This window comes from Vreelandella zhaodongensis (assembly GCF_013415115.1).
Taxonomy (GTDB): domain Bacteria; phylum Pseudomonadota; class Gammaproteobacteria; order Pseudomonadales; family Halomonadaceae; genus Vreelandella; species Vreelandella zhaodongensis.
The window spans coordinates 1-115343 of record NZ_JACCDD010000002.1 but is presented as its reverse complement, the minus strand read 5'-3'; the positions used below and the strand labels follow the sequence as shown (position 1 = coordinate 115343).

The window sequence follows — 115343 nt, the reverse complement described above, 5'->3', positions numbered from 1 at the left end:
TCTTATTAAGTAAGATAACGCTTTTTGATGAGTCATTTTGCTAAAAATTGATATACATCAAAAAGAAGCCACGCCACTATTTCAAGAGTGCCTCCGAGGATCACGGTGGTGTGTTCGCCCTACGTTATTTTTACACTCTATCAGGTGTGCTGCGAAAAACTTGAATAAGGCCTACGTATAATGCTGCTACCTCGCAGTGATCGGGTATCTGAAAATGTGCTGGCAATGCCTGATTATCGTCGGCAGAAGCGTCGTGCTATTACGGTTTATATGTTATCGCTATGCCTGATGATAGTGGTGTTTGGCTGGTTGCTCAGGGGGCAATACAAACAGGAAGTCAACGCGGCTGAATCGCGGGCAATGGCGGGCGCCAGCGTGGTTTCTGAGTGGGTGAAAGGCGTATTTGAGCAAAGTGGCCAAGGTCTGTTTAGCCTCTCAGAATTGCTGAAAATACACCAAACGACCCATTTGGAGTCGAGTCAGCCGGACTCTGAGCGCACAAGTATCATTCAGCGAGTGGTAGAAAACCTTACTGAGTATGTCTCGCTAATCGACAAAGTGAGCATTCTGGATTCCCAGGGCCAAGTGTGGGTGAGTAGCGACGGTAATCACCATGTTGAGGTTAATCTCCGTGATACGGTTTTTTTCCGTACCCTTGAACAAGGTGAGCGGGCTGAGATGATGACGCCGCTTCTTGGGTCGGCAACTAGCGAGCGTTTCTATCTCTATCATGGTCAACGTTTAGAAAATGATAACGGCGATTTTATTGGCGTGGTGATGTCTCGCATCATGCCGCATGTCCTGGCCGAGGCGTTGCAGCAAATGCGGGGATACGAGGGCGAGAGCATTGCGCTGATAGATGAAAATTTAAAAGTGATTGCACGGCACTCAACGCCGTATCAGGAAATAACGATTGGTAGTCAAATTGATGCACCTGATACGCAGCAATGGTTAGACACTGGCAGCCTTTCTCGGACGTTAACCACGCTCTCGCCACTTGATGGGCGTAATCGCTTATTCCACATGCAACGGATTAACGAATATCCCGTATTTGTTGTAGTGGGTATTGACCTTCACACGCTGATGACGGGATGGCGTCAGCGCTTGCTGGTGTTGTTGTTGGTCGTTGGCTTGATTGCCTTATTAGGCGCTTGGGGTGTTCGCCACTACCTGAATCGTCTTGCATTGGCTTACCAATTACACGAGCGGATAAAAGAGCGCGAGCAAGCGCGTGCAGATGCCCAAGCGCGCGAGGCACGCATGGATGCGTTAGTGCACTCGATACAGGATTTGATTTTTGTATTTGATGTGGAGGGGCGCTTTAGCTATATCCATGCGATTGCTCCAGAACAATTACTAACGGATAGCCAGGATGTGTTGGGAAAGCACTATTCACAAGTCTTGCCTGCTCCCTTAGCCAACGCCTTTACCGCCGTGTTTGAGCGAGTACAGCAGTTTCATCAAGTAGTAAGGTTTGAGTATCCACTGACCCTTAACGCGCAGCTGCGCCACTTTCATGCCACTGTTAGCCCACTAATAAGTAGTGAGGGACAGTTTGAGGGGGTGTTATCGGTGAATCGTGATATTACCGAAGCGAAGCGCGCAGAAGTAGAACTGCAGATTGCCGCTGCCGCTTTTCAGGCGCATCTAGGTATCCTGGTGGCGGATGCGCGGGGAAATATATTAAAAGTTAACGATACGTTTAAGCGTATTACTGGCTACAGCGATGCTGAGGTGATCGGTAAAAACCCGCGGATGTTTAGCTCTGGTCATCACAATGCGGCGTTTTATCGCCGCTTGTGGAAGCGTGTCATGGCGACGGGAAGCTGGGAAGGAGAAATCTGGAACCAGCGCAAAAACGGCGAGCTATTTCCTGAGTGGTTGACGATCAGCGCCGTTTACGATGCAAGCGATGTGCTCACCCACTATGTGGCGACCATGAGTGATATCAGTGAGCGAAAAGCTGCTGAGCAGGAGATTCATCAGCTAGCGTTTTACGATCCTCTGACTGGCTTTGCAAATCGGCGCCTATTTATGGATCGCATGGAAGCGGCGTTAAAAGAGTTGAACCGCCATCAGCGCTGCGGTGCGCTGCTAGTGATTGATATTGATCGTTTCAACCATATTAACGATACACTGGGACATCTCGCTGGCGATCAGTTGCTGCAGGGAATCGCCCAGCGGTTTGGGAAAATGCTGCGGGATACCGATACCTTGGCACGATTGGGTAGCGATGAATTTGCCGTGTTGGTCGAGGGGATTGATGGGAGTCCTCGGCAGTCACGAAGCTTGGCAGAGAAAATTGCCCAGAAGCTTCTGACCGCGCTAGACAAACCAGTCAGTTGTGCTGATGAGCAGGTAATGGTCACGGCCAGTGTAGGCATTACCATAATGTCCGATGGCCTGCGTAGCGCTGAAGACTATCTTCAGCAGGTCGATATGGCTTTGCTACAAGCGAAAGCGGGGGGGCGTAGCACGATATGCTTCTTTGATCCTGCAATGCAGGCTGCGTTGCTTGTGCGGGTTAAGCTGGAAGCTGATTTGCGTCAGGCATTGGAAAATCATCAATGGCAACTCTATTACCAACCACAGGTTGATTGCGTTGGTCACTTTACTGGCGTTGAAGCGCTGCTGCGCTGGCAGCACCCAGAGCGTGGGATGGTCTCACCTGGGGAGTTTATTCCGTTACTAGAGAGTACTGGGCTGATTAATGAAGTGGGTGAGTGGGTGATAGACGCTGCTTGCCGCCAATTGGCTCTTTGGGCCACAAAGCCTCAACTGCGCGAGCTAACGATCTCTGTGAATATTAGTCCGTTGCAGTTCCGCGATAGTGATTTCCTGGGCCGACTGCAGCAGATCTTTGTGCGAACGAAAGCACCGCTTGAGCGCCTAAAGCTAGAAGTGACCGAGACGCTGTTTGTTGAAGCGCGCGATGCTGCGCGTGATAAAATTCTCAGCTTGAAAGCCCAAGGCGTGCGTTTTTCCCTGGATGACTTTGGAACCGGCTATTCATCGCTGGCGTACCTTGCCCAGCTGCCTCTGGATCAACTGAAAATCGACCAGTCGTTTGTTCAACAAGTATTAGACAGCAGTGCCAACGCCGCGATTGTGGAAAGTACCATCGCCCTGGCGAAAAGCTTACACCTAGATGTAATTGCGGAAGGGGTAGAGACGGAGAACCAGAAGGCGTGGCTTTTAGCGCATGGCTGCCACGCCTTCCAGGGGTATTTGTTTGGTCGTCCTATGCCGGTAGGGGAGATCGAAGCCGCTCTTTTGGCTCAGTGCTCATAGCAAAGCCCTGTCTGTCTATATGCCCTATCTACAAGCCCCACTTACCAAGCGCTAGTGACTCGTTAATGCACTTGGGGTGCGTAGTGCTGCCAGCAACTGAGTGTGGCTATCGGCATCATTCTCAGGGGTAATGACTTCAAGCCGCGAGTCTTGCCGCCAGGCGCTGCTCTCGACGCTAAGCGCGCCATTGGCGCGGTTGAGTCGTTTCCAGCCATGTGTGGTGTGAAAAATACCCTTGACTCGCGCAGTAGCAGGCAGCTTGGTCAAATATGCCGCTAAATGGTCAAGATCAAAACGTTCCGCTGGATGCCAGCGCAAGCCCGTGCTGGTGTATCCAAGGCTGCTGGCGGTTTTCTGCTGCGGTTGGTTGAGCTGGGGAGGCGCGTCAAAAAAGCTGCCTTCCAGGCTGGGAGCTATCGCTAAATGGCTGTGAGCATCCGGGATGGCTGTTTGGATGGATGCGTGGCTGGCGCTTGGCTGCCCGCTGTGCAGCAGTAGCGAGAGCGGCAGCGTGCTGTGCTCAGTGCGGTGAACCCATTTGCGTGGCGGCCAAAGCTCAGCGATGTACTGCTGTGCACGTTCATGTTGTTCGGCACTTGCCTGATCGCCCATGGTGATCGCAATGGCATCGGCCATAGCCAGTTGATCCTGAAAGGTGTCGTGTTGGCGTACCCGAGCCTCGTCCAGGCGGCGTGGGTCTAGCGTGGCAATAATATCCTGTACCGCGACAACGTCCTGGAAGGCCTCACCGCGTAACAGATCCAATAGGCCTGCGGGGTGCCCAAGCCCGGAAGGCTCAATAATGACGCGGTCTGGTTTGTTGCGGGCAAGTAAATTGACCAGCGCCGCCTGAAGCACAAAGGCCAATTGGCAACATAGACAGCCGCCGGGTAGGCCTTTTACAACGACATCGTCGTGCTGGTCGAACATCGCTTGGTCAATGCCTATCTGGCCAAACTCATTGACTAAAATGGCCCACTTTTCATCCACAGGCTTTTGCTCAACCAGGCTGTGGATAAGCGTGGTCTTGCCGCTGCCTAAAAAGCCAGTAACGATATGCACCGGCACGCGAGTGGCTGCTGCCAATGGTTAACCCCCTGTCATATTCATAAAGCGGACTACCTGGACATCGCCATCGGTGGTGAAGTGATGGCGTTCTGGTTTAAGTGGTAATGCATTAATAATGGCTGTTTTTAACGCCGTCATATCACCGGGATACCTGCGTAGCACCGCGCGCAAGTCTACTGAATGTTCATTGCCCAAGCAGAGTAGTAAACGGCCTTCTACGGTTACCCGAACACGGTTACAGCTATCGCAGAAATTGTGGCTATGGGGCGAAATAAATCCAACACGGCTGTTGCTATCTGCCATCTTGAAATAGCGCGAAGGCCCTGGTGTCGTTTCCGTGGTGGGCGTGAGAGGATAGCAGGTCTCGATTAATGCCTGAACGTCGTCACTGGAGTAAAACGTCTCGGCTCGCGAGTGATCGGACACATCGCCCAACGGCATTTCTTCGATAAAGCTAATATCCAGCCCTTCTTGCCGAGCGAACGTGACGAGGTCCAGCACTTCATCTTCATTGCGGCCTTTCATGATTACCGCGTTGAGTTTGATGCGTTTAAAACCAGCTTCCTGTGCGGCGTGAATACCGTCAATCACTTTGGCTAAATCACCGGTGCGGGTCAGCTGCTTAAAGCGGTCGGGATCAAGAGAGTCCAAGCTGATATTAAGTCTACGCAGGCCACCTTGATAGAGTCGTTTAGCGTGTTTGCGCAGGCTCGCACCGTTGGTGGTCATGGTGAAGTCGTCAAGTCCTGGCAGCCCGCCGATATCGTCTACCAATTGTTCAATGCCCCGGCGTACCAGGGGTTCGCCGCCGGTTAAACGGATTTTCTCAACGCCTAACTCAGTGAACGCTTGTGCCACCATCGCCAGCTCTTCCAGCGTGAGCACCTGGGCCCGCGGTAGGAAAGTCATCTCTTCGCTCATGCAGTAGACGCAGCGGAAGTCGCAGCGATCCGTCACGGAGATGCGGACATAGCGTACTCGACGGCCAAAGTCGTCGATCAGTTGTTTGGTATTAAGTTGCTCGACATTCAGCTGTTCGGTCATTGCCACCTCGTTAGCGGTTGAATGCAGACCGCCTCGCCTGGTTGTGCACCCGCTTGATCATCGCCTAGTTCAATCAAGCAGTTGGCTGCCACCATCGAGGTCAACATCCCCGAGCCTTGAGCACCGGTACTTCGTACGTGCAGGGCACCGTGGGCGTCGCTTGTATAAATACCGCGTATAAAATCAGTGCGATTCAAACGGCTTTTTAACGGCGTTTGGGCGATGGCTGTTAAACGCCTGGGTGGAGAGGGCGTTTGCCCTTGTAAACGTTGCAGTAATGGCACCACGAATTGGCTAAAGGTTACCATGACCGCCACGGGATTGCCGGGTAAGCCCACAAATGGGGTACGCGATTCGCCAAGCCAGCCACAGGCCATGGGGCGGCCAGGGCGCAGCGCCACGCGCCAAAAAGCCAGTTTTCCTAGCTGCTCCAATGCGTCTCGCGTGTAATCGGCGTGACCAACAGAAACGCCTCCGCTGGTGATGACTAGATCGCACTGCTTAGCGGCGTTAGCCAGGGCATTCTGGATGGCCGTGGGGTCATCAGGCAGAATGCCTAGATCAATAGCTTCCGCCCCTTGTTCGCTGAGCAAGCCGATTAACGTGAAGCGGTTAGTGTCGTAAATGCCTGCATGGGGCAGTGTTTTGCCAGGCGGCGTGACCTCATCTCCCGTGGAAAAAATAGCCACGTTGGGCCGCTTGAAAACGCTTACTTCCGCATAGCCCAGCGACGCGATAAGCCCTAGACCAGCAGCATCTAGCCGTGTGCCTGCTGCCAGTGCTACCTCACCGATTGCGATATCTTCCCCTGCCTGACGCACGTGCTGACCATGACTCACTCGGTCGGGTGTGTCGATAGTGACGCTGTCGGTGCATTCGACAAGCTGCTCACGCATGATGATCGTGTCAGTACCCTGGGGTAATGGGGCACCCGTGGTAATGCGCACGCAGTGGCCTGGAGGCACCAGACCTTCAAACGCTTGCCCTGCAAACGCGTCGCCTGCAATTGGCCACATGGTTTGAGTGGGCTGCGCGTACGGCCACGCCAGGGCCACACCATCCATGGCCGCATTGGTATTTTGTGGCACGTTGACTGGCGCGATGATGTCGGTGGCGAGTCGTCTGCCATAGGCTTGGCTAAGCGCTACATGCTCCACCGCAACAGGCTGTTTTGCTAGTGTCATCAGCGCATCCCGTGCGGCGTCCACGCTCAGCATCTGCTCACCCAGTTCAAAGCACGATAGGCTCATGGCGTTTCCTTCGAGGCAGCGCCCTGAGAGTGAGCAACCGTGCTTATCGCTAACTCCAAACGGGATTTTTCTTCCTCGGTATTTAGGTTGGCAAACGCTTCCGGGCAGTCCGACATATCCACCTTGCACCACGCGTGGCGGGCGTACCAGCGGTCAATTTTGCGCTCCCCCTCAGCCAGCGTGGTCGCTAGATCCTCGGCCAGCGAAGTGCGTAGCAGTGCGACGACGGGGTGCAAACGCTCGCCGTCAAATGCAACCGCGATATCGTGTTCACCGCTCCCCGCTTTGACCCCCGCTATCATACGAGCCACTAGGTCATTGGGTAGAGCCGGCGTATCGCAAGGGGTGACCAGCAGCCAGGGTGTGTTGGCCGCGCGTAGCCCACTGTAAATCCCCATCAGCGGCCCTTTAAAGCCGCCTTCGGTATCTTCAATCACGCGTGACGCAAACATTGCGTAGGCGTCTAGATTGCGATTGGCATTAATCAACAGCTCGGCCACTTGGCCATCAAAACGCTTAGCGACATGGGCAACCAGTGGCAGCCCTGCGAAAGGTTCAAGGCCTTTATCACGCCCGCCCATACGGCGCCCTTCACCGCCAGCGAGAATCATACCGGTGAGAGCTTGAGGTGTGATCATAAGCCTGCCTCCTTAGACGTACGCGCGCTAGGCGGTTTGGCTGGAATGGCATCTAGCGTTAAGCGATTAGCCGTATTAACGGCCTGGAAATGTTTGCCTTTCGCCCGAGCAATCAGCATGACGCCGAAGCGCTCAGCAAGTTCTACACCTTTTTGAGTAACGCCTGAACGAGAAACCAGCACACTGATGCCCATTTGCGCTACTTTCAACACCATCTCAGACGTTAAGCGGCCAGTGGTGTAAAAAATATCCGCATTGCTGCTCTCTGCCTGATTGAGCCATTGGCGGCCTGCTAACGTGTCCACCGCATTGTGTCGCCCAACGTCTTCTACAAAGTCGAGCACGCGGCTCTGATGGCACAACGCGCAGCCATGAACCGCACCCGCGCTACGGTAGGTGTCGTTATAGGTGCTCAAATTGGTTAGCAGCTCATAAAGCGTCGACTGGGCAAGCGGCGTTTCAGGCAACGCAGAGAGCGATGTTTGCTCTAGCAACTTGCCAAACACCGTCCCCTGACCACAGCCTGTGGTCACGGTGCGTGTACTCAGGCGATTTTCTAAATCGTCAGGTAAATGGCGGGTGACGATGACCGCGGCTTCAACATCCCAGTCTACCTGCACAGCCAGTAGATCTTCGGCGCAGCGCAACAGCCCTTGATTACGTAAATAGCCAACCACCAGGGCTTCGGGGTCGTCACCTAAGGTCATCAACGTGACGATCTCGCGCTTATTCAGATAAACCGTTAGCGCGCGCTCTGCAGCGACGGCCTGTTGACAGGTTTCGCCATAAGCATTCATCACGTCGATCGTGGTGGTGGCCGGTAAGCGGGCTTGGCTTAACTGAAGAGCAGGCATCCGCAATCCTCGTTGGCACCTAATAAAGAACCGTAAAATGAATAATAGTTGAGCGAAACACTCTGAGTTGACGATGATGGCGCTCAAAAGGCTTACTTGTCTACCCATTCAAGGTCTAAGGTGGTCTATCCGTATGAGTGATAATTTACGCTCGTTAAGCATTACCTTGGTGGCAGAGCCAAAGCAGGTGAAAGGCTTTACCTTAACGCAGTGGCGTATCGCTGAACTCGTTCCTGGCGAGCAGGGAGACAGCGTGCTTAACCTTCAGCTTTCCATGACTGAGCGCGCTGCCTATCGCTTCAACCTCTCATCAGCAACGCCTAGACTATTTGTGCGTGCCGGCTTTACCGGCCAAACACCCAAGCCTGACGCTATCACGGCAAGCCAGGATGTGGCGGCGGGCTGGATGGATGGCGAACAGCAGGTGTTAGAAGCGCCTATGCCCATGGCGATTTATATATGGCTAGAAAGTTACTTGGCGCGTCATGGTGAAGCGCCACCAGAAAAGCGTAAAAAGAAACACAAGGGAGTCGGTCGTGCCAAAGACACGCCGACCAAGGAGCAGCCACAGTGAGCCGATTCGAGCGCTGGTCGCTTAAAAAGCGTGGTATCGAAAGTGATGAGGCAGCAGTACCACCCGATAACGTTGCCGCCGAAAACGAAGAAATCGAAGCGCTGAATGCTGTTTCAGGCGGTGATGAATCATTGGGTAGCCAGGAGGCCACTGTCGAAGACACGCCGCCACCAGGCAGTTTAGATCACACGTTGCCCGACCCCGATGACTTACCTGCAGGCAGTGATTTTAGTGTGTTTATGGCCTCGGGTGTCAGCGCGGCACTTCGTCGGCGGGCTCTAAAACGACTGTGGGCAACCGGTAACTACAACGTTCGCGATGGCTTAGATGACTACGATGCTGACTACCGCCAGCAGCTTAAGCCCATGGCCAGTGAGCTGGCAGGTAAGCTCCGCCGCTGGGCAAATAAAGCGGAAGAGGCGCTAGAAAAGCCAGTCTCAGAGAATGAAGCGGACGCTACTGTGGAGAAGGTGCCTGCGTCAGATGAGCACGAAAATACCGCAAGTAGTGAGCGCAAGTCGCAGCTAGACGACCAGTCTGATTCGTTTTGTAGCGACGTAGACGAATGTACTAAAAGAAAATTAAGTTAGTGTAAACAATAGATTATCGTTTTTGGTGGTGGAGCGTTGAGATATTAGACCTCTTTGAAGTGGCAAAAATAGTGTGATCACCATACGCTCAAGGTAGAGAAAGCATTAAAACACACCGATAAGGTATGTCGGTGCGACGTTTAATTATAACAAAAACGACTTTCTGACCGTGAGAATGCATGAATCAACGAATCCAACTGGCATCGTTAGATGACCAGATCAATGCTACCGCTCGTGAAGCGGTGCGTCAGCGTATCTCGTGGCCGGTTAATTTAACGCCAGCTAACGTGACTTATCACAGTCGTGGCCACGTGCTGCTGATGGGTAGTGCACACGAGGTTAGCCAAGCTGCCCGAGCGTTACAGGGTCGTGGCTTGGCATCGTTGACGCTATTGACAACCGATACCTCACTCGATTTGCCAGCGGCCAGCGAGCCTCTCATCTGTCAAACGCTGGCGGATATCCAGCAATCTCAACTGCGCATCACGGGCTATCTAGGTGCCTTTCACGTTGAAGTAGCGCCCGAGGATGACGACGCGCTCAATCTAGCTCAAGCACTGATTGAGCGTGATGTGTTTGACGTTGTGCTCGACTTAACGGCAGCAGGCGCGCTAAACGATATTCAGTCATGGGAGATCCCTCCGCCAGGGTATGTACGCCTGAACGAATTGGCTGAGGAAGCACAGCGTAAAGACGCCTTGGACAGCGTTGTTGAACTCGTCGGTGAGTTCGATAAACCACGCTATTTTCAGGTTAATAGCGATATCTGTGCGCATTCCGCGAGTGGCAATGTTGGTTGTACGCGCTGTTTGGATGTTTGCCCCGCTGATGCTATTTCCAGCGTTCAGGGGCGCATTGAATCACGTATTGAGATTGATCCATTCCTTTGCCAAGGGGTGGGCAGTTGCACTAGCGCTTGCCCAACCGGCGCAATTGAATTTCGTTTGCCAGAAACCCGTCGTCAGCAAGACACCTTAGCAACATGGCTGGCCGCCTACCGTGAGGCGGGTGGCCAAGCGCCTGTGATGCGTTTTATCACCCATGATTCCCTTGATGCTGAGCGCAAATCAGGAGCTGTCACGCCAGGTCATCTGCTTGACGTTCCACTCGAAGAGTTAGGAGCAGCCGGCCACGACCAGTGGCTTACCGCATTAGCAAGCGGAGCTGCTGAAGTGCGTATTCAGTTGCATGATGATATGCCGCCCCGTTTAACCGCGTTCATCGCCCATCAAGCCGCCCAAGCCCACGGGATACTCGAAGCGCTGGGGCATGACGCCACACGAATTAAGCTACTGCAGCCGCACCAGACTGAAGCACGCGATGCACTTCCCAGCCTCACGCCGTTGACCGACGCAGCGCTGACCTTTGCCGAATCCGACAAACGTGCCCGCTTGAATCAAGTGTTAGCAGCGCTCACGACACTTGGTGAGCCTAGCAATCATCGCCATGCCATGCCCGAAGGAGCCGCTTATGGTGGTCTTCAGGTCGACAGCCAAGCCTGCACCCTGTGCTATGCCTGCGTTAGTAACTGCCCGACACCTGCGCTGAAAGCAGGGGGCGATACGCCAACGCTAAGTTTTTTGGAAGCTGACTGTGTGCAGTGCGGGTTATGTGAACAGGCGTGCCCAGAAAACGCGATTACGCTGTTGCCTGGTTTTTTGGCTGCGCCAGCTCGTGACACGCGGCATATCTGCCACGAAGAGGCGGCCTTTGAGTGCATTAGTTGTGGTAAGCCGTTTGCCACGGTCAGTACCGTGGCAGCGATCAAAAAGAAGCTTGCTGACCACCCCTATTTTGCGGGTGATGCGCTAGCGCGGCTGGAAATGTGCGAAGACTGTCGTGTCAAGGATGTGTGGAAAACCATGATTCGTGACCCTGATGCGCAACTGAAGGTGTAAAGCAATGAATGATGCAATGCCCACACTAAGCGATACCGACGCACTTCGAGCCGATATTTATCAGCTCTTAGCCAGTCTGCTGCGCCAAGCGCCGGACAGTGAGCTACTCACGTGGCTCGCCAATTTAGATAGTGAACAAGATGGTAGCCGACTGGCTGAGTGTTGGGCAGCACTCTCAAGCGCCGCTGGCCAAAGCAATTCAGAGAGCCTCCAGCGTGCGCATTTTCGCCTTCTTGTTGGTGTTATTCAGGGCGAGGTGGTGCCTTACGCGTCATGGTACCGCAACGGCGAGCTCATGGAAGCTGCCTTAGTGGCACTGCGCCAAGACCTGCGTGCACTGGGGTTTGAACGTAGCGAGCATACCCGCGAACCTGAAGACCATTTAGCCGCGGTATGTGAAGTGATGGCCATGCTGATTACGGCGCAAAGCAGTGAGCAGCACTACTTCTATCAACAGCATATTTCTCCCTGGGCGAAACGCTGTTTTGACGATCTCTCCAAGGTAAATACCGCTTTTTATACAGCGCTTGGCCGGTTGGGCAGCGCGTTTATGGAAAGCGAACAGGCAACGTTGAGTGAACGAGCGGCCTATCAACCGGTGCGTATGATGAGTGAGCGCGCGCAGCGGTAAGCGAATAACAGGGCTCGAAGGGCTCGGCATAAAAAAGCGCACGACAGAGGGAGGAGAACTCCATGCAAACGTCACACAACCCCGAGCGACGTCGGTTTATTAAAACCGTTGGTTTAGGTACCGCTGCTGCTGGTGCCGCGGCGGCGGTAGGCCACGTTACGTTGGCTCAGGCTGATAACAACACGTCGGTTGAATCAAAAAAGCCAACAACGAATTATCATGAAACCGACCATATTCGCGCTTACTATGCGTCGCTGCGTGACTGACGGCAAAGCGCCAGGAGAACTGCCATGCGTCTAACTCGCAAAACCCATACGCCCACAGCCCCTGGGCTTGGAATTTCTCGTCGTCAGTTTTTAAAACGTAGCGGTGTGGCTACCGGTGGTGTTGCAGCCGCAGGCTTTATGGGCGCGCCGATGATGCAGCGTGCTGAATCGGCGAATAAAACCCCCGTGTTGGACTCCCCTGTAGAGACCAAACGCACTATTTGTTCCCACTGCTCGGTGGGTTGTGGTGTGTATGCAGAAGTTCAGGAAGGCATTTGGACAAAACAAGAGCCCGCCTTTGATCACCCCATTAACCGCGGGGCGCACTGTGCGAAAGGAGCCTCACTTCGCCAGCACGGCCACTCTACCCGTCGTCTCAAATATCCGATGAAGTTGGTTGCTGGTGAGTGGCAACGGTTGAGCTGGGATGACGCCATTAATGAGATTGGCGATAAGCTACTTGAGCTCCGTGATGAGTACGGTCCAGACAGTGTTTACTGGCTGGGCTCGGCCAAGTTTAATAACGAGCAAGCGTACTTAATGCGCAAACTGGCCTCCATGTGGGGCACCAATAACACAGATCACCAGGCACGTATTTGCCACTCCACCACCGTCGCGGGTGTGGCGAATACCTGGGGCTATGGAGCGATGACCAACTCGCTCAATGATATGCATAACAGCAAGGCGATTCTGTTTATTGGCTCTAACCCGAGTGAAGCCCACCCAGTGGCGATGCAGCATATTCTGATTGCTAAAGAGCGCAATAACTGCGAGATCATTGTTGCGGATCCACGCTTTACCCGCACGGCGGCAAAATCCAATAAGTTCGTACGTATTCGTCCTGGCTCGGACGTTGCCTATATTTGGGGGCTGCTGTGGCACATCTTTGAAAATGGCTGGGAAGATAGCGAATACATTAGCCAGCGTGTTTACGGCATGGACGAGGTGCGAGCGGAAGTCGCCAAGTTCACGCCGCGAGTAGTGGAAGATATTACCGGAGTCGCAGAAGCAGATATGTTCGATGTGGCCAAGCGCCTTGCCGACAATCGCCCAGGCTGTGTGGTGTGGTGCATGGGAGGAACCCAGCACACCACGGGAAACAACAACACACGCGCCTACTGTATTTTGGAGTTGGCACTGGGCAATATCGGTAAAGCAGGTGGTGGTGCCAACATTCTGCGTGGCCACGATAACGTCCAGGGGGCAACTGACCTAGGGTTGGTTTCCGATTCGCTACCGGGTTACTACGGTGTTGCCGAAGGCGCGTGGCAGCATTGGTGCCAGGTGTGGGATGTTGACTACGAGTGGCTGAAAGGGCGCTTTGATGACACCGAGTACGCCGATGGTAAACCGATGTACTCCAGCGGTATTACGGTATCCCGCTGGGTAGACGGCGTGCTGGAAGAGGACGAAAACATTTCCCAGCGCACCGCGCTGAAAGCGATGTTCTATTGGGGGCACGCGGTCAATTCGCAAACCCGCGGTGTTGAAATGCAAAAGGCCATGCAGAAGCTGGAGATGATGGTCATTGTTGACCCGTACCCCACGGTCGCAGCGGTCATGCATGACCGTAGCGATGGTGTCTACCTGCTGCCAGCGGCCACTCAGTTCGAAACAACTGGCAGTGTGACTGCCACTAACCGCTCCCTGCAGTGGCGCGATAAGGTCATCGAGCCGCTGTTTGAGTCAAAGCCTGACCACGAAATCATGTACCTGTTTGCCGACAAGCTCGGTTTTGGTAACGAATTCGTCAAAAACTATGAGATGAACGGCAACGAGCCGCTGATCGAAGATATTCTGCGCGAAATCAACCGTGGTATGTGGACCGTTGGCTACACCGGCCAAAGCCCTGAACGGCTTAAAGAGCACCAGCAGAACTGGCATACCTTTAGCTTTGAGAACCTGCGTGCTCAAGGTGGCCCTGCCGACGGCGACTACTATGGTCTGCCATGGCCTTGCTGGGGCACGCCGGAGTTTAAGCACCCAGGCTCGCCCAATCTCTACGACACTAGCGTGCCGGTCAAGGAGGGTGGCATGGGCTTCCGTGCTCGTTTTGGTATTGAACGTGACGGTGTGAATTTGCTGGCGGAAGGCTCCGCGCCAGTGGATGGTGATCTCGACGACGGCTATCCTGAATTTACCGACCAGATGCTCAAAGACCTTGGCTGGTGGGACGATCTGACCGATGCGGAGAAGTTGGCTGCTGAGGGTAAAAACTGGAAAACCGACTTCTCCGGTGGGATTCAACGTGTGGCGATTGAGCATGGTTGTGCACCTTACGGCAACGCCAAAGCCCGCGCGGTGGTATGGACATTCCCTGACCAAGTGCCGAAACACCGCGAGCCGCTTTACACCACGCGCCGTGACTTGGTCGAACGTTTCCCCACCTGGGACGATTTTGACTCGATTATGCGCTTGCCCACGCTGTACAAGACCATCCAGGATCGTGATAACAGTGCGGACTACCCGATTATTCTTACCTCTGGTCGCTTGGTTGAGTACGAAGGGGGCGGTGAAGAGACGCGTTCCATGTCGTGGCTGGCTGAGCTGCAGCAAGAAATGTTTGTCGAGATAAACCCCGCCGATGCTAATGATATTGGCGTACGCGACGGTGACGACGTATGGGTAGAAGGTGCTGAAGGCGGTCGCGTAAAGGTGAAAGCGCTGGTCACACCTCGCGTAGATCGCAAGGTGGCCTTTATGCCATTCCACTTTGGCGGCATGTTCCAAGGCGAGAGTCTACGGGATCGTTACCCCGATGGAGCCGACCCGTATGTTATTGGCGAAGCGGCCAACACGGCAACCACTTACGGTTATGACCCGGTGACCTTGATGCAAGAAACCAAGTGCACCATCTGCCGCATTGAGCGTGCTTAAGACGCTAAACGTCTCGACCGACCTGACGAAGCCAGCGTGGGCAAATGTCTGCGCTGGTGAAAGGAGAACACCATGGCTCAAATGAAATTTATGTGTGATGCCGAGCGCTGCATCGAGTGCAACGGCTGCGTCACTGCCTGTAAAAATGCCAATGATGTCGAGTGGGGAATCCAGCGCCGTCGAGTGGTAACACTCAATGACGGCGAAGCGGATGAAATGTCGATCTCGGTTGCCTGTATGCATTGCGACGACGCGCCCTGTATGGCGGTTTGCCCAACGGACTGCTTTTACAAAACCGATGACGGTATTGTGCTGCACGATAAGGATCTCTGTATTGGTTGCGGCTACTGTCTCTACGCTTGCCCGTTTGGCGCACCTCAGTTCCCGAAACAGAATGCGTTTGGCGAGCGCGGAAAAATGGACAAGTGCACGTTCTGTGCGGGTGGGCCTGCAGAAAGCAAAGAAGAGGAGTATCAAAAGTACGGCTCTAATCGCATCGCGGAAGGCAAGCTGCCACTGTGTGCAGAAATGTGTTCCACCAAAGCGCTACTGGCTGGCGACGCGCAGGATGTCGCCGATATCTTCCGCCAGCGTGTCGTGCATCGCGGCCATAAAGATGGTGCTTGGTCGAATAATCCCCAGGCCAGTACTGACAACCTTGCCTACGATGCTGCCCGTAAAGGGTGAGGAGGCGCGTCATGACAACAATAACCATGACATCACAGAGGTCTGAACGGCCACCCTGGTTAAGGAACGTTTTCCAACGCGGTTGGCGTATGGGCATCTTGTTGCTACTGCTTGTCGCCAGCCTTGGCATGGCTCCGCTAGCCGATGCACAAGCAGACACTGACCGTGAAATGGCAACTGCGGCTCCTGGTATCAGTGCCGAGCAGTGGCGTCAGGTGCGTAGCGGAGAAACGGGGCCGAATTATCGAGATTCGCGCTTTGATAGTAACTACAACCTGATCAATGCGAGTGGTGAAACTTGGCGACAGATCCGTAACCGTTGGGTGTCGCCGTTTGGTTTGATTGCGATTGGTGGAATGATCGTGGTGATTGCGCTGTTCTACTTTATTGTTGGGCGCAAACATCTCGATGAGCCGCGCACGGGGCGTAAGCTTTTTCGCTGGTCGCTGCTAATGCGTTCGCTTCACTGGACGGTGGCATCGTTATTTATCGTGCTGGCGCTAACGGGGCTAAATCTGCTATTTGGTAAGTTTGTGTTCCGCACGCTGTTTGGCGACGCCGTCTGGGCGTGGATGATCTCGGCTTCCAAAGTGCTGCATAACTACCTAGGCCCGCTATTCGGTGTGCTGCTCGTTGTGTTGTTAATCAGTTTGCTGAAAGACAATATTCCTAAGAAGCATGACTGGGTGTGGTTTAAAAAGGCCGGAGGCCTAACGGGCAAGCATCATCCTGATGCAGGTTTTGCCAATGGTGGTGAGAAGGCTTGGTACTGGCTGTTGGCCACCGTCGGGCTGGTGGTAGTAGCAAGTGGCTTTGTGCTCGACTTTCCTAACTATGGCCAGAGCCGTGACACCATGCAGTGGGCGAATATTATCCATGCGGTAGGTGCGCTGGGGTTAACGGCAGTTGCGTTAGGCCATATCTATATTGGCACTATCGGTACGGAAGGCTCGTTGGAAGCTATGACCACCGGTTATGTGGATGAAACATGGGCCAAAGAGCACCACAATTTGTGGTACGAAGAAGTCAAAGATCAAGCCATGAGTGAAGAGGAAATCGCTGCGCTAAAAAGCAATAGCAGTGGTGATGCTTCCGCTAGCAAACCCAGCTAGCCGGTTTGCTTAAATGTCCCTCGACACCGCCTCCGGGCGGTGTCTTTTGTTATGCTGCGGCTACAAACACATTATGAAAGGAACGGACATGTCATCGTTTAATGAGTTAGACCCATCTACGCGAACAGAACTGGAAGCTGCCGCCTTTCGTCGCTTGTTGAAGCATTTGGACAATAACAAGGATGTGCAAAATATCGACCTGATGATCCTTGCCGATTTCTGTCGTAACTGCCTGTCTAAATGGCTCGTAACGGCGGCAGACGAACAGGGTGAAACGCTGGACTATGACGCTGCCCGGGAATATGTCTATGGAATGCCCTACAGCGAATGGAAAGCTCACTACCAGAGTGCCGCAACGCCCGAGCAGATGGCGGCACTAGATGCCCGCCAAGCTCAGAAAACAGCCAAGGAGTAAGCCCATGGACAGCATGGAATCCTTGAAAGTAGCGGTGTTGACCGTATCCGATACACGTACTGAGGAGACCGACCGCTCGGGCCAAACGCTAGTGCAGCGTCTAACCGAAGCAGGTCATACGCTGGCCGAAAAGCGCATTGTGGCTGATGACGTTTATCACATCCGCGCGGTCGTCGCCCAATGGATTGCTGACACCAACGTACAGGTGGTGATCACCACCGGTGGCACCGGCTTTACAGGGCGTGACTCGACGCCTGAGGCGGTATCGGTGCTGCTGGACAAACGCATCGAAGGGTTTGGCGAACGCTTTCGCCAACTGAGCGGCGATGAAATTGGTAGTTCGACCATCCAAAGCCGCGCGTTAGGCGGCCTTGCCAATGCCACGGTGGTGTTCTGTCTGCCAGGCTCAACCGGCGCTTGCCGCACCGGCTGGGATGGTATTCTGGCGGAGCAACTCGATAGCCGACACAAGCCCTGCAACTTTGCCAACCTCGTCATCCCAGGCCGGGGGCAGCATGGCTGAGCTGCAGCCAATACGTGTCGCGCTTGAAGCGCTGTTAACAGACGTCCATCATCTCGGCGCTGAGTGTGTTCCGCTTGATGCCGCTGCTGGCCGTGTGTTGGCCGACGCCATTACGGCGCAGGTGGACGTGCCGCCATTTGATAATAGTGCGATGGATGGCTATGCCCTACGTGCCAGTGATGCGGGCAAGTGGCTGCCCATTAGCCAGCGTATTGCTGCGGGTAGCCCTGCTGTGCCGCTGGTGGAAGGCAGCTGCGCGCGTATTTTTACCGGCGGTGAGATTCCTCCTGGCGCTGATTGCGTGGTGATGCAAGAGCGGGTAGAGAGCGACGGTAAACGTGCGCTGATCCCTGCGGACATTCCAGTGGGTGACAATGTGCGCCGCCAGGGTCGTGATGTCTGCCGTGGAGATTTACTGCTGAACATTGGTGATCGCCTGGAAGCCGCTGCGTTGGGGCATTTGGCTGGCCAAGGGGTTACCCAGGTTAGCGTGCGCTGTCGGCCGCGAGTCGCGCTACTGTCGACCGGCGACGAGATCATCGATCCAGGCACGCCGCTCAAGCCTGGCCAGCTCTATAACTCCAACCGGCCGATGCTCAAGCGGCTGCTGGAAAACTTTGGTGCTGAAGTGGTGCAGCTGGTCAGTGTACCTGACGATTATGCCCAAACCGTTGCGCTATTAACCCAAGCTGCGACAGCCGCTGACGTGGTTGTCAGCACCGGTGGAGTCAGCGTTGGCGAAGAGGATCACGTCAAGGCCGCGCTGGAGTCGCTGGGTCAATTGGATATGTGGAAGCTGGCCATTCGCCCAGGTAAGCCGTTAGCGCTGGGCCGTTTGCTGCGTGAAGACGGCAGTAACGCACGCTTTGTCGGGCTGCCAGGGAACCCAGTCTCCGGGTTTGTGGGCGCTTGGCTGTTTTTGCGGCCGTTGATGGGAGCGTTACTTGGTTGCCCGACGTTGAGCGCCTTGCCCGCCCTGACGGCCACGGCTAATTTCACCACAAGTACAGGGCCTCGCCAGCACTATATGCGTGTTGCGCTGCGCTTTAGTGAAGAAGGCATCATTGCCGATGCGTTTGAAGACCAAAACTCGGGTGTTCTGTCGTCGTGTATTAATGCGCATGCATTAGCAGTGATTGATCCGCACCAGCAGGTAGAAAAAGGCGTGGCAATACGCTGTCTTTGGTTACAGCATTAAGTGTGACGGTGATTAGGCGGTGGGCGGCAGTGTTTAGTTCTTTGGGCTGAGTGCTGCCCCGTCAAACAGCAAGCATAGGGTTTTGTCTCTTAGCGTCATGCCTCGCAGCGCCGGACTCGCATGCCGCGCGGCAATCAATGACGGTAAAGGAAACAGCTCCGAGATCGGTACGTGTGTTAATACGACCTCTCCGGTGACGCCTAATTGCCAAGGGCCTTGAGCGTCTTGAAGTGTAAGCCAGTTGCTAGGCAGCACGCTGATGTCTTGGGTGTTGAGCAAAAGGCATTCAGCATCAGTGAAGCGCTGCATGGTGGCACTGCTTGCCAGCCCAACTACGTGGTGTGCTTCAATAGCCGCCAGTGTTTGGCCAACTTTAAACAGCACTAACGCGATATAAGAAGTCGATTCAGACATGTGCTTATGTGCGTCATTCACCATGACTCATCCTAAGCCTTGCTGATACGCGTTAAATAAGGCCTCTGGGTTTAGTAGCACAGTCGCCGCCCTGTTGTGCGCAGAAGGCACTTCAGTATTGTCTCCAGTGGCGTCGCTTACCTCCTCATCAAACGTTGTTTCAGGCTGCCAGAGTGCGCTCACGTAAGGCTTGAGCTGGCTGGAAAGCGTGTCTGGCGCGGGTTTTAGTGCACTGACAGGCGTGTCGCAAACATCATCGAGATAATCGATGCGAATGGCGCTGCGGATGCCTGCGGCAGTCACTAATAGCAGCATGCCCGTTTGCTCTGTAGGGGGAAGATCCAGCAGCGCCTGTAGGGTAATAACGGACTCAATGTTGCCGCGTAGGTGAATCACCCCTTCGGTAGACGCTGGCAGCCCCGGCACAAAATAAACGGGTTGATCACCGCTCAAAATCTCATTCACGGCGCTACCAGGTAAGGCAAACCTTTGATTCGCTATACGAAATAGCACCAGCTGCTGGCAAGGCTCATCAACATCAATAATCGAGAGGTCGTCACTTTGGTGCGCTAACGCCTCATCTAGCGAAATGCGCTGAGTCTCACTGTTTTGCTGCGAGTAGTCTGTCATTGTTTATTCGCGCCATGCTTGTCTGCGTCTTGTCTTTCTAGATCATATTTTTCTGGAACACGCTTTTCAGGGACAGGTTGTTCCAAGCGGTAGTCTTGACTGATCACTACTTGATTACGGCCTTGATGTTTTGCGAGGTAGAGCGCTTTATCTGCGCTTAAACGCAGAGACTCGGTGGAAGGCTGGGTTGGAAAACTGCTGATCCCTGCACTAAACGTGCAGCGGAAGTGCCCGTCACCTGCGTGAAAGTCCACCTGTTCGAAGTCATGTCGTAACGCGTCGATAAGCTCAGCCGCCCGCTCATCGGTTGTTCCTTTAAGGAGTACGACGAACTCTTCACCGCCATACCGCCCAATAATGTCAGATATACGCAGACGGGTTTTTAGTAGCCGTGCCAGGGTGATGATGACTTGATCACCGGCAAGGTGTCCGTGGGTATCGTTGACCATTTTGAAATGGTCGATATCGAGCATGGCCATAGCGTGTTGGCTGCCGTCGCGGTGGGCCTGGGCAAGCGTTTTGCCGATCAAGTCAGTGGTAGTGCTATGGTTATAAAGCCCTGTCATGCTGTCTTGGGTCATGAGAGAGCGCAAAAGATGTAAGCGTTCGGCGCGAAGCCTTACCGCAGACACCAGCTCATGGGGGGTGACGGGCTTAGTGATAAAGGCTTCCACACCTGCGGTCATGGCAGAGAGCTGCTTCTGGCTGTCTGTTTCACTGGATAGATAAATGATGGGTAGACCGATGTGCGCAGTTTGCTGGCGAATAATCGTTGCCAGCTCCTCCCCTGAGCACACCGGCATGTACATATCGATGAGCAGTAGGTCGGGATTAAAGCGCTCTAAGGCATTTAGCGCTTCCTCAGGGTGGTTGACTTGGTGAACAGTCATCCCTGCCTCTTCCAGTATCAAGGCATGGTAAGCGGCGGCATCTGTATCGTCATCGATAACCAAAACACGCAGAGGTTCTTCATCCAGCGGGGTAGTTAGCTCATCGATGGCGAGCATCAAATCCAGCGGTTTAACCGGCTTGGTAAAGTACCCGCTGCAGCCAGCACGTACGGCACTTAAGCGGGAATAAAAATCGCCATGAGCGGATAGCACAATAGAAGGCAATCGCGCGCCGGTTAGCTTGTTCAGGCTCGCTAGCGTTTCGGTGCCTGCGGTGTTGCCCTGGGGGAATTGCACATCCATGATGATGGCATCGGGCCTGCGGGAGATCACCGCATTAAAAAACGACTCTGTGTTCTCAAAGTGCACCACTTCATGGCCAAAACAGCGTAGGTGATGCAGTAACTGGCTAACTTGATCGGGCTCGTCGTCGCATAAATAGATAAGCCGCTGTCGCTTACTGCGTGGCTGGGGAGTGTCTGCAAACTCGACGCAATTCTGCGATGACAACGCTTGTTGCTGGCCATGTTGGGATTGAAGACGCTGGATTTCCTCGCTGAGCTGCTGAAAAGTTTGCTGGATAAGACCTTCCAAGTGAGAAGGGGCGGATGGAGCGTTGAGGGCCTCTTCCCCTTGGTCTGCCAGCATGGCGATCCGCTCGAAGCCTAACGATCTTCCAGTCCCTTTTAGGCTATGAAAAAAGCGATGTAGCTCTGGTGCTAGGCGCGACTCTTCTGTCGCTGACAGACGGCTTTGCTGCCACTGTGCAGTAGCGTTCTGTAAGCGTGATGGTAGCTGCTCAATAAAACGTTGGCGCAGCTGGTTCAACTTTTCGTGCAGCGACGGGGCAGATGGTGACATCAGGCTACCTGTTCATGTGGGCGAACGATTGCATACGTTCATCCGTTGAGCGCTTGAGCCACGGCATTGCTTAGCGTGGACTCTAGCTCCGCATCCTTTTGTAGACAGGCGCTCAAGCCGAGGGTTTGAATAAGGGTTGTATCAGGGGAGTCGCCAGTAAGTAAAATAAACGGCAGTGTAACACCCTGTTCACGCAGCATTTCTAGCAACTCAATGCCGTTAATGAGCGGCATGTGCATGTCGCTGATAATAAGCGCGATATCATCCTCGCTATCCAGTTGCTGCGTTGCTTCCATGGCATCATTGGCCATGATCGTTGTATAGCCTTGAAACGCTAGCAGGGCAGCCGTCATTTCACAGGCTAAGGGGTCGTCGTCTACGACCAGTATTTTCATGATTAACCTCCGTGAATAGAGCGGGCTTACCCTAATAAGGCTTTCAGTGTGTCAACAAGGTTGTTCTGATCAAAGCTACCTTTGACAATATAAGCATCGGCACCTACCTCGATGCCACGTCGGCGATCAGCTTCTTTCTCCCGTGACGTAATAATGATAATTGGCTTATAACGGTACTGCTCATTTTCGCGCAGACTCGCGGTAAGCGCAAAGCCATCCATGACAGGCATTTCAACATCTGTCAGCACGGCATCAAACGAGTCGGTCAGGGCTTTATTGAGTCCATCACGGCCATTTTCTGCCAAGGTAACCTGATATCCCCAGGCTTCCAGCACATCTTTTTCAATTTCTCGAGTATTCAGCGAATCATCAACCACGAGTATGCGGTGCGCTCGGGGAGGCTGATCAGATGTATCCTGAACTCGCGGCGTATGGCGACGGGAGTGCTCAAGCAGCGTGGGCACATGTAATAGGCTGACCAGTGTATTGCGGCCCTGGGTCACCATTCCGCATACCATCGGCAAGTGGCGTAAATGGGTCGGCAGTGGCTTGATCACCATATCGCGCTCATCTACCAGCGCATCAATAATGAGTGCCAGCTTTTGATGTCGCTGATGTACGACAAGTAATAGTAAGTTGCCTTGGCTGACGTTTGAGGGGGGCAGCCCGACTAATTCCGCGAGTGATACAACCGGCACAAATTCGTTACGCAAGATCAGTGTTTGTTGTCCGGCTGCGTCAATAAAGCTCTCTGATGGGTGCTCGACAAGCTCAGATACATAGGGAGCAGTTACGCCCAATGTGACATTACCCACCTTAACCAACAAAACGCGCATCATGGCCAGCGATAAAGGTAGCCGTAAGGTAAAACTAGTGCCCTTGCCTAAATGGCTGGTTAAACGTAAGTCACCGTTTAACTCATCAATGACCGTACGTTTGACCACATCCATCCCCACACCTCGGCCCGAAAAGTCGGTAATCAGGGGCTTGGTTGAGAAACCGGGTAGGAAAATAAGCTCTAAGGTTTCCTGCTCGGTTAGGGTCAGTAGTTGCTCTTCGCTAAGTAGCTGCTTTGTGAGAGCCTTTTGTCGAACGGTTGCTAAGGAAATACCTGCGCCGTCATCGCGCATTTCAATCACTACCCAACTGCCGTCTTGCCATGCCTCTAGCGATAACTGTCCCCGTATAGGTTTGCCCGCTGCCTGACGTTCATCGGGTGTTTCCAGTCCGTGATCTAATGCGTTACGCAATAGATGAATTAATGGGTCGGACAGTCGATCTATCATCTGGCGGTCAAGCTCAATCTCACTGCCGTGAACGCGGCAGTGAACCTGCTTTCCCAGAGAGTTAGCTAAGTCTCTTGCCATTTGTGACAAGGGATCAAATACAACACTCAGTGGCAACATGCGCATCTGCAGCGCTCGGTCATGAAGGTCGCTCATTAATCCGTCTTGGGAGAGAACGCTGTCTTTCAGCTCGCGGCTAAAGGCGTTAAAAGGTGCCTGCCGGTCTGCGGGTAATGAAACGCCTAGCAACCGTGCCTGCTCTACCAGAGAGTGCAAATGGTGATGCCCTGATAACACTTCGCCCATCAGGCGAATAACGTCATCTAGGCGGTCGAGACGTACCCGTACGGTGTCGTTTAAACGCAACTCCTGGGGAGCAGGCTGCTGGGGTGTTGGCGGTGTGGCAGCGGTCTTTTCAATACCTGCGGAGTCATCAGCGACTGCTGAAGGCGGCTGAGCAGTGGGCAGTGGCTTTCCTGTGGCAGCATTTTCAAGCGCAAGGCAGAGTTGAGCGTCTGCATCGGGCAGTTCCGCTGAAGAGGCGCCTTGGGCAAGTCGGTTGACGAGATCCGACAGCGCATCTGTGGCCTGGTTAAGTAGGCCTGTGATATCCGGCGTGGCGGTTTGTGTGCCGTCGCGTAGTGCGCTCAATAGCTCCTCTGTACTGTGGGCAACGGCGGTAATCGGCGTAAGTTTTAACATACGCGAGGAGCCTTTCAGCGTATGGGCGGCACGAAACAGTTCGTTGACTCTTTCGGGGTGGGTGTCGCCTTGTTCCAAAGCTTCCACACCTTCGCGCAAGCGGGGTAGGTGGTCCGCGGCTTCCTCAATAAAGCGCTGAATAAAGCGTTGTATGTCCAGTGCCATTAGCCCACTCCCTGTGTGGCAGGCTGTGTATCGAGATAGCGGGTTGCCAGGAAGTAGGCATCGCCTGGAGGAATAGGCGATGTGATCACACTTAAACCGCCATCGGCCTGTTTTGATGCCTCCAATAGGCGGATGACCGCGGTGTAACCACGCTGTCGTTGTGCTGGAGCATCGGTCAGTTCGCCCAAACGAAAAATCTCTGCCTGAAAGAAGTGGGCAGGCCAGCACTCGGGGGCGACATAAATGGCTCGCTTAAAACAGTCATATGCCTCTTCAAACTTATGCTGCCAGCGAGCGACTACTCCTGCTAACAGCAGGGCGTCCACGCTCCAGGGCTGACGTGCTAAAAGGTCATCGAGTAACGCCGCCGCCTCTGAAAACGCGTTCTGGTTCAGGAGCTGATGAGCATAGAGCAGTGCGTCGTCAAACGAGGTTGCTTCGCTGCTGCTAGGACTGTCAGCGCTTTCAGCGTGTTCAGTTACAGGGATAACGACAGGCTGTTCCAGCAAGGGGCCTGGCAACTGATCGTGTTTTTCGTATCGCCCATCGTCGACGGGTAGCACGTGTGGTGATGCACTTTCACGGAAATAAAATACGCCTTGGGTTTGCTGCAGTTCCAAGATACCTAGGTCGTTGCCCAGCGTTTCGGTAACACCACACAGCAAAATACCACCTGGCGCTAGTAGCTGTTGCAGGTGTCGGTGAATGTCGCGGCGTGTGGCTTCGTCAAAATAGATCGATACGTTACGGAACAGGATTACGTCGAAGGACCCCAGAACGTCTGTTTCTGGCTGCAGTACGTTGAACGCGCGAAAGGTGACCCAGTGACGTAGCCCTTCATCTAACCTGAAGCGTCGGCCCTCGGGGTGAAAATATTGACGCTTGAGCGTGGGGGTTAGTGCTCGAAACGACATGCCGCTGTAAATGCCTTTTTGGGCTTTGCTAATTACTTGCAGGTCAACGTCGCCACCGGTGATTTGAAACAGCTGCTTGGCTCGCTCGCCGTAGCGTTCAAACAGTGCAATAGCAACGCTGTAAGGCTCTTCACCCGATGAACACCCGGCACTGAAAATAGCCAGTGGCGCCCCTTTTTCAGCTAGCCGTTGGGGTAGGTGAACATCGGCTAACCAATTGAGTGCTTCAGGCTCGCGGTAGAAGTAGGTTTCATTTACCGTTAACTGACTGATAAAGCGATCAAACATCGCTTCATTCTGCTCTAGCTGGGCAATAAGTGACGTCGTGTTGGTAACACGGGTGTCTGCCTGAAGCGTTTTCACTGCTTTCACAAGACGGTCTTCTGCGAGGCCTTCCAAGTGTAAGCCGCAACGCCTATGAACAAGTCGCTTAAACGGTTCTAACGGACTCATAACGGCGTTGGCCTAGCCGGTGAGGGGAGATCATTGGCTTTACAGATGAGCTTGCTGGGTAGTTTATCAAGCGAGCATATATGCTGAACCACACCTGCGTTGACGGCTTCTTGATTCATACCATAAATAACAGAGCTGGCTTCGTTTTGAGCTAAGGTGCAGCCCCCTGCCAAATGTATAGCACGCATGCCGGTAACGCCGTCACGGCCCATGCCCGTTAAAATAACGCCAATCGCATCCGCGCCATAAACGTCAGCAACGCTAGTCAGCAGCGCATCACAGCTGGGGTGGTAAAGCGCGTTCTCTGGACCTTGCTGCAGTTGAAGGCGGTGGGAGCAGGTGACATGCAGGTTGCTTTCCGATGGAGATAAATAAATACAGCCCGGCTTCAGGGGTTCGCCATGCTGTGCAACGCGAACCGGCAGCGAACAAAGAGATGCCAACCATGTTGCCATGCCTTCAATAAATCCATGGCTGATATGCTGGGCAATCACGACCGGTGCGGGAAAGTCGGCTGGGAGCTTGCTAAGCAGGTAAGCGAGCGCCTGTGGCCCACCGGTGGAGCACGCAATAGCAACAATACGCTGAAAAGCTCTGGGCGTATGACGGTGGTAAGCAGCGGGTGAGTTCACCGGTGCTGTTGGCATGGCTGAAGTGGTACGACGGCGCAGCCGAGTAATCACCGCCACCCCTGAAAGTAATCGAACACGCGCGAGCAGTCGTTCTGCGTCTTCGTCATCAAGTGTGGGTTTTTGCATGACCTCTAGAGCGCCCACATCGATAGCACGGTACGCGGTCTCGGCATCAGAGCGGTCGCTGACAACCAGAATCGGTATACCCTTCGTATGCATGATCTCTTCAATGGCGCTGAGACCGTCCATTATCGGCATATTCAGATCCATCGTGATCAACTGCGGCGATAAGCGGCGGGCAAGTTCCACCGCTTCGCGCCCGTTGCTGGCTTCACCCACAATCTCAATGTCGCCATCGCGGGTGAGGATGTTGCGCAGCACATCGCGTGCTAGTTGGCTGTCGTCCGCGATCACAATCCGAATGTCACTCATCGCGGCATCCTCACGAAGGGCGTTGGTGCTCAGCATCTTGCTGAGCCAGGGTAAACTCCTGCACCAGTGCATTGAGCTCTGCTGACATATTAATCATATCTTGGCTGATATCGGTAATGCTGCGCACTGACTGTGCATTACGCGAACTGGCTGTATCGATATCTCGTAGGGCAATCACTACCTGATTGCTAGCGGTTTTCTGTTGCTGAGTTGACAGTGATATCTGTTGTGCCGCGCTACTGGTTTGGCTGGCTGCTTTGAGAAGGGCATCTAGGTCCTGGGCGGTACTAACACTGACTTCGACGCCTTTCTCAATAGATGATGCGCCTTTTTCAGAGGCAACGACGAGGCGGTTAATCGCGTTTTGAATGTCTTCTGTGTGGCCTTCAATCTCTTGGGTTGAGTCAGTAACGCTGTCTGCCAAACGGCGTATTTCGTTAGCAACGACGGAGAAGCGGCGGCCAGATTCGCCGGCACTAGAGGCTTCTAGTGCCGCATTGAAAGCGATAAGTTTAGTTTGGGCAGCAAGCGTGTTAATCAGCTCCATGACTTTGCTGATCTGCTTAGATTTAGCACCTAGTGCCATGATCTCTGACAGGCTTTGCTCGCTGTCACTGCGGATATCTTGCATTTTAGACTGTAGCAGCTGCATCGCTGTGCTGCCTTTACGACTGCGCTCCAGCGTTTGATTCGCCACCTCTACGACAGACTGGGAGTGGTCAGCGATTTGTGTCGATGAGGTGGAAAGCTCTTCCATGGTCGAGGTAATCTCAGCCACGGACGACGCCATTTCTTCCACGGCGGCGGCCATGGTTTGGTTTGCCTCATGACTGATGTCGCCCCCTTGGATTCCCGATAAGCCCGCTGTTTGAGCTAAACGGTCAGCCACCTGGGTAAGTGCCAGAGCATTACTTGAAACAGCCATAATGGTTCGAGATAACCGTGCTAGCAGCTCATTAGTTTGATCGGCTAAGTCGCCAAGCTCAGCCTTGTCATCAGTTTCTACGCGGCGTGATAGATCAAGGCTGTGGGTGATCTCTTTTAGCTGACGCTGAAAGCGGGTTAAGGGGCGAATCAAACTGCCAGTGAGCGGATATAAAATAACCAGTCCAACGAAGAGAATCAGAAACCCGATGCCGGTAGACGTCAAGAAGCGCTGTCTGATTGAGGTTAAGTACTCCTCTTTAGAGACCTCAACCATGAGATAGCGCTGAATTTCGGGTAACCAGCGGGTGGTGATTAAAAACGACTGGTTATCACGCTGGATCTCACGCACGCGGAGTTCACTATCAGTTTGAAGTAGGTTGTCTGCCTCTTGGCTTTGAAGCGCCTCAAGGTTAGTTTCGTCGCTGCGAATGAGTAGCTCACCCTCCTCACTAAGTAGCGCTGCGCGCCCCGTATCTCCTAATCGAAAGTCTTCGATTAACTGAGCCAGTTGGGAAAGATCTAAACCGGCACCCGCCACTACCAGTGGGCGGCCGTTAAGCGCTTCTTCGCGGCTTCGAAAATTTAAGAAGACAAATGCTTCCTCCGGTGAAAAGGTGTCACTGTCTAAGTTTAAATTATAAGCAGCATTGCTATCGGTGAATTGATAGTACCAATCATCATCGCTGCCAGGTGCTTGCAGCATACGCTCTAAGAGCTCTTCGTTTCGGTACTGAAAGTAGTAGCCGCGACCTTGATATTGAGCCGCGATAAACAAAAGCTCAGTGTCGAGTTGCGCCATTAAACGAGACAAATAGCGCATGATGGCGGGCTGTTCAGCGTCAGGGAAGCCGTCGCGCACCCACTGCTCAATAAAGTAACTGTCGGCAAGGCTTTCCGATAGCGCCAACGCAGGGCTTAGCCTCAGGGTTAGGCGCGTTGCAAGGCTCTCTACTTGGGCTGGCAGCTCTTCGTTTAGCAAATTATCCAGACGCGCTTGGCTGTGGGAGCGCGCCTGCAAATAAAGTGCTAGCAACATAGCCAGTGCCAATACCGTACCGAACGAGATAAATAGTCGAAACCGTAATGGCAAGGATTTCCAACGCGCTGTCATTATCGCTTTTACTCCAAGTTAACCGTTGACGCCAGTGAGTAGGAGAAGTGCTTGCGCAGGTCACCTAGCATTAAAAAATGTTAATAGCCGTATTGTAGAACGATTTCAGCGGCTTTTATGAAGGCTGTCCAGTTTTCTAATTAACGCTCTACTACGTTACCGGCGAAGGATGGCGCGCCGGTGCTGCTCTTATTGTATGAATTCAGGTTTTAGGCTTTGTACGAAAACGTCATGCGCTCGCCGACTTTTCGTACAAAGCCTAAGAGCGGTCGCCAATGCAACGCCATTTTGGGATGGCCGTAGTGACCAACATCGCCAACGCCTTGTAAAAAGATTGCTCAAGTAGTAAAAAACCGTCTCTTTTGTTCTTTGTTGCTACTAAAGAATAATAGATGAATCGTTTCACCTGCTTAGAATCACGCCGATATTGGTAATTTTACCTAAATTCACCGCGTCGTCTGCTTCCTTGGCGACTACTCCTAAGGATCTTTCCATGCATGCCCTAACGCTGGCATCGTTTATCTTTTTTACGGGCCTGGTGGCCTTTGTGACGTGGCGTATTACGCGTCGAGATGATCACCGTAGTACCAGCGGCTACTTTTTGGCGGGCAGAACGCTAACCTTTCCACTCATTGCTGCTTCGATGTTGATGACAAATCTCTCTACCGAGCAGATGGTCGGGTTAAACGGTTCAGCGTTTACCGATGGCCTCAGTGTAATGGCGTGGGAGGTGGTGGCGGTTATTGCGCTGGTGGCACTGGCGCTGTTTTTCCTACCGCGCTTTCTTAAGAGTGGTATTGCCACGCTCCCACAACTGCTGGCAATACGTTTTGATAATGGCACACAGCTGATTGCCAACGTTATTTTCTTAATTGCTTATGCGGTGGTGCTGCTGCCAATTATTCTCTACTCAGGTGCCATTGGCTTGCAGGGCATGCTAGACCTTCAAGGCCTGACTGGCATTGAGTCGAGCACGGCGCTGCTTTGGGCTACTGTCTGGACGGTCGGCATCATTGGTGCGGTGTATGCGCTATTTGGCGGTCTACGTACGGTGGCGGTCTCGGATACGTTGAATGGTGTCGGTCTATTGATCGGTGGATTTGTCATCGTTTACTTCGGCCTGCAAGCGGTGAGCGGTGGTAGCGGCGTGATGGAAGGCTGGAGCATCCTAAAAGAGAGCGACCCGAGCAAGTTTAATTCAGTGGGTGGCCCTGATCAGCAGGTGCCATTCTCAACTATCTTCACCGGTGTTCTGTTGCTGCATCTATTTTACTGGACCACCAATCAGCAAATTATCCAGCGCACCTTTGCCGCTAAAAATCTCGCTGAAGGCCAAAAAGGCGTGTTGCTAACCGGCTTTTTTAAGCTGTTAGGCCCGCTCTATCTGGTGCTGCCGGGTATCATTGCTTACCACCTTTACGCTGACCAAGGCATTCGCGCGGACGAAGCGTACGGCCACTTGGTATTCAACGTGTTGCCGCCGTACCTAACAGGCTTTTTTGCTGCGGTGATGGTGGGAGCGATTCTCTCCTCGTTTAACTCGGCGCTAAACAGCACCACCACGATTTTTAGCTTGGGCATTTACAAAGGCGTGCTTAAAAAAGACGCCACTGAAGAAGAGGTCGTGAAATCCGGCAAGGTATTTGGCTGGATCATGGCCGTGAGCACCATGATTATTGCGCCGCTGTTGGCTGGTCAAGACAGTCTGTTCGGCTACTTGCAGAAGATGAACGCGATTTACTTTATCCCCATTTTAGCGGTTGTTCTGGTGGGGCTTCTGACTAAGCGCGTGCCTCCCATGGCAGCGAAAGTAGCGCTGGTGGGTGGCTGTTTGTTGATCGCCGCGGGTTATTTCGTTCCGCCGTTTAACAAGCTGCCGGTGGTGATGCATGAGTTCCACTTCGTTGCCGCCGTGTTCGTGCTGTTGGTTGCCGTGATGCTGATTATCGGTAAGCTACGCCCCCGCGCCACCGCCTGGGTACAAGAAGATTCGGGCGATGTTGACCTTACCCCTTGGAAAGGCGCCGTGCCGACCGGCATTGTGCTCGTGGTATTGGTGGTGATTATGTACGCCACGTTTGCAGGCGGTTAACGCTACCTCTCATTCTGGTGCAATACAGACGCCCCGCATAAGCGGGGCGTCTTTTTTTAGCATAAAAGAATGTATTTATTATTAATTATCAATGGAGTATGAATTGTTTCAAAAATGAAAGAATATTGCTTTTAACTAAGCGCTAGTGTGGCAAACTGTTTGAGCATGCAAGCGATAACCTTATTTCTTCATGGTTATGCAATAAAAAGAAAATCTCTCAAGCGGTAGAGGGGCAAGGGATGATTAACGATGCATTGCTTAAGGCCGTGGAGGAAGAGCTTGAAAAAAGACCTTGGCGATTGAAATTTTCTGAAGAGGTTGAGGCGCGATTTGAGGCCGATACTCAGCGTCAGCGCAGTCTCAATATGGTGGTGGCAGGGCTGATAGCCGCCTCTATTTATAGCTTGTTTCTCATCAACGATTACAGCTTTCGGCCTGATTCTTTTCTCACAGCGGTGCAGTTACGAATAGGCGTGATGTTGCCTATTGGCTTGACGATACTGTGGTTGGTTTATCGTGGCGTTGCTCCTGCCATACGTGAAACATTAATGGCGACGACAGTAGTGGTTGCCATGATGGTTTCTTGTTTGATTTTTGTAACGTCAACAGAGCCGTATTCTTATTTAGATGTTTTCTCTTTTGGTCTTATTTTGGTAGTGGGAAATATTATTTATCCGCTGCGTTTTAGCTATGCCTGTGCCTCATCCGGCATTGGCGTTTTGATAATGTTGGCGTTTATCGTGGCCTATGAGCCGATGCCAATAGAAGCAAAGCGATTGGCGATGTTTTCTATCGTTGCTAAAGCGTTATTTACACTGTTTGCTAATTACCGGCTTGAACGCAGCGAAAGGTCTGGGTATCTGCTTGTTTTGAAAGAAAAAATAAGATCTGGCTATTATCTAAAAGACAATCGGAAGCTGTCTCGGTTGTCGGTTACCGACCCATTAACCAATATCGCCAATCGGCGTCAGTTTGACACGATTTTTCCACTACGCTGGCAGGAAGCGATTGATAAGCATAATTTTTTGGGCCTTATGGTGATCGATATCGATTATTTTAAAGCCTACAACGATTATTATGGACATTTACAGGGTGACCAGTGCCTGCGCCAAGTGGCGGCCACCATACAAGCAAATAGCCGAGATACTGATCTAGTGGTGCGCTTTGGGGGCGAGGAATTTGTGGTGTTGATGCCTAACGCAACGTCACAAGCAGTAAGGCAAGCGGCGGAGCGCATCCGGTGCAGTATTGAGGCGTTATATATCCCTAATTATGGTTGCTCAGGGCAGCGTCTTGTTACTGTCAGTATCGGTGTGGCATTGCTATGCCCGACGAATCGCTTTACGCCAGATGAGTTTTTAGCCCATGCAGACACAGCGCTTTATAGAGCTAAAAGACAAGGCCGTAACTGCGTTTGTGTGGCCGATATTGAGTGACCAATAAGTAAGGAGGCGCTGCTAGTGAGGCTGCTATTTGACAACCCTGCTGGGGTATGACAAACAAGCATCATTTTTCGTGAGGGATAAAATGGTGGCACACGAGCAGCCTTATGAGGCATTGGATGTCGATACATTGGCACAGCGGCTTGGTGATGTAGAGGAAGTTGCAAGTCGAGTGGGCGGCAACCCTGGACAGTGGCAGATCCGTGAAGTAGGAGATGGCAACCTCAACCTGGTGTTCATTGTATCGGGGAGTGCGGGCAGCGTGGTGGTAAAACAAGCGCTACCCTATGTTCGTATGGTCGGTGAGAGCTGGCCACTGCCGCTTTACCGTGCCCACTTTGAATACTACGCCCTAGTGCGCCAAGCTCAGCGTGCGCCTGGCATCGCGCCAGAGGTGTTTTATTTCGACAAGCCCCAAGCGCTGATCGTTATGGAGTACCTCCACCCGCACACGATTTTGCGTCGCAAGCTGATGAACGGCGAGCAGGTTACCCAGCTTGGTGAAGCCATCGGTGAGTTTTGCGCGCGCATGGCGTTTCGTGGCTCGGAACTCTCCTTAAGCAGCCCTGAGAAAAAGGCTGACGTGGGACTGTTTTCAGGCAACGTTGCGATCCCTGCGATTACTGAATCTCTGGTATTTACCGACCCCTATTACGGCGCCGAAATGAACCACCATACGCCGGAGCTTTCGCCGGTCGTGGATGAATTGCGCCGGAATACGCGATTAAAAGCCAAGGTACAGCGGTTGTTGATGAAATTTACCGCGAATACCGAAACCATGCTGCACGGTGATTTGCACTCTGGATCGATTATGGCCACCGAGTCGGATGTGCGCGTGATTGATCCCGAGTTTTCTCAGTATGGGCCAATGGCTTTTGACTTAGGAATGGCCGTCGCTAACTTCTTGATGGCCTACTTCAGTCAGCCTGCCCATCGCCAAGCCGATGAGCTTGATACCTACCAAGCGTGGATTCTTGAGGTGATTGAGGCGTGCTTTACCCGCTTTGATGCTGAGTTCCGTCACCTGTGGCAAACCGAACGCACCGGTATTCTGTTTCCGAAAGCGCTGTTTGAAGCCCAGGGCAATAGTGCTGACGACGCCTGTGATGCGTTGCTCGAAGAGATCCGTCTGGATGCGCTGGCCTACTGCGGTATCGAAATGCACCGTCGCGTTTTATCGCTGGCCCACAACGCTGATTTTGAAGAGATTGAAGATACTGCCCTTCGCGCTAAGCTTGAAGCACGCAATGTGCTGATGGGCCAAGCATTAATTATGGAACCTGAAACCTACTGTGATCTTAGCGCGCTGGCGGATTTAGCCAGGGCGTATAACCAGCAAGAGGTGTTATAAGCGCTTCCTCGTAGCGCGGTGTAACGAATTTCGCGAGGGACGAGCGTATGAGGCACCCGCGACGGCGGCGATAGCCGCCTGGATAATGGCACTGTGACCGAGCAGGCCTCGGTGCCAACTTCGGCAACGCTGGCGCTGCTTCGCGGGTGCGCTGGCGCTAAAACTGCCTCCTACAATTAACAACTTACGATTCACCATTCACAGCTTACAACTGATCCAGACGATCAAACTTCCCGGCGATATCGCTCTCTGTCCAGTGAGGAACCCAGCCTTCAACGTTATCGAAGAAGCGCAGTGCAGTGAATTCTGGCGCTGGGCCCATATCGAACCAATGGGGTGTGTTCGCGGGTACGCTGATCAGGTCATTGCGGGTACACAGTACCTGATACACCTTGTCTTCAATATGCAGGCAGAAAAGCCCCTGCCCCTTAACGAAAAAGCGTACTTCGTCCTCGTGATGGCGGTGCTCGTTTAAGAACTTTTGGCGCATGGCGTTTTTGTCTGGGTGCGTGGGCACCATGTGCAGTACATCAACGGTTTGGTAGCCGCCCATGGATTTCACGCGGTCGATGTCTTCTTGGTAGAGCGCCAAAATGTCTTCCTGGGTGGCGTCGTCGGCGATCTCGCCCGGCGTTGCCCAGCGTTCAAACAGTACGCCTACACGCTTGAGCTCAGTCGTAATCTGCTCGCCGTCGGTGGTGTCCAGCAGGGCATCATTAGGATTTTGATCAGCAAATACTTTCAGTTGCGACATTCTATGCTCTCCTTAAAGGTGACAGCGGTAAGGGCTAAAGGGCTGTTTCAAGAACGATCTAAACGGCTATTTCATCAAAGCGGGTCACGCAAGCATGGGTGTTGCCCGCCTGAGTGCCTTCGCGGACCAGCTGCAGGGTTTGCATGCCCGCCTGCTTGGCGGCATCCAGCTCTTCTACCACATCAGATAAGAACAGCACTGCTGCTGGCGGCAGGTCAAGCGCTTCGATAATTCGCTGATAGGCAGTGGCTTCGCGTTTATGGCCAATATGGGTATCGAAGTAGCCGTTAAATAGGGGGGTTAAGTCGCCTTCATCGCTGTAGCCAAACAGCAGCTTCTGCGCCTGCACCGAGCCAGATGAATACACGTACAGCGCTTTGCCTGCCTGCTGCCACTGGCGCAGTGCTGGGGCGACGTCGCTATACAGGTGGCCTTTAAAATCGCCACGCTGATAACCATCTGCCCACACCATGCCTTGCAGTGCTTTCAGTGGGGTGACTTTTTGGTCGGTTTCAATCCAGTGCAACAACTGGGCAATGACAGCATCCAACGTGGCATCAGCATCACCCATTTCACGGCGTACCGCGTTAATCTGCTCGTCGACCTCCGGAGATTCAGCGTTTGCGCGTAAGAAGTCAGGCAGCTTTGCCTGGGCGTAGGGAAACAGCACCTTATGCACGAAGTTAATATCCGTGGTGGTGCCTTCGATATCGGTCACAACGGCACGTACGATTGGGTTACTCATTTAGACCACCGGCTCTCTTCAAGTACACAGGACAGTAAAAACTCAATGGCTTCTAAGTGCCGACGGCAACTAGCGATGCTATCGCCCACGGCATAAATACCGTGCCCCGCCACCAAAAAGCCCCAGGGCATCGGCCAGCCGAGGCGTACATGCCTGGCTAGCTCTTCCATATCCTGTTCATTCGGCACTACGGGTAGGCGAATAGTCGCATCATGGGTCACGTTGCCCTGCAGGGCTTTTTGCATCTCGAAGCCGCTTAGCTTAATGCCCTCTGGAAAGCGTCGTGATAAAACGGTGCTGGCTAACGTATGGGTATGCAGCACGCAGTTGATGGTCGGGTCTAGCCGATAAAGCGCAGCATGAAGATCACTTTCTGCACTTGGCTTACCGTCGCCGGATAGCACTCGGCCATCCAGGTCGCACAGCAGCAGGTCATCGGCTTGAATACGGGTTTTATCCCGGCCAGAAGCGGTGACCCAATACCCCGCCTCGGTACGGGCGGAAAAGTTACCGCCGGTGGCTGGCGTCCAGCCTTGCTGCGCCGCCCATGAAATGGCATCCAGCAATTCAGTTTGTAGCGTCATCATAGGGTCTGCATCGCCTCTTCTAGTGGCAGCCATTCTATATGATAAGCTTCGCGCCTGATAAGCCGCGCCGTTGTTCTGTGCGTCAAGTTCAAGTGCTCAAGGAGTTCATCAATGCCACACTTACAGTCACGCAGTTTACGGGTCTATGCCGACTACCTTGAGTATTTGGATCAAACCCAACTGCCCCAGGCGGAACAGTGGGTACGCTGTAACTCGCCAGAAGAGTGGCAGCATGCGGTAAAAAACCTGGCGATTCGTGGCGCGCCGCTGATTGGCTTGAGCGCTGCCTTTGTGCTGGCGCAGACTGCCGCGCGCCATCCAAACGGTGATTGGCAGTCCGTCAGTGATCGCTTACGTGCCACGCGTCCCACCGCAGTGAACCTGATGTACTGTCTGGATGCCATGGAAGCCTGCTTTGAACAAGGGGTAGCCGCCTTGGCTGAGCGTGCCGCTGAACTGTTTGCAGAAGACCGCGAGCTTTGCCAGCGCATGGCCGAGCGGGGAGCAGACCTTTTGCAATCAGGTGACCGCGTCCTGACCCACTGCAATACTGGGGCGCTTGCCACCGCCGGCGTTGGCACCGCCATTGGCGCGTTAGCAATCGCCAAGCAACGCGGTGTGGCGCTGCACGTGTATGTGGATGAAACTCGCCCACTGCTCCAGGGCGGCCGCTTAACCGCTTGGGAAATGGCTGACCTAGATATTCCCTACCAACTGATTGCTGACAGCATGGCTGCCAGCCTGATGGCCGCAGGGAAAGTCGATAAAGTCATGGTTGGTGCCGACAGAATTTGCGCCAACGGCGACTTCGCCAACAAAGTGGGCACCTACATGCTCGCCGTTGCCGCCCACTATCATAACGTGCCGTTTTACGTGGTCGCGCCTTACACCACGGTGGACCCTGCCTGTGCGTCTGGTAGTGATATTCCAATTGAGCAGCGCGATGCGGCAGAAATTCGCGGAGCGTCAGGCGCCTTTGGGGATGTTGTCTGGGCACCTGAGAATGCCCCCGTGTGGAACCCCGCCTTTGACGTGACCCCCGCCACGCTTGTCACCGCCTGGGTCCTGGACACCGGCGTCTTCGATGCCGCTGCGATCGCACGCGGTGAGCACTGCCAGGGGCGGGGAGGACGTTTTGCATCACGCCAAGTGTGAGTGGCTAACTTGCAATATACTAATTAGGAGTGTTGGCTAAACATAGCGTTATATCAGCTGTAAGCTATGGGTATTCGTGATAATGCAAGGTATTGCTGCTATAAGGTAAAGATATCTCTCTATTAACTACTACTCTTTGGGGGCACATTGACATCCTATACTGTTACCCCTCTATTGCGACGCTTTCAGCTACTTGCCCTACTACTGGCTGTTTCCATTATTGTCGCCATGGGGTGGCAGGGGGTGCGGGTTCAAGAAGAGTTACTGGCATCTAATGATGCTGTCCATCAGCATCTTGAAAGCATTACTTTAATTCAGTCATTTCAATCGACGTTGCTAGATTTAGAAACGGGGGAGCGTGGTTTTGTCATTACTGGTCAACCTGCCTATTTACTGCCTTATCAACACGCGCGAGCGAGACTAGAAGATAAGCGCGATCAGCTGATGCATATACCAGCATTTACGGCAAATAACGGGCGTTTTAATGAGAGGTTTGACACGTTGTTGGCTCGGCGAGTGGAGATTGCTGAGGCTAATATTGCTGTGCGTGAAAGTGATGGTATGGAGGCCGCAGCATTAAGGTTATTAGCAGCGGGTGGCAGGCAAACAATGGATCAGCTGCGTCGCTACCTGGGCGATATGGAGCTGCATGAGCGAGAGCTGCTAAACGAACATACTCAGCAGGCTACCCGAAAAGCACGCCAATCACGATGGATATGGGGAGCGGGCGCTGCCTTTGTTGCGCTGCTTTTAATGATTACTAGTATGTCGATAATCAGTCAGTGGCGTCATCGTCAGCAAATTCTGACGATGCAGAAAACATTTATTTCGACAGTGAGCCATGAGTTACGCACGCCGTTGACGGTGATTTTGGGGGCGTTAGATATATTGCATAGTGGTATCGGAGGTGCTCTAAACAGTGATACACAGCGTTTAGTGTCGGTAGCGAACAATAACGGCCAACGATTAAAACGTTTAATTGATGACATCTTAGATATTGAAAAACTTGAAAGTGGTCAGCTAACCTTTCAGTGGCAGCAAGTGCAACTGAAGTTGTTGTTAGAACAAGCGGTAACTGCTAACCAACCCTATGCAACTCATGTTGGTGTTTCCTTAGTTTATGACCCTCAGCGGTTAGATACGCCAGGTGTAAGTAACTCATCGGCGCCAATAGAAGATGGCGATCTCGTTGAAGTGGATCCCGAGCGTTTTGCCCAAGTAATGGCTAATCTGATTTCCAATGCGTGTAAGCATTCGCCCCAAGGTGGATGTGTGGAGGTGAGTGCAAGACGAGTGGATAGCCACTGGCTAGAAGTGAGTGTGAACGATCACGGCAGGGGGATTCCACACCAGTTTCAGCCTCGTGTATTTGATCGTTTTGCTCAAGCGGACGGATCAGACCAGCGCCGTACGGGAGGCACTGGATTAGGGCTGGCAATTACCAAAGCCCTTGTTGAGGAAATGCGGGGAACCATCGGCTTCCACTCCGAGCCTCCGAATGGTAGTTGTTTCTGGTTTCGGTTGCCCAGAATCACTCATACCTCGTTTACGCATCACTGATACAGTGCTGTTAACTAATGTAAGGGATGCCTATGCCATCAGCGACTGCCACCATCTTAATGGTTGAGGATGAAGAAGATATTGCCTTTCTTTTGCGCTTTATCCTGGAGCGCAGCGGTTATCGTGTCGAGCATGCTGAGGACGGCAAGCAAGCACTCGAGCGCATTGCGTTAGGGGCGAGTAGTAGCCAGGTTCCAGCGCTTGTTCTGCTGGATATTATGCTTCCCTACCATGATGGCTTAGAGGTTCTTGCTCGGCTGCGTGCGCAGCCTGTCTGGGAAGACGTGCCAGTATTGATGTTAACTGCCAAGGCGCGGGAGGCAGATATTGTTCGTGCGCTAGAGCTGGGGGCAGACGACTATGTCACCAAGCCGTTCCAGCCAGACGAATTATTGGCGCGTTTACGCCGCTTTTTGCGGAAACGCTAAGAGGAGCACTGATGACACACGCTTACTGTGCGATTGGCAAAGGCAGCAGAGCTTTGGGGTGGTTGCTAGGACTGTGTGTGCTGGCCTTGACAGCTGCTCCATTAGCAGCCGCCAGTGATGCCAGAACTGAAATGGAAGTCTCGCAACGCTACGAGCATCTAGACAGCGGATTCTCTTCCTGGCAAGCCCAGCGTCTTGATGCCCAGCATCGAACGGCTGCTGGATTAACATGGTATGGCGCTGCCCTACGGGAGCGCCGTTATGGTGAGTGGGATGAAGGTGTTGAAGCAGGGGCTGCGATACCACTAGGGCAATACTGGGTGATTCAGCCCGAAATGGGTAAAGCCTTTGACGCCGGTTTTCTGCCAAGCTGGTACGCAGACCTGCGTATACAGCGCTTATTGCCTGACGGCTGGTTGGGGCACGCTAGTCTACGCCGTACACAGTATGACGACTCTCAGGTTGATCGGCTCGCACTAGGAGGTGAGCGCTATTGGGGAAATTGGCGTGGCGCTTATACCCTGAATATCAGTGATGTTGAGGGCGCAGGCACGCCAGTAGGCCATGCCTTAGCACTAGATCACTATTACAATGACTTAAGCTTTGTCGGTATGCGTGCCAGTATTGGGCGCGAGGAAGAGGGGCTGCCGGATGGAAAAGTCTTTACCTCTTCGGTTTCCAGCTTTGGAGTACGTGGCCGCCACTGGCTAGATGCCCATTGGGCTGTTGCTTGGGATCTTGGTTGGCTAAGTCAGGGGGATATTTATAATCGCTACGGCATACAGTTAGGCATACGTCGTGCCTTCTGAGCTTTATACATTGGTTGAGTTGTTTCAAGCGGCTTTTCAGCAACTCACCGTTATGCCCTCAGATCCTGCCCTACGGCTTGCTATTTATAGTGCTCTGGCGCTCGCCGTGCTGACGCTGGCAGTGATGCTAAATGTGTTGGTGCTCGCTGATTTGGCCGCTAGGCGTGAACGGAGGCGAGCCGCCTTTGCTCAACGATGGCGCCCAGTCGTTACTGCTTGGAGTATGGGAGAGCGTGTCGAATTGCCGCTGTTAGCTCAGCAGCGCCAGGAAGAGCGCTTCTGGTTATTGCTGATATGGGTGAACTTTCAGCGCCAACTTCGCGGGAGTACCAAAGAGAGGCTCAATACATTTTTTAACCACCTGGCGATGGATAAGTATGTGGTGACGCTTCTCGATAGCAGAAAGGTGCATCGGCGGCTGTTGGCACTTACCTGTCTGCGCTACGTAGAGGACGAGCGGCATTGGGTGTCGGTCGCACCGCTGGTAACGTCATCCAACGCGATAGAGAGTCTTGCCGCCGCAGAGGTGTTGGTGGCAATGAACCCAGCCCGCGCTATGCGCTTTCTCGTCCCCTTTTATGTGCAGCGCCGAGACTGGGCGTACCTCCGTTTTAAGTCACTTTGTAAACAGGCTGGACGAGCGGCCACAGATCCACCGCTTATCGCGGCGCTACAGCAAGCATCATCTCCACGTATTGTGGCGCTCCTTGAGTGGGTTGTACCAGCCAACGCAGCAGGGTGGGCGAGACGTTGCCTAAGGCTTACACCGTTTTCTGCGCAGTTAAGCGATGAGCAGCGCGACGCCATGTGTGCATCGTTACGCTGTTTAGCAGAGTTACATGATCGACAAGATAGAGCCTTGATTATTAAGATGCTTGATCACCCACTACCGCAGGTGCGAGTGGCAGCGGTGAGGGCGCTTAAGCGTCAGGCAAAGATTGATGATGATGCACAATTTGCCCGTGTGCTCAGTGATTCTAACTGGTGGGTACGGCAGGCGGCGGCAGATGCGTTAGTGGCGTTACCGGGCATCGATATGCCCCATCTGAATGCTCTATACGAAGGACTACAGGATCGTTATGGCCGTGATGCGTTGCGCCGTGCAATAGTGGAGATGCGTTGATGGAAAGCTGGCAAGCTGCGCTGAGCATCGACTGGGTTTGGTGGGGGCAAGTAGGCTTTATTGGCTACTTTGTACTGCTTAATGGTGGTTATCTAACGCTCAATGTACTATCAATGATTAGCCTTCGCCGCTACATGCGACAACGTTCTGAATTAGGTGAAACGGTTCCTTATCTTGGTGTTGAACCAGCGGTGTCGGTGCTAGTGCCTGCCTTTAATGAAGAAGCGACGATACGCACCTCGCTCTTATCACTCATGCAGCTACAGTATCCCGAGATTGAAATAGTCGTGATAAATGACGGCTCTAAAGATAACACGCTGGCAGTGATGAAAGATGCCTTTGAATTAGAAGAGTACCCGGAGCCGTTGCGACGCAGCGTTCCTCATCAAGAGGTGTTAGGTGTTTATCGTTCGCGCCGTTATAGTCACCTAAAAGTTATTGATAAAGTAAATGGCGGAAAAGCGGATGCTTTGAATGCAGGGATTAATGCAGCTAGGCATGAACTTTTTTGCGCCGTAGATGCGGATTCTATTCTGCAGCGAGACAGCCTGTTAAGAGTTGTTCAACCCTTTTTAGAAGATGAGCGAACGATAGCTGCCGGTGGCACGGTGCGCATTGCCAATGGCTCCCAAGTGCAGGGCGGCTATTTACTTGAAGCAGGAATTCCTCGGAGTCTCTTGGCACGTTTTCAAATAGTAGAGTATTTGCGCGCGTTCTTATTTGGCCGTTTAGGCTGGTCGCCGATGAACGCGGTGTTAATAATTTCAGGTGCGTTTGGTTTATTTAATCGTGAACGTGTTATTGATGTGGGCGGTTACAGTACCACTACTGTAGGCGAGGATATGGAGCTAGTGGTTAGACTTCACCGTTATCATCGTGAAAAAAGCATTCCATATCGTATTCAGTATTTGCCAGATCCTATTTGCTGGACAGAAGCACCGGAAGACCTAACCACCTTGGGTAAACAGCGCAGCCGGTGGCAACGCGGTTTGGCAGAAAGCTTGTCGCGCCATACCAAGTTGGCAGTGAGTAAGCGAGGTGGTGCGCCGGGGTGGCTGGCATGGCCTTTTATGACATTGTTTGAATGGCTTGGGCCATTAATTGAGTTGGCGGGATACATCTTTATGATCGTAGGCTTTAGCCTAGGTGTTATATCGCCAGTCGCGTTAATTGTCTTCATGCTAGTTGCCATTGGTATGGGGATATTGTTGTCGGTTAATGGCCTCTTACTCGAAACGTTATCTTTTCGTGTATATGCAAAACGTAGAGATATGTGGCGGCTTTTCTTAGTCGCAGTACTAGAAAACTTTGGTTATCGACAATTAAATACCCTCTGGCGCTGCCGTGGTTTATGGCAATGGTTTTCCCGTCGTAAGCACCAGTGGGGCGCCATGAAGCGCAGCGGACAGTGGGGTAAGCACTAGGTAGCTGCGCTCGCAAGCAGGCGAGCGCAGCGCGGAGAGGCTGGAAACGACCACGACGCTGTCACGGTCGGTTGGTGTATACGTTGAACGGCACTCAGCTGTCTGTGCTCGACGTGTAATGGGTATTAGGGTGGATCAGCAGTGTTTCTCGTGCCATACGGGACATTGAATCATTCTCATAGTGTAGTTGCTACCTCTCGGTCGCCTCGATGAGTGGCGACGCGTGACCGATATAGCTGGCAGCAGTGAAGACGCTATCGGTCCACTCCTCGTGTAATGTTCACCATGCCCCCTAGGCGATAGCCGGTAAACAGCGTGTTTTCCACGGACATGCTATGGGGAGCAGGCCTGTGAACGCTTCAGGACTCGGTGCAATGCCAAGAAAGCCAAGCATATTGGCGTGGATGGCGATCTGAGGAGTAAAATTAACGATTAAAACAAGTGTATTATTCGGTTGTTTCAATAGAACAAAGGCGCTAACTGGAGACAATGCGACATTGGTGGCGTGACCCTGGCAGGGGGGCTCCTTGGTCCGACCGATCAGTGGGTTGGAGGGTATAGAATAATCACCATTTATGGCATCGATGTCGCGCTCATGTAGTGCTGCATTGAGTGTTGGTGGAGTTTGGTTTAAGAAATTTGTTGCTTTTGAACGATCGGTTTGTTTTTTTTGTTTTAATTATTTAAATAATTGATATTAATGCGAAATAGTTTGATTTTTGGTGGCGGTTAGAGCATTTAAAATAAGAAAGTTGGTATCGAATACTTGACATCTGCCCCTGGCCTGATGACAGACTAAGCATAAGCCTCCTCCTGATGATGTGGTGAGTTATATTCAACAATAATAATGCTAATGGCCATGGTGCCATGCTCTATTAGGAAGGTCTGTATGACCACCGACGTACCACTCTATAGCAGCCCCCGCTCCTACTATCGCGATAGTGTGGCAGTGGAACTCGCCCCTTGTTTTCCCCTGAATAGTGATACCCGTGCTGATGTTTGCGTGATCGGAGGTGGCATCACTGGCTGTTCAGCGGCCCTACACTTGGCTGAGCGCGGTCACTCGGTGGTACTGCTAGAGGCCAGCGAGATTGGTTATGGTGCTTCCGGACGCAGTGGTGGACAGATCCTGCCGGGGCTCGGCACCGATATCGCTACCGTGGAACATGCCCTAGGTAACACAGCCGCCCGAGAGATCTGGGAGATGAGCCGCGAAGCGGTGCGCTTAACCGCTGATCTAGTGGCGCGTCATGCCATCCCCTGTGACCTTAGCTGGGGCTATCTGCATGCTGCGGTAAAAGCTCGTCATATCAAGGAGCTATGCGATTTCCGCGATCGCTTGGCTAGGGACTATGACTATCAAGCTTTGAGTTGGCTGGAAGGTGATGCTCTGCGTGAGCATGTGGTCAGCAATGCTTACCCTGGTGCGCTCTATGAGAGTGAGGCAGGCCACTTGCATCCACTCAATTACACGTTGGGCCTGGCCCGAGCCGCCCAGCAGGCTGGGGTGCGCATTCATGAGCAGAGCGCTGTGCTTGATGTGGAAGAGGGCTCTCCTGCTCGGGTGCGCACCGCCCACGGTTGCGTCACCGCCGACTTTGTCGTGGTGGCCGGTAATGCCTATCTTGGTGGGCTAATTCCTTGGCTGGATGGCCGCATCATGCGTGCCGCTAACTATATGGTTGCCACCGCCCCTCTTGACGAGGCCCAGGTTGCCCAGGTGCTACCCCAGAACGACGCCTTGTCAGATGCCAATTTCGTCCTCGACTACTACCGGCTTAGCGGCGATCGGCGGCTGATCTATGGCGGCGAGGTCAGCTACGACGGTCGCGAACCCCGCAGCCTGCAGGCGCGCATGGACGCCAAAATAGCTCGACTTTTCCCTGTGTTGGCGGGGGTGCCCATCGACTACCGCTGGGGTGGCGATGTGGCCATCACTTTTAACCGAGCCCCAGACTTCGGGAGGCTGGGTACTAACCTCTACTATGCCCAGGGTTACTCTGGCCATGGCATGGCGCTTGCTGGGCTCGCTGGAAAATTGATGGCCGAGGCCATCGACGGCCAGAGTGCGCGCTTTGATACGTTTGCTGCCATGCCGCATCGTCGCTTCCCTGGCGGTGAGCGGTTGCGCACTCCGTTGTTGGTGTTGGCCACCGCCTTCTACAAGCTGCGCGACCGACTATAACGAAAACGTGGGCGGCGGAATCCACCGCTGTGCCAAGACACGAGGCTGTTATGAAAGATCTTGAGAGTTGGCTCAAGGAGCACCAGATTACTGAAGTTGAGTGTCTGGTTAGCGATATCACCGGCATCGCCCGGGGCAAAATCGCCCCATTCTCAAAGTTTGTTGCCGAGAAGGGCATGCGCCTGCCCGAGAGTGTGCTGCTGCAGACCGTTACCGGCGATTATGTAGAAGACGATATTTACTATTCGCTGCTCGATCCAGCGGATATCGACATGATCTGCAAGCCGGACCTCTCCGCCGCCTTCCCAGTGCCCTGGGCCTTGGAGCCTACCGCCCAGGTGATCCATGACTGCTACGATAAACAAGGTAATCCTATCGAGCTCTCCTGTCGTAACCAGCTCAAGAAGGTGCTGGCGCTCTATGAGGCTAAGGGCTGGAAACCGGTGGTGGCGCCGGAGATGGAGTTTTACCTAACCAAACGCTGCGAAGATCCTGACTTGCCGCTGCGGCCGCCCATTGGCCGTAGTGGGCGTCAGGAGACTGGCCGTCAGTCCTTCTCTATCGATGCTGCCAACGAGTTCGATCCGCTGTTCGAAGACATGTATGCCTGGTGCGAAGCCCAGGGGTTGGATATTGACACGCTTATCCATGAAGAGGGAACTGCCCAGATGGAGATCAATTTCCGTCATGGCGACCCATTGGTGCTGGCGGATCAAGTGTTCCTATTCAAACGCACTATGCGTGAGGCCGCTCTGAAACATGATGTGGCCGCCACCTTTATGGCTAAGCCGGTGACCAACGAGCCGGGCAGTGCCATGCATATTCATCAGAGTGTTCTGGATGCCGCCACAGGACGGAGTATCTTCTCCAACGACGACGGCACCATGAGCGAACTCTTATTGCACCATATTGGTGGCTTGCAGCGGTTTATCCCTGAGGCACTGCCGCTGATGGCGCCTAACGTTAACTCCTTCCGCCGCTTCCTGCCTGATACCTCGGCACCGGTCAATGTGGAGTGGGGCGAGGAGAATCGCACTTGTGGTTTGAGGGTGCCCGACTCCACGCCACACAACCGCCGAGTGGAGAATCGCCTGCCCGGTGCCGATGCCAATGCCTACTTGGCCATCGCGGCGAGCTTACTGTGTGGTTATATCGGTATGACCCGTGGCATCAGTCCCACAGCACCGGTCCAAGGGCGAGCCTTTGAACGGCGCAATATGCGGCTGCCTTTTACCCTGGAGCATGCGTTGGAGCGTATGGAGAATTGTGCCGAGCTGGAGGAGTACTTGGGAAGCAAATTCCTACGTGGCTATGTAGCGGTGAAGCGGGTGGAAAACGAGAACTTCAAGCGCGTAATCAGCTCCTGGGAGCGGGAGTTTTTGCTGCTTAGTGTATAAAACTCGGCTGTGCCGGAGGCCGGTTCGTTGAGACTTCTACGAAACGCATCGGCTAGACTGAAATATAGGTTCTTTTGATCCAACAAAAACAACATTGAGGTGCTGAGATGATCAAGCAACACAAGCTGTCTGTGGCGGTGGCGACCGTTTCCCTGACCTTGGCTGCTACAGCCGTTCAGGCCAATGAAGTTCGCGTCTATAACTGGTCAGACTATATTGCCGAGGACACCCTGGAGCGCTTTACCGCTGAGACCGGTATCCGTGTGACCTATGATGTCTATAACAGTAATGAGGTGTTGGAAGCCGCACTGTTGTCGGGGCGTTCCGGCTACGATGTGGTCGTACCCTCCAATCACTACCTGACCCGCCAGATCAGTGCTGGCGTTTATCTGGAGCTGGATCATGATCTGATCCCCAATATGGTCAATCTCAACCCGGACTTAATGGACGACCTGGAATATGTCGATCCAGGTAGCACATATTCGATCCCGTACATGTGGGGCACCAATGGCATCGGCTACAACGTTGAGCGGGTCCATGAGATCCTTGGCGACGATGCACCGGTGGACTCCTGGGCGCTGATTTTTGACCCCGAGATTTCTTCTGCGCTTAACCAGGGGGGGTGCGGTATCTCGGTGCTCGACTCCGGCGATGAGATGCTGTCCCCAGCGATGGCTTATCTTGGCCTATCGCCGCTCTCTGAAGAGAGAGAAGACCTCGAAGCTGCTGGTGAGTTGATCGCCGCGGTGCGCGACAATATTACCTATTTCCACTCGTCACGCTATATTTCGGATCTGGCCAACGGTGATATCTGTGTGGCCGCTGGTTACTCCGGCGATATCTTCCAGGCTGCCGACCGCGCCAAGGAAGCAGGGCGCGACTTCACCATTCAGTACACTATTCCTAAGGAGGGGGCGGCGCTGTGGTTTGACATGATGGCGATCCCCGCCGATGCGCCGAACCCAGAGAACGCGCATGCCTTTATTAACTTTATCCTCGAACCGGAGATCGCCGCCAGCATCACCGAGTATGTGGTCTATGCCAACCCCAACTTGGCGGCCAACGAGTTTTTAGATCCTGAGATTCTCAATGATCCGGCGGTCTACCCAGACCAGGAGGTGATGGATAATCTCTACGTCGCAGAAGAGAAGCCATTAGCGGTTCAGCGCATGCGTACGCGCATCTGGAACCGGGTGAAGTCCGGCAGCTGATCGTGTGCCGCCCCTTGGTTAGCAATGGGCGGCTCTTGCTCTTCTGGAGACTAGTGCTATGACTCAACCTATGACCCTGACTAATCCCTCGACCGACATCAGACACCAGCTGCCCGCTGAGCAAGAGATGTCGTCCACGACGGGCAAGAAGAGTTCGCGTGTCCAGAAGGAGACGCTGATGGAGATACGCCGCGTCAGCAAACGCTTCGATGAGGCGTTGGCGGTGGATGACGTCAGTCTGACCATTCGCCGTGGCGAGATTTTCGCGCTGCTGGGCGGCTCCGGTTCTGGTAAGTCGACACTGTTACGAATGCTGGCCGGTTTCGAGAAACCGTGTGAGGGGCAGATCCTGTTGGAGGGGAAGGACATCTCCCGCACTCCCCCTTATGAGCGGGCCATCAATATGATGTTTCAGTCTTATGCACTCTTTCCGCATATGACGGTGGCCGAGAATATTGCCTTTGGCCTTAAGCAGGACAAGTTGCCCAAGGCGGAGATTCGCGAACGGGTCGCCGAGATGCTCAAACTGGTGCATATGGAGGGCTTCGCCAAGCGTAAGCCACACCAGCTCTCTGGCGGTCAGCGTCAACGGGTTGCCCTGGCTCGCTCCTTGGCCAAGCGCCCCAGTCTGTTGTTGCTGGATGAGCCCATGGGGGCGTTAGATAAGAAGCTGCGCACCGAGATGCAACTGGAGGTGGTTGAAATCCTCGAACGGGTCGGGGTGACCTGCATCATGGTAACGCATGATCAGGAGGAGGCCATGACCATGGCCGACCGAGTAGCGATTATGTCTGATGGCTGGATTGTTCAAGTAGGATCTCCCGTTGATGTCTATGAGAGTCCGGCCAACCGCATGGTGGCGGAGTTTGTTGGCACCGTGAATCTGTTCGCTGGGGAGATCGTGATGGACGAGGCGGATTGCTGTGTTATCGACAGCCCCGAATTGGGGCGGCGTATCCGCATTGATCACGGCATTAGTACCCCTGCTGATGAGCGTGGTGTCTGGGTGGCGGTGCGCCCAGAGAAGACCCTGCTAAGCCTTGAGCAGCCAAAGGGTGATTTTAATTGGGCCGCGGGGACGGTGGAGGATATCGCCTACCTAGGGGGGCTCTCGGTCTACTACGTACGCACCGAGCAGGGGCATTTGGTGAAGGTTAGCCTAGCCAATACCACTCGGCGCAGTGAGCGCCCTGGCTGGGATGATGAGGTCTATATCCACTGGGATGAACGCAGCGCGGTCGTTCTACGCGACTAGCCTGTGTGATTAGCTCTGTGTGACTGGCTGAGGCGACTCGCTGAGCCTGGCTGCCCCGTTCTCGACAGGAGACCTGTTATGTCTGCCCCAATCTCGCAACGCCTGCAGCGGTGGTTCAGACCCCGCCGAGGCTGGGTCATCGCTGTACCCTTACTGTGGCTGACCCTGTTCTTTCTGTTGCCCTTTGGCATCGTGCTCAAGATTAGCTTGTCCGAAGCGGCTATCGCTATTCCGCCCTATAGTGCCATCGTGAATGTCGGCGCCGAGACGGTGAGTCTGGTGGTGTCCTTCAGCAACTACCTCTTCCTGATGTCCGATAGCCTCTATGTGGCGGCTTATTGGGGCTCGCTGAAGATAGCGTTTGTGGCGACTCTGGCCTGCCTGCTGATCGGATACCCCATGGCCTATGCGATGGCCCGAGCGCCTGCTCACTGGCAGTTGGTATTGCTGTTGTTGGTCATGCTGCCCTCCTGGACCTCTTTTTTGATCCGGGTTTATGCTTGGATGGGCATCCTAAGCAACAATGGGCTGATCAATAACACCCTGCTTTGGCTGGGGCTGATCGATTCGCCGATTCGCATGATGAACACCAACTTTGCGGTAATCCTCGGCATTGTCTATGCCTACCTGCCCTTTATGATATTGCCGCTCTACGCCAACCTGACTCGGCTGGATGGCTCATTGCTTGAAGCGGCCTCAGACCTGGGCTCGCGCAGCTTTAATACGTTCCTCAAAGTGACCTTGCCGCTCTCCAAAGGTGGGATTATCGCTGGCTCCATGCTGGTGTTTATTCCGGCGGTGGGGGAGTACGTGATTCCTGAACTGCTAGGTGGCCCCAATACAGTGATGATTGGCAAGGTGCTGTGGGAGGAGTTCTTCAATAACCGCGATTGGCCGGTGGCGTCAGCGTTGGCGATGGTGATGTTGGCTTTGTTGTTGATTCCCATCGCGCTCTTTCATCGTTACCAGTCCCGTGAGCTTAAGGAGTGACCATGAGAAAGCCATCCTTTACGACGGTAATGCTGATCCTGGGGCTGTTATTCCTCTACCTGCCGATGCTGGTACTGGTGTTCTACTCCTTTAACTCCTCACGGTTGGTGACGGTGTGGGCGGGCTTCTCCGGACGCTGGTATATCGAGCTGTTCCGCGATCAGCAGATCCTCAATGCTGTCTGGACCAGTCTGCGAATCGCCTTCTTCTCGGCTAGTATGGCGGTCTGCCTGGGGACACTCGCCGCTTTCGTAATGGTTCGTTTCGGCCGCTTTCGTGGCAAAACGGCACTCTCCAGCATGGTCACCGCCCCCTTGGTGATGCCGGAGGTGATCACCGGCCTGTCGTTGCTGTTACTCTTTGTGCATATGGCTCAGCTGATTGGCTGGCCCGCGGATCGCGGGATGGCGACCATCTGGATCGCCCATACCACTTTCTGCAGTGCCTATGTGGCGGTGGTGGTCTCCTCACGGCTGCGTGAGGTGGATCTCTCACTGGAGGAGGCGGCGATGGATTTGGGGGCGCCGCCAGTGAAGACCTTCTTCCAGATCACCCTGCCGGTGATTGCCCCAGCATTGGCTGCTGGCTGGTTGCTGGCCTTTACCCTTTCCCTGGATGATCTGGTCATCGCCAGCTTCGTTTCCGGGCCTGGGGCTACAACGCTGCCCATGGTGGTCTTCTCCTCGGTACGCCTAGGGGTCTCGCCGAAGATCAATGCTCTCGCTACCCTGATCATCCTAACGGTGTCGCTGGCCACCTTCCTGGCCTGGTATTTCATGCGCCGTAGTGAGGCTAAGCGTCGCATAGCGATGCGGATGCAGCAGGAGGGGTGAGCAGCGTCATCACGTGAGAAAGATGTATCAGCCTAAGCACTAGGTAGTGATTTTAATGCCATAGCGCTGCAGCCTGCGCACCACGCTGGATTGGCTGATACCTAGCCGTTCAGCGATGGCATACGTGCTGGGGAGTGTTTTGCTCAACGCTTCCAGTGTGTCGCGTTCCAGCCTGGCGAGGTACTGTTTTAGGGTTTCATTCGGCGCTAAGGGGGCTGCCGAAGATGAGGGGGCGATATTCGGCAGATTAGCAGGAGGCTGATCCGTATAGGGATGGGGGTTCGGTGCTTCAATTTGGTCGGTTGGGCTGGATAGCCAAGCTCTTTCTAGCCAGTTTTCAAGCTCGCGAACGTTGCCTGGCCAGTCACTTCCCATCAACGTTGACCACACTTGATTACCCAGAATTTTTTGCCGCCCGTAGCGTTGGTTAAGGCGTTCCAAACAGGCTTCCACGAGATCAGGAATGTCTTCTCGGCGGTCACGTAAAGGAGGAAGCGTGACAGGTATAACGTTGAGACGGTAGTAAAGATCCAGACGGAATAGGCCTGCTTCTACTTGTTTCGCTAAATTCTGGTTCGTGGCGACGACTAAGCGAAAGTCTACTTTGCGTGGCCGCGTATCACCTAGTCGGGTAAGGCTTCCGTCCTGGATGACTTTTAGCAGCTTGGTTTGCATTAATAGCGGAAGCTCACCGATTTCATCGAGAAACAGTGTGCCGCCTTCCGCCTGCTCTAGTAAACCTGCTTTTCCTTGGCGAGCCGCGCCGCTGAACGCGCCTGGCTGATAGCCAAACATCTCAGACTCAAATAAATTTTCGGGAATGGCTGCACAGTTAACCTCAATAAAGGGGCCATTGTTGCGTTGACTCCAACGATGAAGCTGCTTGGCAAACGCGGTTTTACCCACGCCCGACTCTCCTTGCATCAGTACATTGGCGTCTGAGGGGGCGACTCGTTTGAGAAGCAAGGCGACTTCACGCATAACGTGGCTTCTCGCCTGCAGGTTATCCAGCGCATCGTCCAGCGCTTGTTCCTCGGCATCGGGAGCTGCTTGGCTGCGCTTTAAGTGTTCACTAAAGCGCTTCTGGAGTAGTGCATATTCGTCTTGTAGAAGCTGTAAATCGGTTAAGTCTCTGGAACGGCTGATAACACGCTCCAATTTTCCATTTACAAAGACAGGGTAGGCTTCAGCAATCACGCGGCGTCCGGTGCCCGTTACCTGCATAAGTTGTGCTGGCTGGTGGGTGCGCATCACTTCTAAGGTGATGGATGGCTTCAATATGCCTGTTTGCTGAAGTTGGTAAACGCTACTGCCTAGCAGCTCTTCCCGTGGCGCGCCATAAACGGCTTCAGCGCCGGGGCTGATATCAAGCACTTGACCCTCTCCGCTGACAATAAAGAAGTGATCGTTAGCGGTTTCCACAATGGTTTTCAGCACGCACTTATCGATTTCACTCACGGTTATCATCTCTTGATTCATTTTTGCATTAATGATTCATAATTGACTTAAGTGTACGTTGTTTTGATTCATTATTGCATCAGTGATGGCTAAAAGCCCTATTATCAGGGCATTCAGAGACTTGGCATGGTCTGTGCAATGTAGTCGCTATCAGTACGCAATACAGCGCTACAACATAAACAACGCCAGGGAGATCTGTATGTCTGACTTTAACCAGCCACTCGGGGGCAATAGCATGCCGCGCTTTGGTGGACCTGCCACTATGATGCGTTTACCCGCCCAGGAAAGTGCTGCTGGCTTAGATGCTGCTTTTATCGGTATTCCCATGGATATTGGTACGTCTAACCGTCCAGGGACTCGCCTTGGCCCACGTCAGATTCGTGATGAATCTCGCATGCTTCGACCCTATAACATGGCGACCCGTGCTGCACCGTTTGAAAGTTTACAAGTGGCTGATATAGGCGACGTGCCCATCAACACGTTTCATCTGCCCAAAAGCGTCGACATCATCACGGCCTTTTATGATGAGGTGCTTAAACACAACTGCATTCCGCTAACGCTGGGTGGCGAACACACCCTGACACTGCCAATTCTACGTGCCATGGCTAAAAAGCATGGGCCGGTGGGGCTAATTCATATCGATGCCCACGCCGATGTGAATGAGCACATGTTCGGTGAACCAATCGCCCATGGCACGCCGTTTCGTCGCGCCCAGGAAGAGGGCCTGTTAGCCCACGGCAAGGTAGTACAAATCGGCCTTCGTGGTACCGGTTACGCCGCCGAAGATTTTGATTGGTGCCGAAGCCAGGGCTTCCGCGTCGTGCCTGCTGAAGAGTGCTGGTATCGCTCGCTGGCTCCCTTGATGGAAGAAGTGCGCGAGCAGATGGGCGATGTGCCTGTTTATATCAGCTTCGATATCGATGGTTTGGATCCTTCCGTTGCTCCAGGGACGGGAACGGTCGAGATGGGCGGACTGACCTCAGCCCAAGGGCTGGAAATTGTTCGCGGTGCGGCAGGGCTGAACATTGTCGGCTGTGATCTGGTAGAAGTGTCGCCTCCTTATGACCTCAGCGGTAACACGGCATTAATGGGAGCCACACTATTGTACGAAATGCTCTGCGTGCTGCCGGGCGTGAAGCACAGTGATTAACCTGCCCTGAGATAGCTAACACATAAAAAGCGCTTACCTGACAAGGCGCTAATGATCAAAGAAATGGCAGGCTGCTTATTGCCTGCCAGGATGCCGCCAACCCACCTCTAATAATCACTTCCAATAGGTGAAATGTATGTCTTACTCTCAAGTAAAGTCGGAAGAACCGACGTCTCCGGCGGAGATCCCCCGCGCGCATTTATTGAAGTTTCTTATTCCATCGTTGATCGGGGTACTGCTGTTTCTAGTGCCTTTTCAAGTGGGCGACTCCATTAACATTGGCATGGGCCTGATGGCGGATGGCTTGCAAACGCTATTGGGGGCAGCACTACCCGCCCTTGCGGTAATCATTCTCTGTCTCTCGGTGGTGGTAACGCTATACGCCAAGCTCGCCAAACCTGCTTGGGCAAAAAGTGGCCCCTTTCACGATATGTTTGATGTAAGCGCTATTTGGGTCGTCATGCGCATATTAGGCGCGATTTTTGTCCTCATGACCTTTTTTCAGTTCGGCCCTGAGTTCGTCACCGCCTCGTTTACCGGTGGCGTCATGCTGAATGATTTGGCCCCGGTGCTGCTAACGTTCTTCTTTTTTGCTGCGGTGCTGCTACCGTTTCTGGTTGAGTTCGGCTTTATGGAGTTCATCGGTACGATGGTGCGTAAACCGTTTCGGGTGATTTTTAACCTGCCAGGACGCAGTGCTATCGATGCCACCGCTTCGTGGATGGGGTCGGGCACTGTGGGGGTTCTGATCACCGCTCAGCAGTACGAACAGGGTTACTACAACGGCCGCGAAGCGTCCGTGATTGCGACCAACTTCTCTGTTGCCTCCATCGCCTTCAGCCTATTAGTGATTAATTTCGTCGATATTAACCACCTTTTCGTGCAGTTCTACTTCACGGTGGTAGTGTCAGGCTTGATCGCCGCAATCATCGTGTCGCGGATTCCGCCACTTTCGCGTAAATCTGATGACTACTATGAGCCGGTCGGCTGTCAGCTAAGTGAAGAGCGTAACGAAAAAGTGGGCCTGTTTCGCTACAGCCTTTTGCAAGCCACCCGCCGAGCAGGCAGTGCGCCGGGGCCGCGCGAATTAGGACGCATAGCGCTACTCAATGTGATTGATATCTTCCTGACACTGTTACCGCTGGTGTTTGCGATCGGCACTGTCGCGCTGATCTTAGCCGAGTTTACTCCGCTGTTTACCTGGCTCTCTTACCCCATGGTGCCGGTGCTTGAGTTGCTGCGTATCCCTGAAGCACAAGCAGCGGCTCCTGCTACGCTGGTAGGGTTTGCCGACATGTTCTTACCGGCGGTGCTGGCGACGAACATTGAAAGTGAGCTGACCCGCTTTGTCATCGCCTGTCTCTCCATGACGCAGCTGGTGTACATGTCTGAAATCGGTGCGCTGCTACTCAAATCGAAAATTCCCATCAAGTTCTGGGAACTGGCAGTGGTTTTCTTGCTGCGTACCGCGATTACACTGCCGATTATTGCCTTTATGGCCCACACATTTTTCTTCTGAGAGGGCCTGTTATGAACGCTGACGCAATCCGCAATCCATCAACGATGACCTGTGCCGAGCTGTTGATCCGCCTGCTGCGCGAAACCTATGGGGTTCGAACTCTGTTTGGTATCCCAGGCGTGCATACGGTAGAGCTATATCGTGGGCTGGAAGGCAGCGACGTGCAGCATATAACCCCGCGCCATGAGCAGGGCGCAGGGTTTATGGCCGACGGCTATGCCCGTGCCAGCGGTCAGCCTGGGGTATGCCTGATTATCACTGGCCCAGGGATGACCAATATTGCCACTGCCATGGGCCAAGCATTAGCAGACTCTGTCCCCATGCTGGTGATCTCCAGCGTGAGTCGTCGGGATACGCTGGGGCTAGGCCAAGGTCGGCTGCATGAGCTTCCCAGCCAGCAGCAGATGATCAGTGGCGTGGCGCGGTTTAGCCACACGCTATTAGATGCCAGTACGCTACCTGACGTGCTGGCACGCGCCTTTGCGATCTTCAATGGTGCGCGCCCAGGCCCAGTGCATCTTGAAATTCCGATTGATCTGTTCAATGCGCCAGTGAAGGCTCCGGCCAGTTGGCAAGCGCCAACGCTTTACCGAGCAGCGCCTGACCCAGAAGGGCTTGCCGAAGCCGCCCGCTTGTTACAGGCAGCGAAACAACCCTTGGTGCTGTTAGGTGGTGGCTGCGTGGCAGCGCCAGATGCTGCGCGGTCATTGGTGGGGAAGCTAGATGCCCCCACGGTGACGACTATCAACGCCAAAGGGCTACTAGGCCGCGACCACCCGCTGGATTTGGGCGCGAATGCCGCGCTGCCAGCGGTGCGCGAACTGGCGGCCAATGCCGATGTGATTTTGGCGGTGGGTACCGAACTCGGCGAGACCGACTACGACGTCGTATTTGACGGTGGCTTTCACCTCAACGGCAAGCTGATTCGTATTGATATCGACCCCGAACAATTGGTACGCAATCAGCGTGTAACGCTAGGGCTAGTTGGCGACGCTGGGCGTAGCTTAGAGCTGCTACTCGCTCACTTTCCCGACCCATTGAAGCGCAGCGGTATTGAGCGAACGTCGGCGGCTTTGGGTGCGCTGAATCTGGTTAACGATCCGGCTTTTAGCGACTTCGTACCGCTTTATAAAACCCTAGCAGACTACTTGCCCGAGGCGATTTTAGTAGGCGACTCCACCGCGCCGGTGTATGCAGGCAACCACCTAGTCAGCCAGCCAGCGCCAAGGCGCTACTTCAATGCCTCTACCGGCTACGGCACCTTGGGCTATGGGCTACCAGCGGCGTTAGGTGCGCAGTTAGCTCGCGCTGACCTACCCGTGGTGGCGCTTGTCGGTGATGGTGGGGTGATGTTCACTCTGTCTGAGCTTGCTACCGCGGTGGAGGAGCGCCTGCCGGTGGTGATTGTGCTGTGGCACAACGCAGGCTATGAGGAAATTCGCCGCTATATGGATGCCAATGGTGTGGCTCGTTTGGGCGTGGACATTCAAGCCCCCAACTTTCTCACCTTAGCCGAAGGGTTTGGTTGCCCAAGCGTGCGGGTTGAAGGCCCTGAGGAGCTTGCAAACTCACTCGCTAAGCGCGTTTCAAATGGCCCGTTACTGATTGAAATAGACGCGGCTGCTTGGCAGCGTGCGTGCAGAATTTCCGACCAGGATAAGTAGATGCCGTTACTCAACCAGAAGTTTATCAATCAGCAGTTCATCAACAACCAATGGGTTGCCTCAGCTGGCACGCGCCTGCTCGATGTGATGAACCCTTATCGCGAAGAACGTATTGCTCAGGTCACAGCGGGGGACGCAGCAGATGTTAACGCTGCCGTTCAAGCCGCTCAGCAAGCGCTACCTGCTTGGCAAACGCTGGGTGGAACTGCGCGTGCAAAGTACCTAGATAGCTTTGCCGATGCGTTGGAGACCCGCCGAGAAGCGCTTATCACTCTGTCAGCCACTAATAACGGCAAACCGCTAGCTGAAGCAGGCATTGACCTGGACGACGCGATTGCCTGTTATCGCTATTACGCTAAGCAGGCCAAAGCACTGGATGCCCGCCAAGGCGAGTTGGTTAGTGTGGAAATGGAGGGCGTTGAGGCACGTACGTATCATGACCCGGTGGGTGTCGTTGGGCTGATTGCGCCCTGGAACTTCCCGCTGGTGACAAGCGCCTGGAAACTGGCGCCCGCGTTGGCGGCAGGCTGTACCGCAGTGCTCAAGCCGTCAGAGGTAACGCCGCTCCCCGAGTTGGCGCTGGCAGAAATTGCCCTGGAAATTGGCCTGCCTGCGGGTGTGTTGAACCTGCTTAATGGTGACGGCGAGGGTATTGGCGCACCGCTAACCAATCACCCAGGTGTTGATAAAATCTCTTTTACCGGCAGTAATCGAGTCGGCGAAGCCGTTATGCACGCTGCTGCCGTTCGCACTGCTAGTGTCTCCCTAGAGCTAGGTGGAAAATCGCCGATTCTGGTAATGGAAGACGCCGACCCATCTCAAGCCGCCGACTGGGTAATGGCGGGTATCTACTTTAATGCTGGGCAAATCTGTTCAGCGACTTCGCGCTTACTGGTACATGAAAGCGTGGCAGAAGCTCTCTATACCGCCCTGGCGGAGCGGATGGATGCGCTAACCCTGGGCGACCCACTTGCTGAAGGCACTGACTTAGGGCCAATGACCAGCGCTAAGCAGCGCGATGCGGTACAGCGTTATTTAGACTTGGCTGAACAAGAAGGCCTGACGGCCGTGCGCGATGTTACCCATCGCACGTTACCCACGCAGGGCTACTTTTTAGCGCCGACGCTTTACCGTGATGTGCCGCTGGAAAGCCGCTTGTGGCAAGAAGAAATTTTCGGCCCAGTGCTCTGCGCGCGCAGCGTTACCAGCGAAGAAGAGGCGATTAAACTCGCCAACGATAACGCTTATGGTCTTGCAGCGACGGTGATTAGCGGCGACCCCGCGCGGGCAAAGCGCATTGGCCGTCAGCTAAAAGCCGGTAGCATTTGGTACAATAGCGAGCAGCTGGTGCTGCCTGAAACCGCCTGGGGTGGCTTCAAGCGCAGCGGCATTGGTCGTGAACTTGGCCCCTGGGGCTTAAGCGCTTACCTCGAAGTGAAACATGTGATTGGGCCGAGATGCCCCTAAATAATGCCCGCTTGACGCAGCTTGGCACGGGTTTCCTGGTCAATGCCTAGCTCATCCAGCACATCGTCGGTATGTTGGCCGAGCGTTGGGCCGCCATCGCCGAGTCGCCCTGGGGTAGCGCTAAGTTTGGGCAGTATGCCTGGCACTTTTAATGGTTTGCCGTTGGGGCGAGTGAAGGTCTGAATCATCTCACGCGCCAAGTAGTGAGGATCAAAGGCGATATCTTCAGCGGTATATGGGTAGCCTGCGGGTACACGAGCGTCATCCAGGGCCTGCAAAATAGCCTCCCGTGGGCGCTCTCCGCTCCAGGCTTGAATTGCCGCATCAATCACCTCGGCTTGCTGGCTGCGGCCATCGTTGTGGGCCAGCGCTGGGTCGTTGGCCAAATCGTCACGGCCAATCACGCCCATCAAGCGTTTAAAGATGCTGTCGCCGTTACCAGCAATGAGCACGTAATCGCCGCCCTGGCAGCGGTAAGCGTTAGACGGCGTGATGCCGGGCAGGGCGCTGCCGCTGGGTTCGCGCACGTGGCCGCTGGCATCGAATTCCGGCAGCAAGCTCTCCATCATGGCAAATACCGACTCATACAGCGCCACGTCAATCTCTTGCCCCAGACCGCTGCGGTTGCGCTCTTGCAGTGCCATTAAGGTGCCAATAACAGCGTAAAGCGCGGAGAGAGAGTCACCAATGCTCACCCCCACCCTTACGGAAGGCTCCCCCGGCTGGCCGGTGAGGTAACGTAGGCCGCCCATGGCTTCGCCCACCACACCAAAGCCGGGCTTGTCACGGTAAGGCCCCGTTTGTCCGTAGCCGGAAATATGCACCATGATTAGCCTTGGGTTGCGCTTAGAGAGTGCTTCCCAGCCTAGCCCCCAGTTGTCTAACGTGCCGGGGCGGAAGTTTTCCACCACCACATCGGCTTCGGTGGCGAGTTCGCGTACCAGGCCTTGACCCTCTTCACTGCGCAAGTCCAGCGCCACCGAGCGCTTGTTACGGCTCTGTACGTGCCACCAAAGGGAAGTGCCTTCCTCAATCATTCGCCATTTGCGCAGTGGATCACCGGTGCCGGGTGGCTCGATTTTAATGACATCAGCACCAAATTCACCCAATAGCTTGGTCGCAAATGGGCCTGCAATGAGCTGACCAAGCTCAATGACTTTCAGGCCTTCTAAAGGAAGCTGGCGTGCTTCAGTAGCATTCATTAAGGCTTTCCTCATCGTCTCTTTATCATTATTCATTACGTTTAAGGCGAGTGAATGGTGTTGTCTAGTCGCTGAGAGTAAGTTTATTGCCCCACTGGCATGATGCAACGGGGCTCATGTGTCAGTTATAAACAATTAAATGCTAATTAAACATGGCTTAAAGGCAGTGTTGGCATGAAAAGCTTTTATTTAAGGTTTTGTATTTTTTGGATTTTTATTTTTTCTGGCATGGTTTGGTATGGTGTCTGCAATAGTTTTGGCAAGAACGAAATGTTAGGAATGCATGACGTTCTTGCCACTAACCAATGTTTTCAAAATGATCGAATTTTTGATTACCGAAAACTGAAGTGAAAGTGAAGCTATATCAGGAGGCATGACTATGAAAAAGGACGCTCTTAAGAAACTTGGCATTTTAGGCGTATCGTTCGGTTTAATCGCCAGCCCGCTAGCGTTTGCCGGCATGGAAGGCAACGATGAATACGAGCCCGCTCCGCAAGAAGAGACTATGCAGGACGATCAGGGCAGCTTTAACTCTTTCGATACTGAGCAAGAGCATGGTACAACCCATGACGGTGTAACCACTGAGTACGAAGAGGAAGAGCAAGAATTTACATATGAAGAAGAGCAGGAAGAGCAGGATCCTTGGGAAACCGATGAGGAAGATGACGCTGGGTGGTAAGTCAAGCCTGCTAAAGGATTAACTGCTATTCTGGTTCAAGGATGAGCCAAAAAAATGCCCCGCTAACGGCGGGGCATTTTTGCGTTAAAAGGTGTTAAGTAGGGAGCGGGGAGGGAATAGACTATGGTTAAAGCCCGACTACTGACATCAACCACAAGGATGTTGCCGACGTGTTGAACTGGAAGGAGGTGCCGCAGCTTCCTAAGGCGCAAGGTCGCATCGAAGCCATTGACCTTGCCCGTGGTATTGCCATTGGCCTGATGATTATCAGCCATGCAGTCAGTGGTTTGGTAGGCATGCGCAACGTGCCTGATTGGGGCATGGTGCCCATTCATTTTTTAACCAAGTTCTCGTCTTCGCTATTTATCCTGGTGTTTGGCATCGCGCTGGCGGTGGCTTTTCTTTCCCACACGCAAAGTGACGATTGGCCTAAACGGCGGTTAAAGCTGTGGGTGCGGGCGATCGAGGTCTGGTTTTGGTACAAAGTGCTGACGATTGTCGAAATGCTGCCCTTCAGCTCGCCCAGCGATATTGTTGATACGTTGCTCTATGGGCGCTTTGCTATCTGGGTAGAGATTCTAGGTTTCTATGCCATTGCCTTGCTATGGGTGCCATTAATATTGCCGCTGTGGGCGCGAACGCCACTGCGGGGGCGTTTGGCGACCATCGCAGGGTTAACGCTGCTTTCCGCGTGGCTGCAAGGGTTTTCCTTTGGGGGCTATGACCTCTTAAAAGCGTTTCTGGTTGACCACAAGGAGCACTATGCCTGGGGGCAGATCAGCCGCGCCCCGTTAATTTTGTTTGGCTTATTGATTGGCGAAGCGCTACTGCGCTGTTATTTCGACTCCGCCTTACGCCGCCGCTTAATTTTTTGGCTGGTAGGGGCGGGGGCGCTGATGATGGTGGCCTTTTATGGTTTGGCAATCGTCGGGGGCGATGTTTATGGTGCGATGATGGCGGTGGCTCGTAATGTGGGAAAACACCCGCCAGGGATAAGTTTTATGCTGTTTAGTGTCGGCGGCGCGTTGGTACTATTGGGGCTTGCTTTGGCAGGTGGGGCGGCGGCGGCAAAAACGCTGTTGCCGCTCACTCTGATCGGCAGTGATGCGCTGAAAGCGTTTATTTTCCATATAGTGATGATTTTTCTGGTGCTGCGTTTTCTATTGGAAGGACAGGGAGCCTACAGCTATCCACAAGCACTAGGTGTTGGCGGTTTGTTAATTCTTGGTGCTGCGCTGTGGATTTGGCTGACTCGCTGGGTGGCGGTTCACCGTTAAATACGATCAAACTGTCGGGAGCTTAGATTTGCGACACTGGATACGACACAGCTTAGTTGCTATAGCGCTCCTAACGGCGTTTTCTGTTCATGCCGATTGGTACTATGAAGTCGATAAAAAAAGCCGCTGGCAGGGTGGCTTAGATGCCCGCATGGCCGCCATTGAAGAGGAGTTTGATGGACAGCTGGGTGTGTATGTGCAGAATTTGGCTAGTGGTGAAGCCTATTCCTGGCAAGCTGATGAACCGTGGTATTTGGCATCGCTGGTAAAAGTGCCGGTGGCTGCCCAGATATTGGCCGAGCATCAAGCCGGCAGGCTATCCCTTGATGAGCGGATTACCCTGGCTCGCAGCGACTATGTTGACGGAGCAGGTCCAGTTAACTGGTATGAGCCAGGCACGCCTATTTCCATCCGTTATTTGCTGGAACAGATGATTACCGTTAGTGATAACACGGCTTCGGATATGCTGATTGACCGTGTGGGGCTTGATGCAGTGAATGCACGGGCAAGGACCATGGTGGCTGCTAGCGGTGGAAGGCCGGATGATCTAGGGCCGATTAGCAAGCTCATTGGGGTACGCCAAGGAGTATATGGTCAGCTTCATCCCGATGCCCAAGGCTTGGGAGGTGTGGATTTCATGGCGCTGCGCGAACACGATGTTGACCAACGCTCGGCAGCGCTCGCCCGTGTGCTTAGCGTGCGTCAAGATGCCTTCGAGCAACCTGACTACGACCGCGCCTTTGACGCCTACGAAGCCACGGGCGAGAACGTAGGCACCCTGCGCGCCTTCGGGGATGTGCTGGCGTCGCTTCACCGCGGCGGCATGACGGATCTGAATGCTGAGCAGCGCCAAACACTGCTGGCGGTTATGGGCCGCACTTCTTCTGGTGAACAGCGCTTGAAGCAAGGGTTGGGCAGTGATCTTCACTTTGCCCATAAAACCGGCACTCAGCACCGCCGTAGCTGCGATGCCGGTGTTGCTTTGCCTAGTGTCTCTACAGCGCAGGTGCCGTGGGTAATCGTAGCCTGCAGCAAAGGCCCGCTTCCGGTAAGCGCCCATGAACGTGCCTTGGAAAGTGTTGGTGAAGCACTGCGTGTCAGCGGTGCGCTAGCTGGCCCTTAATCAAGCTAACGCTAACGCCTACAACCCCGTGCCAGCATGATAAACTGATACGCCGATTTGGGGCTTTTTAATAAGGAGTTTGTTATGGCACGTGCCAGCGCCCGTCATATTTTGGTAAGCAGTGAAGAGCAGTGCAACGCACTGAAACAAGAGATCGAAAACGGTCGTGATTTTGCAGAAGTGGCCAAGCAGCACTCTAGCTGCCCTTCTGGTCGTCAAGGCGGCGACTTGGGTAGCTTTGGCCCCGGCCAAATGGTAGCGGAATTCGACAAGGTCGTTTTCAGCGGTGACCTGAACAAGGTACACGGCCCAGTTAAAACCCAGTTTGGTTACCACCTGCTGGAAATCACCAGCCGTAGTTAATGGCGCCGAACATCCGTCAAGCACCGCGGCAATGTTGCCGCGGTGTGAGGAGCACGCCTTGAACGATCCCATCATTACTATTGAAGGCTTGAACAAAACCTACGAAGGTGGCTTTCAGGCCCTTAGCCGTGTGGATTTAACGATTCAGCGCGGCGAAATTTTTGCCCTGCTTGGCCCCAACGGGGCGGGCAAAACCACGTTAATTAGCGTGGTCTGCGGGCTGGTGAACCCAACCCTAGGCCACGTGGTAGTCGATGGCTACGATAGCGTTAGTCACTATCGTCAGGCCCGTGAACGTATTGGTCTTGTGCCGCAAGAGCTCACCAACGAAGCCTTTGAAACGGTATGGAACACGGTTAGTTTTAGCCGTGGCTTGTTTGGCAAGTCGCCGAACCCTGCCCATATCGAAAAAGTGCTCAAGTCGCTGGCTCTGTGGGACAAACGCAACAATCGCCTGATGACGCTTTCAGGCGGTATGAAGCGCCGCGTCTTGATTGCCAAAGCTCTCTCTCATGAGCCGCGCATTCTATTTTTGGATGAGCCAACTGCTGGGGTAGACGTTGAGCTACGTCGGGATATGTGGAACGTGGTACGCGGGCTGCGGGATAACGGTGTCACGATTATTCTCACCACTCATTACATTGAAGAAGCCGAAGAGATGGCTGATCGCATTGGCGTCATCAATCGCGGTGAGATCGTTTTAGTGGAAGAGAAAGCAGCGCTGATGAACAAGCTCGGCAGCAAGCAGCTGACGCTACAGCTGCACACGCCGCTCACTGTACTTCCCGCAGCGCTTGAACAAGACGAGCTGAGTCTAGCCGCTGACGGCTATGAGCTGGTGTACACCTACGATGGCCGCCAGGAAGAGGAGGGACGCGGTATTTCTGCCTTGCTTACACAGTTGGAAAAGGCAGGCATTGGCTTTAAAGACCTGCATACACGGCAAAGCTCGTTGGAAGATATCTTCGTCGACTTGGTAAAGGAGCGCCCATGAATCTCTACCCCGTTCGTGCCATTTATATGGCAGAAATGGCGCGCACCCGCCGAACCTTGCTGCAAAGCATTGTATCGCCGGTGATTTCTACCTCGCTATACTTTGTGGTGTTTGGCGCAGCGATTGGCTCGCGCATCAGCGAGATCGATGGAGTCAGCTACGGTGCTTTTATTGTGCCGGGGCTGATTATGCTGATGCTGCTCACCCAGAGCGTGTCTAACGCTTCTTTCGGGATTTTCTTTCCTAAGTTTTCCGGCAGTATTTACGAAATTTTATCGGCCCCCATCTCCTATCTAGAAATTGTCGTGGGCTATGTGGGTGCCGCTGCCTCGAAATCGATCCTGCTTGGGCTGATTATCCTACTGACCTCTAACTTTTTTGTACCATTAGAGATTGCCCATCCGATTTGGATGCTGACCTTCCTGGTGCTGACGGCTGTCACCTTCAGCCTATTGGGCTTTATTATCGGCATCTGGGCGGATGGTTTCGATAAGCTGCAGCTGGTGCCTCTGCTAGTGATCACTCCGCTGACGTTTTTGGGGGGCAGCTTTTACTCCATCGATATGCTGCCGCCGTTTTGGCAAACCGTTACCCTGGCTAACCCTGTGGTCTATTTGGTCAGTGGGTTCCGTTGGAGCTTCTACGGCATTAGCGATGTCAGCTTAGCGGCTAGCGTGGCGATGATCCTGCTCTTTCTGACGGCCAGCCTTGCGACTATTGCCTGGATCTTCCGCACCGGTTATCGCTTAAAGCCTTGAATTTTCTGATTGCCTGTTGAGCGGTTCTTTGGCAACACCGCTCTCATGATGAGTTGTTTTTAATCAACCGTTCTTGGCTAAACCGTGCTCTTGGTTTACTTGTTCTTAGATACATCGTTCTTAGATAAATCGTTCTTAGACAAAAAGGTAACTCCCGCTTATGCCGCTACTGCAAAGTATTGTGCACCGCCTTGATCCATCGCTAGATGGCGAGCATTTAACCGTCACGGCGGCACCGGCTTCAACGCCAGAGAGCAACGACGACCCTGCAATGACAAGCTTGGTGAATTCGTTAAACGACACCTATAACACCAAAGCCAAAGGGTGGGGGCGTTTTGCTGCACAAGGAGAGCAGGCTGGGCCGCTGGTAGCCTGGCTGCGGGCGTACATGGCAGAAGAGCAAGATTTCACACAGCTTTCCATTGCGATTGCCGAACGCCTGGCGCAAACGCTTCAGGAACAGCTCTCCGTTAGCGGCTATTTGGTGTTCGCGCACCTACGCCAAGGCGATACCGAAACCCTGTTTTTAGGCTTAGTTCATCAGCGGGAAGGCATTGGCATTAACGCAGAGCACCAGGCAGTGCCCGCTGCGCAGCTTAATACTAGCCAGCTTACCTTGGCGGCACGGGTAAACCTTACCCAGTGGCAGAGCGATTCTGAAAGCGCGCAGTATGTATCGTTTTTGAAAGACCGCGGCGGCAAAAAGCTAGCCGACGGCTTGATAGCGCTATTGGGAATGGAAGAGGGCATTGATGCCCCCGCTGAAACCCGTACGCTGCTGAAAGCCTTCAGTGATTACGTCGAAAAAGAGGACTATGACGACGAAGCCAGCCGAGAAAAAACCGACACCTTGGTTGATTACGCCAACGAGCAGTTGCGTCGTGGCGAGCCAATGACGTTGGAAGAACTATCGGGGCTGGTAGACGAAAAGCAGCCCAAAGCGTTTTACGACCATATTCGTAATGCTGACTATGGTCTGTCACCGGAAATCCCGCCGGATAAGCGCACCATCAGCCAGTTTCGACGCTTTACCGGACGTGCAGGGGGCGTCTCGATCAGTTTTGATTCCCACCTGTTGGGCTCTAGCATTGAGTACGATGAAGGCCAGGATCGCCTGATTATTAAGCAAGTGCCCAAGCAGCTAAAAGAGCAGTTAGCGAAGCGTAAGGAGTAAGGGGGAATAGGGAATAGGGAATAGGGGAAAGGTTGCGAGCTGTCGGCTTACTGGGCACTAAGTGCCATATCACTAGTCGAAATGACAGGTTTGTTAACAGGAGAGACGCTGTGTTGGAGACTATTAGTAACTTTTTCCAACGTGCGCTGGCGGAGCCCGAACAGCGCGATAACCAAACCCTAACGCTAGAGCTCGCAACCGCAGCGCTGCTTTGTGAAGTCATGCGCGCCGACTACGATCAAAGCGCTGCGGAACGCGATGCACTGAAGCAGATGTTAATCAATCGCTACCACTTAAGTGAAAGCGATGTTAACGAGCTAATGGCGTTAGCGGAAGCTGAAGTGGATGACGCCGTCGACCATTACCAGTTTGTCAGTCTGATCAAAGCGCACTACGGTTATGAACAGCGCTGTGAGTTGGTGGCGTTAATGTGGCAGCTTGCCTGGGCAGACGGCAGCATCGACCCGCTCGAAGAGCACCGTATCAGGCGGTTGGCTGATTTGTTGCACGTTAGCCATAGTGATTTTATTCGCAGTAAATTGCAGGCTGAGGCGTCTCACCAGAAGTATTAGGCTTGCTACTCCTGCGCTTCCAGCAAGCCCACAACTAGCTGGTGGAGCTGCCGCTGAAACTGCCCTCCAGGCGAAGGTGGTGTCGGGTCGGAGGTGATCACAATGGTCATTTCCCGCTCAGGGATCACGTACAGCGCCTGCCCTCCGTAACCTCGGCCATAGACAACTGGCACTTCCGCAAGGGTTGTTATAAACCAGCCGTAGCCGTAACCATCGCCTGTCCAGGGGGAGTAGCCCCTGGGTGTCCACGACGCCTCTACCCAGTCTTCAGGCAATATTCGCCTACCATTGGCGATGCCATCATTACGATAAAGCTCGCCCACGGCCACTAGTGCCCTGGGAGAAAGCAGCATGTCGTTGCCGCCAAAGTAAATACCTTGCGGGTCTTTTGGCCAGGCAGGAATCGCAATATCCAGTGGCCCGCCCAGCAGGCGCTGCGCAAGGGCATGGGTACTTTCACCGCTGGCCTGGGTAAGCGCCGCAGAAAGTAAGTGGCTAGTGCCAGTGGAATAGAGCATGCGCCCACCAGGCTCATCCACAAATGGGCGCGTTAACGCATCATTTACCCAGTTCCTGCTGGCTACCCAGGCGCCGTAGTGATTGCCCGACGTTCGCTCCAAACCCGCTTGTAAGGCAAGCAAATGAGCCACGGTAATATCGTTGACCCGTGGGTCTATCCCACCAGGTAGCTCGCCTAACAGGTCTGCTAAAGGTTGCTCGGTAGAATCAATAATGCCGTCTTCAATTGCTGCGCCAGTAATGGCGGCCAGTACCGTTTTAGAAAGGGACTTGATGTTAGTTGGTGTCGCGAGCCCCGGGCCGCCTTGGTGACGTTCGTGAACAATACCACCATCATGGGCGATGATGATCGCATGAACACGATTAAGCTCGCCTGCTTGCTGGTCGAGCGCTTGCAGCGCACTGGCTGAAGGCTCTCTCGCCGATGCCCAAGAAGGCATCAATGAAGTGATGACGGTACAAGCAAGTACGAGAGCGAAAGCAGACGCGCGCATTTTAAGCCCTTTGGCAAAGGTGATGGGTGTGGCTGGGTGACAAGGACACACCCACTGTTCGAGGTGGTAAGTCATAGGAGGTTCAATAAACGGCGTGGCGGCTGAAAGGATTGGTGGGTAAATGACGCAAAACTAACAAATCACTGCTAGGCTTGGGATAGCCTTTCAAAGGTTGAGCATCCTGTTGCCCTCTTTGAAACGAAAAGCTGGAAGAGTCAAAGCCTAAAACGCAAAAGCAAGGAGCGCCCCTATGCGTAACATTATCTACATTATTGGTCTTATCGTTGTTGTGCTGTTTATTCTTTCGTTGCTCGGACTGCGCTAAGTTCAACACGCCAATAGAAAAAAAACGCCCCCACAACCTTAGGTTGTGGGGGCGTTTTGGTTTCCAGGGCGAGGCCAACGCGTTTACGCGCAGTCAGCGGCGCCTTGGCCAAACATATCAAACATCAGCTCCCGCCCCATGGCCGTCAGTACAAAGCGGCCATAGTCGTTAAATTCAGCGGCGCCGCTCTCTTCAAGCACCTGCTGGCAAGTTTTCCAACTGGAACAGTGGCTATTCAAATGAGCCAACTCGCGCTGGGCAAGGCCGCGCTGAGGCAGAGTAATGGTTTCGAGCACATGGCCATTATCGTAAAGCAGCTCGGCAACGGTAGAGAGGCAGTGGCGTAGGCTGCGCTGCACATGGTAGGCGGCAGACGCTACGTTGGATGCGGGGTGTGACACCTCGGAAGGCATAAGTCGTTCTCCTGCAAACAGTGCCAGAATCGGCTTGTTGCAGTGCATTATAAAGCAATAGCCCTGTTAGACCAAGGTCTATGTTTTGGCGCGGCAGCGTCTCAGCCTAATTGAGTCGCTATACCGTAAATAGTGGTACGTCTCGTTGGGTAGTCGATATAACCCAAGCCCGCCAAGCAGAAAAGGCGGAATCGATTCGCTAGCAAAATTTGCTGGATGAATATTCTGGCACTGTCAATTGTTACTTACCGTTACGTCAATGATGGAGAAAGAGTGTTATGTTCAAGTTAAAGCTTACCTGGCCGACACCTAAAGGTGAGGACATCAGAAAACTCGTGTTGCGCACCGATTCATATGTGACCGGTAATGTGAAGTAGGGACAAGCGTGGCAGCATATATTTAGAAAAGGCATGTGTTTTATGGCTTCTATTACATCACTTGGCGTTGGCTCTGGCTTGGATCTCACAGGCTTACTAGATCAACTTCGTGAAGCAGAGCAGCAAAAGCTGGTGCCGATTCAGCAACAGGTTGAATCTGAGCAAGCAAAAATATCCGCATATGGGCAGTTGAAAGGTGGTCTATCACAGCTGCAAACGGCGGCGTCTGCTCTTAATAACGCTGAGCTTTATGAAAGCTTAACCACCTCTGTTGATGGCGACGGTGTTCGTGCGGTCACTAGTAACGATGCACAACCTGGCCAATATGACGTCGCTGTAGAGCGACTAGCAACAGCAGGTAGCCTTGCAACTGAACGTGTGGCAGCACCAGATGAAGCGATTATTGACGGTGACACTGAACTGGTATTTGCATTTTCAGATGGCGAAATGGATTCCATCGCTATTGCAGAGGGGAGTTCACTCGAAAATATTCGTGATGCGATTAACGCCGAAAGTGATGGCCGCTTGAATGCCTCTATTATCAACGATGGCGAAGGGTATCGGTTGTCTGTTAACGCAACGGAAACAGGGGCAGATGCCAGTATTCAAAGCACGAATTTTAGCGATATTTTAGCCGATGGCGTCGTCACCAGTGATACTCAGGTGGTGCAAGCAGGCCAAGATGCGCTCGTCAACGTGAATGGTATCGATATTGTCAGCTCATCGAACCAGATAGAAGGAGCCATTCAGGGCGTAACATTAGATCTAAACGAAGCGAATACATCCAATACCATTACCGTCGCCCAGGACAGTCAGGCCATCAGTGAAGGAGTGAAGGCGTTTGTTGAGGCATTTAATACGCTGAAAGGGACCATTGGTGATTTGACAGCCTTTGATGCTGCAAGTGGCCAAGCGGGGCAACTTAATGGCGACAGTGCTACTCGTGCTGTTGAATCTTCGCTGCGTGGTGTACTTAGCGGCATGGTGGATGGGGGAGACTTACAAGTCCTTTCAGATGTGGGCATTTCGCTACAAGTAGACGGGACATTGTCGCTTGACGAAAGCGTGTTAGACAGCGCAATTGCCAACCAGCCTGATGATTTAGCGAATTTCTTTGCAGGGTCTGATAGCAAAAGTGGTATGGCGGGGCAGGTTAATGAGGCTATTGGACAGATGCTGAATGATTCTGGAGCCGTGCAAAATGCTATCAGTGGGTCAGAGCGTCGAGTAGAGTCTTTTGGTGATCGGCTCTCTCGCACCGAGGTTCGTATTGAGGAGACGGTGGAGCGGTATCGTACTCAGTTCGCTCAATTGGACACATTGATGTCCCAAATGAACTCTACCAGTAATTATTTGACACAGCAGCTGGCAGGCCTGAATCAGCAACAAACACAAAGCTAATAAAAACAAAATCATACAGTTGGCTTGGTGTTTAAAAGAGGCCAAGTTTCACTAACGTGGTGTTTTTTTATGTCTGATCGGGAGAATAAGCGCTAAAGTTGCCCCCTTTTTAGCCGATATGCTCAATACAAGCATCATCAACTAAATATACAAGGAACTGAGCCAATGGCTACGATCACCTCTCTTGGCGTTGGATCAGGGCTGGATCTTACTGGCCTGTTGGAGCAGCTACGCGGCGCAGAGCGCCAAAAGCTAGTGCCTATCACTCAGCAAAAAACACAGCAAGAAGCAAAAATTTCTGGGTACGGCCAGCTGAAAAGTGCGATGTCTCAGTTTCAGACCTCGGTTAACAAGCTGAACGATCCCAAGCTTTATCAGAGTTTGTCTACTGAAATACGCGGTGGCAATGCTATAAAGGCGACAGCCAGCAGCGAAGCAACGGCAGGGCGTTATGATGTTGAGGTAACACAACTTGCCCGCGCAGGAAGCTTAGCCACTAATAGCATCCAAGGGGATAATGCGCTTACCCAAGGGCTAACAGAAGCCGGTGCAAGCCTGACATTAACCTTTGGAAAAGATGCTGATAATAATGACATTACGCGAACTATCGCGCTGACAGAAGGCAGCTCTCTCGAAGATATCCGCGACCAGATTAACGACTTTGACTTTGAAGATGGTCCAAAAGTTAATGCTTCTATCGTTAACGATGGCAGCGGGTATCGATTGGCGCTTAACTCCGCGACGACCGGAGAAGAAGGGTCGATCAATGGCATGGACTTCACGGGGCTTGCGGGGGGAGTTGCACTTGCCTCTGATCCAGACACCGCTTATGAAGGTCGCAATGCCAAGTTAAAAGTCAATGGGATTGCCATCACCAGTGAAACTAATAGCGTCCAAGGTGCCATCGCTGGCGTGACACTAAATTTAGAAAAGGTGACCGAAGCGGATAGCCCGAATACCGTAGTTGTCGCTCGAAATACGTTGGCCGTGCGTGAAGCCGTTGAAGGCTTTGTAAAAGGCTACAATGATCTGAAAGCTAAAATCGGTGAGCTAACGGCTTTCAATGGTGGTGGCGATGCAGCAGGTGGTTTGATTGGTGATCGTGCAGTGCGTTCTATTGAATCCCAGTTGCGCTCGGCATTAGTAGGTAATGTACCCGGCGGTGATATCTCTCGCCTATCCGACATCGGTATTGAGCTTAAAAAAGATGGCACCCTTGAGCTTGATTCAACCAAAATGAGTGATGCTGTGGCGAACAATCAAGATGCCGTGGCCGCCTTTTTTGCGGGTGATAGTGACAAAGCAGGTATGGGCGGGCAGGTAAGCGAAGTGCTGGATAGGGTGTTAAGCGAAAACGGCGCCTTGGGTAGTGCCAAACGAAGTGCTGAAGGGCGTGTAGAGTCATTAGATAGCCGCTTTGAGCGAATGGAAACCTCCATTGAGCGTACGGTTGAGCGCTATCGTAAGCAGTTCACGCAGCTGGATATGATGATGTCGCAAATGAACTCCACCAGCGGCTATTTGTTCCAGCAGCTGGATATGATGAATTCCCAGATGGCAAATCGTAAATAACCCATTTTTTAGCTTGGCCTTCTGGTTAGCCCCTACCTGTGCAGGTTAGGGGCTTTTTAATGGGGCTTATGAAGTGAGCACCAGCCTATGGCGAGTAAAAAGAGCGATCAGTAACAGATATGAGGGTTGATACATTTAGTTACAAAAGCGAGAGTGAAAAAATTTAAGTATTTCCCCTACCTGCCGTTAATTAATAACAACGGCAGCATGCCGTCAGGCAGGCCGACTAGGCCAGTAACTATATGTAGGAGATTCACATGTCTGTTATCAATACCAACATCACAGCGTTGATTGGCCAGAACAACCTGAAAGGCGCGCAAAGTTCTTTACAGCAAGCACAAGAGCGTCTTTCTTCCGGCCTGCGTATTAACAGTGCCGCTGACGATGCTGCTGGTCAAGCAATCGCTAACCGCATGACCAGCACCGTAACGGGCCTGAACCAGGCATCACGAAACGCTAACGACGGTATTTCTTTGGCGCAAACCGCTGAAGGCTCACTGGACCAAATCAACGACAACTTACAGCGTATCCGTGAGCTGACGGTTCAAGCACAAAACGATACCAACACCGCACAGGATATCGACTCCATCCAGGAAGAAGTCAACGAGCGTTTGGCTGAAATTGACCGAGTAACTGAACAGACTCAGTTCAACGGACGAGACTTGTTCGCGGCCGGTACCGACACTTCTTTCAGTATCCAGGTGGGTGCTAAAGATGGCGAAACTATTTCAATTAGCATTGGCGGAGCGAGTGGTTCAGGCAACTCTACTGCTGCTGGCGGCTGGAATATGCTCACTGACTTGGCCGCTGGTACGCAGGGTAATCTTGCCGCTGGCGATACCCGTGGTGTTAGCTCTGCAGGTTTTGATGTTCTTCAAGAGGACGCATTGGCGATTCTGGATGAGCGTTTATCAACGGTTGATAAAGAGCGCAGCAACCTGGGTGCCATGCAGAACCGCTTTGAAACTGCACTAGACAACATTCAAACGACTTCTACGAACTTACAGGCAGCTCGTTCACGTATTGAAGACGCTGACTATGCCGTTGAGGTTTCCAACCTGACTCGCGCCCAGATCCTTGAGCAGGCGGGTACCTCTATTCTGGCCCAGGCTAACCAGAGCCCGCAAAGCGTGCTTTCCCTGCTCCAGTAAGCCAAATCTAGGTCAAGCCAGATAGGTAAGGTTTTTATCCATTATCTGGTGGTTCAATGTTCCGGTATCAGTACCCACTGATACCGGAATTTTTTTATGGTAATCAGATCGTTGAGACTGGTGCGGTATAATCAACAGTGCCGTAATTGTGCTATGAACTTAGGCATTCAAATAGCTGGGGCATCTGTCGAGCGCTGGTTTACACGTGAATACGTATCATTCTTAGAAGGGAAGTGGCGGTTAGCCTATGTTCGGCCTGCCACATAAGGAATGAAACCTTGGTGGAAAGTGATAACTGATACATTTTACTACAAATAAAGAGCGTAAAAATTTAAGTATCTCCTCAAATTGCCGTTAATAAATACAACGGCAGCAAGCCGTAAGGCAGGCCGATCAGGCCAGTAACCATATGTAGGAGATTCACATGTCTGTTATCAATACCAACATCACAGCGTTGATTGGCCAAAACAACCTGAAAGGCGCACAAAGCTCGCTACAGCAAGCACAAGAGCGCCTTTCTTCCGGTCTACGTATCAACAACGCTGCCGACGATGCTGCTGGCCAAGCCATTGCTAACCGTATGACCAGCACCGTGACGGGCCTGAACCAAGCGTCGCGCAATGCTAACGACGGTATTTCTTTGGCGCAAACCGCTGAAGGCTCACTGGACCAAATCAACGACAACTTACAGCGTATCCGTGAGCTGACGGTTCAAGCACAAAACGATACCAACACCGCGCAGGACATCGACTCCATCCAGGAAGAAGTCAACGAGCGTTTGGCTGAAATTGACCGAGTAACTGAACAGACTCAGTTCAACGGACGAGACTTGTTCGCGGCCGGTACCGACACTTCTTTCAGTATCCAGGTGGGTGCTAAAGATGGCGAAACTATTTCCATTACAATCGGTAGCGCTCAAGCAGATGGTAGTACTGCAACGGGTGGTGGCTGGAATATGCAAGCAACTACTGGCGGTGGCTTTGTTGCGGCAGGAGATCTCGCAAGCGTTGGCGGCGTAGCTCGCTCGGTTGCTGCGAATGGTTTCGACGTGCTGTCTGCTGACGGCGGCGATAGTGACGCACTTGCAATTCTTGATGCACGTTTGTCAGAAGTCGATAAGCAGCGCAGTAACTTAGGTGCGATGCAGAACCGTTTTGAAACCGCCCTTGATAATATCCAGACAACCTCCACGAATTTGCAAGCAGCCCGTTCGCGGATTGAAGATGCAGACTACGCGGTAGAGGTTTCTAACCTGACTCGCGCGCAGATCCTTGAGCAGGCGGGTACCTCTATCCTGGCTCAGGCGAACCAGAGCCCACAGAGCGTTCTTTCTCTGCTTCAGTAAGTTAGTTTTAAACCTAAAGAACCCGGGCTTAGGCTCGGGTTTTTATCGTTTGTAGAAAGCACGAAGTAAGTATAGTGGTCAGAAACTATTCATAGATTCGTTCGGGCAAAGAGCACCATGGCTAAGAAAAAAGCACGTCAGAAAACAAATATGTCTTCCCAGTCAAGAAAAAGCCATGGCCTTGCCTTAGGAGTGCCTAGAAAAGAGGTAGATGCTTTTATGGCACTCTATAACACTAGGCAACTGCCACAAGCTCAGCAGGCGGCCCAGCAAATGACAGAGCGCCATCCTGAAAGTGCATTTGCCTGGAAAGCGCTTGGTACGGCGTTGCTGGAAGCTGGTGATGTTTCTGCTGCATTAGACCCACTCTTGAGATCCTACGAGTTTAACGCTGAGGATGCATTAACGCTCACTAGCCTTGCGGCTGTCTATTACCGGCAAGGAGAAGAGCAGCAAGCCATCAAGTATCAACTGGAAGCCGTTGCCATTCAGCCTGAGTATGGCCCAGCGCTGTATCGTTTGGCAGAAATGCTACAGGGCGCTGGGCAGCACTCTAAAGCGCTTGAATATGCCCAAAAATCGCTGAAGTTTGGTTATGATGAGTTAAGGGCACGTTTGCTAATCGGGGCTTTGCAATACCAGACAAAGTACTTCAGTAAGGCGCTTGATAACTATTTGTTGTTAGATAAAAAGTTTCCAAGAAATCCTTCTGTATATAATAATCTGGGTAATTTATATAAAGACCTAGGCGAGTACGACAAAGCAGCAAGGTACTACCAAAAAGCCTTAAGCGAGAAGCCAGACTTTGTAATGGCCTACTCTAATATTTTCTTTGCTAAGCATTACGACCCGTCTGTTACACAAAAAGAAATAATTGATTTCGCGAAAGGTTGGGATGATCAGTTTGCTTTGCTTCCACTGGGAGCATCAAAAGTTGAGAAGAGAGCAGATAAATTTCTTAGGGTCGGATTAATATCTTCTGGGTTTAGAACGCACCCCGTTGGCCAGATGATTGCTTCCGCTTTAGAGTGTAGCCGGTCTGATATTCACTTCTATGCATACTCAACCAATGACGTTAACGATCAAATTACAAAAAAAATTCGCAATGCTTGCAAGCAATGGAAACAAGTTCGTCACTTAAGTCAAGAAGCGATAGCGGAACAGATTCGAAATGATGACATAGATATTCTTATTGACCTCTCCGGCCATGGTGATGGTAGCTGCTTGCAAGCTATTTCCATGCGACCAGCACCTCTATGTATTAAATGGGTTGGGGGGCTTGTAAATACCATGGGGCTTGAGTCTATTGACTATCTATTGTCGGATAGTATCGAAACCCCGGAAGGAGTAGATGACCAGTATACTGAGAAGTTAATCCGTTTGCCGGATGATTATATTTGTTATACACCCTGCGCTTATGCACCGAACATAACCTCTCTTCCTGCACTTAAGAATCGCTATATTACTCTGGGCTGTTTAAATAACGCTGCCAAAATTAGTGCGCAACTTCTCGGTGAGTGGGCCGCCTTAATGCACCAGTTACCGCAAAGCCGATTGCTTTTGCGGGGTGCTCAGTATGAAAGCGCTGATTTCTGTCAACGTATTTGGGATGAAATGGCCCAGCATGGCATAGAGCAAGAGCGCATTATGCTGGAAGGGCCTATCAATCATAAGGACTTTATTGGTACATACCAGCGAATAGATATCGCTTTAGATACGTGGCCCTACTCGGGTGGCCTAACCACTTGTGAGGCTATGCTAATGGGGGTGCCAGTAGTAACGCTGCCTGGGCCCACCTTTGCGGGCCGCCACAGTGCCACTCACTTAATCAATGCTGGTTTACAGGAGTTAGTCACCAGTAGCTGGGATGAGTACCGCCAGCGTGTGATTGAACTCGCCAATGATCTACCCAACCTAGCCGTTATTCGTGCAGGTTTGCGGACTATTTTGCACTACTCCCCAGTTTGCGATGCACCAAGATTTGCTAGCCATTTCAATAATGCCCTCCGTGCCATTTGGGTTCGCCATTGCGAAGATAAAGCACCAGAGGCTCTTACCTTCAATAAAGAGGGCGAGATGTGGTTTGCTGATGAAGATGAATTATTCGAGTTACCTGAAGTAAGCAGTGAGCAGCCTGAGGATAAAGGAGCATTCGAATGGCGTTTTGATGAGCCAATTACCATACTTGATAACGCTGCTGTGTTACCACGCCACTCGGATTACCCCAAATGGATGGCGAGCGGCAAACTAGCCGTTATCAGCTTCGACCCGGCCTGCCTACTCAATAAAAAAGTGGAAGCACTTAAAGAGTACGGAGAGCTGCATCACTATCCCCATGCTCTACTAGGTGACGGCCAGCCTGCCACGCTTTATGCCACATTAGATGCGGAAAAAGGCAGTACGCTAAAACGACTGCCAGAGACTCAACAGCCAGAGCAGCAGCGTGAAAAGTGCAAAGTGCTAGCTGAGCTGCCAATTAATACCGTAGCGCTGGATAGTATCGAAGGCCTGTCCAACGTAGATATGCTGGTGTTAGATGACCTGCATGACGCTATGAAAATTCTTGAAGGTGGTGAGTGCTCCCTTAAAGATACGCTATTGATACAGGTGAAGGTTGCCTTCCAACCAACCCATGAGCGCCAGCCAAACCTGGCTGAGCTTCAGCATTGGATGGCTCGCCACGGCTTTCGCTTCTACTGTTTCAATAATGAGCAACATCAATGCCACTTCTCAGAGAGTGTGCCTGAGGAACTGCGCCAAGCCACAGAGCTAGTCAGTGCTGACGCAATTTTTCTACCTAGCTATAAGCGGATGGTTGAGTTAAGCGAAGATCAGCGAGTTAAACTAGCTTTTCTATTGCACACGGTGCATAGCATCAAGGATATGGCGTATGGCTTGTTGGCACTAATTGATAAGACGAAAGCAGATAAATATTTACTTGAAGACGGGGTGGTGAAAGAAAAAGCATATATAAAAACAGGAGTCCCTGCGGCTGAAAAGATAGAGGGTTCCACTGAAGAGAGCCCACAAGAGCTTCCACTGCCTGATGCGCCTTTTATGTCGGCTAATGAGCGAAGTTTGTTTAAGAAAAGCTTGAAAAAAGCAAAGTGCTACTTTGAGTTTGGGGCGGGCGGCTCCACTGTGTGGGCAGTTAAAGAAGGTCTGACAGTGAAAGGTGTTGAAAGCGATGCCAAGTGGGTAAACGCGTTGAAAAATAAACTAGGAGAGAAATGTCAGGTCGAAGCTGTCGATATTGGCCTAACCAAGGAGTGGGGGTTCCCAGTGTCGATGCAAGCGTCTGATAAGTTTCCAGCATACAGTAACGCGATACACCATCATAAAAATGAATTTGACCTCATCTTAGTGGATGGTCGTTTTCGGGTTGCTTGTACCATGTCAGCTATCCAGCATATTTTGACGTACTCAGATAACCCCTCAGAATCTCGTATATTCATTCACGATTTCTGGAATCGGCCTCATTATCATGTTGTATTGCAGTTTTTGGAGTCAGTTGAGAAGGTGGAAACAGCAGGGCTTTTCAAACTCTCTGAAAATATTAGTGAAGAGCAGCTTACTTCTACATGGCAGGAGTATTTCAAGCAGCCACAATAATCACTGAACCTCACCATTTTGCTCATTTAGTAGTCGCCAGAAACCATTTCGGAGATGTGGCTTCTGGCCAAGACAAGCGTGTTGCGGGTGAATCGTTAAACGACCACTGCTTAATGACGATACCTAAGTCATGCTGAGCATATTGCAATCTTGGCTGGGTAGCTTGAGCGATCGCGATAGCCAAGGATGGCTTGTGATTTTGTCATCGCCACATAGCACCGCTGGTTGATTTTAAATTCCAAAAAACACTAATAAATCTGTTTATTATTTCTTTTTTGCTGGTATCTTGACGCCATTGTACTGGTGGGTGTTCGACGAACGTCGTAACCAGTGTCCGTGCTTAACGCAGGGGGGCTTAGGTACCCCAAAGAGGAAAATGAATATGGCGAATGTAAGCCGTTGGAAAAAAGCTTTTGCTGTTCTTTCGCTTAGCGTTGTGGGCGGTGTGATGTCTGCCACTGCCCAGGCTGATACGCTGCGCGTTGGCATGTCCGGTGGTTATTTCCCCTTCACGTATGTTGAGCGTAACGAGCTGAAAGGCTTTGAAGTCGATGTGATGAACGCCGTTGGGGAAGTGACTGGTGATGAGATTGAGTTCGTGACAGCAAGCTTCTCTGGCTTGGCGGGCATGTTGGAGTCGGGTCGTATTGATACCATTGCCAACCAGATTACGATTACCGATGAGCGCAAAGCGAAGTACGCCTTCACCGAGCCGTATGTTTACGATGGTGCCCAGGTTGTTGTGCGGGCAGGTAATGACACCATTCTCGGTGTTGAAGATTTATCTGGCAAAAGCGTTGCGGTGAACCTGGGCTCTAACTACGAGCAGCTGCTGCGTGAGCAGCCTAATGCCGATGAGATCGATATTCGTACCTACGAATCCAACGTCGAGCAGGATGTGGCGCTTGGCCGTATCGATGCATTTGTGATGGACCGGGTTAGCGCAAGCCAGGTGATCAGCGAGCGCGGTTTGCCCCTTTCATTGGCGGGTCAGCCGTTCACAACCATCGAAAACGCGCTGCCGTTCCGTGATGATGAAGTAGGCCGTGCCCAGCGCGACCGTGTAGGTGCCGCCCTGGAAACGCTGCGTGAAAACGGCACGTTAGGTGAAATATCGCAAAAATGGTTTGATACTGATATCACCCAGCCATAATTGCGGCGCTTCCCCCTAATTAACGGCTAACTGTTGACTACGGTCGTGGCAATGCCTCGGCCGTTTTACTTATCGAGACTAGGCTAGCGTTGGAATAACAGCTGAATTTGGAATAACCATGCTAAATGTGGAGTATATGTGGGACCTGTTGCCGGTCCTGCTGAGCTATTTGCCGTTAACGCTGCAGATGGCGAGTATCGCCATGGTGTTTGCGCTGATCATTGCCTGTCTGTTGGCAGTCGTTCGGGTTTCAAAGGTGCCGGTACTAAATGGTGCGGCGCTGCTGTTTATCTCGTTTTTTCGCGGAACGCCGCTGCTGGTGCAGCTATTCCTGTTCTATTACGGCTTGCCTCAACTGATTAACGCACTCATTTCCATCAACGGGGTGACCGCCGCGGTGCTTGGTTTGACGCTACACTTTTCGGCGTACATGGCGGAATCCATTCGCGCAGCGATTGTGGGGATTGACCGCAGCCAGACCGAAGCGGCGCTGTCGATCGGTATGACCCAGTCTCAACTGATGCAGCGGATAATTCTGCCCCAGGCGACCCGTGTGGCCACGCCGACGCTGATGAACTACTACATCGATATGATTAAGGCGACCTCGCTGGCGTTTACCCTTGGCGTGACCGAAATGATGGGCGCTACCCAGAAAGAGGCCTCGGGAAGCTTTCTCTATCTGGAGGCGTTTTTGATGGTCGCGTTGATTTACTGGGTGGTCGTGGAGGTGCTCTCTTGGGGGCAGCGCCGTCTGGAAACGCATTTAAATAAGGCGTACCAGCGATGATCACTCTTGAGTCTGTTAGCAAGCGTTTTGGCCAGCAGCCGGTATTTACGGACGTTGATTTGCACCTGGAGCAGGGTGAGATCATTGTCATCATTGGTCCTTCAGGTACCGGTAAATCAACCCTGTTGCGTTGTATTAATTTTTTGGAGCGCCCAGAGGCGGGGCACATCACAGTAGGCGATTTACGGGTAGATGCGCGACGTGCCAGTCGCGCCGATATTCTGGCGCTGCGCCGACGAACCGCCTTTGTGTTTCAGAACTACGGGCTGTTTGCCAACAAAACGGCGTTGGAAAATATCAGCGAAGGCATGATTGTCGTGGATAAATTGCCCAAAGCTCAGGCATACGCTCGGGCAAGGGAGATTCTAGAGCGCATTGGCTTGGCCGATAAGGCAGATGCTTATCCGGCATCGCTTTCTGGTGGTCAACAGCAGCGAGTAGGCATTGGGCGTGCGATGGCCGCGAATGCCGATGTGATTCTGTTTGACGAGCCGACCTCATCGCTGGACCCGCAATGGGTGGAAGAGGTGCTGGGCTTAATGAAGCAGCTCGCCGCCGAGCAGCAAACCATGATTGTGGTGACCCACGAAATGCAGTTTGCCAGAGACGTCGCCGACCGTGTGGTGTTTATGGATGAGGGGCAAATTGTCGAGCAAGGGCCGCCCGAAGCGCTGTTCACCAACCCTCAAGATGAGCGTACGCGACGTTTTCTGCGCAAAATTCTGGCACCAACGGGACAGGCACTGCCTTAATGGGTAAGTGGTGATGCGCGCGGGAAAAGCATTGACAAGCGCTAGTAAGCCCGCTTAACGCGTGATAGACTACGCCATCCTCTCAGACAAGACCCGTGAGCGGGCAGATTTTGAACTGCTCGCTACACCATTTGGCAGCGTTTTAATCGCTTCCAAATCAATCGGTTGTTGTAGAAAGATATGACGGAAATGTCGTGATTTGGCAAATGCCAGCCGACAAACACATAGTAAATTCGTTGCCGTTTATAGGCAGCCCTTATTCTCCAAGGAGATACCTGTGGCGAACAGCAAGCAAGCACGCAAGCGCGCCCGCCAGGCCGAGACTCGTCGCGTCCTGAAAGCCAGCCAGCGCAGCATGGTCCGCACCTACATCAAGCGTGTGATCAAAGCGATCAACACCGGCGACCATGGCAAGGCAATGGAAGAGTTCAAAGTTATGCAGCCGGTTGTTGACCGTATTGCTGACAAAGACGTTCTTTCCAAGAAGAAAGCTGCACGTCTGAAAAGTCGCTTGAACAAGCGCATTAAGGCTCTGGCGGCGTAAGTCGGCAGGCGCCATAAAAAAAACCGGCTGCGGCCGGTTTTTTTGTGTCTACACATCGCCTGTGGCGATGCACTGTGAGCTTATGGATTGAGTCATGACCACGAATACGCCGCCGCAAGCCAATATGTCCCCCCCGCGTCGTGGCCTGATGCGCTCTGGGTTAGTGGTCAGCGCCATGACCATGCTGTCGCGGGTGATGGGGTTGGTGCGCGATGTAGTGGTAGCCACCTTTTTGGGGGCAGGCAATGGCGCTGATGCATTTTTCGTCGCGTTTAAAATCCCCAACTTCTTACGCCGCTTGTTTGCCGAAGGAGCCTTTAACCAGGCTTTTGTGCCGGTGCTTTCCGAATACTCAACCCAGCGCAGTAAGCAGGAAATTCGCGAGCTGCTGAATGCGGTGGCGGGGAGTTTAACGGCCATATTAGCGCTAATCACTGCGTTTGCCATGCTGGGAGCCCCTTGGTTGGTGTGGGTGTTTGCCCCTGGTTTTGGGCGCGATCCCGAAAAGCTGGCTATGACCGCCGACATGCTACGCCTGACATTTCCCTATTTGCTGCTGATTTCATTAACGGCATTTGCAGGCAGCGTGTTGAATACCTGGAATCGTTTCGCGGTGCCAGCTTTTACACCAGTGTTGTTGAACCTTTCGCTGATTGGTGCGGCGTTGCTGCTGATGCCATTGATGGAAGAGCCCGCCATGGCGTTGGCCTGGGGGGTGTTGATTGCAGGCGCGGCTCAGCTGGTCTTCCAGGTGCCGTTTTTGCTACGCCTGGGTTTGCTGCCGACTCCGTGGCCTAACTTTGCCCACGAAGGGGTGAAGCGCATTTTGAAATTGATGGCTCCGGCGCTATTTGGAGTGTCGGTGTCGCAAATCAATCTGCTGTTAGATACGGTGTTGGCCTCTTTGTTGGTGGCGGGCAGTGTATCGTGGCTTTACTACTCCGATAGGCTGGTTGAACTACCCCTGGGAGTGTTTGGTGTGGCGATTGGTACGATTATTTTGCCTGCGCTCTCTAAGCGGCATGCGGAACAATCAAACGAACATTTTGCGGCAATGCTGGATTGGGCGGTTCGCGTGGTGCTGTTGTTAGGCGTGCCCGCCGCGCTGGCACTGGCGGTGCTAGCCGAGCCATTTTTGATTACCCTGTTTCATTACGGGGCGATGACCGATCATGATATTCAGATGGCTGCCATGAGTTTGCGGGCGTACGCCTTTGGGCTGGTAGCTTTTATGTTGATCAAGGTGTTAGCGCCGGGCTTCTTTGCTCGTCAGGACACTAAAACGCCGGTGAAAGTAGGCATTATCGCCATGGTGGCTAACATGGTGTTCAACCTGCTGTTAGTTTGGCCGTTGGCCCATGCAGGCTTGGCACTGGCGACCGCGCTGTCGGCATTTTTAAATGCAGGGCTGTTGGGTTACTTGCTTTACCGTCAGAAGGTCCTGGTTTTTCAGCCAGGGTGGGGGCGCTACGCAGTGCAGCTAGTAGGCGGTAGCGCGTTGATGAGCGTTGCGCTTTATATTGCTTCTCCTGAATGGCACGCATGGCTTGAGTTTGAGCTATGGCAGCGTATTCGCTGGGTGGCAGGGCTAGTAGTGCTGGGGGGCGGGCTTTACTTTATCTGGCTAACAGCGCTTGGCCTACGGTTGCGCCACTTTAAGATGAATAGCTAATGCGGAACAATGCATCGTTAGGTGAAAGGGAAGGTAACGCCAGGGCGAAGGTAATCTTCACCTGCACCTGAACAGCGCGTTCGTTATAATCAAACGCTTTTAAACGGCAAACGCTTTTAAAAAAGGCTTTTAAAAAAAGAGGTGCCATGCACGTCATACGAGGTCTGCACAATCTGACAGCGGCTCATCGTGGCTGCGTTGCTACTATCGGTAATTTCGATGGGGTGCATCGCGGCCATCAGGCGATTCTGGAGCAATGCCGTGAGCATTCGGCGCGCCTGAACGCCCCGCTGACCGTGGTGGTGTTTGAACCTCAGCCCCGGGAGTTCTTCGCCGGTGACCAAGCACCGCCGCGGCTTACTCGCCTGCGCGAGAAAGTGCGTCTGTTGCGTGATCATGGTGCTGAACAGGTGCTGTGCCTGCCGTTCAACGATACCTTGCGCAGCCTGACCGGCCGCGAGTTTATTGATCAGGTGTTGATTGAGGGCTTGGGCGTGAAGCATCTGGTAGTCGGGGATGACTTCCGCTTTGGCTGCGACCGCCTTGGCGACTTCAACCTGCTGGAAGCCGTTGGGCGCGACCACCACTTTGGCGTTGAGCATACGCGCACCTTCAAGTTGGATGACGAGCGGGTATCGAGCACGCGGGTACGTACCTTGCTGGCAAGCGGCAACTTTGATGCCGTCGCGCGCTTGCTTGGCAGGCCTTATTCGTTGCATGGCCGCGTGGTACGTGACCAGCAGCTAGGGCGCACGATAGGTGTGCCCACCGCTAACCTTCCACTATTGCCTCAGCCACTAACGCTACGTGGTGTGTTTGCCGTCGTCGCCGAACTAGCTAGCGGGCAGCGTTACCCCGCTGTCGCGAATGTCGGCTTTCGGCCCACCGTGGGGGCTGAGCGGCCCACGCTGGAAGTTCATCTATTAGAATTTTCAGGCGACCTTTATGGTCAGCGACTGACGGTGTACCCCTGTGCACGGCTGCGGGGGGAAGTGAAGTTTGACGATCTTGAAGCGTTAAAAACGCAAATTGAACACGACCAGGCCAGGGCGCGACGTTATTTCGCGGCCGCGGATGCTGGTTGCATGAATTCTCTTCCGCTGGCCTCGGCCCCGCTTGGGCGTGAGACCGCTTCTTCTGATTTCTCTTCGGCGGATGACGCCGCCGATGCTAACGACGGCTGACCGGACTATGGATTATAAGCACACGCTAAACTTGCCAGAAACCGACTTTCCCATGCGCGGCATGCTGCCGAAGCAGGAGCCAGGGCGCGTTTCAAAGTGGCAGGATATGAACCTGTATCAGCGCCTGCGCGACACTCGCGCGGGCGCTCCGCTGTTTGTTCTGCATGATGGCCCTCCCTATGCCAACGGCAGCATCCATATCGGTCACGCCCTCAATAAAATCCTTAAAGACATTATTGTTAAGTCAAAGAATCTGGCGGGGTTTGATGCCCCTTACGTGCCAGGCTGGGATTGCCATGGTCTGCCGATTGAACACAAGGTAGAAACCACCCACGGTAAACACTTGGCTGCGGATAAAGCCCGCGAGCTTTGCCGTGACTATGCCGGTGCTCAGATTGAAACCCAGCTAGCGGACTTTGTGCGCCTGGGTATCATCGGTGACTGGGATCATCCGTACCGCACGATGGATTACGCCAATGAAGCGGGCGAAATCCGTGCGCTGGCAGAAATGGTTGCTGCGGGCTATGTGTTCAAAGGTTTAAAGCCGGTTAACTGGTGCTTTGATTGTGGCTCGGCCCTGGCAGAGGCGGAAGTCGAATACGCCGATAAAAAATCCGACGCCATCGACGTGGCTTTCCCAGTAGAAGATGCCGACAAGCTAGCAGCGGCCTTTGGCCTAGGCGAATTGCCCAAGCCGGCGGCCGTCGTTATCTGGACCACCACGCCCTGGACGATTCCCGCCAACCAGGCGCTGAACGTTCACCCTGAGTTTACCTACGCGCTGGTGGATACCGGAGAACGCCTGCTACTGCTCGCAGAAGAGTTGGTGGAGAGCTGTCTAGAGCGGTTTGGACTGACGGGCAGTGTCATCGCCACCACCCAAGGTACGTCGCTGGATCTAATCAATTTCCGTCATCCGTTCTATGACCGTCTCTCGCCGGTGTATCTGGCGGACTACGTTGAGTCTGAAGTAGGTAGCACCGGCATTGTTCACTCCGCGCCTTCCTATGGGGTGGACGACTTTAATACCTGCCGTGCTTACGGGATGAGCTTTGATGACATGCTTAACCCCGTGCAAGGTAACGGTGTTTATATTGATGACTTGCCATTCTTCGGCGGTCAGATGATCTGGAAAGCCAACCCGCATATCGTCGAGAAGCTGCGTGAGGTCAATGCGCTGATGGCGCACACGCCCATCACGCACAGCTATATGCACTGCTGGCGTCATAAAACGCCAGTCATTTACCGTGCCACTGCCCAATGGTTTGTGGGTATGGATATTAAGGGTAAGGAAGGCAAAACTCTGCGCGAGCGGGCCTTGGAAGGCATCGAGGCCACCGAATTCACGCCTGCCTGGGGAAAGGCGCGTTTGCATAGTATGATCGCCAATCGTCCGGATTGGTGTATCTCTCGCCAGCGTAACTGGGGCGTGCCGATTCCGTTCTTCCTACATAAGCAAACCGGTGAGTTGCACCCCAATACGGTTGAGCTGATGGAAGAGGCGGCTAAGCGTGTTGAGCAAGACGGCATTGAAGCATGGTTTAAACTCGACCCTGCTGAGCTGTTGGGGGAGGAAGCCGCTGAGTACGACAAAGTCACCGATACATTGGATGTCTGGTTTGACTCAGGTACCACGCACCGCCACGTGCTGCGTGGTTCACATCCCTATGGTCATGAAAGTGGCCCGCGTGCTGACTTGTACCTGGAAGGCTCAGATCAACACCGTGGCTGGTTCCACTCATCGCTGTTAACCGGTTCAGCGATTGACGGACATGCACCATATCGTCAGCTGCTGACCCATGGCTTTACTGTGGACTCACAGGGGCGCAAGCAGTCCAAGTCGCTGGGTAACGTGGTCGCGCCGCAAAGCGTAATGGATAAACTGGGTGCTGATATTCTACGCCTGTGGGTCGCGTCTACCGACTACTCCGGTGAAATGGCGGTTTCTGATGAAATCTTGAAGCGTACCGCCGATGTGTATCGTCGTATCCGTAACACCGCACGCTTTTTGCTTTCCAACTTGAATGGCTTTGATCCGGCGAAAGATCAGGTAGCCTTTGGTGATATGCTGGCGCTAGATCAGTGGGTGGTTGACCGTGCGGCACAGCTTCAAGGGCGTATCGAAAAAGCTTATGAAGAGTACCGTTTCCTGGATGTTTACCAGCAGGTTCATGGTTTCTGCGCACGGGAATTAGGTGGCTTCTACCTGGATGTCATCAAAGACCGCCAGTACACCACTCAAACAGACTCTCTGGCTCGTCGCAGCGCGCAAACCGCGCTTTACCATGTGGTCGAAGCGCTGAGCCGTTGGGTTGCACCGATTCTGTCGTTTACCGCCGAAGAGATTTACGATCACATTCCTGGCGAGCGTGGCGACAGCGTACTGTTGGAAACTTACTACACTGGGCTTGGAACCTTAGATGATGATGCTGAATTAGGCCGCGCCTTCTGGGAACAAGTGCTGGAAGTGAAACACTCGGTGAATAAGTGCCTGGAAGATGCCCGTAATGCCAAAGTCATCAAAGGTAGCCTGGCAGCCGAGGTCACGCTTTACGTCAGCGATGAGCTGAACGCCACGCTTTCCAAGTTAGGCGACGAGCTGCGCTTCGTCATGCTCACCAGTGAAGTGCATTTAGCACCGCTTGCTGATGGCGCTAACGCGGAAAGCACCGAGCTTGATGGCCTGAAAGTGGCGGTTAGCGGAAGCGAACACCAGAAGTGCGAGCGCTGTTGGCACCACCGTGCTGATGTAGGCACCCATGCTGAGCACCCAGATCTATGTGGTCGCTGTATCAGTAACCTGCCTAAAGGCAGCGGTGAGATTCGCTACTATGCCTAGTACTGTGTCAACCACCAACGATCCAAACCAGCGGCCGCCCATGCGGCGGCCGCTGCGCTGGCTGTGGCTGGCGGTGGCGGTCATCGTGTTGGATTTGCTGACTAAGTACATGGCCAGCCATTTTTTGAATTATGCTCAGCCCGTGGAAGTGCTGCCGTTTTTCAACCTGACGCTGCTGCATAACCCTGGTGCTGCGTTTAGCTTTTTAGCCAGTCATCCCGGCTGGCAACGCTGGTTTTTTGCCACTGTTGCCGTGGGGGCCAGCATTGGTTTGACCATCTGGCTTTCCCGCTTGAAGGCTGATGAAAAACTACTGGCCGTTGCGCTGCCGCTGATTATTGGCGGTGCCCTGGGCAATCTCTATGACCGCTTGGTACATGGCTACGTGGTGGACTTTTTATCGTTCCACGCCGCTGGCTGGTATTACCCTGCCTTTAATGTAGCGGATATCGGTATTACGCTGGGGGCAGTAGGCTTGATTTGGGAGTCGATAGTAGGTGATCGGCGCCGCAAGAAAGCCGCGCTACAGCAGCGTGATTGAATTAGCCATCGTTTGAACGGGCCATCGTTTGAACCAGCGATAGTTTGAACGAGCCATAGAGTGACGAGTGAGGAACCATGGATTACCTAATTGATGATGGTATGGAAATTACCCTGCACTTCACGCTGAAGCTGGAAGACGGCACGGTAGTAGACTCCACCAAAGAGAAAGCCCCTGCCACGTTCCAGTATGGCGATGGCAACTTGCCTCCTGGCTTTGAACACCCGATTAAAGGCATGGCATCTGGTCAGAGTGGATCGTTTCAGATTACCCCTGAGCACTCGTTTGGTCAGCACAATCCGCAAAACATCCAAACCCTCAAGCGCACCGATTTTGGTGACGAGGAGCCAGAGATTGGCATGGTGATGTCATTTGCCGATAAAGCGGGAACGGAATTGCCTGGCGTGGTCAAAACCATTGACGGAGACCGTGTGGAAGTTGATTTTAATCATCCACTGGCGGGTCGTACGCTAACGTTTGAAGTCGATGTGTTGAACGTGACACCAATCACCAAGCACTAACGTCAGACTTTCAAAATCTAGCTTTCATTTATTGAGCGATGCTGTCGCATCAAGGCGCTTTTATGCAGTCATCAGAGTCATCTCAGCCAACCCAACCCGTACAGATCAAGCTGGCGAACCCGCGTGGTTTTTGTGCTGGCGTGGATCGCGCGATCGATATTGTTAACCGCGCGCTGGATGTCTTCGGCCCGCCGATCTACGTGCGTCACGAGGTGGTTCACAACCGCTTTGTGGTAGAAACCCTGCGTGAGCGGGGCGCGGTGTTCGTTGAAGAGCTCCATGAAGTGCCGGATGATGTGATCGTGATTTTCTCGGCTCACGGCGTTTCCCGCGCGGTGCAATTAGATGCAGAGCAGCGTGGCCTCAAAGTGTTTGATGCTACCTGCCCGCTGGTGACCAAAGTGCATATGGAAGTGCTGCGCTACGCCAAGCGTGGTCAAGAGTGCATTCTGATTGGTCATGAAGGTCACCCAGAAGTAGAGGGCACCATGGGGCGTTACGATACCTCCCATGGTGGCCAGATCTATTTGGTCGAGGATGAGCAGGATGTCGCCAAGCTGGTCGTCAATGACCCATCAACGCTGGCGTTTGTGACCCAAACCACGCTCTCGATGGATGACACCGCCAAGGTGATCGACGCACTGCGGGAAAAATTTCCGGAGATCCAGGGGCCGCGTAAAGACGATATTTGCTATGCCACTCAAAACCGTCAGGATGCGGTTCGAGAGCTGGCGGCAGACAGCGGCTTGGTGCTGGTTGTGGGCAGTCCTAATAGTTCCAACTCCAACCGTCTGCGCGAGCTTTCCGAACGAATGGGCACGCCCGCCTATTTAATCGATAATGCCGATCAAATCAAGCCAGCATGGCTTGAGGGCGTTAGCCGTATTGGCGTAACGGCGGGAGCCAGTGCACCGGAAGTGTTGGTGAAAGGTGTTATCGAAAAACTGCAGGCGCTAGGGGCAGAAGCACCCGTTGAGCTGCAGGGGCGTGAGGAAAACATCACCTTTTCTATGCCGAAAGAACTGCGTGAACAGGTGATCGTCAGCGGCTGATGCAATGCGTATGAGTTTGCGACATACTGAAGGTATGGGCTGACTGATACAGGAGTGCGCTCAGTGCCTTCACCTGTTACTTATCGTGCTGGTCGCCAGGAGGCTCGCCAGCACGGTTTTACGCTGATCGAAATGCTGGTGACGGTTGCAATTATCGGTGTCATTGCAGCAGTTGCCTACCCCAGCTACACCCGCCACGTCGAACGTTCTCTACGCACTGATGCTCATGCTGGCCTTCTGCAGGCAGCTACCGAGCTTGAACGCTGTTACTCGCGGCACTTCGCCTATACGAATTGCTCTATCACTGCGACTTCCCCTGAAGGCCACTATACGATTACTGTCGCTGATGGTAGCGATGGCGATGGCGGTTTTCTACTGACCGCTGCAACGACACAAACGGATGGCTGTACCAGTGATCTTCACGTTACTGCACGGGGAGAGCGTCTGCCCGAGGCGTGCTGGTAAATGCGCAGGCAGCGCGGTTTTACATTAATTGAGGCGCTGGTTGCGCTAGTGATTTTAGCGTTTGGGTTGCTGGGCGTGGCGGCCATACAGGTAAAAGCACTGCAAAGCGCCAGCGCTGGCTATACACAGTCGCTGGCGAACGTCGCGGCGGTAGATGCCCAAGAGCGACTATGGGCAGCGCTATCTCTACCGTATGGCTGCGAAAGCATCCCGTTAGCCACGATTGAATCCGCATGGTATAGCCACTGGTTTGAGGGCCAGTCGGCAGCGCTTGGCTATGCCCAGGGGCAAGGGAGCCATATCGATCGTCAAGGCTGCCGGTTTGAGATTGTTGTGCAGCTGAGTGCCGAGCCTAATCAACCTCATGACACCTTTCATTACGTGTTCCAACTTCCCAGCCAACCGTAACGGTAAATGCCATGGACGTGCAGCGCGGATTTACGCTAACAGAGTTATTAGTCGCCCTTGTCGTTGGCATGGTGGTTATTTTGGGTGCTGGGCAGCTGTTCTTGAGCACGTTTCATACCTTTCAGCAGGTGGATACATTGGGTCGTCACCAGGAGACGCTTCTTTATGCCACCACCACGGTCACTGACACTATTCGCAAGCAGGGCGCTACTGACTCCAGCGGAGCGCCTTTGTTTAGGCTTCAGTGCGTGGTGATTGACTCAGGCTGCCGCTGCACGGTTCAAGATATGCAGGCTGCACAGCCTCTAGCCACCTTTGACTATTCAGCAGGCGCTGGCTGCGAGCGAGACGAGCCGCTTGGTGTGCCCGCCGCCGAGGGGGTTAGCGTGGTGTCGCTTCCCTTAGGTCGACAAGGAGGAAATGTCGATTTTCATGTTACCCATCGAGCAGCTGTTCTACAGGCTGGAGGTTAAGCAAGCTGTAATAAATGCTTGGTCTGCGGTGAGCAAGGAGGCGGTATGCAGCCTATAAAGAGGCCCCAAGAGCAAGGCGCTGCGTTAGTGATTGTGATGGTGCTGTTGGCGAGTTCGTTGATGATCGGCGTTATCGGTGTGCAGTCCGCGCTTGTAGAGGAACGTTTAGCAAGCAATTACCGCGCTGCGACGCTAGCGCAAATGCGCGCTGAAATAGCGGCGTCACAGGCAGTGGCGTCGTTCAGTGGGCTGGCGTGGGGAAGCAGCAGTCACTCCATCAATAATGACCAAACTCTCCGCTGGGAGGATATTGTGAAACACCCGTTAACCACGGTGCTGGGCAGTGACTGCCCGAAGAATAGCTGCCTGTATATCCCCGTTAAACGAGACGGGCAGGCCTGGGTGATGGCGCTCGGCGTGGTTATTGCTGCTGACAACACGGACGGCGAAACGCTACTGGCGCAGAGCTTGCCGATTTTTGTTCGGGTAAAAGGGGAAGAGGAAAGCGACGAGACAAAGGCGGCGGTGGTTTGGCATTGAGTGTACAATGACTTACCTTTTTTGACCTTTATCCAGCTGGATCCACACTATGAGTCAGACAGCCAAAACCCGCGTGCTGACCGGGATTACCACGACCGGAACGCCACATCTTGGTAACTATGTGGGTGCTATTAAGCCTGCCATTGCGGCAAGCCAAGACCCCAACGTACAGTCGTTCTACTTTCTTGCTGACTACCACGCGCTTATCAAGTGCCAAGACCCGAAACGTGTACAAGAGTCGCGCTTGGAAATTGCCGCCACATGGCTTGCGCTAGGGCTAGATACCGATAACGCCATTTTTTATCGTCAGTCGGATATTGCTGAAATTCCCGAATTAATGTGGATGCTGTCTTGCGTGTGCGCTAAAGGTTTGATGAACCGCGCCCATGCTTACAAAGCAGCGGTCGCTGAAAATGAAGAGGCGGGTGACCAGGACCCCGATAAAGGCGTCACCATGGGGTTGTTCGGTTACCCCGTGTTAATGGCCGCCGACATCTTAATGTTTAACGCCAATAAAGTGCCGGTAGGGCGCGACCAGATTCAGCACATTGAAATGGCTCGTGATATCGCTGGGCGTTTCAACCACCTGTTTAAAGGCCAGTACTTTGCTCAGCCCGAAGCCGTTGTGGATGAAAAAGGGGAAGTGCTGAAGGGACTGGACGGTCGCAAAATGTCCAAAAGCTACAACAATACAATCCCGCTTTTCTCTAGCGAGAAAAAGCTGCAGAAGCTGGTGCGTAAAATCAAAACCAACTCACTGGAACCCGGTGAGCCTAAAGATCCAGACACCTGCACGCTGTTCCAGATATTCTCAGCGTTTGCCAGCAATGAGGAGGCCGCTGCACTACGCGAGCAGTACGTGGCAGGCATCGGCTGGGGCGACGCTAAGAACCACGTGTTTGATTACTTGAATACGCACTTAAGCGCACCCCGCGAGCGTTATATCGCGCTCATGGAAGACCCGGCGCATATTGAAGCAGTGCTTCAGAAAGGTGCCGAACGCGCAAGGGAAGAGGCCGCCATTACCATGGATCGGCTACGTTCCGCGGTAGGCTTGGGGCGCTTTGTTTAATATCTCTTAAAGATATAAATACTGCTAAATAAAGAATTTCCAGCGTTCTGCAGCCAGCGTTAGGCTTAACATTATCGTCCAACTCAGCCAAGCGCCTGTTTCTAACAGGCGCTTTTGGCGTTGCTAAAAGGTGAACTATGGCGACTTCCTCTACGGCAGCACCGTTAAACTATCGAGTACCGGTTCTGGCTACTGCAGCCATTGTGCTGGGGGCGCTTGTGATTGGCGTGGTGTTTGGTGCCAATATTGGTCTGCTGATGATTGTTGGGGGCTTGCTGGGGATGGTGCTCTACCATGCGGCGTTTGGTTTTACCGCTGCGTGGCGGGTATTTATTACTGAGCGTCGCGGTCGTGGTTTGCGCGCCCAAATGGTGATGTTAGCTATCGCTGTTGTACTGTTTTTCCCTGCGTTAGGGGCGGGCACGCTGTTTGGTACAGATGTGCATGGCTTTGTCTCTCCGATTGGTATCTCGGTACTCGTTGGGGCATTTATGTTCGGTATTGGGATGCAACTGGGTGGCGGCTGTGCATCGGGCACGCTATTTACAGCGGGGGGCGGTAATGCACGGATGTTGATTACGCTGCTGTTCTTTATTATCGGTTCGTTGATTGGCTCTGCGCATTTTGCCTGGTGGCAGAATTTACCCGCTTTCCAGCCTGTTTCATTGGTGAACGTGGCGGGGGTTGGCGGTGGCATTGGAATCAGTCTGGTGCTCTTTGCAGCGATTGCAGTGTTTACGGTGATTATGGAGAAGCGCCGCCATGGTCATTTGGAGCAGTCGCCGATGATTGATAAACCGGGTGCAGAGCGTTGGTTGACAGGGCCATGGCCGTTAATTGCTGGTGCTGTGGCGCTAGCGCTACTGAATTTTGCTACGTTAGCGCTGGCTGGCCGCCCTTGGGGAATTACCGCAGCGTTTGCGCTATGGGGGGCGAAAGGGTTTGAGCTAGTAGGTGGTGACGTTAGCCAGTGGGGATATTGGCAAGCGCCAGGCAATGCAGCCGCGTTAGAAGCCAGTGTATGGAGTGATATCACCACGGTGATGAATGTTGGCATTATGCTGGGTGCGCTTGCTGCAGCAAGTGTGGCGGGGCGTTTTGCACCTAATTTCCGTATCCCGCTTAAATCTGTACTGGCGGCAGTGATTGGCGGTCTTATGCTTGGCTATGGCGCGCGTTTGGCGTTTGGCTGCAACATTGGGGCCTACTTCGGTGGTATTGCTTCGGGCAGCCTGCATGGCTGGGTATGGTTGGTGGCAGCCTTCGCCGGCAATATGCTGGGGGTCAAGCTTCGTCCATTCTTTTTTGCTGGTGTTGAAGGTCGCAAGCCAGTGGCAAAAACCTGTTAAGAGTCGCCCACGTTATCTGTGAATTTAGGCTAGCGTATCTTTTTCAGCGCCTTGGTATTTGCCAAGGTGCTTTTTTGTCCATTATGTATGTCTCTCCCACCTTTTCGTGCTGCATGTTACATTACCGATAAACACCGCCAATGCCCATCGTTGCTGCATTGCAGCAGTAACAGAGAGAAAAAGAGAGTGCCTATGTCCACAACCAGTAAACGCCCCTTATATATTCCATATTCAGGTCCTTCTCTGCTTGAAATGCCGCTATTGAACAAAGGCAGTGCGTTTACTTTAGAGGAGCGGCTGGCTTTTAATCTGATGGGGTTGCTACCGCAAAACGTTGAGACCATTGATGACCAGCTAGCGCGAGCATATCGCCAGTATCAGCAGTGCCATAATGACTTGGAGCGCCACATTCACCTGCGCGCTATCCAGGACGATAATGAAACGCTCTATTTTCGTTTGGTCTCCCAGCATCTTGAAGAGATGCTGCCAATTATTTATACCCCTACGGTCGGGCAGGCATGCCAGGAGTTTTCCAATATTTACCGCAATCACCGAGGGCTGTTTATCAGCTATCCGGATCGTGAGCATATGGAAGATATTCTGCGTAGCGCTACCAAAGACAACGTTAAGGTGATTGTTGTCACCGATGGTGAGCGTATTCTGGGGTTGGGTGACCAGGGTATCGGTGGTATGGGGATCCCTATTGGTAAATTGGCGCTGTACACCGCTTGCGGTGGCATTAGCCCAGCGCATACGTTGCCGATTATGATTGACGTTGGTACTAATAATCAGGCGTTGCTGGATGATCCGATGTATATGGGTTGGCGTCATGAACGGGTCAGCCAGGAAGAGTACGATGCGTTTATGGCGGAGTTTATTACCGCAGTAAAACGCCGTTGGCCGAATGTTCTGCTCCAGTTTGAAGATTTTGCCCAAGCCAATGCGGTGCCGCTGTTAGAGCGTTACCGTAATGATTTGTGCTGCTTTAACGATGATGTCCAAGGAACCGCATCGGTTGTGGTGGGTACTTTGATGGCGGCGTGCCAGGCGCGTCAGGAAAGTATTAACCAGCAGCGGGTGGTGTTTGTCGGTGGCGGTTCGGCAGGGTGTGGTATTGCGGAACAGGTGGTGGTGGCCATGCAGGCAGAGGGGCTTACCGAAAGCGAAGCTCGGGCGCGGATATTCATCGTTGACCGAGATGGTTTGATGACCACTGATCAGTCTTGGCAACGGGATTTCCAGCGGCGCTTGGCTCACGATCCTGAGCTGGTCGCTAACTGGAATGGCCAAGGGCTTGAAGAGACCATTGCCCAGATGAAGCCAACGATACTGATTGGCGTGTGCGGTAAGCGGGGGATTTTCACCGAACAAGTGGTGCGCACGATGCATGCAGGCTGCGAGTACCCGGTGATTATGCCGCTCTCCAATCCGACCTCTCAGGCGGAAGCCGTTCCTGAAGATGTAATCCGCTGGACAGATGGCCAAGCTCTGGTGGCGACCGGCAGCCCCTTTGCTCCGGTGGTGCATAACGGCCGAACCTATCCGATTGCCCAATGCAATAACGCCTATATTTTCCCTGGCATTGGCCTGGGGGTGATTGCGGCTAATGCCAGTCGTGTCACCGATGAAATGCTCATGAGTGCCTCTCGGGCACTGGCACGTGAAGCGCCACTGGTAAAAGAAGGCAAGGGGGCACTGTTGCCGCCGTTGTCACGGATTCGTGACATTAGTAAGTCGATTGCGTTTGAGGTGGCTGCCCAGGCTCAGCACAATGGGGTGGCGCTGAAAACCAGTGGTACGGAACTACGTGAACGAATTGAGAAGGCGTGCTGGTCGCCGGAGTATCGTACCTACCGTCGCAGGGCTTTCTAATTTAATAGTTGCTAAGTTTAAGCGCAAAAAAAAGCCCCCACCGAGGTGGGGGCGATGCAAGCATTGGTAGGTTTTACCTTTAAGCTGCGCCGATCATTTTGCGCAGCACGTAGTGAAGGATACCACCGTGGCGGTAGTAAGCCAGCTCATTGACGGTATCAATTCTGCACTTGGCCTCAACGGTACGCTCGCCATCATTGTTTTTAATGACAATTTGTACGGTGCCGCCTGGACTCAAGTCGCTTAAACCAGCGATCGATACTTCTTCGTCACCTGTCAGACCAAGGGTTTCACGGCTTTCACCTTCGGGGAACTGCAGCGGCACCACGCCCATCCCAATCAGGTTAGAGCGGTGGATACGTTCGTATGACTCGGCAATAACCGCGCGCACGCCCAGTAAACGGGTGCCTTTGGCTGCCCAATCCCGTGAAGAGCCGGTGCCATACTCTTTACCGGCAATCACCACCAAGGGGGTGCCTTCCTCTTTATATTTCATGGCGGCATCGTAAATCGCCATCTGCTCGCCGCTGGGAACGTGGCGGGTTTCGCCACCCACGACACCGTCGAGCATTTCGTTTTTAATGCGCACGTTAGCGAAGGTACCGCGCATCATCACTTCGTGGTTGCCTCGGCGTGAGCCGTAGGAGTTGAAGTCGACGGGTTTCACGCCGTGCTCCTGCAGATAGCGACCAGCAGGGCTGTCAGGCTTGATAGAGCCAGCAGGAGAAATATGGTCGGTAGTCACCGAGTCGCCCAGCATGGCTAACACGCGAGCATTTTTAACATCTTCGATGGCGTCCGGCTCACGCTCCATGCCTTCGAAAAACGGCGGGTGCTGAATGTAGGTAGATTCAGGCCACTGATAAACCTTACTTTCAGGGACGTTGATTGCTTTCCAGGTCTCGTCACCTTCAAACACCGCGCCATACTCTTTGCGGAACATCTCGGTGTTGACCTGTTCGACCGCACTGGCGATGTCTGCCTGAGAAGGCCAAATATCTTTGAGATAAACAGGGTTGCCGTCGCTGTCCTGGCCGAGTGGGTCGGACGTTAAGTTGCACTGAACGTTACCGGCTAGCGCATAGGCCACCACCAAGGGCGGTGAGGCGAGCCAGTTTGTTTTTACCAGCGGGTGCACGCGGCCTTCAAAGTTACGGTTGCCTGAAAGCACTGAAGCGACGGCTAGGTCGCCCTCATTGACGGCTTTTTCAATCTCATCAGGAAGCGGCCCGGAGTTGCCGATACACGTCGTGCAGCCATAGCCCACTAGATTAAAGCCCAGCGCATTCAAGTCATCGCTTAGGTTGGCGGCTGCCAAGTAGTCGGTTACCACCTTTGAGCCTGGGGCAAGCGAGGTCTTCACCCAAGGCTTGGTGGTGAGTCCTTTTTGGCGAGCATTACGGGCCAGCAGGCCGGCTGCCATCATGACGCTGGGGTTGGACGTGTTGGTACACGAGGTAATAGCCGCGATGACCACCGCGCCTGGGTCGAGGCTGAAGTCCTTATCGTTCAACTTAACGGCTTGGCTGGTGTCATGCTTAAAGCTACGCTCAACCCCCACCGCGGTTTGGCCGCCTTCCGAAGAGAGCTGACCCTTTGCGGTTGAGTCTGCGCTGGTGTCCTCTTGCATGAACTTATTAAAGGCGGCTGCCATATCCTTCAGCGCCACACGGTCTTGGGGGCGTTTAGGGCCTGCAAGGCTAGCTTCTACCTCATTCATATCGAGGCTGAGGGAGTCTGTAAAAATTGGCTCGTCGCCAGGCTCTCGCCACAATCCCTGCGCTTTGCTGTACGCCTCTACCAAGGCAATTTGTTCATCTTCACGACCGGTCAGGCGTAGGTAGTTAAGCGTTTCATCGTCTACCGGGAAAAAGCCGCAGGTAGCGCCATATTCCGGTGCCATATTGGCAATAGTGGCACGGTCGGCCAATGGCAAATCTTTTAGACCATCCCCATAGAACTCGACAAACTTACCCACCACGCCTTTTTTACGCAGCATTTCAGTGACGGTGAGCACGAGATCAGTGGCGGTAATACCCTCACGCAGCTTGCCATTAAGCTTGAAGCCTACGACTTCCGGAATCAGCATCGAGACCGGCTGGCCAAGCATGGCGGCTTCCGCTTCGATACCGCCGACGCCCCAGCCAAGTACACCCAGGCCGTTGATCATGGTGGTATGGGAGTCGGTGCCGACCAAGGTGTCTGGGTAGGCAAAGGTCTGCCCATCCTGCTCTTTCGTCCACACGGTGCGCCCTAGGTACTCTAGGTTGACCTGGTGGCAAATGCCGGTGCCAGGCGGCACAACGCTAAAGTTGTCGAACGCTTGCTGGCCCCAGCGTAGAAATTCGTAGCGCTCACCATTGCGCTGCATTTCGATATCGACGTTCTCTTGAAACGCGGCGGCGTTGCCGAATTTGTCGACCATCACCGAGTGGTCGATAACGAGATCAACGGGGGACAGCGGGTTAATACGTGCGGGATCTTCGCCTAGCTTTTCAACGGCGGCGCGCATAGAGGCAAGGTCGACAACGCCCGGGACGCCAGTGAAGTCTTGCATGAGGACGCGGGCAGGGCGATAGCCGATCTCACGGCTCGATTTGCCCTCTTTTTGCCAGTCAACGAGCGCTTGTATGTCCGCTTGCTCGACACTTTCGTCATCACCAAAGCGCAGTTGGTTTTCGAGTAGAATTTTGAGCGTCTTGGGTAGCCGGTCAATGTTACCGAGCGCATCGGCGGCTTTTGGCAGGCTGTAGTAATGATACGTCTGGTTGCCCACTTCTAGGGTAGTGAGCGTATCGGGTATCTTGCCCATTGTTTTCTCCTCTGATTGCTTGGCCTTGAGCGAATCGCTAGTCGCAGCTCGCTAATTGCAATTCACTAGGCGCGACGGTCACTGCTTTTCTTAAATGTGGCTTATCCCCAGTATGGCTTATCTTGTTAATAGCACATGGGTGTTTCTCCCCCGGCTTTCAAGGCGTCTTCGCCTAATAGCGAAGGCGAACCCTTGTAATTGCTTGTACTTGACGCCATTTCAGGCAGACTCTCTTGCAACGATATCTGCTCAATTGTGACAAAGGTGGTGTCATGGAAACGCGTCATGAACGTTTGATTATTCTTGGTTCCGGCCCTGCGGGGTATACGGCAGCAGTGTATGCAGCACGTGCTAATTTAAAGCCGCTGCTGATTACTGGGTTGCAGGCAGGTGGCCAATTGACCACTACAACGGATGTTGATAACTGGCCCGGTGATGCCGAGGGTGTGCAGGGGCCGGAGCTGATGGAGCGTATGAAGCAGCATGCTGAGCGCTTTAATACCGAAGTGCTGTTTGACCATATCCATGAGGTCAGCTTAGGTGAAAAGCCGTACACCTTAAAAGGGGATAGCGGAATTTACACCTGTGATGCGCTGATTATTGCCACTGGTGCCAGCGCACGTTACCTAGGCCTGCCGACCGAGCAGCAGTTTATGGGCCAAGGGGTGTCTGCTTGCGCGACCTGCGATGGCTTTTTCTATCGCAACCAGGAAGTGATTGTGGTGGGGGGCGGTAATACTGCTGTTGAGGAAGCGTTGTATCTCTCAAATATCGCTTCTAAGGTCACCCTGGTACACCGTCGCGATACGTTACGTGCCGAAAAAATCCTGCAGGACAAGCTGTTCGAAAAAGTCGACGCTGGCAAAATTGCTCTTGAATGGTTCTATGAAGTGGACGAGGTGCTGGGCGATAACACTGGTGTCACTGGTGTGCGCGTTAAATCCACTAAAGATGGTTCCACCAAAGAGATTCATGCGCCTGGGTTGTTCATCGCGATCGGTCATAGCCCTAACACGGGGATTTTTGAAGGTCAGTTGGACATGAACGGCGGTTATATCAAGGTGAAATCAGGCCTGGAAGGCAATGCAACCGCCACCAGCGTGCCAGGGGTCTTCGCCTGTGGCGATGTGATGGATCATATTTATCGCCAAGCGATTACTTCTGCCGGCAGTGGCTGCATGGCAGCGCTAGATGCTGAGCGCTACCTGGATGGCATTGCTTGAGTTAGTAACGGTTAACAACGCCTGTCGAGTTCAACAACCGGCGGGCGTTTCATCAATACGCAGACGCCCTAGTCGGCTGAGCACGAGCGTTCTGCCTCGGATGCTCTCTGCACATATATCAAAACGGCCATTGAACCCGCTGGTGTGTCCAAGAGTGCTATAGCTTACGCGCTGCATACCGCGACTATAGGTTACTGTTGTTGCTGCGATGGCGGGAAAGAGTCGCACAATATCTTCTTCACCTATTTGGCTTGTTGAGTCGCCCTTAAACACTACCAGGGTGTTGCTCCAGTCATCGGTGCAGGCGCTTCTCGCCGTGTTTGTCGGACACACCGTAGCCGTCATCCGCTGTGTAATAGCGGTATTGCGGGCAAGAGAAAAGGCTGTCTGTAATCTGTTAATATCAGCTGTCACCGCCGTGTTTTGGCCAAGTACTTGAAAGTTAGAAATTCCCCAAGCGGCTAATGCTGATATAAGTAGCAGTGCAATCACCAGTTCGAGCAGAGTGAAGCCTTGGATACGCGTGTGGGGGATGCCGTTATCGGTAGGTGACATGGTGCCTCCAGGCTGTGTTTTCTTTACAGCCTACCTCGCGTGGATCGTTTTTTATGTAAGCCAAAGCGGACAAACGTTGTGAGCAATTTCTTAATTATTGGCGGTGGCGTGATCGGTATGATGACGGCGCTGCAGCTGGCGGATGCTGGTCAGCAGGTCACGATAGTCGAGCGCGGTATTTGCGGGCAGGAGTCTTCCTGGGCGGGTGGGGGGATTGTCTCGCCACTTTATCCATGGCGCTATGCACCGCCGATATCGCAACTTTCACGCTGGTCAGAGGGTGTGTATCCCACGCTGTCGCTACGCCTACTGGAAGAAACCGGCATTGATCCTGAATATCGTCAAAAAGGGCTGCTTTATCTCAACGTTGATGATGCGCAAGCAGCGCTTGGCTGGGCGAGAAATTTAGGCAAACCGTTGGAGCGTGTTGGCGCTGAGTTTGTTAGAAAAAAAGAGCCTCACGTGGCTGCAGCGCAGGAAAGTGCGTTGTGGATGCCAACATTAGGCAGTGTGCGCAATCCGCGCTTGGGCCAGGCGTTGCGCGCACGGTTGCAGGCGATGCCCAACGTTGTCGTCAACGAAGGTTTCGTAGTGAACGGCTTCATCCAGCGTGATCGGCAGGTGCTGGGCGTTACGACCACGCAAGGGGAGCTACGCGCTGAAAAAGTGATTGTGTGTGGCGGAGCCTGGACAGCTACGTTGTTAGATAGCCTGAATATTCGCTTGCCGGTACGCCCTGTGAAAGGCCAAATGATCGCTTATCAAGCGCCGCCAGGGTTAGTGCAGCGTGTGGTGTTGAAAGATGGCCGGTACATAATCCCACGCAGCGATGGCTTACTGCTAATAGGCTCCACCTTAGAAGAGGCGGGCTTTGATAAAACGACCGATAGTGAAGCGCTGGCGTCGCTAAAACAGACGGCGGAAAGCATTGTGCCAGCGTTGTCTAAGCATTCGGTCGCTTATCACTGGGCAGGTCTACGGCCTGGTTCACCCGACGGCATACCGTTTATTGGTGCGCTGCCAGAATGGTCAGGTGTGTACGTCAATGCGGGCCACTACCGCAATGGGTTGGTGCTGGCTCCAGCGTCTACCCATGTATTGGTTGACCAGCTATTAGGGCGTGAGACACTTATCGACCCAACACCCTTCCAGCCTACGGCAGATCGGTTAATGACTGACCTGGCATCGTTATGACGGATATCGACGATGGGGAGCGGCACTAACCGCGGTTTTGCTTATCCTGTTGCTCTTGTAAATAGCGGTCTCGATGAGCGCTTGAGCAAAACCACTGTTCGCTATCGCGCAGGGCTTCCTCTTCAGGTACGTGGACGTCACACCAGCGGCAGCGCACCATTTGTCCGCCTTCATGGCGTGCTGGTTCGCTCTGTTGATGGGTAAGCCTGCGCTCTCGGTACAGGCCATAAAGCTTCAGGCCCACATAAAACAGCACGGCAAAAATAATCAACCGAATGATCAAAAGGTTCATCCTCTATGACTCCCATGGTGGGATGTAATAATGGCTAGAGTAACATGAGTGCCGGCTAACCTTTGCCTGTTGGCAGCCCTTGCGGGACAATGGACTTAAGTAAGCGGCAACGTGTTCTAAAGATTCTCAAGAGATTTTAACGCCCATGCAAGACTTAACGCTGGTAATGGCCCAACTCGACCCTTTAGTGGGAGATATTCCCGGCAATGCTGCACGCGCCATTGAAGCGGTGCGCGAAGCGAGGATCGAGCATGGGGCGGATATTGTTGTCTTCCCAGAGCTTTTCTTATCCGGTTACCCGCCGGAGGATTTGCTACTTCGCCCATCGATGGAAGCTCGCTTACGTGAAGCGCGGGCGAAGATGGCGGAAAAAGTAGCACGGGATGTGCTGGTGATTATTGGCTATCCAGGCGTACGCGAAGGGAAACGCTATAACCTGGCAGGTGTGCTGTACAACGGTCAGTGGGAAGCAGAATACGCTAAGCAGGCACTGCCGAACTATCAGGTATTTGATGAGCAACGCTACTTTACGCCTGGCACCGAGCCGCTGGTTTATGAGCATAAAGGCGCCAAGCTGGGTCTGCTGATTTGCGAGGATCTCTGGGAAGGCACGCCGGTTAATGCTGCCCGTGAAGCGGGCGCAGAAGTTCTGATCAGCTTAAACGCATCGCCCTATCATCAGGATAAACCCAGCGAGCGACTGCGCCTGTTAGCGCTGCGTGCCCAAGATGTAAACCGCCCGATTGTATATGTGAACACTATCGGTGGTCAGGATGAGCTGGTGTTCGATGGTGGCTCTAGTTGTGTGGATGCCCAGGGCGAGCTCAAAGTGCGCGCGCCTTCTTGGCAGGCAGGCTTAATGCCTATTCAACTGCTGCAAACGAGCGCTGATACGTGGGAACCCCAAGCGGGGGAAGTTGAGCCAGAGGTTGAGCCTGAAGAGAGCCTGTACTGCGCGCTGGTGACAGGGCTACGGGATTACGTCAATAAAAGCGGTTTCCAAGGCGTGGTGCTGGGACTTTCCGGAGGTATTGATTCCGCGCTTTCTCTAGCGATTGCCGTCGATGCGTTGGGCCCTCAGCGGGTGCAAGCAGTGATGATGCCCTATCACTATACGGCGGATATCTCGAAACAAGACGCCGCTGAACAAGCTGACATGCTTGGTGTGCATTATGACGTGATGCCCATTGAGCCGATGGTCGAAGCGTTTATGGGTACCCTGGCGGAAAGCTTCGCTGGCACCGAGCGGGACACCACCGAAGAGAACTTACAGTCGCGTTGCCGCGGCGTTCTGTTGATGGCGATTTCCAACAAGAAAGGCCTGATGGTGCTTACCACCGGTAATAAAAGCGAAATGGCAGTGGGTTACGCCACGCTTTATGGCGACATGGTGGGCGGCTATAACGCCATTAAAGATGTCTATAAAACCTGGGTGTATCGCTTAGCCCGCTGGCGCAATACTGAGTCTCCAGCTATTCCAGAGCGAGTGATTGAGCGTCCGCCCAGTGCGGAACTGGCACCTGATCAGCAGGACAGTGACTCACTGCCTGATTACGATGTACTAGATGCCATTCTGGTGAGCTATATCGAAGGCGATATGAGCGCTGAGGCGATTATCGCCGCTGGGTTTGATGAGGAAGATGTCTACAAAGTGGTGAAGCTTGTCGACCGCTGTGAATATAAGCGGCGCCAAGCCCCGGTTGGGGTAAGGGTCACGCCTCGAGGGTTTGGACGTGACCGACGTTACCCGATTGTTAATGGTTGGCAGCCTGGCGACTAAACAACACGGTAGCAAACGCTATTTCAAAGTTGTCTCAAAAACTGTCCCATGCAGACTCGGCGGGTTGGCGCTTCAAGGTGGGTAAGCTAGGTGCGTTCTTCGCCGCTGGGTCTTCTTGTGTCCTGCCAGCGTTTGTGACTGTTCGCACATAGGAACGTTGTTGGCTGGCTGGCAGTTTGAAAACGCCCATGACGTGCAGAAGTTGATGGGCATTTTGGCGCAAGTTGTTGGCGGCATTAGCACTTTCTTGCACTAACGCGGCATTTTGTTGGGTCACTTGGTCCATCTCAGTGATCGCTTGGCCAACCTCTTGCACACCGGTGCTTTGCTCAGCGCTGGCATGGCTGATTTCCTGCATGATTTTGGTTACTCGCTCAATCGCCGCAACAATATTTTCGGTCGACTTACTGGCCTCTTCAGCACGTGCGTTGCCATGGTTGACCCGTTCCAAGTTATTAGAAATCAAGTCGTTAATTTCTCGGGCAGCATCAGCACTGCGTTGAGCAAGTTTACGTACTTCCTCGGCAACCACGGCAAACCCACGGCCATGTTCACCTGCTCGGGCAGCTTCCACAGAAGCATTCAGGGCAAGAATATTGGTTTGAAAGGCAATGGCGTCGATGGTGGAAATAATGCCAGCAATTTCTTGTGAGCTCTTGTTGAGATCGTTCATGGTGGCGACTACCTGATGCACGGCTTCGCCCCCTTGGATAGCCGTTTTCGAAGCGCTAGCGGCTTCCTGGCTTGCCTGCTGTGAATTATCAGCGTTGAGTTTAACCGTGCTGTTGAGCTGTTCCATCGCGGACGCTGTTTCTGCTAGTGCGCTGGCTTGCTCTTCCGTGCGCGACGATAGGTCATTGTTTCCTTCGGCAATTTGTTCGCTATTGGAAGCAACCGCCTCAGCTGAAGAACGAACTTGCGCGACAATATCTTGAAGCTGTTTAGACATCGCAACTTGTGATGCCATGATGCTGCGTGTGTCGCCTTTCTTAAGACTCGGCTGGTGAGTCAGTTCGCCACGGCCGATGGCTTCCGCAAACGCTTTTACTGCATGTGGCTCGGCACCTAGCTCGCGCAGCAGTTGGCGTGTCAAAAGAATCGCGATTGCACCTCCAATCAACACAGCAAACAGTGTCAGCCCCAGCATTTGCAGTTGGAACCCTGATGCGGTGCTGCGAGCAGCTGCTGTCGAAGCATTGTTAATTTCTTCCTGCAGGTCAATAAACTGATTAATGCGGTTAAGCCACTCGGCATAAGCAGGGCCAGCCTGCTCTAGTGTCAGTGCCTGGGCGCGACTAAGGGAGTTAGCGGTTTTGGCATCGAGCACTTGCTGAGTAAGCGCTTGCGTGGTTTCTGATTGATTGTGGATAGTCGAAAGAATGCTTTGTTCTTGTGGCGTTGTGTCAGTTTCGCGTATCACTTGCTGCATGCTTTCAATCGCTGTGTCGTAATTGTCCTCAAGCTGTCTCATCTCTTCATTCAGTGCTGTCAGTCGACCTGCATCTGTTGTCATGACGATGTCACGCAGCGCAATGGCACGGTCATGGACACTGCCTCGCATATCAACAGCAAAACGCTGCTTAGCGCCATTTACGTCATTGATAGACGTGAGCCCACGATCAATTTGGTTAACTTGATAAATGCCGACCGCCGTTAAAACGACCAGTAACGCCAGTAGTGCAGAGAAGGAAAGTGTCAAACGTGTACTGATGTTGGTTTCTGTAAACCAAGATTTTGGGGCAGTCATGTGAGTGGCTCCAAGCAGGCGCTTTATTAATTAGATGTACAGGATATCTCCTTTTGCATAGTTTTTGTATAATTATTTTAGTGGCGCGTGGTCATCTCTATTTTTGTTAACGCTATGTAAGTAAAAGTGTTTTATGAGTAAATAAAAAACCACGCCGGAGCGTGGTTTTGGATAAGAACGTTTTGTACAGGGTTGTATAAGCGAGCTTTGCCGCCGTTAACCACTCAATAGCACGTTAGTGTTTAGGCCTGAATCGGCCGCCGCGTAGCTGTTCGTGGTCAGGAGCATTTTCACGCAGAACCACAAGCACTTCTTCTGCTCGGTCATCCATGCCTAGCCCCTGATATCCCTCTACCATGGTCGCTAACGCATCACGTGTTGCGTCGGATTCTGGATAGTTTTCAATCACCCAGCGGCCTCGTTCAACGGCGGCCAGGAAGGCACCGCGACGCAGGTAGTAGTCAGCAACGTGTAGTTCATGGCGTGCAAGCAATTCACGCAGGTAGACAATTCGCTGCTGGGCATCTGGGGCATATTCGCTTTGGGGAAAGCGCTGAATCAATTCGCGGAAGTCGTTGTAAGCATCCCGTGAAGCACCCAAGTCGCGCTTGGAAATATCAATTAGGCGTAAACGCTCAAGGCTAAATCGCCCCGCTTGCCAAGCAGACAGGCCGCGCAGGTAATAGGCGTAATCCGCTTGTGGGTGATCCGGGTGCAGGCGGATAAAGCGGCTGGCGGCGGCGCGAGCCTCTTCCCAGTTGTTGTTTTCGTAATAAGCGTAAATCAACTCAAGCTGAGCTTGTTCGGCGTGGGGGCCGAATGGGTAGCGGGTATCAAGTGCTTCCAGTCGCTCAATGGCAATCGGAAAGCGGTTGCTATCCAGCGCTGTGCGCGCAAGTTCATAGAGTTCGCGTTCTTGCACACCCGAGAATTCATCGTCTTCTTCGGGTGTGGATTTATTACTCGCACAGCCTGCCAAAAGGGCAAGGCTTAAGGCTAGAACGCCAAAGCGGTTGGCAGCGGAAAAAGCGCGCATCATCATCCTCGTTGCAAACAAGCCTCAATCACCGAAAAGCGACGATGGCCATAAGTAGAAATGGTAGAATAGGTCGCAGTTCGCCCACTATAAATCACCTAGACGCAAAACGCAGGCTTAGCGACACTCCATTACTGCTTGAAAAGTTAAGCAGTGTTAAATAATGACAGAGCCGTTTGCGTCTTAAAGAGGTTGTTCATGTCTCGTATTGTTGAAGCCACGCAGCGGGTACCCGCGACATTAGCCGGTGCGCGCTTAGACCAAGCTGCCGCTGAGTTGTTCAGCGATTATTCCCGCGAACGTTTGAAAGCGTGGATCAACGCCGGTGAGCTGACTGTCGACGGCGCTAAAGTAAAGCCGAAGGCCAAGCTGCACGGCCATGAAATATTAGCACTTAACGCAACTATCGAAGACGATACTCGTTTTGAGCCCCAGGATATTCCGCTTGATATTGTGTACGAAGACGACGCGGTGATGGTCATCAATAAGGCGGCTGGCATGGTGGTGCATCCCGCCGCGGGCAACCCTGACGGCACGCTGTTGAATGCGTTGCTGCATCATCATCCTGCGCTGGCAGAAGTGCCGCGGGCGGGGATAGTGCATCGCCTGGATAAGGACACCACCGGCCTGATGATGGTGGCGAAAACGTTGCCCGCACAAACGACGCTGGTTGAGCAGTTGCAGGCGCGCAGCGTTTCTCGTCAGTACGATGCGGTGGTGATTGGCAAACCCGTGTCGGGTAGCACCATCGATGCGCCTATTGGTCGGCACCCGAAAGACCGCAAGCGCCAAGCGGTCACGGCTTCCGGAAAACCGGCAGTGACTCACTTTCGGGTGGTTGAGCGTTTTCGCGCTCATACCCATGTGCGTTGCCAGTTGGAAACCGGGCGTACCCATCAAATTCGCGTTCATATGGCCCATGCCCGCTACCCACTGATTGGCGATCCGCTTTATAGTGGTCGTGCTAAGCTGCCTCCGGGCGCTGCTGCGCCGTTAAAAGAGATTTTGCGTGAATTTCCGCGTCAGGCACTGCATGCTCGGAAACTCAGCTTTGTGCATCCGGTGAGTGGTGAAACGCTTACTTTTCATGCCGACTTGCCCGATGATCTACTGATGCTGTTGGACTACCTGCGCGAAGATAGCGAGACCATGAGATGAGCGACGCGATTGATCTAAAGCCCACGCTGCTGTTACCTGACTGGCCAGCCCCCGCGAATGTGCGGGCGTTTGTGACCACTCGGGAAACAGGGCCGAGCCAAGATGATTTTGCAGCTTTCAATCCAGCGAGCCACGTAGGCGATAATGCTGATCACGTCGCACTGTGTCGGCGTTTGCTGCATAAAGAAATTGGCGACGATCGCCCGCTGCTGTGGCTTAATCAAACTCATGGTGCACGCGTTCAGCAGGCGTACCAAGACGATACGCCGGAAGCCGATGCCGCGATTGCCAGCAGCAACGACTATGCCTGTGTGGTGTTAACCGCAGACTGCTTGCCGGTAATGTTCTGTAACCGTCAGGGCACTCTGGTGGCGGTTGCCCACGCAGGCTGGCGCGGGCTAGCGGGCGGCGTGCTGGAAGCGACCGTCGCTGCGATGAACTGTGATCCTGACGACATTTTGGTATGGCTAGGGCCGGCTATTTCAAATGCTCAGTTTGAGGTCGGGCCAGAAGTCTATGGTGCGTTTGTTGCGGTCCACCCTGAGACCGCTGAAGCGTTTGACCATAGCCCCTATCGTCTTGGTCACTATATGGCGGATCTTTATCGCTTGGCGCGCTTTCGTCTAGAAGCGTTGGGGATCCACCATATCAGCGGTGGCCACTTCTGTACCGCCTGCGAGTCGCGCTTTTACTCCTATCGCCGTGATAATGGCAACACTGGACGCATGGCAAGTGTGATCTGGATCAACTAAGCAGAGCTATTCCTTCGGGCTTGTTATGCGCACCTCTTGAAATGCCTGGAACTGACGCCATTTAACTTGTCAAGCTAAACGTTTTTAGCACATTAAAGACAAGTTATTGGGAAACACCGTGGGTCCAAACGCACGGCACCCCCCAGGAGGAACTCCATGCGATTCGATAAATTTACTGCCAAATTACAGGCCGCTATTTCTGAGGCACAATCTCTTGCGGTTGGGCACGGCCATAATCAGCTTGATCCTGCGCACTTACTGCTTGCGCTGCTCGATACCAAAGACACTGGCATCAAAGCCCTGGTCGAAAAAGCCGAGGGAAGCAGCTCGCGCTTGCGTGATGGCTTGCAGAAGCAGCTAGATGACTTACCCAAAGTAAGCCAGTTTGACGGTGATGTTCAGCCATCCCGTGACTTCATCAAACTATTCAACTTAACTGACCGAGAAGCGCAGAAGCGTGGTGATCAGTTTATTGCCAGTGAGTTGGTACTCCTGGCTGCGCTGGAAATGAACAGTTCGATCACCAAACTGATGAAAGAGGCTGGGCTGAACCGGAAAGGCCTGGAAGCCGCGATCAACAGCTTGCGCGGTGGAGCCAAGGTCGATGACCCCAATGCCGAAGATCAGCGTGAAGCGCTGAATAAATACACCATGGATCTTACCCAGCGTGCGTTAGACGGCAAGCTGGATCCCGTGATTGGCCGCGACGATGAAATTCGCCGCACAATTCAGGTACTGCAGCGTCGCACCAAAAATAACCCGGTACTGATCGGTGAACCAGGGGTGGGTAAAACCGCCATTGTTGAAGGGCTGGCGCAGCGTATTGTTAACGGCGAAGTGCCCGAAGGGCTGAAAGAGAAGCGCGTACTCTCGTTGGATATGGGCTCGCTGCTGGCGGGTGCTAAATTCCGTGGTGAGTTTGAAGAGCGTCTGAAAGCCGTGCTCAAAGAGCTTTCCCAGGAAGAGGGGCGGGTCATCCTGTTTATCGATGAGCTGCACACCATGGTGGGCGCGGGTAAGGCCGAAGGCGCAATGGATGCGGGCAATATGCTTAAGCCTGCGCTGGCGCGTGGCGAGCTGCACTGCGTGGGGGCGACCACGCTGGATGAGTACCGTAAATACATCGAAAAAGATGCCGCGCTGGAGCGCCGCTTCCAGAAGGTGTTGGTCGATGAGCCCTCCGAAGAGGATACGGTGGCCATTCTGCGTGGCTTAAAAGAGCGTTACGAAGTCCATCATGGCGTGGATATTACCGATTCAGCGATTATCGCGGCGGCCAAGCTCTCTACCCGCTACATCACTGATCGGCAGCTGCCGGATAAAGCGATCGACCTGATCGATGAGGCGGCGTCCCGGATCCGCATGGAGCTGGACTCTAAGCCTGAAGAGATGGATCGGCTGGATCGCCGCCTAATCCAGCTGAAAATGGAGCGCGAAGCGCTTAAGAAAGAGACTGACGAAGCCACTAAGAAACGCCTTGAAGCGCTGAATAATCAGATCCACGAGTTAGAGCGTGAATACGCTGACTTGGATGAAATCTGGAAAGCCGAAAAAGCCAGTATTCAAGGCGCGGCCCAGTTTAAAGCGGAGCTTGAGCAGGCGCGCATTGACCTTGAACAGGCGCGCCGTCAGGGCGATTTAGGGCGTATGTCGGAAATTCAGTACGGCAAAATTCCGGCGCTTGAGAAGAAAATCAGTGAGGCGGGAGAAGGTGAGGCCGATACTGCCAGCCACCAGCTGCTGCGCTCAAACGTTACCGAAGAAGAGATTGCCGAGGTGGTTTCCCGCTGGACAGGTATTCCGGTCTCCAAAATGTTGGAAGGCGAACGGGATAAGCTGCTGCGCATGGAAGAGGCGTTGCATGAGCGAGTGATTGGTCAGCATGAGGCGGTAGAGGCAGTGGCGAACGCCGTGCGCCGCTCGCGGGCAGGGCTGTCTGACCCCAATCGACCCAACGGCTCGTTCCTGTTCCTCGGCCCAACCGGGGTGGGTAAAACAGAGCTATGTAAGTCGCTGGCTAACTTCTTGTTCGATACCGAAGAGGCAATGGTGCGGATCGACATGTCGGAGTTTATGGAGAAGCACTCCGTGGCTCGCTTGATTGGTGCGCCCCCAGGCTATGTAGGTTATGAAGAGGGTGGCTACTTAACTGAAGCGGTGCGTCGTAAACCCTACTCAGTGCTATTGCTGGACGAAGTGGAAAAAGCGCATCCGGATGTGTTCAATATCCTACTGCAAGTGCTGGAGGATGGTCGCTTAACCGATGGTCAAGGCCGCACAGTCGATTTCCGCAATACAGTGATTGTGATGACCTCTAACATGGGGTCGGACATTATCCAGCGCATGGGCGGTGACGCTAGTGGTGACCAAGATAGTGATTACGAGCTGATGAAGAATGCGGTAATGGAAGTGGTGGGTAACCATTTCCGCCCTGAATTGATTAACCGCATTGATGAGGTGGTGGTGTTCCACGCCCTTGGCCAAGAGCAAATTCAGGCGATTGCCGGTATTCAGTTAGAGCGTTTGAAAGTTCGCTTAGCTGAGCATGACCTGAGCCTTGCGATCAGCGATGACGCGATGGCCCAGCTGGCGGTGGTCGGGTTCGATCCGGTGTACGGTGCGAGGCCGCTGAAGCGGGCAATCCAAAGCCGCATCGAGAACCCATTGGCCCAAGATCTGCTGGCGGGCAAGTATGCCCCAGGCGACACCATTCATATTAGCGCAAGTGAAGGCAAACTGGTGTTTGAATAATCTACGCGTGGCTAATCAACAAGGCCGCGCAATCAAATAGGGCAAAAGCCCCGCTAGCTCTGCTAGTGGGGCTTTTTTAATGGCTTCCTACGACGTTTGTTGCGTTTGTCTTGATCGGAGGTTGACAGGCTGAGGGCGCTAATGGAATCTTGTGGGTTCCTGATTTGCGGGCGCGGAACCAACGGGCAACCCCTAATCCCCGCGCGAAGGGTAGGCGAAAGCCTTTACCCGCCGAAGGACTTCCGGGCTTGGGCTAACCGCCCGACCTGGCCAACGCCCCGACACGGCAAACCGTCGTGTAAGGGAGACGCTGGTGTATTGCATAATATGCCAGTGCTTCCGATGAGAGTGCAGGCCCTAACCGGGCCATATGCCAGGGTTTGGCATCAGGTGCCGGCATGGGCCGGCAGCGGCATACCGCCGCACTCGACACCGCAGGATGTCCTGCGGATCGCACTCGAGACCTCCAGGGGAGAAACACAGTGGAACTGCTTTCCGGCGCAGATATGATCGCCCGCTTCTTGCAAGATGAGGGCGTTGAGTACATTTATGGTTATCCCGGTGGCGCGGCGCTGCATATTTACGATGCGCTGTTCCGTCAGGACAAAGTGAAGCACATTCTCGTGCGTCACGAACAGGCCGCAACTCATGCAGCAGACGGCTATGCCCGTGCTTCAGGCAAACCAGGGTGTGTGCTTGTTACATCAGGCCCTGGGGCTACTAACGCGGTTACTGGCATTGCAACGGCCTATATGGATTCCATTCCCATGGTCGTGCTGTGCGGTCAGGTAATGAGCCACCTGATTGGTGACGACGCCTTCCAGGAAACCGATATTATCGGTGTGACTCGCCCCATCGTGAAGCACAGCTTCTCAATTCGGCATCCGTCTGAGATTCCAGAAGTGCTGAAAAAAGCCTTCTATCTCGCGGCGACTGGTCGCCCAGGTCCGGTAGTCGTCGATATCCCTAAAGATATGACGGCACCGACCGAGCGTTATGAGTACATCTACCCGAAAAAGGTCAAGATGCGCTCCTATAACCCGGTAACTCGGGGGCATACCGGTCAAATTAAAAAAGCCGTTGAGATGATGTTAAAAGCCAAGCGTCCGGTGTTCTATACCGGTGGTGGCGTGGTAACTGGCAAGGCAAGCGAAGGGTTGACCGATTTGGTCAAACAGCTCGGCTTCCCCATTACCACAACGCTGATGGGCATTGGCTCCTATCCGCAAAGTGATCGGCAGTGCCTGGGTTGGCTGGGTATGCACGGCTCGTATGAATCTAATATGGCCATGCACCATGCGGATTTGATTATCGCCATTGGCGCGCGTTTTGATGACCGGGTAACCAACAACACGTCGAAGTTCTGCCCCACGGCAAAAATCATTCACGTGGATGTAGACCCAAGTTCGGTCTCTAAAACCGTGCGTGCAGATGTGCCCATCGTTGGACCAGCGTCTAGCGTTATCAATGAAATGATCAGCCTGGTTCAAGGCCAGTCAATTTCGCAGCCTGAAGCGCTGACTGAGTGGTGGCAAAAGATTGACGGCTGGCGTGCCGAGCGTGAAGGCAAGCTATACGAGCCGTCTAAACCAGGCGAAGTGTTGAAGCCTCAGGAAGTGGTCGAAGCGCTATGCCGTGTTACGCGCGGTGAAGCCTACGTGACGACAGATGTTGGCCAGCACCAGATGTTTGCTGCCCAGTACTACAAGTTCGATAAGCCTAACCGTCTGATTACATCCGGTGGTTTGGGCACCATGGGCTTTGGCTTCCCGGCTGCAATGGGTATCAAGCAGAACTTCCCGGATGACGACGTGGTGTGCGTGACGGGGGAAGGTAGCTTCCAGATGATGATGCAGGAGCTCTCTACCTGTAAGCAGTATGGCGTGGGCGTCAAGATTGTAAATCTCAACAATGCATCGCTTGGCATGGTGCGGCAGTGGCAGGATTTGAACTACAAATCCCGCCATGCGCACTCCTACATGGAGTCGCTGCCGGACTTTCACATGCTAATTGAGGCTTACGGATTTACCGCGATCACTGTGAATACCCTTGATGAGTTGGAGCCGGCGCTAGAGCGCGCCTTTGCCAACAAGCATGAGCTGGTATTCCTTGATGTGAAGGTGGATCCCTTTGAGCACGTCTACCCGATGCAGGTGCCGCTGGGTGCCATGCGCGACATGCTGCTGTCTAAAACGGAGCGTACCTGATGCGTCATATCATCTCGATTCTGATGGAAAACGAACCGGGTGCGCTGTCACGTGTGGTCGGGCTGTTCTCCCAGCGTAACTTCAACATTGAAACGCTTAATGTTGCACCGACTGAAGATCCGTCGCTGTCACGTCTGACGGTGACCACCGTGGGTGATGACCGGGTGATTGAGCAAATCACCAAGCACCTTAATAAACTGATTGATGTGGTGAAGCTGGTCGACCTGACGGAAGGTAACCACATTGAGCGTGAACTGATGCTGGTGAAAGTAAAAGCGCTAGGTGCTGCCCGCGATGAAGTGAAGCGCACGGTGGATATTTTCCGAGCGCAGATTGTCGACGTAACGCCAAGCCTCTACACCGTACAGATTACCGGTGACGCCTCTAAGCTGGATGCATTTCTGCAGGCCATGGCGCCGGTAGGCATTCTTGAAGTGGCGCGTACCGGGGTGTCCGGTATCGCTCGCGGCGACAAAGTACTGTCGTTGTAAGCGAAGCGTGCTTAAGTCGTTGAAAAACTACTGAGAAAGCCGTCCTTAACTAGGACGGCTTTTTTTTATGGCGTTTTTTTAATGCACGTTAACGCGGCGTCACGGTAGCCCAGAAGGCGTCAATCATCGGGTTTTTGAGACGTCGGTTAAGCACGCAAAGCCCGACATCGTAGTGGGGGAGCTCAGGTTTAACGTTGAGCACTTGCACGCGTTCGGCCAGAGGGCTGTTATCTAGCACAATTTTTGGTACTACGCCCACGCCAAACCCCAGCCCCACCATACTTACAATTGCTTCGTGTCCGGCCACTTGGGCATAAATGCGCGGTGTAATGCCCATCGCTTTAAACCACGTATTGGCGTACTCCCTAGACAGCCCTGCCTCTGAGAGAATCATCGGGACATCACGCCACTGCTCGGCCGTTGAGCTTTCTGGCTGACTTGGCAGCCAGTCGTGGGCTTCTGTAGGAGCAATAAACAGCAGCGGCGAGCGGGTAAGTGATTTAAAGGCCAGTGCGCTGGGTGGAATCCGCGGGCGGGGGGTAATGGCCATATCGTCTGCGCCTTCCAATACCCGGGACATGGCATCAGCGGGGTCACCGGTATGCAGCTTTAGCTCGATACCTGGGTGTCGGGTGCGTACATCGCTTAATAGTTCATAGAGAAAGCTATAGCTCGCAGTTACTGAGCAGTAAATGCTTATTTCACCGCGCAGTTGCGCCACCGTGGCGGCCAGTGTCCGTTTCTGCATTTCCCACTGTTCTAACGTCTCTTTTGCATAGTGCTGAAACGCTAAGCCTTGGGGGGTTAGCGTGACGTGGCGATTGTCGCGCTCAAACAGCCGTGTGCCTAACTCGGCCTCAACCTGTTGAATTGAACGGCTTAATGTGGAAGGGCTGATATGACAAAGCTCGCTGGCGCGGCCAAAATGCAGCGTCTCGGCCAGCGTCACCACATGCTTTAATAAGCGAAAATCCATAGAAAGCCCAATGTTAAGGTCAGTGTTTCATAATTAGAAATAGTATGTTGCAAATATAGCGTTTTACGCAATGGTGGCAGTGGCGTACAGTGATCTCAACGCCAAAGCCCAGTGCTGCAAAAGACGGCACAGGTGGCCATCAACGCTGATACGACATATATAAACTATCCCTATATAACGATCATTGTTTGATCAAATTCGATTTTGGAGTCTCGCCATGCACGTTTATTACGATAAAGATTGTGACCTGTCTCTCATTCAAGCCAAGAAAGTCACTATTGTTGGTTATGGCTCGCAAGGCCATGCCCATGCCAATAACTTGAAAGAGTCTGGCGTCGACGTCACCGTTGCTCTGCGCAAAGGTTCTTCCTCTGCCGCCAAAGCAGAAGCCGCAGGCCTGAAAGTGGCAAGCGTACCGGAAGCGTGCAAAACCGCAGACGTTGTCATGATTCTGGCACCGGATGAAAACCAAAAAGCGATCTACGAGCAGGAAGTAGAGCCGAACTTGAAAGAAGGTGCGACCTTAGCTTTCGCTCACGGCTTTAATATCCACTACAACCAAATCGAGCCGCGTAAAGATCTTGATGTCATCATGATCGCGCCGAAAGCACCGGGCCACACGGTACGCTCTGAGTTCGTTAAAGGTGGCGGTATTCCTGACCTGATCGCTATCCATCAGGATGCGTCTGGTCATGCCAAAGAATTAGCGCTTTCCTACGCGGCAGGCGTTGGTGGTGGCCGTAGCGGCATTATCGAAACTACCTTCAAAGATGAGACCGAAACAGACCTGTTCGGCGAGCAAGCAGTCCTGTGTGGCGGTGCGGTTGAACTGGTCAAAGCTGGTTTTGAAACCCTGACTGAAGCAGGCTATGCGCCGGAGATGGCTTACTTCGAGTGCCTACACGAGCTTAAGCTGATTGTTGACCTGATGTACGAAGGCGGCATCGCTAACATGAACTACTCTATCTCCAATAATGCGGAGTACGGTGAGTACGTTACTGGCCCCGAGGTGATTAACGATGAGTCTCGTGCCGCAATGCGCAACGCGCTCAAGCGTATCCAAACGGGTGAGTATGCCAAAATGTTCATCCAGGAAGGTAATACTAACTACCCGTCCATGACGGCACGTCGTCGTCTGAACGCTGAGCACGAAATTGAGCAAGTCGGTGCTAAGCTGCGTGGCATGATGCCTTGGATTGCTGCTAATCAGCTGGTTGATAAGTCGAAAAACTAAGTGGTTAACAGGCGAGTGTATTCGCTAGAGCCTCGGGGCGCGCATTGTCGCGCCCCGAGGCGTTTACTACTGTATGTTGCAATTGGCTGGCTGAGTGAGTCCCACCGTGTAAAATGAAAGAAGATCACTTCTCTTGTGACCTCACTTCAAACGGATGATATTTATGACCCAGGATGCTCGCGATCAAGAGCGCAAACAGACCCCGCAGTCAGCGTCTCCAGAAGGCCAGAAAGCGGAAGACAACGACGAGGGGAGCCAAAATAGCGTAAGCAACGAAGACCTCGCGACCGTTTTCCTGCGTGAGACTGAAGTGGTTGAGGAAGCCGTTGAGGATGGTAAAAAAGTTCGTCGCAAAGGTATTTACCTGTTGCCGAACCTGTTTACGACGTCAGCGCTGTTCTCAGGTTTTTTCGCGGTGGTGGCTGGTATTAATGGTGAGTTTACCTCTGCGGCAGTCGCTATTTTTATTGCCATGGTGCTCGATGGCCTTGATGGTCGTGTTGCCCGTATGACCAATACGCAAAGTGCGTTTGGGGCTGAGTACGATAGCCTTGCTGATATGATTTCGTTTGGGATGGCGCCGGCTCTAGTGGCCTTTACCTGGATTTTGCAAGATATTGGTAAAACTGGCTGGGTTGTGGCATTTCTTTATGTGGCCTGTGCGGCGCTGCGCCTAGCACGCTTCAATGTGCAGATTGGTAGTGTTGATAAGAAGTGGTTTATCGGTCTGCCTAGCCCCTCTGCAGCAGCCTTAGTCGCCGCCAGCGTGTGGACGTTCCATAGCTTCGATGCAGACGCCCTGGGTTTTAAGCTCCTCATGTTGTTTGTCGTGGCTGCTGCGGGTGTGCTCATGGTCAGTAATATTCGTTATTACAGCTTTAAGGATCTCGACTTTAAGAAACCCGTGCCTTTTGTCGTACTTTTGGCGGTGGTGTTGGGGTTCGTGATGATCTCTGTTGAGCCGTCTGTAATGCTGCTGCTGCTTTTTGGTGCTTATGTGTGCTCAGGCCCTGTTTTGGCTGTGATGCGCAAAGCGACGCCTAAAAGTTAACTTTTTTATATAAAGTGCTTGCCAAGACGGCAGCGAATCCGTAAAGTACGCATCCGCTGCTGGGGACGCACAGCGTTACCAGCGGTGATTGAAGGTAAAAACCTTCGGTTTGTCAGGAAGTTAAGAGAGTTTAAAAGAAAGCAACGTTATCTCGCTTTCTTAACGCACTCGCTTCACTCACT

Annotated in this window: 97 protein-coding genes; 71 read left to right on the top strand and 26 right to left on the bottom strand. The window is 53.2% G+C overall.

The genetic code is table 11. From position 1 onward, the window contains the following. The first annotated feature begins 180 nt into the window (after positions 1 to 180). A complete protein-coding gene (locus HZS79_RS04005) occupies positions 181 to 3291 on the top strand; it encodes a bifunctional diguanylate cyclase/phosphodiesterase (protein WP_179927111.1) in 3111 nt (1036 codons plus the stop codon). A 51-nt stretch (positions 3292 to 3342) separates the two neighbouring features. Here HZS79_RS04005 and HZS79_RS04000 read toward each other — a convergent pair whose 3' ends face one another. The 5 genes from HZS79_RS04000 to HZS79_RS03980 are packed head-to-tail and all read right to left on the bottom strand — an operon-like array spanning position 3343 to position 8145. Further along, complete coding sequence (locus tag HZS79_RS04000; RefSeq protein WP_179927110.1) at positions 3343 to 4377, bottom strand: CobW family GTP-binding protein; 1035 nt, start codon at positions 4375 to 4377, stop codon at positions 3343 to 3345. A 3-nt stretch (positions 4378 to 4380) separates the two neighbouring features. Continuing rightward, entirely contained in the window at positions 4381 to 5403 is a 1023-nt protein-coding gene (gene moaA, locus HZS79_RS03995) for a GTP 3',8-cyclase MoaA (RefSeq protein WP_179927109.1), read from the bottom strand. Next, on the bottom strand, positions 5400 to 6653 hold the full coding sequence (gene moeA, locus HZS79_RS03990; RefSeq protein WP_179927108.1) for a molybdopterin molybdotransferase MoeA: 1254 nt from the start codon (positions 6651 to 6653) through the stop codon (positions 5400 to 5402). The genes moaA and moeA overlap by 4 nt, the downstream gene beginning before the upstream one ends. Further along, on the bottom strand, positions 6650 to 7291 hold the full coding sequence (gene mobA, locus HZS79_RS03985) for a molybdenum cofactor guanylyltransferase MobA (RefSeq protein ID WP_162217133.1): 642 nt from the start codon (positions 7289 to 7291) through the stop codon (positions 6650 to 6652). Before mobA ends, moeA begins: the two co-directional genes overlap by 4 nt. Then, positions 7288 to 8145, bottom strand: a complete 858-nt coding sequence (locus HZS79_RS03980) for a formate dehydrogenase accessory sulfurtransferase FdhD (protein WP_179927107.1) — start codon at positions 8143 to 8145, stop codon at positions 7288 to 7290. The genes mobA and HZS79_RS03980 overlap by 4 nt, the downstream gene beginning before the upstream one ends. Before the next feature lie 133 nt (positions 8146 to 8278). Here HZS79_RS03980 and HZS79_RS03975 point away from each other — a divergent pair, with 133 nt between their 5' ends. The 11 genes from HZS79_RS03975 (at position 8279) to HZS79_RS03925 (ending at position 18916) form a co-directional block, all read left to right on the top strand. After that, complete coding sequence (locus HZS79_RS03975; RefSeq protein WP_179927106.1) at positions 8279 to 8719, top strand: DUF3305 domain-containing protein; 441 nt, start codon at positions 8279 to 8281, stop codon at positions 8717 to 8719. Beyond that, positions 8716 to 9309, top strand: coding sequence for a DUF3306 domain-containing protein (locus tag HZS79_RS03970; protein ID WP_179927105.1), 594 nt, complete (start codon positions 8716 to 8718; stop codon positions 9307 to 9309). Before HZS79_RS03975 ends, HZS79_RS03970 begins: the two co-directional genes overlap by 4 nt. A gap of 179 nt (positions 9310 to 9488) precedes the next feature. Then, positions 9489 to 11207 (top strand): 4Fe-4S binding protein, encoded by a 1719-nt coding sequence (locus tag HZS79_RS03965; RefSeq protein ID WP_179927104.1) that lies wholly within the window; start codon positions 9489 to 9491, stop codon positions 11205 to 11207. Positions 11208 to 11211: 4 nt separating this feature from the next. Further along, on the top strand, positions 11212 to 11838 hold the full coding sequence (locus HZS79_RS03960) for a TorD/DmsD family molecular chaperone (protein ID WP_179927103.1): 627 nt from the start codon (positions 11212 to 11214) through the stop codon (positions 11836 to 11838). A 62-nt stretch (positions 11839 to 11900) separates the two neighbouring features. Next, positions 11901 to 12104: a twin-arginine translocation signal domain-containing protein gene (locus HZS79_RS03955; protein ID WP_162217139.1), complete on the top strand. Its 204-nt coding sequence runs from the start codon at positions 11901 to 11903 to the stop codon at positions 12102 to 12104. A gap of 24 nt (positions 12105 to 12128) precedes the next feature. After that, complete coding sequence (locus HZS79_RS03950) at positions 12129 to 14981, top strand: molybdopterin-dependent oxidoreductase (RefSeq protein ID WP_179927102.1); 2853 nt, start codon at positions 12129 to 12131, stop codon at positions 14979 to 14981. 72 nt (positions 14982 to 15053) lie between these two features. After that, entirely contained in the window at positions 15054 to 15668 is a 615-nt protein-coding gene (fdh3B, locus tag HZS79_RS03945) for a formate dehydrogenase FDH3 subunit beta (RefSeq protein ID WP_162217141.1), read from the top strand. 89 nt (positions 15669 to 15757) lie between these two features. After that, positions 15758 to 16780, top strand: a complete 1023-nt coding sequence (locus tag HZS79_RS03940) for a formate dehydrogenase subunit gamma (RefSeq protein WP_238401359.1) — start codon at positions 15758 to 15760, stop codon at positions 16778 to 16780. Positions 16781 to 16868: 88 nt separating this feature from the next. Further along, positions 16869 to 17195 carry a DUF1244 domain-containing protein gene (locus tag HZS79_RS03935; RefSeq protein ID WP_162217143.1) on the top strand — a complete coding sequence of 109 codons (327 nt, stop codon included), beginning with the start codon at positions 16869 to 16871 and terminating at the stop codon, positions 17193 to 17195. Between the two features lie 4 nt (positions 17196 to 17199). Further along, positions 17200 to 17718, top strand: a complete 519-nt coding sequence (gene moaB / locus HZS79_RS03930) for a molybdenum cofactor biosynthesis protein B (protein ID WP_162217144.1) — start codon at positions 17200 to 17202, stop codon at positions 17716 to 17718. Then, a complete protein-coding gene (locus tag HZS79_RS03925; RefSeq protein WP_179927101.1) occupies positions 17711 to 18916 on the top strand; it encodes a molybdopterin molybdotransferase MoeA in 1206 nt (401 codons plus the stop codon). Before moaB ends, HZS79_RS03925 begins: the two co-directional genes overlap by 8 nt. Positions 18917 to 18949: 33 nt before the next feature. On the opposite strand, the gene HZS79_RS03920 is transcribed toward HZS79_RS03925, so the two are convergent. Genes HZS79_RS03920 through HZS79_RS03885 form a run of 8 tightly spaced genes read right to left on the bottom strand, consistent with a single transcriptional unit; the run spans position 18950 to position 28728 of the window. Continuing rightward, positions 18950 to 19354: a hypothetical protein gene (locus HZS79_RS03920; RefSeq protein ID WP_162217146.1), complete on the bottom strand. Its 405-nt coding sequence runs from the start codon at positions 19352 to 19354 to the stop codon at positions 18950 to 18952. A 3-nt stretch (positions 19355 to 19357) separates the two neighbouring features. Beyond that, entirely contained in the window at positions 19358 to 19960 is a 603-nt protein-coding gene (locus HZS79_RS03915) for a chemotaxis protein CheW (RefSeq protein ID WP_162217147.1), read from the bottom strand. Continuing rightward, positions 19957 to 21711, bottom strand: a complete 1755-nt coding sequence (locus HZS79_RS03910; RefSeq protein ID WP_179927100.1) for a diguanylate cyclase — start codon at positions 21709 to 21711, stop codon at positions 19957 to 19959. The genes HZS79_RS03915 and HZS79_RS03910 overlap by 4 nt, the downstream gene beginning before the upstream one ends. A 38-nt stretch (positions 21712 to 21749) precedes the next feature. Beyond that, on the bottom strand, positions 21750 to 22106 hold the full coding sequence (locus tag HZS79_RS03905; RefSeq protein ID WP_162217149.1) for a response regulator: 357 nt from the start codon (positions 22104 to 22106) through the stop codon (positions 21750 to 21752). Positions 22107 to 22132: 26 nt separating this feature from the next. Then, positions 22133 to 24259, bottom strand: a complete 2127-nt coding sequence (locus HZS79_RS03900) for a hybrid sensor histidine kinase/response regulator (protein WP_179927099.1) — start codon at positions 24257 to 24259, stop codon at positions 22133 to 22135. Further along, complete coding sequence (locus HZS79_RS03895) at positions 24259 to 25626, bottom strand: CheR family methyltransferase (protein ID WP_179927098.1); 1368 nt, start codon at positions 25624 to 25626, stop codon at positions 24259 to 24261. Before HZS79_RS03895 ends, HZS79_RS03900 begins: the two co-directional genes overlap by 1 nt. Beyond that, positions 25623 to 26690 carry a chemotaxis-specific protein-glutamate methyltransferase CheB gene (gene cheB, locus HZS79_RS03890; protein WP_179927097.1) on the bottom strand — a complete coding sequence of 356 codons (1068 nt, stop codon included), beginning with the start codon at positions 26688 to 26690 and terminating at the stop codon, positions 25623 to 25625. The genes HZS79_RS03895 and cheB overlap by 4 nt, the downstream gene beginning before the upstream one ends. A gap of 10 nt (positions 26691 to 26700) precedes the next feature. Further along, positions 26701 to 28728, bottom strand: coding sequence for a methyl-accepting chemotaxis protein (locus HZS79_RS03885; RefSeq protein WP_179927096.1), 2028 nt, complete (start codon positions 28726 to 28728; stop codon positions 26701 to 26703). Positions 28729 to 29221: 493 nt separating this feature from the next. Here HZS79_RS03885 and HZS79_RS03880 point away from each other — a divergent pair, with 493 nt between their 5' ends. From HZS79_RS03880 to mtnK, 3 genes are all read left to right on the top strand, one after another. Further along, a complete protein-coding gene (locus HZS79_RS03880; RefSeq protein WP_179927095.1) occupies positions 29222 to 30820 on the top strand; it encodes a solute:sodium symporter family transporter in 1599 nt (532 codons plus the stop codon). A 239-nt stretch (positions 30821 to 31059) separates the two neighbouring features. After that, positions 31060 to 32256 (top strand): GGDEF domain-containing protein, encoded by a 1197-nt coding sequence (locus HZS79_RS03875; protein WP_162217155.1) that lies wholly within the window; start codon positions 31060 to 31062, stop codon positions 32254 to 32256. Between the two features lie 94 nt (positions 32257 to 32350). Further along, a complete protein-coding gene (mtnK, locus tag HZS79_RS03870) occupies positions 32351 to 33613 on the top strand; it encodes an S-methyl-5-thioribose kinase (RefSeq protein ID WP_162217156.1) in 1263 nt (420 codons plus the stop codon). 205 nt (positions 33614 to 33818) lie between these two features. Here mtnK and HZS79_RS03865 read toward each other — a convergent pair whose 3' ends face one another. Genes HZS79_RS03865 through mtnB form a run of 3 tightly spaced genes read right to left on the bottom strand, consistent with a single transcriptional unit; the run spans position 33819 to position 35699 of the window. Beyond that, positions 33819 to 34367, bottom strand: coding sequence for a 1,2-dihydroxy-3-keto-5-methylthiopentene dioxygenase (locus HZS79_RS03865; protein ID WP_162217157.1), 549 nt, complete (start codon positions 34365 to 34367; stop codon positions 33819 to 33821). Between the two features lie 58 nt (positions 34368 to 34425). Then, positions 34426 to 35112: an acireductone synthase gene (gene mtnC, locus HZS79_RS03860; RefSeq protein ID WP_162217158.1), complete on the bottom strand. Its 687-nt coding sequence runs from the start codon at positions 35110 to 35112 to the stop codon at positions 34426 to 34428. Next, positions 35109 to 35699 (bottom strand): methylthioribulose 1-phosphate dehydratase, encoded by a 591-nt coding sequence (gene mtnB / locus HZS79_RS03855; protein WP_162217159.1) that lies wholly within the window; start codon positions 35697 to 35699, stop codon positions 35109 to 35111. The genes mtnC and mtnB overlap by 4 nt, the downstream gene beginning before the upstream one ends. Positions 35700 to 35810: 111 nt before the next feature. Here mtnB and mtnA point away from each other — a divergent pair, with 111 nt between their 5' ends. The 12 genes from mtnA to HZS79_RS03795 all read left to right on the top strand — a co-directional run bounded on the left by mtnA (position 35811) and on the right by HZS79_RS03795 (position 50069). Further along, a complete protein-coding gene (gene mtnA / locus HZS79_RS03850) occupies positions 35811 to 36854 on the top strand; it encodes an S-methyl-5-thioribose-1-phosphate isomerase (RefSeq protein WP_179927094.1) in 1044 nt (347 codons plus the stop codon). Between the two features lie 147 nt (positions 36855 to 37001). Further along, positions 37002 to 38414, top strand: coding sequence for a sensor histidine kinase (locus HZS79_RS03845; RefSeq protein WP_179927093.1), 1413 nt, complete (start codon positions 37002 to 37004; stop codon positions 38412 to 38414). Positions 38415 to 38446: 32 nt separating this feature from the next. Beyond that, the gene (locus tag HZS79_RS03840) at positions 38447 to 38842 is read left to right on the top strand and encodes a response regulator (RefSeq protein ID WP_162217162.1); all 396 of its coding nucleotides are present in this window, start codon (positions 38447 to 38449) and stop codon (positions 38840 to 38842) included. A gap of 11 nt (positions 38843 to 38853) precedes the next feature. Next, complete coding sequence (locus HZS79_RS03835) at positions 38854 to 39651, top strand: YaiO family outer membrane beta-barrel protein (protein ID WP_179927092.1); 798 nt, start codon at positions 38854 to 38856, stop codon at positions 39649 to 39651. Continuing rightward, positions 39641 to 40774: a HEAT repeat domain-containing protein gene (locus HZS79_RS16935; RefSeq protein WP_179927091.1), complete on the top strand. Its 1134-nt coding sequence runs from the start codon at positions 39641 to 39643 to the stop codon at positions 40772 to 40774. The genes HZS79_RS03835 and HZS79_RS16935 overlap by 11 nt, the downstream gene beginning before the upstream one ends. After that, positions 40774 to 42198 (top strand): glycosyltransferase family 2 protein, encoded by a 1425-nt coding sequence (locus tag HZS79_RS03825; protein WP_202932241.1) that lies wholly within the window; start codon positions 40774 to 40776, stop codon positions 42196 to 42198. Before HZS79_RS16935 ends, HZS79_RS03825 begins: the two co-directional genes overlap by 1 nt. An 889-nt stretch (positions 42199 to 43087) precedes the next feature. Then, a complete protein-coding gene (locus HZS79_RS03820) occupies positions 43088 to 44383 on the top strand; it encodes an NAD(P)/FAD-dependent oxidoreductase (RefSeq protein WP_179927090.1) in 1296 nt (431 codons plus the stop codon). 50 nt (positions 44384 to 44433) lie between these two features. Beyond that, positions 44434 to 45780, top strand: a complete 1347-nt coding sequence (locus HZS79_RS03815; protein ID WP_162217166.1) for a glutamine synthetase family protein — start codon at positions 44434 to 44436, stop codon at positions 45778 to 45780. A 107-nt stretch (positions 45781 to 45887) separates the two neighbouring features. Beyond that, a complete protein-coding gene (locus HZS79_RS03810; protein WP_162217167.1) occupies positions 45888 to 46991 on the top strand; it encodes a polyamine ABC transporter substrate-binding protein in 1104 nt (367 codons plus the stop codon). Positions 46992 to 47118: 127 nt separating this feature from the next. Next, on the top strand, positions 47119 to 48246 hold the full coding sequence (gene potA, locus HZS79_RS03805) for a polyamine ABC transporter ATP-binding protein (protein ID WP_179927357.1): 1128 nt from the start codon (positions 47119 to 47121) through the stop codon (positions 48244 to 48246). A 78-nt stretch (positions 48247 to 48324) separates the two neighbouring features. After that, entirely contained in the window at positions 48325 to 49236 is a 912-nt protein-coding gene (locus HZS79_RS03800; protein WP_179927089.1) for an ABC transporter permease subunit, read from the top strand. A 2-nt stretch (positions 49237 to 49238) separates the two neighbouring features. Beyond that, a complete protein-coding gene (locus HZS79_RS03795; RefSeq protein WP_246311401.1) occupies positions 49239 to 50069 on the top strand; it encodes an ABC transporter permease subunit in 831 nt (276 codons plus the stop codon). Positions 50070 to 50108: 39 nt separating this feature from the next. On the opposite strand, the gene HZS79_RS03790 is transcribed toward HZS79_RS03795, so the two are convergent. After that, positions 50109 to 51527, bottom strand: coding sequence for a sigma-54 interaction domain-containing protein (locus HZS79_RS03790; protein ID WP_162217210.1), 1419 nt, complete (start codon positions 51525 to 51527; stop codon positions 50109 to 50111). 199 nt (positions 51528 to 51726) lie between these two features. Here HZS79_RS03790 and speB point away from each other — a divergent pair, with 199 nt between their 5' ends. The 4 genes from speB (at position 51727) to HZS79_RS03770 (ending at position 57327) form a co-directional block, all read left to right on the top strand. Continuing rightward, complete coding sequence (gene speB, locus HZS79_RS03785) at positions 51727 to 52677, top strand: agmatinase (protein WP_179927088.1); 951 nt, start codon at positions 51727 to 51729, stop codon at positions 52675 to 52677. Positions 52678 to 52813: 136 nt separating this feature from the next. Then, positions 52814 to 54196 (top strand): YjiH family protein, encoded by a 1383-nt coding sequence (locus tag HZS79_RS03780; protein WP_162217171.1) that lies wholly within the window; start codon positions 52814 to 52816, stop codon positions 54194 to 54196. A gap of 11 nt (positions 54197 to 54207) precedes the next feature. Next, on the top strand, positions 54208 to 55860 hold the full coding sequence (locus HZS79_RS03775; protein WP_179927087.1) for a 5-guanidino-2-oxopentanoate decarboxylase: 1653 nt from the start codon (positions 54208 to 54210) through the stop codon (positions 55858 to 55860). After that, positions 55861 to 57327, top strand: coding sequence for an aldehyde dehydrogenase family protein (locus HZS79_RS03770; protein WP_179927086.1), 1467 nt, complete (start codon positions 55861 to 55863; stop codon positions 57325 to 57327). Here the strand turns inward: HZS79_RS03770 and HZS79_RS03765 are convergent. Continuing rightward, positions 57324 to 58529, bottom strand: a complete 1206-nt coding sequence (locus tag HZS79_RS03765; RefSeq protein ID WP_179927085.1) for a CaiB/BaiF CoA transferase family protein — start codon at positions 58527 to 58529, stop codon at positions 57324 to 57326. The genes HZS79_RS03770 and HZS79_RS03765 overlap by 4 nt on opposite strands. Positions 58530 to 58908: 379 nt before the next feature. Between HZS79_RS03765 and HZS79_RS03760 the strand changes: the two genes are divergently transcribed. The 8 genes from HZS79_RS03760 (at position 58909) to HZS79_RS03725 (ending at position 65469) form a co-directional block, all read left to right on the top strand. Further along, positions 58909 to 59208 (top strand): hypothetical protein, encoded by a 300-nt coding sequence (locus HZS79_RS03760; protein ID WP_162217175.1) that lies wholly within the window; start codon positions 58909 to 58911, stop codon positions 59206 to 59208. A gap of 170 nt (positions 59209 to 59378) precedes the next feature. Beyond that, positions 59379 to 60485: an acyltransferase family protein gene (locus HZS79_RS03755; protein WP_179927084.1), complete on the top strand. Its 1107-nt coding sequence runs from the start codon at positions 59379 to 59381 to the stop codon at positions 60483 to 60485. A 28-nt stretch (positions 60486 to 60513) separates the two neighbouring features. Next, the gene (locus HZS79_RS03750) at positions 60514 to 61608 is read left to right on the top strand and encodes a serine hydrolase (RefSeq protein ID WP_179927083.1); all 1095 of its coding nucleotides are present in this window, start codon (positions 60514 to 60516) and stop codon (positions 61606 to 61608) included. An 84-nt stretch (positions 61609 to 61692) separates the two neighbouring features. Continuing rightward, positions 61693 to 61971: a peptidylprolyl isomerase gene (locus HZS79_RS03745; RefSeq protein ID WP_162217178.1), complete on the top strand. Its 279-nt coding sequence runs from the start codon at positions 61693 to 61695 to the stop codon at positions 61969 to 61971. A 58-nt stretch (positions 61972 to 62029) separates the two neighbouring features. Next, positions 62030 to 62965 (top strand): ABC transporter ATP-binding protein, encoded by a 936-nt coding sequence (locus HZS79_RS03740; protein WP_162217179.1) that lies wholly within the window; start codon positions 62030 to 62032, stop codon positions 62963 to 62965. Further along, entirely contained in the window at positions 62962 to 63723 is a 762-nt protein-coding gene (locus HZS79_RS03735; protein WP_162217180.1) for an ABC transporter permease, read from the top strand. Before HZS79_RS03740 ends, HZS79_RS03735 begins: the two co-directional genes overlap by 4 nt. A gap of 160 nt (positions 63724 to 63883) precedes the next feature. Then, a complete protein-coding gene (yejK, locus tag HZS79_RS03730; protein ID WP_162217181.1) occupies positions 63884 to 64897 on the top strand; it encodes a nucleoid-associated protein YejK in 1014 nt (337 codons plus the stop codon). A gap of 110 nt (positions 64898 to 65007) precedes the next feature. After that, positions 65008 to 65469 (top strand): TerB family tellurite resistance protein, encoded by a 462-nt coding sequence (locus HZS79_RS03725; protein WP_179927082.1) that lies wholly within the window; start codon positions 65008 to 65010, stop codon positions 65467 to 65469. Between the two features lie 5 nt (positions 65470 to 65474). Here the strand turns inward: HZS79_RS03725 and HZS79_RS03720 are convergent, their stop codons facing one another. Continuing rightward, complete coding sequence (locus HZS79_RS03720; RefSeq protein ID WP_238401341.1) at positions 65475 to 66557, bottom strand: serine hydrolase domain-containing protein; 1083 nt, start codon at positions 66555 to 66557, stop codon at positions 65475 to 65477. Positions 66558 to 66890: 333 nt separating this feature from the next. Next, entirely contained in the window at positions 66891 to 67220 is a 330-nt protein-coding gene (locus HZS79_RS03715; protein ID WP_162217183.1) for a hypothetical protein, read from the bottom strand. Positions 67221 to 67639: 419 nt separating this feature from the next. Between HZS79_RS03715 and fliD (HZS79_RS03710) the strand changes: the two genes are divergently transcribed. The 22 genes from fliD (HZS79_RS03710) (at position 67640) to HZS79_RS03605 (ending at position 93902) form a co-directional block, all read left to right on the top strand. Beyond that, a complete protein-coding gene (fliD, locus tag HZS79_RS03710; RefSeq protein ID WP_162217184.1) occupies positions 67640 to 68998 on the top strand; it encodes a flagellar filament capping protein FliD in 1359 nt (452 codons plus the stop codon). A 165-nt stretch (positions 68999 to 69163) separates the two neighbouring features. Beyond that, the gene (gene fliD, locus HZS79_RS03705) at positions 69164 to 70570 is read left to right on the top strand and encodes a flagellar filament capping protein FliD (protein WP_179927081.1); all 1407 of its coding nucleotides are present in this window, start codon (positions 69164 to 69166) and stop codon (positions 70568 to 70570) included. Between the two features lie 257 nt (positions 70571 to 70827). Continuing rightward, on the top strand, positions 70828 to 71721 hold the full coding sequence (locus tag HZS79_RS03700) for a flagellin N-terminal helical domain-containing protein (RefSeq protein ID WP_162217186.1): 894 nt from the start codon (positions 70828 to 70830) through the stop codon (positions 71719 to 71721). Positions 71722 to 72145: 424 nt separating this feature from the next. Continuing rightward, the gene (locus HZS79_RS03695; RefSeq protein ID WP_179927080.1) at positions 72146 to 73066 is read left to right on the top strand and encodes a flagellin N-terminal helical domain-containing protein; all 921 of its coding nucleotides are present in this window, start codon (positions 72146 to 72148) and stop codon (positions 73064 to 73066) included. A gap of 117 nt (positions 73067 to 73183) precedes the next feature. Continuing rightward, positions 73184 to 76678: an O-linked N-acetylglucosamine transferase, SPINDLY family protein gene (locus HZS79_RS03690; RefSeq protein WP_179927079.1), complete on the top strand. Its 3495-nt coding sequence runs from the start codon at positions 73184 to 73186 to the stop codon at positions 76676 to 76678. A 382-nt stretch (positions 76679 to 77060) separates the two neighbouring features. Continuing rightward, the gene (locus tag HZS79_RS03685; RefSeq protein ID WP_179927078.1) at positions 77061 to 77831 is read left to right on the top strand and encodes an amino acid ABC transporter substrate-binding protein; all 771 of its coding nucleotides are present in this window, start codon (positions 77061 to 77063) and stop codon (positions 77829 to 77831) included. 118 nt (positions 77832 to 77949) lie between these two features. After that, complete coding sequence (locus HZS79_RS03680; RefSeq protein ID WP_162219719.1) at positions 77950 to 78618, top strand: amino acid ABC transporter permease; 669 nt, start codon at positions 77950 to 77952, stop codon at positions 78616 to 78618. Further along, positions 78615 to 79370 carry an amino acid ABC transporter ATP-binding protein gene (locus HZS79_RS03675; protein WP_162219720.1) on the top strand — a complete coding sequence of 252 codons (756 nt, stop codon included), beginning with the start codon at positions 78615 to 78617 and terminating at the stop codon, positions 79368 to 79370. Before HZS79_RS03680 ends, HZS79_RS03675 begins: the two co-directional genes overlap by 4 nt. A gap of 277 nt (positions 79371 to 79647) precedes the next feature. Beyond that, positions 79648 to 79914: a 30S ribosomal protein S20 gene (rpsT, locus tag HZS79_RS03670; protein ID WP_009097974.1), complete on the top strand. Its 267-nt coding sequence runs from the start codon at positions 79648 to 79650 to the stop codon at positions 79912 to 79914. Positions 79915 to 80008: 94 nt separating this feature from the next. After that, on the top strand, positions 80009 to 81586 hold the full coding sequence (gene murJ, locus HZS79_RS03665) for a murein biosynthesis integral membrane protein MurJ (protein WP_162219721.1): 1578 nt from the start codon (positions 80009 to 80011) through the stop codon (positions 81584 to 81586). A gap of 146 nt (positions 81587 to 81732) precedes the next feature. Continuing rightward, positions 81733 to 82770, top strand: a complete 1038-nt coding sequence (gene ribF / locus HZS79_RS03660) for a bifunctional riboflavin kinase/FAD synthetase (RefSeq protein WP_162219722.1) — start codon at positions 81733 to 81735, stop codon at positions 82768 to 82770. 7 nt (positions 82771 to 82777) lie between these two features. Continuing rightward, positions 82778 to 85609 (top strand): isoleucine--tRNA ligase, encoded by a 2832-nt coding sequence (gene ileS / locus HZS79_RS03655; protein ID WP_179927077.1) that lies wholly within the window; start codon positions 82778 to 82780, stop codon positions 85607 to 85609. Further along, positions 85602 to 86150: a signal peptidase II gene (gene lspA, locus HZS79_RS03650; RefSeq protein WP_162219724.1), complete on the top strand. Its 549-nt coding sequence runs from the start codon at positions 85602 to 85604 to the stop codon at positions 86148 to 86150. Before ileS ends, lspA begins: the two co-directional genes overlap by 8 nt. A 77-nt stretch (positions 86151 to 86227) precedes the next feature. Next, entirely contained in the window at positions 86228 to 86671 is a 444-nt protein-coding gene (gene fkpB / locus HZS79_RS03645) for an FKBP-type peptidyl-prolyl cis-trans isomerase (protein ID WP_162219725.1), read from the top strand. Between the two features lie 62 nt (positions 86672 to 86733). Further along, a complete protein-coding gene (ispH, locus tag HZS79_RS03640; RefSeq protein ID WP_179927076.1) occupies positions 86734 to 87723 on the top strand; it encodes a 4-hydroxy-3-methylbut-2-enyl diphosphate reductase in 990 nt (329 codons plus the stop codon). Positions 87724 to 87786: 63 nt separating this feature from the next. Further along, positions 87787 to 88188, top strand: coding sequence for a type IV pilin protein (locus tag HZS79_RS03635; RefSeq protein ID WP_179927075.1), 402 nt, complete (start codon positions 87787 to 87789; stop codon positions 88186 to 88188). Beyond that, the gene (locus tag HZS79_RS03630; protein ID WP_179927074.1) at positions 88189 to 88596 is read left to right on the top strand and encodes a type IV pilus modification PilV family protein; all 408 of its coding nucleotides are present in this window, start codon (positions 88189 to 88191) and stop codon (positions 88594 to 88596) included. A gap of 11 nt (positions 88597 to 88607) precedes the next feature. Beyond that, entirely contained in the window at positions 88608 to 89069 is a 462-nt protein-coding gene (locus HZS79_RS03625) for a PilW family protein (RefSeq protein WP_162219729.1), read from the top strand. A gap of 45 nt (positions 89070 to 89114) precedes the next feature. Then, positions 89115 to 89609 (top strand): pilus assembly PilX family protein, encoded by a 495-nt coding sequence (locus HZS79_RS03620; RefSeq protein WP_179927073.1) that lies wholly within the window; start codon positions 89115 to 89117, stop codon positions 89607 to 89609. A gap of 49 nt (positions 89610 to 89658) precedes the next feature. Continuing rightward, entirely contained in the window at positions 89659 to 90681 is a 1023-nt protein-coding gene (locus tag HZS79_RS03615) for a tryptophan--tRNA ligase (protein ID WP_179927072.1), read from the top strand. Between the two features lie 137 nt (positions 90682 to 90818). Then, positions 90819 to 92030: a YeeE/YedE family protein gene (locus tag HZS79_RS03610; RefSeq protein WP_179927071.1), complete on the top strand. Its 1212-nt coding sequence runs from the start codon at positions 90819 to 90821 to the stop codon at positions 92028 to 92030. Positions 92031 to 92222: 192 nt separating this feature from the next. Further along, the gene (locus tag HZS79_RS03605; RefSeq protein ID WP_179927070.1) at positions 92223 to 93902 is read left to right on the top strand and encodes an NAD-dependent malic enzyme; all 1680 of its coding nucleotides are present in this window, start codon (positions 92223 to 92225) and stop codon (positions 93900 to 93902) included. Positions 93903 to 93981: 79 nt separating this feature from the next. On the opposite strand, the gene acnA is transcribed toward HZS79_RS03605, so the two are convergent. Beyond that, the gene (gene acnA, locus HZS79_RS03600) at positions 93982 to 96714 is read right to left on the bottom strand and encodes an aconitate hydratase AcnA (protein WP_179927069.1); all 2733 of its coding nucleotides are present in this window, start codon (positions 96712 to 96714) and stop codon (positions 93982 to 93984) included. A gap of 272 nt (positions 96715 to 96986) precedes the next feature. On the opposite strand from acnA, the gene trxB reads away from it, so the two are divergent. Next, a complete protein-coding gene (gene trxB / locus HZS79_RS03595; RefSeq protein WP_179927068.1) occupies positions 96987 to 97937 on the top strand; it encodes a thioredoxin-disulfide reductase in 951 nt (316 codons plus the stop codon). Between the two features lie 30 nt (positions 97938 to 97967). Here the strand turns inward: trxB and HZS79_RS03590 are convergent, their stop codons facing one another. Continuing rightward, positions 97968 to 98492 carry a GspH/FimT family protein gene (locus tag HZS79_RS03590; RefSeq protein WP_179927067.1) on the bottom strand — a complete coding sequence of 175 codons (525 nt, stop codon included), beginning with the start codon at positions 98490 to 98492 and terminating at the stop codon, positions 97968 to 97970. A gap of 78 nt (positions 98493 to 98570) precedes the next feature. On the opposite strand from HZS79_RS03590, the gene thiO reads away from it, so the two are divergent. Next, positions 98571 to 99686, top strand: a complete 1116-nt coding sequence (gene thiO, locus HZS79_RS03585; protein WP_179927066.1) for a glycine oxidase ThiO — start codon at positions 98571 to 98573, stop codon at positions 99684 to 99686. 25 nt (positions 99687 to 99711) lie between these two features. On the opposite strand, the gene HZS79_RS03580 is transcribed toward thiO, so the two are convergent. After that, positions 99712 to 99978 (bottom strand): PP0621 family protein, encoded by a 267-nt coding sequence (locus tag HZS79_RS03580; RefSeq protein ID WP_179927065.1) that lies wholly within the window; start codon positions 99976 to 99978, stop codon positions 99712 to 99714. A gap of 145 nt (positions 99979 to 100123) precedes the next feature. On the opposite strand from HZS79_RS03580, the gene HZS79_RS03575 reads away from it, so the two are divergent. Further along, entirely contained in the window at positions 100124 to 101758 is a 1635-nt protein-coding gene (locus HZS79_RS03575; RefSeq protein ID WP_179927064.1) for an NAD+ synthase, read from the top strand. 34 nt (positions 101759 to 101792) lie between these two features. Here HZS79_RS03575 and HZS79_RS03570 read toward each other — a convergent pair whose 3' ends face one another. Continuing rightward, positions 101793 to 103505 (bottom strand): methyl-accepting chemotaxis protein, encoded by a 1713-nt coding sequence (locus HZS79_RS03570; RefSeq protein WP_179927063.1) that lies wholly within the window; start codon positions 103503 to 103505, stop codon positions 101793 to 101795. A gap of 235 nt (positions 103506 to 103740) precedes the next feature. Continuing rightward, entirely contained in the window at positions 103741 to 104541 is an 801-nt protein-coding gene (locus HZS79_RS03565; RefSeq protein ID WP_179927062.1) for an outer membrane protein assembly factor BamD, read from the bottom strand. Between the two features lie 198 nt (positions 104542 to 104739). Between HZS79_RS03565 and rluD the strand changes: the two genes are divergently transcribed. The 5 genes from rluD to ilvN all read left to right on the top strand — a co-directional run bounded on the left by rluD (position 104740) and on the right by ilvN (position 111900). Then, positions 104740 to 105699, top strand: a complete 960-nt coding sequence (rluD, locus tag HZS79_RS03560; RefSeq protein WP_162219904.1) for a 23S rRNA pseudouridine(1911/1915/1917) synthase RluD — start codon at positions 104740 to 104742, stop codon at positions 105697 to 105699. Beyond that, positions 105696 to 106451, top strand: coding sequence for a peptidoglycan editing factor PgeF (pgeF, locus tag HZS79_RS03555; protein WP_179927061.1), 756 nt, complete (start codon positions 105696 to 105698; stop codon positions 106449 to 106451). The genes rluD and pgeF overlap by 4 nt, the downstream gene beginning before the upstream one ends. A gap of 156 nt (positions 106452 to 106607) precedes the next feature. Next, the gene (clpB, locus tag HZS79_RS03550; protein WP_179927060.1) at positions 106608 to 109202 is read left to right on the top strand and encodes an ATP-dependent chaperone ClpB; all 2595 of its coding nucleotides are present in this window, start codon (positions 106608 to 106610) and stop codon (positions 109200 to 109202) included. 482 nt (positions 109203 to 109684) lie between these two features. Further along, positions 109685 to 111409 carry an acetolactate synthase 3 large subunit gene (locus HZS79_RS03545; protein ID WP_340159013.1) on the top strand — a complete coding sequence of 575 codons (1725 nt, stop codon included), beginning with the start codon at positions 109685 to 109687 and terminating at the stop codon, positions 111407 to 111409. Beyond that, a complete protein-coding gene (gene ilvN / locus HZS79_RS03540) occupies positions 111409 to 111900 on the top strand; it encodes an acetolactate synthase small subunit (RefSeq protein ID WP_030074339.1) in 492 nt (163 codons plus the stop codon). Before HZS79_RS03545 ends, ilvN begins: the two co-directional genes overlap by 1 nt. An 88-nt stretch (positions 111901 to 111988) precedes the next feature. On the opposite strand, the gene ilvY is transcribed toward ilvN, so the two are convergent. Then, entirely contained in the window at positions 111989 to 112876 is an 888-nt protein-coding gene (ilvY, locus tag HZS79_RS03535; protein WP_162219908.1) for an HTH-type transcriptional activator IlvY, read from the bottom strand. A 217-nt stretch (positions 112877 to 113093) separates the two neighbouring features. Here ilvY and ilvC point away from each other — a divergent pair, with 217 nt between their 5' ends. Together ilvC and pssA are read left to right on the top strand one after the other, a co-directional pair. After that, positions 113094 to 114110 (top strand): ketol-acid reductoisomerase, encoded by a 1017-nt coding sequence (ilvC, locus tag HZS79_RS03530; protein WP_179927058.1) that lies wholly within the window; start codon positions 113094 to 113096, stop codon positions 114108 to 114110. A gap of 163 nt (positions 114111 to 114273) precedes the next feature. After that, positions 114274 to 115161, top strand: coding sequence for a CDP-diacylglycerol--serine O-phosphatidyltransferase (pssA, locus tag HZS79_RS03525; RefSeq protein ID WP_179927057.1), 888 nt, complete (start codon positions 114274 to 114276; stop codon positions 115159 to 115161). Positions 115162 to 115343 lie beyond the last annotated feature (182 nt).

Excerpts from the sequence above, each read along its gene's own strand:
- HZS79_RS03910 (WP_179927100.1), bottom strand. The coding sequence starts at position 21,711 with ATGTCACCATCTGCCCCGTCGCTGCACGAAAAGTTGAACCAGCTGCGC.
- HZS79_RS03955 (WP_162217139.1), top strand. The coding sequence starts at position 11,901 with ATGCAAACGTCACACAACCCCGAGCGACGTCGGTTTATTAAAACCGTT.
- HZS79_RS03570 (WP_179927063.1), bottom strand. The coding sequence starts at position 103,505 with ATGACTGCCCCAAAATCTTGGTTTACAGAAACCAACATCAGTACACGT.
- HZS79_RS03620 (WP_179927073.1), top strand. The coding sequence starts at position 89,115 with ATGCAGCCTATAAAGAGGCCCCAAGAGCAAGGCGCTGCGTTAGTGATT.
- fliD (WP_162217184.1), top strand. The coding sequence starts at position 67,640 with ATGGCTTCTATTACATCACTTGGCGTTGGCTCTGGCTTGGATCTCACA.
- HZS79_RS03900 (WP_179927099.1), bottom strand. The coding sequence starts at position 24,259 with ATGGCACTGGACATACAACGCTTTATTCAGCGCTTTATTGAGGAAGCC.
- HZS79_RS03840 (WP_162217162.1), top strand. The coding sequence starts at position 38,447 with ATGCCATCAGCGACTGCCACCATCTTAATGGTTGAGGATGAAGAAGAT.
- HZS79_RS03875 (WP_162217155.1), top strand. The coding sequence starts at position 31,060 with ATGATTAACGATGCATTGCTTAAGGCCGTGGAGGAAGAGCTTGAAAAA.
- HZS79_RS03625 (WP_162219729.1), top strand. The coding sequence starts at position 88,608 with ATGGACGTGCAGCGCGGATTTACGCTAACAGAGTTATTAGTCGCCCTT.
- pgeF (WP_179927061.1), top strand. The coding sequence starts at position 105,696 with ATGAGCGACGCGATTGATCTAAAGCCCACGCTGCTGTTACCTGACTGG.
- HZS79_RS03880 (WP_179927095.1), top strand. The coding sequence starts at position 29,222 with ATGCATGCCCTAACGCTGGCATCGTTTATCTTTTTTACGGGCCTGGTG.
- HZS79_RS03765 (WP_179927085.1), bottom strand. The coding sequence starts at position 58,529 with ATGAATGCTACTGAAGCACGCCAGCTTCCTTTAGAAGGCCTGAAAGTC.
- HZS79_RS03800 (WP_179927089.1), top strand. The coding sequence starts at position 48,325 with ATGTCTGCCCCAATCTCGCAACGCCTGCAGCGGTGGTTCAGACCCCGC.
- acnA (WP_179927069.1), bottom strand. The coding sequence starts at position 96,714 with ATGGGCAAGATACCCGATACGCTCACTACCCTAGAAGTGGGCAACCAG.
- rluD (WP_162219904.1), top strand. The coding sequence starts at position 104,740 with ATGTCTCGTATTGTTGAAGCCACGCAGCGGGTACCCGCGACATTAGCC.
- HZS79_RS03745 (WP_162217178.1), top strand. The coding sequence starts at position 61,693 with ATGGCACGTGCCAGCGCCCGTCATATTTTGGTAAGCAGTGAAGAGCAG.
- HZS79_RS03680 (WP_162219719.1), top strand. The coding sequence starts at position 77,950 with ATGCTAAATGTGGAGTATATGTGGGACCTGTTGCCGGTCCTGCTGAGC.
- HZS79_RS03565 (WP_179927062.1), bottom strand. The coding sequence starts at position 104,541 with ATGCGCGCTTTTTCCGCTGCCAACCGCTTTGGCGTTCTAGCCTTAAGC.
- lspA (WP_162219724.1), top strand. The coding sequence starts at position 85,602 with ATGCCTAGTACTGTGTCAACCACCAACGATCCAAACCAGCGGCCGCCC.
- ilvY (WP_162219908.1), bottom strand. The coding sequence starts at position 112,876 with ATGGATTTTCGCTTATTAAAGCATGTGGTGACGCTGGCCGAGACGCTG.
- HZS79_RS03810 (WP_162217167.1), top strand. The coding sequence starts at position 45,888 with ATGATCAAGCAACACAAGCTGTCTGTGGCGGTGGCGACCGTTTCCCTG.
- ilvN (WP_030074339.1), top strand. The coding sequence starts at position 111,409 with ATGCGTCATATCATCTCGATTCTGATGGAAAACGAACCGGGTGCGCTG.
- HZS79_RS03615 (WP_179927072.1), top strand. The coding sequence starts at position 89,659 with ATGAGTCAGACAGCCAAAACCCGCGTGCTGACCGGGATTACCACGACC.
- ribF (WP_162219722.1), top strand. The coding sequence starts at position 81,733 with ATGCACGTCATACGAGGTCTGCACAATCTGACAGCGGCTCATCGTGGC.
- HZS79_RS03715 (WP_162217183.1), bottom strand. The coding sequence starts at position 67,220 with ATGCCTTCCGAGGTGTCACACCCCGCATCCAACGTAGCGTCTGCCGCC.
- moaB (WP_162217144.1), top strand. The coding sequence starts at position 17,200 with ATGGACAGCATGGAATCCTTGAAAGTAGCGGTGTTGACCGTATCCGAT.
- murJ (WP_162219721.1), top strand. The coding sequence starts at position 80,009 with ATGACCACGAATACGCCGCCGCAAGCCAATATGTCCCCCCCGCGTCGT.
- HZS79_RS03905 (WP_162217149.1), bottom strand. The coding sequence starts at position 22,106 with ATGAAAATACTGGTCGTAGACGACGACCCCTTAGCCTGTGAAATGACG.
- HZS79_RS03940 (WP_238401359.1), top strand. The coding sequence starts at position 15,758 with ATGGGCATCTTGTTGCTACTGCTTGTCGCCAGCCTTGGCATGGCTCCG.
- HZS79_RS03770 (WP_179927086.1), top strand. The coding sequence starts at position 55,861 with ATGCCGTTACTCAACCAGAAGTTTATCAATCAGCAGTTCATCAACAAC.
- ileS (WP_179927077.1), top strand. The coding sequence starts at position 82,778 with ATGGATTATAAGCACACGCTAAACTTGCCAGAAACCGACTTTCCCATG.
- fliD (WP_179927081.1), top strand. The coding sequence starts at position 69,164 with ATGGCTACGATCACCTCTCTTGGCGTTGGATCAGGGCTGGATCTTACT.
- HZS79_RS03915 (WP_162217147.1), bottom strand. The coding sequence starts at position 19,960 with ATGACAGACTACTCGCAGCAAAACAGTGAGACTCAGCGCATTTCGCTA.
- HZS79_RS03775 (WP_179927087.1), top strand. The coding sequence starts at position 54,208 with ATGAACGCTGACGCAATCCGCAATCCATCAACGATGACCTGTGCCGAG.
- HZS79_RS03865 (WP_162217157.1), bottom strand. The coding sequence starts at position 34,367 with ATGTCGCAACTGAAAGTATTTGCTGATCAAAATCCTAATGATGCCCTG.
- HZS79_RS03580 (WP_179927065.1), bottom strand. The coding sequence starts at position 99,978 with ATGAACCTTTTGATCATTCGGTTGATTATTTTTGCCGTGCTGTTTTAT.
- HZS79_RS03575 (WP_179927064.1), top strand. The coding sequence starts at position 100,124 with ATGCAAGACTTAACGCTGGTAATGGCCCAACTCGACCCTTTAGTGGGA.
- HZS79_RS03980 (WP_179927107.1), bottom strand. The coding sequence starts at position 8,145 with ATGCCTGCTCTTCAGTTAAGCCAAGCCCGCTTACCGGCCACCACCACG.
- mtnB (WP_162217159.1), bottom strand. The coding sequence starts at position 35,699 with ATGATGACGCTACAAACTGAATTGCTGGATGCCATTTCATGGGCGGCG.
- yejK (WP_162217181.1), top strand. The coding sequence starts at position 63,884 with ATGCCGCTACTGCAAAGTATTGTGCACCGCCTTGATCCATCGCTAGAT.
- HZS79_RS03825 (WP_202932241.1), top strand. The coding sequence starts at position 40,774 with ATGGAAAGCTGGCAAGCTGCGCTGAGCATCGACTGGGTTTGGTGGGGG.
- HZS79_RS04005 (WP_179927111.1), top strand. The coding sequence starts at position 181 with ATGCTGCTACCTCGCAGTGATCGGGTATCTGAAAATGTGCTGGCAATG.
- HZS79_RS03610 (WP_179927071.1), top strand. The coding sequence starts at position 90,819 with ATGGCGACTTCCTCTACGGCAGCACCGTTAAACTATCGAGTACCGGTT.
- HZS79_RS03700 (WP_162217186.1), top strand. The coding sequence starts at position 70,828 with ATGTCTGTTATCAATACCAACATCACAGCGTTGATTGGCCAGAACAAC.
- HZS79_RS03960 (WP_179927103.1), top strand. The coding sequence starts at position 11,212 with ATGAATGATGCAATGCCCACACTAAGCGATACCGACGCACTTCGAGCC.
- HZS79_RS03925 (WP_179927101.1), top strand. The coding sequence starts at position 17,711 with ATGGCTGAGCTGCAGCCAATACGTGTCGCGCTTGAAGCGCTGTTAACA.
- HZS79_RS03630 (WP_179927074.1), top strand. The coding sequence starts at position 88,189 with ATGCGCAGGCAGCGCGGTTTTACATTAATTGAGGCGCTGGTTGCGCTA.
- HZS79_RS03895 (WP_179927098.1), bottom strand. The coding sequence starts at position 25,626 with ATGAGTCCGTTAGAACCGTTTAAGCGACTTGTTCATAGGCGTTGCGGC.
- speB (WP_179927088.1), top strand. The coding sequence starts at position 51,727 with ATGTCTGACTTTAACCAGCCACTCGGGGGCAATAGCATGCCGCGCTTT.
- HZS79_RS03605 (WP_179927070.1), top strand. The coding sequence starts at position 92,223 with ATGTCCACAACCAGTAAACGCCCCTTATATATTCCATATTCAGGTCCT.
- HZS79_RS03590 (WP_179927067.1), bottom strand. The coding sequence starts at position 98,492 with ATGTCACCTACCGATAACGGCATCCCCCACACGCGTATCCAAGGCTTC.
- HZS79_RS03690 (WP_179927079.1), top strand. The coding sequence starts at position 73,184 with ATGGCTAAGAAAAAAGCACGTCAGAAAACAAATATGTCTTCCCAGTCA.
- HZS79_RS03815 (WP_162217166.1), top strand. The coding sequence starts at position 44,434 with ATGAAAGATCTTGAGAGTTGGCTCAAGGAGCACCAGATTACTGAAGTT.
- HZS79_RS03920 (WP_162217146.1), bottom strand. The coding sequence starts at position 19,354 with ATGGTGAATGACGCACATAAGCACATGTCTGAATCGACTTCTTATATC.
- HZS79_RS03835 (WP_179927092.1), top strand. The coding sequence starts at position 38,854 with ATGACACACGCTTACTGTGCGATTGGCAAAGGCAGCAGAGCTTTGGGG.
- HZS79_RS03735 (WP_162217180.1), top strand. The coding sequence starts at position 62,962 with ATGAATCTCTACCCCGTTCGTGCCATTTATATGGCAGAAATGGCGCGC.
- fdh3B (WP_162217141.1), top strand. The coding sequence starts at position 15,054 with ATGGCTCAAATGAAATTTATGTGTGATGCCGAGCGCTGCATCGAGTGC.
- fkpB (WP_162219725.1), top strand. The coding sequence starts at position 86,228 with ATGGATTACCTAATTGATGATGGTATGGAAATTACCCTGCACTTCACG.
- ilvC (WP_179927058.1), top strand. The coding sequence starts at position 113,094 with ATGCACGTTTATTACGATAAAGATTGTGACCTGTCTCTCATTCAAGCC.
- mtnC (WP_162217158.1), bottom strand. The coding sequence starts at position 35,112 with ATGAGTAACCCAATCGTACGTGCCGTTGTGACCGATATCGAAGGCACC.
- HZS79_RS03935 (WP_162217143.1), top strand. The coding sequence starts at position 16,869 with ATGTCATCGTTTAATGAGTTAGACCCATCTACGCGAACAGAACTGGAA.
- HZS79_RS03685 (WP_179927078.1), top strand. The coding sequence starts at position 77,061 with ATGGCGAATGTAAGCCGTTGGAAAAAAGCTTTTGCTGTTCTTTCGCTT.
- pssA (WP_179927057.1), top strand. The coding sequence starts at position 114,274 with ATGACCCAGGATGCTCGCGATCAAGAGCGCAAACAGACCCCGCAGTCA.
- ispH (WP_179927076.1), top strand. The coding sequence starts at position 86,734 with ATGCAGTCATCAGAGTCATCTCAGCCAACCCAACCCGTACAGATCAAG.
- potA (WP_179927357.1), top strand. The coding sequence starts at position 47,119 with ATGTCGTCCACGACGGGCAAGAAGAGTTCGCGTGTCCAGAAGGAGACG.
- cheB (WP_179927097.1), bottom strand. The coding sequence starts at position 26,690 with ATGAGTGACATTCGGATTGTGATCGCGGACGACAGCCAACTAGCACGC.
- HZS79_RS03675 (WP_162219720.1), top strand. The coding sequence starts at position 78,615 with ATGATCACTCTTGAGTCTGTTAGCAAGCGTTTTGGCCAGCAGCCGGTA.
- moeA (WP_179927108.1), bottom strand. The coding sequence starts at position 6,653 with ATGAGCCTATCGTGCTTTGAACTGGGTGAGCAGATGCTGAGCGTGGAC.
- trxB (WP_179927068.1), top strand. The coding sequence starts at position 96,987 with ATGGAAACGCGTCATGAACGTTTGATTATTCTTGGTTCCGGCCCTGCG.
- HZS79_RS03695 (WP_179927080.1), top strand. The coding sequence starts at position 72,146 with ATGTCTGTTATCAATACCAACATCACAGCGTTGATTGGCCAAAACAAC.
- HZS79_RS03720 (WP_238401341.1), bottom strand. The coding sequence starts at position 66,557 with ATGACTTACCACCTCGAACAGTGGGTGTGTCCTTGTCACCCAGCCACA.
- HZS79_RS03760 (WP_162217175.1), top strand. The coding sequence starts at position 58,909 with ATGAAAAAGGACGCTCTTAAGAAACTTGGCATTTTAGGCGTATCGTTC.
- HZS79_RS03820 (WP_179927090.1), top strand. The coding sequence starts at position 43,088 with ATGACCACCGACGTACCACTCTATAGCAGCCCCCGCTCCTACTATCGC.
- HZS79_RS03780 (WP_162217171.1), top strand. The coding sequence starts at position 52,814 with ATGTCTTACTCTCAAGTAAAGTCGGAAGAACCGACGTCTCCGGCGGAG.
- clpB (WP_179927060.1), top strand. The coding sequence starts at position 106,608 with ATGCGATTCGATAAATTTACTGCCAAATTACAGGCCGCTATTTCTGAG.
- HZS79_RS03975 (WP_179927106.1), top strand. The coding sequence starts at position 8,279 with ATGAGTGATAATTTACGCTCGTTAAGCATTACCTTGGTGGCAGAGCCA.
- HZS79_RS03965 (WP_179927104.1), top strand. The coding sequence starts at position 9,489 with ATGAATCAACGAATCCAACTGGCATCGTTAGATGACCAGATCAATGCT.
- mtnA (WP_179927094.1), top strand. The coding sequence starts at position 35,811 with ATGCCACACTTACAGTCACGCAGTTTACGGGTCTATGCCGACTACCTT.
- moaA (WP_179927109.1), bottom strand. The coding sequence starts at position 5,403 with ATGACCGAACAGCTGAATGTCGAGCAACTTAATACCAAACAACTGATC.
- HZS79_RS03950 (WP_179927102.1), top strand. The coding sequence starts at position 12,129 with ATGCGTCTAACTCGCAAAACCCATACGCCCACAGCCCCTGGGCTTGGA.
- HZS79_RS03885 (WP_179927096.1), bottom strand. The coding sequence starts at position 28,728 with ATGACAGCGCGTTGGAAATCCTTGCCATTACGGTTTCGACTATTTATC.
- mobA (WP_162217133.1), bottom strand. The coding sequence starts at position 7,291 with ATGATCACACCTCAAGCTCTCACCGGTATGATTCTCGCTGGCGGTGAA.
- HZS79_RS03795 (WP_246311401.1), top strand. The coding sequence starts at position 49,239 with ATGAGAAAGCCATCCTTTACGACGGTAATGCTGATCCTGGGGCTGTTA.